The organism is Kosakonia cowanii JCM 10956 = DSM 18146 (assembly GCF_001975225.1).
GTDB lineage: Bacteria > Pseudomonadota > Gammaproteobacteria > Enterobacterales > Enterobacteriaceae > Kosakonia > Kosakonia cowanii.
Genome location: NZ_CP019445.1, coordinates 4,192,820 through 4,308,162, shown reverse-complemented (window position 1 = coordinate 4,308,162; position 115,343 = coordinate 4,192,820). Strand labels below are relative to the sequence as shown.

The 115,343-nt window shown below is 54.1% G+C and carries 100 protein-coding genes, 2 pseudogenes, 1 riboswitch and 1 other annotated feature (2 of these 104 running past the window's edge); of the genes and pseudogenes, 72 read left to right on the top strand and 30 right to left on the bottom strand.

Annotated features, from left to right (window positions below; all coding sequences use genetic code 11):
- The 3 genes in view from BWI95_RS20440 to BWI95_RS20430 are tightly spaced (at most 52 nt apart) and all read left to right on the top strand, a layout consistent with a single transcriptional unit that may run on beyond the window.
- Positions 1-81, top strand: partial view of a sensor histidine kinase gene (locus tag BWI95_RS20440; RefSeq protein ID WP_076770152.1) — the 3' portion only. Its footprint begins 1,608 nt before the window's first position; only the last 81 of its 1,689 coding nucleotides appear in the window; the start codon falls outside the window, past its left edge; the stop codon is at positions 79-81.
- Positions 75-794 carry a two-component system response regulator BtsR gene (btsR, locus tag BWI95_RS20435; RefSeq protein WP_023479755.1) on the top strand — a complete coding sequence of 240 codons (720 nt, stop codon included), beginning with the start codon at positions 75-77 and terminating at the stop codon, positions 792-794. The genes BWI95_RS20440 and btsR overlap by 7 nt, the downstream gene beginning before the upstream one ends.
- A 52-nt stretch (positions 795-846) precedes the next feature.
- Complete coding sequence (locus BWI95_RS20430) at positions 847-1,317, top strand: YehS family protein (protein ID WP_023479843.1); 471 nt, start codon at positions 847-849, stop codon at positions 1,315-1,317.
- A gap of 92 nt (positions 1,318-1,409) precedes the next feature.
- On the opposite strand, the gene BWI95_RS20425 is transcribed toward BWI95_RS20430, so the two are convergent.
- Together BWI95_RS20425 and metG are read right to left on the bottom strand one after the other, a co-directional pair.
- A complete protein-coding gene (locus BWI95_RS20425; protein WP_023479721.1) occupies positions 1,410-1,865 on the bottom strand; it encodes a YehR family lipoprotein in 456 nt (151 codons plus the stop codon).
- Between the two features lie 90 nt (positions 1,866-1,955).
- Complete coding sequence (gene metG / locus BWI95_RS20420) at positions 1,956-3,986, bottom strand: methionine--tRNA ligase (protein WP_076770344.1); 2,031 nt, start codon at positions 3,984-3,986, stop codon at positions 1,956-1,958.
- A gap of 165 nt (positions 3,987-4,151) precedes the next feature.
- Here metG and apbC point away from each other — a divergent pair, with 165 nt between their 5' ends.
- On the top strand, positions 4,152-5,261 hold the full coding sequence (gene apbC, locus BWI95_RS20415; RefSeq protein WP_054804167.1) for an iron-sulfur cluster carrier protein ApbC: 1,110 nt from the start codon (positions 4,152-4,154) through the stop codon (positions 5,259-5,261).
- Positions 5,262-5,855: 594 nt separating this feature from the next.
- Here apbC and BWI95_RS20410 read toward each other — a convergent pair.
- The 4 genes from BWI95_RS20410 to BWI95_RS20395 all read right to left on the bottom strand — a co-directional run bounded on the left by BWI95_RS20410 (position 5,856) and on the right by BWI95_RS20395 (position 9,101).
- On the bottom strand, positions 5,856-6,281 hold the full coding sequence (locus BWI95_RS20410) for a GNAT family N-acetyltransferase (protein WP_054804417.1): 426 nt from the start codon (positions 6,279-6,281) through the stop codon (positions 5,856-5,858).
- A 12-nt stretch (positions 6,282-6,293) separates the two neighbouring features.
- Positions 6,294-6,629 (bottom strand): RcnB family protein, encoded by a 336-nt coding sequence (locus tag BWI95_RS20405; protein ID WP_054804416.1) that lies wholly within the window; start codon positions 6,627-6,629, stop codon positions 6,294-6,296.
- 196 nt (positions 6,630-6,825) lie between these two features.
- On the bottom strand, positions 6,826-7,839 hold the full coding sequence (locus tag BWI95_RS20400) for a zinc-binding alcohol dehydrogenase family protein (RefSeq protein ID WP_076770151.1): 1,014 nt from the start codon (positions 7,837-7,839) through the stop codon (positions 6,826-6,828).
- 149 nt (positions 7,840-7,988) lie between these two features.
- Positions 7,989-9,101: an ABC transporter ATP-binding protein gene (locus tag BWI95_RS20395; RefSeq protein ID WP_034812046.1), complete on the bottom strand. Its 1,113-nt coding sequence runs from the start codon at positions 9,099-9,101 to the stop codon at positions 7,989-7,991.
- A gap of 342 nt (positions 9,102-9,443) precedes the next feature.
- Here BWI95_RS20395 and BWI95_RS20390 point away from each other — a divergent pair, with 342 nt between their 5' ends.
- From BWI95_RS20390 to BWI95_RS20365, 6 genes are all read left to right on the top strand, one after another.
- Entirely contained in the window at positions 9,444-10,679 is a 1,236-nt protein-coding gene (locus tag BWI95_RS20390; RefSeq protein WP_076770150.1) for an extracellular solute-binding protein, read from the top strand.
- A gap of 57 nt (positions 10,680-10,736) precedes the next feature.
- Positions 10,737-12,044, top strand: a complete 1,308-nt coding sequence (locus BWI95_RS20385) for a carbohydrate ABC transporter permease (RefSeq protein ID WP_076770149.1) — start codon at positions 10,737-10,739, stop codon at positions 12,042-12,044.
- A 9-nt stretch (positions 12,045-12,053) separates the two neighbouring features.
- Positions 12,054-12,905, top strand: a complete 852-nt coding sequence (locus BWI95_RS20380) for a sugar ABC transporter permease (protein ID WP_042716650.1) — start codon at positions 12,054-12,056, stop codon at positions 12,903-12,905.
- A 4-nt stretch (positions 12,906-12,909) separates the two neighbouring features.
- Positions 12,910-14,097: a glycoside hydrolase family 53 protein gene (locus BWI95_RS20375; RefSeq protein WP_023478558.1), complete on the top strand. Its 1,188-nt coding sequence runs from the start codon at positions 12,910-12,912 to the stop codon at positions 14,095-14,097.
- A gap of 30 nt (positions 14,098-14,127) precedes the next feature.
- Positions 14,128-16,185, top strand: a complete 2,058-nt coding sequence (locus tag BWI95_RS20370) for a beta-galactosidase (RefSeq protein ID WP_076770148.1) — start codon at positions 14,128-14,130, stop codon at positions 16,183-16,185.
- Between the two features lie 65 nt (positions 16,186-16,250).
- Complete coding sequence (locus BWI95_RS20365) at positions 16,251-16,562, top strand: glucose PTS transporter subunit EIIB (RefSeq protein WP_054804415.1); 312 nt, start codon at positions 16,251-16,253, stop codon at positions 16,560-16,562.
- A gap of 142 nt (positions 16,563-16,704) precedes the next feature.
- Here the strand turns inward: BWI95_RS20365 and BWI95_RS20360 are convergent, their stop codons facing one another.
- On the bottom strand, positions 16,705-17,970 hold the full coding sequence (locus tag BWI95_RS20360) for a maltoporin (protein ID WP_076770147.1): 1,266 nt from the start codon (positions 17,968-17,970) through the stop codon (positions 16,705-16,707).
- A 268-nt stretch (positions 17,971-18,238) separates the two neighbouring features.
- On the opposite strand from BWI95_RS20360, the gene BWI95_RS20355 reads away from it, so the two are divergent.
- The 8 genes and pseudogenes from BWI95_RS20355 (at position 18,239) to BWI95_RS23425 (ending at position 24,995) form a co-directional block, all read left to right on the top strand.
- A complete protein-coding gene (locus BWI95_RS20355; RefSeq protein ID WP_023478571.1) occupies positions 18,239-19,312 on the top strand; it encodes a LacI family DNA-binding transcriptional regulator in 1,074 nt (357 codons plus the stop codon).
- Positions 19,313-19,371: 59 nt separating this feature from the next.
- A pseudogene (locus BWI95_RS20350) lies at positions 19,372-19,596 on the top strand (ISNCY family transposase); the annotation flags it as partial.
- 212 nt (positions 19,597-19,808) lie between these two features.
- Entirely contained in the window at positions 19,809-20,177 is a 369-nt protein-coding gene (locus BWI95_RS23435; protein WP_156884936.1) for a hypothetical protein, read from the top strand.
- A 439-nt stretch (positions 20,178-20,616) separates the two neighbouring features.
- On the top strand, positions 20,617-21,129 hold the full coding sequence (locus BWI95_RS23150) for a tyrosine-type recombinase/integrase (protein ID WP_054804413.1): 513 nt from the start codon (positions 20,617-20,619) through the stop codon (positions 21,127-21,129).
- A 358-nt stretch (positions 21,130-21,487) separates the two neighbouring features.
- Positions 21,488-22,378 (top strand): hypothetical protein, encoded by an 891-nt coding sequence (locus tag BWI95_RS20340; RefSeq protein ID WP_076770146.1) that lies wholly within the window; start codon positions 21,488-21,490, stop codon positions 22,376-22,378.
- Between the two features lie 13 nt (positions 22,379-22,391).
- Entirely contained in the window at positions 22,392-22,919 is a 528-nt protein-coding gene (locus tag BWI95_RS20335) for a hypothetical protein (RefSeq protein WP_054804411.1), read from the top strand.
- A 260-nt stretch (positions 22,920-23,179) separates the two neighbouring features.
- A protein-coding gene (locus BWI95_RS20325) for an IS3 family transposase (protein ID WP_156884934.1) occupies positions 23,180-24,300 on the top strand; the annotation gives its coding sequence in 2 pieces (ribosomal slippage) (positions 23,180-23,438 and positions 23,438-24,300; 1,122 coding nt in all).
- Between the two features lie 326 nt (positions 24,301-24,626).
- Positions 24,627-24,995 (top strand): hypothetical protein, encoded by a 369-nt coding sequence (locus BWI95_RS23425; protein WP_156884933.1) that lies wholly within the window; start codon positions 24,627-24,629, stop codon positions 24,993-24,995.
- Positions 24,996-25,045: 50 nt separating this feature from the next.
- Here BWI95_RS23425 and BWI95_RS23420 read toward each other — a convergent pair whose 3' ends face one another.
- The gene (locus BWI95_RS23420) at positions 25,046-25,486 is read right to left on the bottom strand and encodes a hypothetical protein (protein WP_156884932.1); all 441 of its coding nucleotides are present in this window, start codon (positions 25,484-25,486) and stop codon (positions 25,046-25,048) included.
- A gap of 281 nt (positions 25,487-25,767) precedes the next feature.
- Positions 25,768-25,864: riboswitch (TPP riboswitch) on the top strand.
- Between the two features lie 35 nt (positions 25,865-25,899).
- On the opposite strand from BWI95_RS23420, the gene thiM reads away from it, so the two are divergent.
- The 9 genes from thiM (at position 25,900) to BWI95_RS20280 (ending at position 35,352) form a co-directional block, all read left to right on the top strand.
- A complete protein-coding gene (gene thiM / locus BWI95_RS20320) occupies positions 25,900-26,682 on the top strand; it encodes a hydroxyethylthiazole kinase (protein WP_076770145.1) in 783 nt (260 codons plus the stop codon).
- The gene (gene thiD, locus BWI95_RS20315) at positions 26,682-27,482 is read left to right on the top strand and encodes a bifunctional hydroxymethylpyrimidine kinase/phosphomethylpyrimidine kinase (protein ID WP_076770144.1); all 801 of its coding nucleotides are present in this window, start codon (positions 26,682-26,684) and stop codon (positions 27,480-27,482) included. The genes thiM and thiD overlap by 1 nt, the downstream gene beginning before the upstream one ends.
- A 153-nt stretch (positions 27,483-27,635) precedes the next feature.
- Positions 27,636-28,688 carry a class I fructose-bisphosphate aldolase gene (fbaB, locus tag BWI95_RS20310; RefSeq protein WP_076770143.1) on the top strand — a complete coding sequence of 351 codons (1,053 nt, stop codon included), beginning with the start codon at positions 27,636-27,638 and terminating at the stop codon, positions 28,686-28,688.
- Between the two features lie 228 nt (positions 28,689-28,916).
- On the top strand, positions 28,917-30,071 hold the full coding sequence (locus BWI95_RS20305; RefSeq protein WP_076770142.1) for a mandelate racemase family protein: 1,155 nt from the start codon (positions 28,917-28,919) through the stop codon (positions 30,069-30,071).
- Between the two features lie 97 nt (positions 30,072-30,168).
- A complete protein-coding gene (locus BWI95_RS20300; protein WP_076770141.1) occupies positions 30,169-31,797 on the top strand; it encodes an ABC transporter substrate-binding protein in 1,629 nt (542 codons plus the stop codon).
- A complete protein-coding gene (locus BWI95_RS20295; RefSeq protein WP_023478569.1) occupies positions 31,794-32,831 on the top strand; it encodes an ABC transporter permease in 1,038 nt (345 codons plus the stop codon). The genes BWI95_RS20300 and BWI95_RS20295 overlap by 4 nt, the downstream gene beginning before the upstream one ends.
- On the top strand, positions 32,828-33,733 hold the full coding sequence (locus BWI95_RS20290) for an ABC transporter permease (RefSeq protein ID WP_054804409.1): 906 nt from the start codon (positions 32,828-32,830) through the stop codon (positions 33,731-33,733). The genes BWI95_RS20295 and BWI95_RS20290 overlap by 4 nt, the downstream gene beginning before the upstream one ends.
- Positions 33,705-34,568, top strand: a complete 864-nt coding sequence (locus tag BWI95_RS20285) for an ABC transporter ATP-binding protein (protein ID WP_023478564.1) — start codon at positions 33,705-33,707, stop codon at positions 34,566-34,568. Before BWI95_RS20290 ends, BWI95_RS20285 begins: the two co-directional genes overlap by 29 nt.
- Positions 34,569-34,578: 10 nt before the next feature.
- Positions 34,579-35,352, top strand: a complete 774-nt coding sequence (locus tag BWI95_RS20280) for an ABC transporter ATP-binding protein (protein ID WP_054804408.1) — start codon at positions 34,579-34,581, stop codon at positions 35,350-35,352.
- A gap of 503 nt (positions 35,353-35,855) precedes the next feature.
- Here the strand turns inward: BWI95_RS20280 and yegS are convergent.
- The 10 genes from yegS to yegD form a co-directional block, all read right to left on the bottom strand.
- Entirely contained in the window at positions 35,856-36,758 is a 903-nt protein-coding gene (gene yegS / locus BWI95_RS20275; RefSeq protein WP_054804664.1) for a lipid kinase YegS, read from the bottom strand.
- A 251-nt stretch (positions 36,759-37,009) separates the two neighbouring features.
- The gene (gene trhP / locus BWI95_RS20270; protein WP_023479137.1) at positions 37,010-38,371 is read right to left on the bottom strand and encodes a prephenate-dependent tRNA uridine(34) hydroxylase TrhP; all 1,362 of its coding nucleotides are present in this window, start codon (positions 38,369-38,371) and stop codon (positions 37,010-37,012) included.
- A 117-nt stretch (positions 38,372-38,488) separates the two neighbouring features.
- Positions 38,489-39,220 carry a tetratricopeptide repeat protein gene (locus tag BWI95_RS20265; protein ID WP_156884931.1) on the bottom strand — a complete coding sequence of 244 codons (732 nt, stop codon included), beginning with the start codon at positions 39,218-39,220 and terminating at the stop codon, positions 38,489-38,491.
- Between the two features lie 18 nt (positions 39,221-39,238).
- Complete coding sequence (gene baeR / locus BWI95_RS20260; RefSeq protein ID WP_054804665.1) at positions 39,239-39,961, bottom strand: envelope stress response regulator BaeR; 723 nt, start codon at positions 39,959-39,961, stop codon at positions 39,239-39,241.
- The gene (baeS, locus tag BWI95_RS20255; RefSeq protein ID WP_076770140.1) at positions 39,958-41,430 is read right to left on the bottom strand and encodes an envelope stress sensor histidine kinase BaeS; all 1,473 of its coding nucleotides are present in this window, start codon (positions 41,428-41,430) and stop codon (positions 39,958-39,960) included. Before baeS ends, baeR begins: the two co-directional genes overlap by 4 nt.
- The gene (gene mdtD, locus BWI95_RS20250; RefSeq protein WP_076770139.1) at positions 41,427-42,842 is read right to left on the bottom strand and encodes an MFS transporter; all 1,416 of its coding nucleotides are present in this window, start codon (positions 42,840-42,842) and stop codon (positions 41,427-41,429) included. Before mdtD ends, baeS begins: the two co-directional genes overlap by 4 nt.
- Positions 42,839-45,916, bottom strand: coding sequence for a multidrug efflux RND transporter permease subunit MdtC (gene mdtC / locus BWI95_RS20245; RefSeq protein WP_076770138.1), 3,078 nt, complete (start codon positions 45,914-45,916; stop codon positions 42,839-42,841). Before mdtC ends, mdtD begins: the two co-directional genes overlap by 4 nt.
- The gene (locus BWI95_RS20240) at positions 45,917-49,039 is read right to left on the bottom strand and encodes an MdtB/MuxB family multidrug efflux RND transporter permease subunit (protein ID WP_076770137.1); all 3,123 of its coding nucleotides are present in this window, start codon (positions 49,037-49,039) and stop codon (positions 45,917-45,919) included.
- Positions 49,039-50,262 (bottom strand): MdtA/MuxA family multidrug efflux RND transporter periplasmic adaptor subunit, encoded by a 1,224-nt coding sequence (locus BWI95_RS20235; RefSeq protein WP_054803232.1) that lies wholly within the window; start codon positions 50,260-50,262, stop codon positions 49,039-49,041. The genes BWI95_RS20240 and BWI95_RS20235 overlap by 1 nt, the downstream gene beginning before the upstream one ends.
- A 175-nt stretch (positions 50,263-50,437) precedes the next feature.
- Positions 50,438-51,790: a molecular chaperone gene (yegD, locus tag BWI95_RS20230; RefSeq protein WP_054803231.1), complete on the bottom strand. Its 1,353-nt coding sequence runs from the start codon at positions 51,788-51,790 to the stop codon at positions 50,438-50,440.
- A 133-nt stretch (positions 51,791-51,923) separates the two neighbouring features.
- Here yegD and alkA point away from each other — a divergent pair, with 133 nt between their 5' ends.
- On the top strand, positions 51,924-52,769 hold the full coding sequence (gene alkA, locus BWI95_RS20220) for a DNA-3-methyladenine glycosylase 2 (RefSeq protein WP_076770135.1): 846 nt from the start codon (positions 51,924-51,926) through the stop codon (positions 52,767-52,769).
- Positions 52,770-52,973: 204 nt separating this feature from the next.
- Here the strand turns inward: alkA and BWI95_RS20215 are convergent, their stop codons facing one another.
- Positions 52,974-56,303 carry a diguanylate cyclase gene (locus tag BWI95_RS20215; RefSeq protein ID WP_054803230.1) on the bottom strand — a complete coding sequence of 1,110 codons (3,330 nt, stop codon included), beginning with the start codon at positions 56,301-56,303 and terminating at the stop codon, positions 52,974-52,976.
- Positions 56,304-56,656: 353 nt separating this feature from the next.
- On the opposite strand from BWI95_RS20215, the gene udk reads away from it, so the two are divergent.
- The 3 genes and pseudogenes from udk to asmA all read left to right on the top strand — a co-directional run bounded on the left by udk (position 56,657) and on the right by asmA (position 59,840).
- Positions 56,657-57,298 carry a uridine kinase gene (udk, locus tag BWI95_RS20210; RefSeq protein WP_023479149.1) on the top strand — a complete coding sequence of 214 codons (642 nt, stop codon included), beginning with the start codon at positions 56,657-56,659 and terminating at the stop codon, positions 57,296-57,298.
- Between the two features lie 85 nt (positions 57,299-57,383).
- Entirely contained in the window at positions 57,384-57,965 is a 582-nt protein-coding gene (gene dcd, locus BWI95_RS20205; RefSeq protein WP_023479188.1) for a dCTP deaminase, read from the top strand.
- Positions 57,966-57,990: 25 nt separating this feature from the next.
- A pseudogene (gene asmA / locus BWI95_RS20200) lies at positions 57,991-59,840 on the top strand (outer membrane assembly protein AsmA).
- 388 nt (positions 59,841-60,228) lie between these two features.
- Here the strand turns inward: asmA and BWI95_RS20195 are convergent.
- Both BWI95_RS20195 and BWI95_RS20190 read right to left on the bottom strand, forming a co-directional pair.
- Positions 60,229-60,813: an NUDIX domain-containing protein gene (locus BWI95_RS20195; protein WP_076770134.1), complete on the bottom strand. Its 585-nt coding sequence runs from the start codon at positions 60,811-60,813 to the stop codon at positions 60,229-60,231.
- 156 nt (positions 60,814-60,969) lie between these two features.
- Complete coding sequence (locus BWI95_RS20190) at positions 60,970-62,553, bottom strand: TerC family protein (protein ID WP_076770133.1); 1,584 nt, start codon at positions 62,551-62,553, stop codon at positions 60,970-60,972.
- Positions 62,554-63,239: 686 nt separating this feature from the next.
- On the opposite strand from BWI95_RS20190, the gene BWI95_RS20185 reads away from it, so the two are divergent.
- From BWI95_RS20185 to wzzB, 38 genes are all read left to right on the top strand, one after another.
- Positions 63,240-64,382 (top strand): polysaccharide export protein, encoded by a 1,143-nt coding sequence (locus tag BWI95_RS20185; protein ID WP_023479113.1) that lies wholly within the window; start codon positions 63,240-63,242, stop codon positions 64,380-64,382.
- 5 nt (positions 64,383-64,387) lie between these two features.
- Positions 64,388-64,831: a low molecular weight protein-tyrosine-phosphatase Wzb gene (gene wzb / locus BWI95_RS20180; RefSeq protein ID WP_023479231.1), complete on the top strand. Its 444-nt coding sequence runs from the start codon at positions 64,388-64,390 to the stop codon at positions 64,829-64,831.
- A gap of 2 nt (positions 64,832-64,833) precedes the next feature.
- The gene (gene wzc, locus BWI95_RS20175) at positions 64,834-67,002 is read left to right on the top strand and encodes a tyrosine-protein kinase Wzc (protein ID WP_076770132.1); all 2,169 of its coding nucleotides are present in this window, start codon (positions 64,834-64,836) and stop codon (positions 67,000-67,002) included.
- 106 nt (positions 67,003-67,108) lie between these two features.
- Positions 67,109-67,954 (top strand): colanic acid biosynthesis glycosyltransferase WcaA, encoded by an 846-nt coding sequence (gene wcaA, locus BWI95_RS20170; protein ID WP_054803228.1) that lies wholly within the window; start codon positions 67,109-67,111, stop codon positions 67,952-67,954.
- The gene (wcaB, locus tag BWI95_RS20165) at positions 67,954-68,445 is read left to right on the top strand and encodes a colanic acid biosynthesis acetyltransferase WcaB (RefSeq protein ID WP_023479173.1); all 492 of its coding nucleotides are present in this window, start codon (positions 67,954-67,956) and stop codon (positions 68,443-68,445) included. Before wcaA ends, wcaB begins: the two co-directional genes overlap by 1 nt.
- Complete coding sequence (gene wcaC / locus BWI95_RS20160) at positions 68,442-69,659, top strand: colanic acid biosynthesis glycosyltransferase WcaC (protein WP_054803227.1); 1,218 nt, start codon at positions 68,442-68,444, stop codon at positions 69,657-69,659. Before wcaB ends, wcaC begins: the two co-directional genes overlap by 4 nt.
- The gene (gene wcaD / locus BWI95_RS20155; protein ID WP_076770131.1) at positions 69,634-70,854 is read left to right on the top strand and encodes a colanic acid polymerase WcaD; all 1,221 of its coding nucleotides are present in this window, start codon (positions 69,634-69,636) and stop codon (positions 70,852-70,854) included. The genes wcaC and wcaD overlap by 26 nt, the downstream gene beginning before the upstream one ends.
- Positions 70,855-70,867: 13 nt before the next feature.
- Positions 70,868-71,614 carry a colanic acid biosynthesis glycosyltransferase WcaE gene (wcaE, locus tag BWI95_RS20150; RefSeq protein ID WP_054803226.1) on the top strand — a complete coding sequence of 249 codons (747 nt, stop codon included), beginning with the start codon at positions 70,868-70,870 and terminating at the stop codon, positions 71,612-71,614.
- Positions 71,615-71,636: 22 nt separating this feature from the next.
- Positions 71,637-72,191: a colanic acid biosynthesis acetyltransferase WcaF gene (gene wcaF / locus BWI95_RS20145; RefSeq protein ID WP_042712841.1), complete on the top strand. Its 555-nt coding sequence runs from the start codon at positions 71,637-71,639 to the stop codon at positions 72,189-72,191.
- A 25-nt stretch (positions 72,192-72,216) separates the two neighbouring features.
- Entirely contained in the window at positions 72,217-73,338 is a 1,122-nt protein-coding gene (gmd, locus tag BWI95_RS20140; protein WP_023479093.1) for a GDP-mannose 4,6-dehydratase, read from the top strand.
- Between the two features lie 2 nt (positions 73,339-73,340).
- The gene (fcl, locus tag BWI95_RS20135; RefSeq protein ID WP_023479152.1) at positions 73,341-74,306 is read left to right on the top strand and encodes a GDP-L-fucose synthase; all 966 of its coding nucleotides are present in this window, start codon (positions 73,341-73,343) and stop codon (positions 74,304-74,306) included.
- 2 nt (positions 74,307-74,308) lie between these two features.
- Positions 74,309-74,782, top strand: a complete 474-nt coding sequence (locus BWI95_RS20130) for a GDP-mannose mannosyl hydrolase (RefSeq protein WP_023479130.1) — start codon at positions 74,309-74,311, stop codon at positions 74,780-74,782.
- Positions 74,779-76,086, top strand: a complete 1,308-nt coding sequence (wcaI, locus tag BWI95_RS20125) for a colanic acid biosynthesis fucosyltransferase WcaI (RefSeq protein ID WP_023479230.1) — start codon at positions 74,779-74,781, stop codon at positions 76,084-76,086. Before BWI95_RS20130 ends, wcaI begins: the two co-directional genes overlap by 4 nt.
- On the top strand, positions 76,083-77,519 hold the full coding sequence (gene cpsB / locus BWI95_RS20120; RefSeq protein ID WP_054803225.1) for a mannose-1-phosphate guanyltransferase: 1,437 nt from the start codon (positions 76,083-76,085) through the stop codon (positions 77,517-77,519). Before wcaI ends, cpsB begins: the two co-directional genes overlap by 4 nt.
- 107 nt (positions 77,520-77,626) lie before the next feature.
- Positions 77,627-78,997: a colanic acid biosynthesis phosphomannomutase CpsG gene (gene cpsG, locus BWI95_RS20115; protein ID WP_076770342.1), complete on the top strand. Its 1,371-nt coding sequence runs from the start codon at positions 77,627-77,629 to the stop codon at positions 78,995-78,997.
- A gap of 55 nt (positions 78,998-79,052) precedes the next feature.
- On the top strand, positions 79,053-80,447 hold the full coding sequence (gene wcaJ, locus BWI95_RS20110) for an undecaprenyl-phosphate glucose phosphotransferase (protein ID WP_076770130.1): 1,395 nt from the start codon (positions 79,053-79,055) through the stop codon (positions 80,445-80,447).
- A 9-nt stretch (positions 80,448-80,456) separates the two neighbouring features.
- On the top strand, positions 80,457-81,935 hold the full coding sequence (gene wzxC / locus BWI95_RS20105; protein ID WP_076770129.1) for a colanic acid undecaprenyl disphosphate flippase WzxC: 1,479 nt from the start codon (positions 80,457-80,459) through the stop codon (positions 81,933-81,935).
- Between the two features lie 32 nt (positions 81,936-81,967).
- Positions 81,968-83,248: a colanic acid biosynthesis pyruvyl transferase WcaK gene (gene wcaK / locus BWI95_RS20100; protein WP_054803224.1), complete on the top strand. Its 1,281-nt coding sequence runs from the start codon at positions 81,968-81,970 to the stop codon at positions 83,246-83,248.
- Positions 83,245-84,465, top strand: a complete 1,221-nt coding sequence (gene wcaL, locus BWI95_RS20095) for a colanic acid biosynthesis glycosyltransferase WcaL (RefSeq protein ID WP_054803223.1) — start codon at positions 83,245-83,247, stop codon at positions 84,463-84,465. The genes wcaK and wcaL overlap by 4 nt, the downstream gene beginning before the upstream one ends.
- A gap of 11 nt (positions 84,466-84,476) precedes the next feature.
- On the top strand, positions 84,477-85,892 hold the full coding sequence (wcaM, locus tag BWI95_RS20090) for a colanic acid biosynthesis protein WcaM (RefSeq protein WP_076770128.1): 1,416 nt from the start codon (positions 84,477-84,479) through the stop codon (positions 85,890-85,892).
- A gap of 167 nt (positions 85,893-86,059) precedes the next feature.
- On the top strand, positions 86,060-87,055 hold the full coding sequence (locus tag BWI95_RS20085) for an NAD-dependent epimerase/dehydratase family protein (protein WP_076770127.1): 996 nt from the start codon (positions 86,060-86,062) through the stop codon (positions 87,053-87,055).
- Between the two features lie 199 nt (positions 87,056-87,254).
- Positions 87,255-88,148 carry a GalU regulator GalF gene (gene galF, locus BWI95_RS20080; protein ID WP_076770126.1) on the top strand — a complete coding sequence of 298 codons (894 nt, stop codon included), beginning with the start codon at positions 87,255-87,257 and terminating at the stop codon, positions 88,146-88,148.
- Positions 88,149-88,547: 399 nt separating this feature from the next.
- Positions 88,548-89,630, top strand: a complete 1,083-nt coding sequence (rfbB, locus tag BWI95_RS20075; protein WP_054803222.1) for a dTDP-glucose 4,6-dehydratase — start codon at positions 88,548-88,550, stop codon at positions 89,628-89,630.
- Positions 89,631-89,632: 2 nt separating this feature from the next.
- A complete protein-coding gene (rfbD, locus tag BWI95_RS20070; RefSeq protein ID WP_054803236.1) occupies positions 89,633-90,532 on the top strand; it encodes a dTDP-4-dehydrorhamnose reductase in 900 nt (299 codons plus the stop codon).
- Positions 90,533-90,579: 47 nt separating this feature from the next.
- On the top strand, positions 90,580-91,458 hold the full coding sequence (rfbA, locus tag BWI95_RS20065) for a glucose-1-phosphate thymidylyltransferase RfbA (RefSeq protein WP_054803221.1): 879 nt from the start codon (positions 90,580-90,582) through the stop codon (positions 91,456-91,458).
- A 2-nt stretch (positions 91,459-91,460) separates the two neighbouring features.
- Positions 91,461-92,015, top strand: a complete 555-nt coding sequence (gene rfbC / locus BWI95_RS20060) for a dTDP-4-dehydrorhamnose 3,5-epimerase (RefSeq protein WP_076770125.1) — start codon at positions 91,461-91,463, stop codon at positions 92,013-92,015.
- A complete protein-coding gene (locus tag BWI95_RS20055; protein ID WP_054803220.1) occupies positions 92,012-92,431 on the top strand; it encodes a sugar 3,4-ketoisomerase in 420 nt (139 codons plus the stop codon). Before rfbC ends, BWI95_RS20055 begins: the two co-directional genes overlap by 4 nt.
- Complete coding sequence (locus BWI95_RS20050) at positions 92,406-92,864, top strand: acyltransferase (RefSeq protein WP_054803219.1); 459 nt, start codon at positions 92,406-92,408, stop codon at positions 92,862-92,864. Before BWI95_RS20055 ends, BWI95_RS20050 begins: the two co-directional genes overlap by 26 nt.
- A gap of 1 nt (position 92,865) precedes the next feature.
- The gene (locus BWI95_RS20045) at positions 92,866-93,972 is read left to right on the top strand and encodes a DegT/DnrJ/EryC1/StrS family aminotransferase (RefSeq protein WP_076770124.1); all 1,107 of its coding nucleotides are present in this window, start codon (positions 92,866-92,868) and stop codon (positions 93,970-93,972) included.
- Positions 93,969-95,240, top strand: a complete 1,272-nt coding sequence (locus BWI95_RS20040; protein ID WP_076770123.1) for an O-antigen translocase — start codon at positions 93,969-93,971, stop codon at positions 95,238-95,240. Before BWI95_RS20045 ends, BWI95_RS20040 begins: the two co-directional genes overlap by 4 nt.
- Entirely contained in the window at positions 95,230-96,657 is a 1,428-nt protein-coding gene (locus BWI95_RS20035) for a hypothetical protein (protein ID WP_076770122.1), read from the top strand. Before BWI95_RS20040 ends, BWI95_RS20035 begins: the two co-directional genes overlap by 11 nt.
- A 3-nt stretch (positions 96,658-96,660) precedes the next feature.
- Entirely contained in the window at positions 96,661-97,977 is a 1,317-nt protein-coding gene (locus BWI95_RS20030; protein WP_076770121.1) for a hypothetical protein, read from the top strand.
- 7 nt (positions 97,978-97,984) lie between these two features.
- On the top strand, positions 97,985-99,034 hold the full coding sequence (locus BWI95_RS20025) for a glycosyltransferase (RefSeq protein ID WP_076770120.1): 1,050 nt from the start codon (positions 97,985-97,987) through the stop codon (positions 99,032-99,034).
- 2 nt (positions 99,035-99,036) lie between these two features.
- Positions 99,037-100,122, top strand: coding sequence for a glycosyltransferase (locus BWI95_RS20020; RefSeq protein WP_076770119.1), 1,086 nt, complete (start codon positions 99,037-99,039; stop codon positions 100,120-100,122).
- Position 100,123: 1 nt separating this feature from the next.
- A complete protein-coding gene (locus BWI95_RS20015) occupies positions 100,124-100,894 on the top strand; it encodes a glycosyltransferase family 2 protein (RefSeq protein WP_076770118.1) in 771 nt (256 codons plus the stop codon).
- Positions 100,895-101,013: 119 nt separating this feature from the next.
- Positions 101,014-102,420 (top strand): NADP-dependent phosphogluconate dehydrogenase, encoded by a 1,407-nt coding sequence (gene gndA / locus BWI95_RS20010; protein WP_076770117.1) that lies wholly within the window; start codon positions 101,014-101,016, stop codon positions 102,418-102,420.
- A 266-nt stretch (positions 102,421-102,686) separates the two neighbouring features.
- On the top strand, positions 102,687-103,853 hold the full coding sequence (ugd, locus tag BWI95_RS20005) for a UDP-glucose 6-dehydrogenase (protein WP_054803211.1): 1,167 nt from the start codon (positions 102,687-102,689) through the stop codon (positions 103,851-103,853).
- Between the two features lie 224 nt (positions 103,854-104,077).
- On the top strand, positions 104,078-105,061 hold the full coding sequence (gene wzzB / locus BWI95_RS20000) for an LPS O-antigen chain length determinant protein WzzB (protein ID WP_054803210.1): 984 nt from the start codon (positions 104,078-104,080) through the stop codon (positions 105,059-105,061).
- A gap of 43 nt (positions 105,062-105,104) precedes the next feature.
- On the opposite strand, the gene hisIE is transcribed toward wzzB, so the two are convergent.
- From hisIE to hisL, 9 genes are all read right to left on the bottom strand, one after another.
- Positions 105,105-105,716, bottom strand: a complete 612-nt coding sequence (hisIE, locus tag BWI95_RS19995; RefSeq protein ID WP_054803209.1) for a bifunctional phosphoribosyl-AMP cyclohydrolase/phosphoribosyl-ATP diphosphatase HisIE — start codon at positions 105,714-105,716, stop codon at positions 105,105-105,107.
- Positions 105,710-106,486: an imidazole glycerol phosphate synthase subunit HisF gene (gene hisF, locus BWI95_RS19990; protein WP_076770116.1), complete on the bottom strand. Its 777-nt coding sequence runs from the start codon at positions 106,484-106,486 to the stop codon at positions 105,710-105,712. Before hisF ends, hisIE begins: the two co-directional genes overlap by 7 nt.
- Positions 106,468-107,205 (bottom strand): 1-(5-phosphoribosyl)-5-[(5-phosphoribosylamino)methylideneamino]imidazole-4-carboxamide isomerase, encoded by a 738-nt coding sequence (gene hisA, locus BWI95_RS19985; protein WP_054803235.1) that lies wholly within the window; start codon positions 107,203-107,205, stop codon positions 106,468-106,470. The genes hisF and hisA overlap by 19 nt, the downstream gene beginning before the upstream one ends.
- Complete coding sequence (gene hisH, locus BWI95_RS19980) at positions 107,205-107,795, bottom strand: imidazole glycerol phosphate synthase subunit HisH (protein WP_023479202.1); 591 nt, start codon at positions 107,793-107,795, stop codon at positions 107,205-107,207. The genes hisA and hisH overlap by 1 nt, the downstream gene beginning before the upstream one ends.
- Positions 107,795-108,862 carry a bifunctional histidinol-phosphatase/imidazoleglycerol-phosphate dehydratase HisB gene (gene hisB / locus BWI95_RS19975; protein ID WP_023479121.1) on the bottom strand — a complete coding sequence of 356 codons (1,068 nt, stop codon included), beginning with the start codon at positions 108,860-108,862 and terminating at the stop codon, positions 107,795-107,797. Before hisB ends, hisH begins: the two co-directional genes overlap by 1 nt.
- Positions 108,859-109,920 carry a histidinol-phosphate transaminase gene (hisC, locus tag BWI95_RS19970; RefSeq protein ID WP_076770115.1) on the bottom strand — a complete coding sequence of 354 codons (1,062 nt, stop codon included), beginning with the start codon at positions 109,918-109,920 and terminating at the stop codon, positions 108,859-108,861. The genes hisB and hisC overlap by 4 nt, the downstream gene beginning before the upstream one ends.
- The gene (hisD, locus tag BWI95_RS19965; RefSeq protein WP_054803208.1) at positions 109,917-111,221 is read right to left on the bottom strand and encodes a histidinol dehydrogenase; all 1,305 of its coding nucleotides are present in this window, start codon (positions 111,219-111,221) and stop codon (positions 109,917-109,919) included. Before hisD ends, hisC begins: the two co-directional genes overlap by 4 nt.
- A gap of 51 nt (positions 111,222-111,272) precedes the next feature.
- Positions 111,273-112,172 carry an ATP phosphoribosyltransferase gene (gene hisG, locus BWI95_RS19960; protein ID WP_023479108.1) on the bottom strand — a complete coding sequence of 300 codons (900 nt, stop codon included), beginning with the start codon at positions 112,170-112,172 and terminating at the stop codon, positions 111,273-111,275.
- 35 nt (positions 112,173-112,207) lie between these two features.
- Positions 112,208-112,328, bottom strand: a sequence feature (His leader region).
- Complete coding sequence (hisL, locus tag BWI95_RS23415; protein WP_128484015.1) at positions 112,304-112,354, bottom strand: his operon leader peptide; 51 nt, start codon at positions 112,352-112,354, stop codon at positions 112,304-112,306. (Overlaps the previous feature by 25 nt.)
- A gap of 174 nt (positions 112,355-112,528) precedes the next feature.
- Here hisL and BWI95_RS19955 point away from each other — a divergent pair, with 174 nt between their 5' ends.
- The 3 genes from BWI95_RS19955 to tsuA all read left to right on the top strand — a co-directional run.
- A complete protein-coding gene (locus BWI95_RS19955) occupies positions 112,529-113,353 on the top strand; it encodes an SDR family oxidoreductase (protein ID WP_076770114.1) in 825 nt (274 codons plus the stop codon).
- A 339-nt stretch (positions 113,354-113,692) separates the two neighbouring features.
- On the top strand, positions 113,693-115,054 hold the full coding sequence (locus tag BWI95_RS19950; protein ID WP_023479165.1) for an APC family permease: 1,362 nt from the start codon (positions 113,693-113,695) through the stop codon (positions 115,052-115,054).
- 175 nt (positions 115,055-115,229) lie between these two features.
- On the top strand, positions 115,230-115,343 hold the 5' portion of the coding sequence (gene tsuA / locus BWI95_RS19945) for a thiosulfate utilization transporter TsuA/YeeE (RefSeq protein ID WP_054803206.1). The gene runs 942 nt beyond the window's last position; 114 of the gene's 1,056 nt are visible here — the first part of the coding sequence; it begins with the start codon at positions 115,230-115,232; its stop codon lies off the right edge, out of view.

The following is a 115,343-nucleotide window of genomic DNA, read 5'->3' as shown; positions in this document are numbered from 1 at the left end:
TGCGGTATCAGCATCGCCTGCGAGCCGGATCTTTTTACCCGCATTACCTTGCGACTCCCTCTGGAGGAAGAGGCATGTTAAGAGTGCTGATTGTTGATGATGAACCGCTGGCGCGGGAAATGTTACGCAGTCTGCTGCAGGAAGAGCGCGATATCGAGGTGGTGGGCGAGTGTGGTAACGCCATTGAAGGGATTAGCGCGGTGCATAAACTGCGCCCCGACGTGCTGTTTCTTGATATTCAGATGCCGCGCATCAGCGGGCTGGAGATGGTCGGCATGCTCGATCCCGGTAACCGGCCCTACGTCGTGTTTCTCACCGCTTTTGATGAGTACGCGGTGCAGGCCTTTGAAGAGCACGCTTTTGACTACCTGCTTAAGCCGATTGAAACGCAACGGCTGAGCAAAACGCTTAACCGCTTGCGTCAGGATCGCGGCGTGCAGGATGTATCGCTGCTGGCGGAAAATCAGCAGCCGCTGAAGTTTATCCCCTGCACTGGTCACAGCCGCATCTGGTTACTGCAGATGGAGGAGGTGGCGTTTGTCAGCAGCCGGATGAGCGGCGTCTATGTCACCAGCCACGAAGGCAAAGAGGGCTTTACCGAGCTGACGCTGCGCACGCTGGAGAGCCGCACGCCGCTGGTGCGCTGCCACCGGCAATATCTTGTCAATATGGCTTTTCTTAAGGAGATCCGCCTTGAGGATAATGGCCAGGCTGAGCTGCTGCTGCGCGACGGGCTGACGGTGCCGGTAAGTCGACGCTATCTGAAAAATTTAAAAGAGGCGTTGGGGTTGTAAATTCCTGCGCGATGCCTACACTGCGCGCTGGTTCATCATTTCGGAAAGAGACATGCTAAATAACGATATCCTGCGCAGCCTGCGTTACACCCTGCAGGTCGACAACACCGCGCTGGTGCGCATTCTGGCGCTGGCGGACACTGAAGTCACGGCTGAACAGCTGGTTCCGTGGCTGCGTAAAGAGGATGAGGAGGGGTATAAACCCTGCCCGGATATTGTGCTGTCGGCGTTTCTTAATGGGCTGATTTATGAGAAGCGCGGCAAAGATGAGAGCGCACCGCCGCTCGCCATGGAGCGCAAGCTCAACAACAATATCGTGCTGAAGAAGCTGCGCATCGCCTTCTCATTAAAGACCGACGATATTCTGGCGATCCTCACCGAGCAGCAGTTCCGCGTCTCAATGCCGGAAATTACCGCGATGATGCGCTCCCCGGAGCATAAGAATTTCCGCGAATGCGGCGATCAGTTTTTGCGCTACTTCCTGCGCGGGCTGGCGGCACGTGGGCAGAAGCCGAAGAGCTGACACGCTTTTTCGCCCATAAAAAAACCGCATACACGCGAGGTGATGCGGTTTAATTAGCCCGGCAGACACTGTGCTGCCGGGCAGTAAACGACTTATTTCACTTCTTTAAAGCCGCGCGCTTTCAGCAACTCTTCTGACTGCTTCATGCTGATTTTACCGTTAACCGTACCGGTAAACTCAGAACCCTGCAGGCTGTTCAGCTGAGCGAAGTCCACTTCGTTGTAATCGACTTCCAGCGTCTCCTGAGCATAGGTCTCTTCATACGCTACGCTCTCTTTCACGCCTTTCACGCTCTGGTATTTTTTGCTAATCGGATCCAGAACTTTCATCGCTTCTTCTTTGGTTTTCGCGCCAATAGAGGAGTATTCGATTTTGTTCTTCGCGGTCTGACGTTCTACTTCATCACCCTTGTAGTAGTAAGTCAGCGTCACTTCCGTACCGCCCGTCGCCCAGGTAAAGGTCTTGCTCTCTTCTTTATCACCACAGCCGGTCAGGCCAACAACTAAAGCGACAGAAAAGAGTGCTGCAATGATTTTGCTGAATTTCACGATAATCCCCTATTTTCCATGTGAGGTAATGTTTTGTAAGACTGCGTATAACAGTATAGAAAAAGGCGCTGAATTCAGCGCCTTATTTTTTTATTTAACTTGTTGGCCCGCTTTTGCACCGCTATCCGGGCTGAGCAGGAAGATATCGCTGCCGCCAGGACCCGCTGCCATCACCATCCCTTCGGAGATGCCAAAGCGCATTTTGCGCGGCGCGAGGTTAGCCACCATCACCGTCAGGCGGCCAATCAGCGCGCTCGGATCCGGGTAGGCGGAACGAATGCCGGAGAAGACATTGCGCTTCTCACCGTCGAGATCGAGCGTCAGGCGCAGCAGCTTATCTGAGCCTTCGACAAACTCGGCGTTCTCAATCAGCGCCACGCGCATATCAACTTTGGCGAAATCGTCAAAAGTGATGGTCTCCTGAATCGGGTTGTCAGCCAGCTCGCCCGTTACCGGCGCAGCAGCGGCTTTGACTTCCTCTTTCGACGCCTCAACCAGTGCTTCCACCTGTTTCATCTCGATGCGGTTATAGAGCGCTTTAAACGGATTCACTTTATGGCCGAGCAGCGGTTCGTTAATCGCATCCCACGTCAGCGTGGTGTTGAGGAACGCTTCGGTGCGCGCGGCCAGCGACGGCAGAACCGGTTTCAGCCATGTCATCAGCACGCGGAACAGGTTGATACCCATCGAGCAGATGGCCTGCAAATCGGCATCGCGGCCTTCCTGTTTCGCGACAACCCACGGCGCCTGCTCATCAACATAGCGGTTCGCTACGTCGGCCAGCGCCATGATTTCACGCACCGCTTTACCAAACTCGCGGCTCTCCCACGCGCTGCCAATTGCGGCGGCGGCGTCGGTAAAGGTTTTATACAGCGCCGGATCGGCCAGCTCTGATGCCAGCACGCCGTCGAAGCGTTTGGCGATAAAGCCCGCGTTACGCGAGGCCAGGTTCACCACTTTGTTAACAATATCGGCATTCACGCGCTGGACGAAATCTTCCAGGTTGAGGTCGATATCATCAATGCGCGACGAGAGCTTGGCGGTGTAGTAGTAGCGCAGGCTGTCGGCATCGAAATGGTTCAGCCAGGTGCTGGCTTTAATAAAGGTACCGCGCGATTTGGACATCTTCGCGCCGTTAACCGTTACATAGCCGTGCACGAACAGGTTGGTTGGCTTGCGGAAACCGCTGCCTTCCAGCATCGCCGGCCAGAAGAGGCTGTGGAAATAGACGATATCTTTACCGATAAAGTGATAGAGCTCGGCGTCGGAATCTTTTTTCCACCAGTCATCAAAGTTGAGATCGTCGCGCTTGTCGCAGAGGTTTTTGAACGAACCCATGTAGCCAATCGGCGCATCCAGCCAGACGTAGAAATATTTGCCCGGTGCGCCCGGAATTTCAAAGCCGAAGTAGGGCGCATCGCGGGAGATATCCCACTGTTGCAGACCGGATTCGAACCACTCCTGCATTTTGTTCGCCACCTGCTCCTGCAGCGCGCCGCTGCGGGTCCACGCCTGCAGCATCTCGCTAAACGACGGCAGATCGAAGAAGAAGTGCTCGGAATCACGCATCACCGGCGTCGCGCCGGAGACCACCGACTTCGGCTCAATCAGCTCGGTTGGGCTGTAGGTCGCGCCGCACACTTCGCAGTTATCGCCATACTGATCCGCCGCTTTACATTTCGGGCAGGTGCCTTTTACAAAGCGGTCCGGCAGGAACATGCCTTTTTCCGGATCGTAGAGCTGGGAGATAGTGCGGTTTTTGATAAACCCGTTCTCTTTCAGACGGGTGTAGATAAGCTCGGCCAACTCGCGGTTCTCATCGCTGTGCGTTGAGTGGTAGTTGTCGTAGCTGATGTCGAAGCCAGCAAAATCGGTCTGATGCTCCTGACTCATTTCGCCAATCATCTGCTCCGGGGTGATCCCCAGTTGCTGTGCTTTCAGCATAATCGGCGTGCCGTGGGCATCGTCCGCACAGATGAAGTTGACCTGGTGGCCGCGCATTCGCTGGTAACGGACCCAGACATCAGCCTGGATGTGCTCCAGCATATGGCCGAGGTGGATGGAGCCGTTGGCGTACGGCAGCGCGCACGTTACCAGAATTTTCTTCGCGACTTGAGTCATAGTTGGCATTACATCTTCTTGAGAAAAAGGGTTTTCGATATTACCAAAAGGGTAACAATCGCGCCAAGCGATAAGGGCATTAATCCATAAATGGATAATTATTCCCTTTGGGGTAAACTTGAGCGCTACAAATGTCGTTTTCAGAACAACTACAAAGGAGTCGGGATGAGTTCGCAATCCCAGGCCAAATCCCCGGAAGCCTTACGGGCAATTGTCACCGGGACGCTGGCCGATTTTCAGCACCCCACCCTCAAACATAACCTGACAGCGCTGAAAGCCGTCCACCATGTTGCGTGGCTGGATGAGACCCTGCATGTCGAATTGCTGATGCCGTTCGTCTGGACCAGCGCTTTCGAAGAGCTGAAAGCCCAGTGCAGCGCCGAACTACTGCGTCTGACCGGCGCGAGCGCTATCGACTGGAAGCTGTCGCACAATATCGCCACCCTGAAGCGGGTGAAAAACCAGCCGGGCGTTAACGGCGTGAAGAATATTATCGCCGTCAGCTCCGGCAAGGGCGGGGTAGGGAAATCCTCTACCGCCGTTAACCTTGCGCTGGCGCTGGCTGCGGAAGGGGCGAAAGTCGGTATTCTCGATGCCGATATTTATGGCCCGTCAATCCCGATGATGCTGGGCGCGGAAAATGAGCGTCCGACATCACCAGACGGCACGCATATGGCGCCGATCATCGCCCATGGCCTGGCGACCAACTCAATTGGTTACCTGGTGACGGACGATAATGCAATGGTGTGGCGCGGGCCGATGGCCAGCAAAGCGCTGCTGCAGATGTTGCAGGAGTCCATGTGGCCGGATCTCGACTACCTGGTGCTCGATATGCCGCCAGGCACCGGCGATATCCAGCTGACGCTGGCGCAAAACATTCCGGTGACCGGCGCGCTGGTCGTGACCACGCCGCAGGATATCGCGCTGATTGATGCTAAAAAAGGCATTGTCATGTTCGAGAAAGTGGAGGTGCCGGTGCTCGGCATCGTGGAGAACATGAGCATGCATGTGTGCAGCAACTGTGGTCACCATGAGCCGATTTTCGGCACCGGCGGCGCAGAGAAGCTGGCGGAGCAGTATCACACGCAATTGCTGGGCCAGATGCCGCTGCATATCTCGCTGCGTGAAGATCTCGACAAGGGTACGCCGACGGTCATCAGCCGCCCGGACAGCGAGTTCACCGCTATCTACCGCAACCTTGCCGGTCGCGTAGCCGCCCAGCTTTACTGGCAGGGCGAGATCATCCCCGGTGAGATCGCGTTCCGCGCAGTGTGATTGACGATGCCGGGTGGATGTGTGCCATCCGGCATTCTCACCGCGGCACAATTGCCGGATGGCGGCTCCGCCTTATCCGGCCTACGGTAACGAATCCGCTGGAACCGTGTAGGCCGGATAAGCGTTTTACGCGCCATCCGGCAATGGGGTTGGATTGGTGGAATGGTTCCGTTCACCATGCGTGCGGCGGGATTTGTTTATCACCGGTGCGGTGAACGGGACAAGGGGGGGACCGCTCCCCCCTTGTCAATCCCCGCGGCCCCGCGAGGAAATCGGTGCTGCGCACTGCGCTCACCTCCCGCGTGCCTGACTGCGGCCGGCTCGACTCGACCTGCTCGCCCGTTCCGGGACTCGCTCCCTGTCTCGGTTCGCCTCTGTCCGCCATCCATGGCGTCCAGACCTTGTCATTCCCGCTTCGGTTCGCCGATTTCAGCGGGGACACAACCCCTCGCTGTAAGATGGGCGTCAAATGAAAAAAAGTTGCTGCTGAAACCGCGTAGGCCGGATAAGCGTTTACGCGCCATTCGGCATTGTATCGCGGCACCGGTTGCCTGATGGCGGCTTCGCCTTATCAGGCCTACGAAATGACAAAACCTACCTCAACACATAGTGCATCAGCACATAATCCCCCTGCGGGGAGACGCCTTTGGCCTCAACGCGCCAGCCGTGGCGCTGATAAAAGTCGAGCGCAGTTTTATTGCGCAGCAAACACTTCAGCGCGCCGGTGCTGGTAAAGGTGCTCTGCACATGCTCAAGCAGCGCGCTGCCCACACCTTTTCCCTGAAACGCAGGGTCGATAAACAAGTTATGCAGGAAGTTATCGTTCTCCAGGACCGATGCGAACCCCATCCGGTGCCCGTCCTCTTCCGCCACCCAAATCACCTCGCCAAGCGTCGCAGAGTCAAAATCTTCCAGCGACCAGTCGCGGCTATCCAGCCAGGTCCAGGCTTCTTTACGGGCATGCAGATACAGGGTACGCAGAAACGGCCTGTCACTCTCCTCCCATCGGCGGATAATCACAGGCGCTCCCGGTTAACGATGATAGAAAATGTCGCCATTGTAGGCTTTGAGGATTTTGCCGTCGGCATCGGTGATCAACACGTAGTTGCCGCCCATGTAGGTCCAGTGGCTACCGGCATCCGGCGCGGGAAGGTTACGTAACTTCCACTGCTTAATGTTGTAATCGTCGCTGCGGTACATCTCCGGCACCGTGTCGCCAATGGTGAATTTGGTAAAGTCGGCAACAAACTCTTTCACTTCAAACGACTGTGTGCCGCCTGCAGGCGGTGTCGCGGGCGGTGTTTCAGCATAGGTTGCCGAAGCCGTCGCCAGCAGTGCACCCAGAAGCATCATTTTTGTTTTACGCATACTCTCTCCAGGTTGTTCTTATACATTTCACGTAGTTGCATAAATAGCACGACATCATTGCCGTTTACAGACAGCGGAGCAACCAGCAAAAAATAACGCTTTGGTAAAAAGTGTAAGCAAACCCAGGAAAAAGCAGTGCGGGCGGAGAACGAATTTCGCTCTCCGCCCGCTACGTTTGGGAGTAATCCTGGCAGGATCAGCCCGCAAACCCCTCCAGCACGATTTTGCCCACCGCGCGCTGGCTCTCAAGCAGCGCATGGGCTTTACGCAGGTTAGCCGCGGTGATCGCACCGCCATGCTCTCCCAGCGTGGTTTTCAGCACGCCGCTGTCGATCAACTCCGCGACCCGCGACAGCAACTGGTGCTGGGCAATCATATCGTCGGTGGTGAACATCGAGCGGGTAAACATAAACTCCCAGTGCAGCGAAAGGCTCTTCGCTTTCAGCGGCATCGCATCCAGGCTGTCGGGATCGTCAATCAACGCCAGCTTGCCCTGCGGTTTGAGGGCGTTAATCAGCTGCTGATAGTGATCCTGCGTGTTGGTCAGGCTGGCAACATGCGTCACCTCTTTGATGCCGATCCGCGCCAGCTCTTCGGTCAGCGGTTTGCTGTGGTCAATCACATGATGCGCGCCGCGCTCTTTCACCCACTGCTGGCTGGCAGGGCGCGACGCGGTGCCGATCACCGTCATACGGGTCAGCTGGCGCGCCAGCTGCGTCAGAATCGAACCGACACCGCCCGCAGCGCCGACAATCAGCAGCACATCGCCGTCGTTGCCATTTTCTTTTACGCCGAGGCGGTCAAACAGCAGCTCCCAGGCGGTAATGGCCGTCAGGGGCAGGGCGGCGGCAGAGGCGTTATCAAGGGAAGCGGGTTTACGCGCCACAATGCGCTCATCAACCAGCTGATATTCGCTGTTGCTCCCCGGACGGGTTAATGCCCCGGCGTACCACACTTCATCGCCTGGCTGAAACAGGGTGACCGACTCTCCGACCTCTTTCACCACGCCCACGGCGTCCCAGCCGAGCACGCGCGGCGTATCGGCATTAAAACCGGCACGCACTTTGGTATCTACAGGGTTAACGGAGACGGCTTTCACTTCCACCAGCAGATCGTGACCGCTGGCGTGCGGTTGCGGCAGGTCGATATCGGTGAGGGCATCAAGATTGCTGCCGCCAGCGGCGGCGCGGGTAATGGCGATGGCTTTCATAACAGGCTCCGTTTTGTTGGGTTTTCATCACTACCGCTAAGGGTAGACAACGCAGCTTTGATGAAAAACCAGCAAAATGGAGCAGCACTTATCGTTCTCGAGTGAAAATGCAGTGCCGGATGGCGGTTACGCCTTCTCCGGCCTGTAAGTTACAAATCGTGGTTGGGCACCGGGATATCGGCGCTGACGCGCTGATCCTGCTCGTCAAAGATCATGCAGTGGCGGCTGTCGAAGGCGAGGGCGATCTTCTGCCACGGGCGGAAATGCACATCGCCCGGCAGCAGGATTTTAATATTGTCGTGGCCGTAACATTGACCAAACAGATAGGTGTTGTTGCCCAGCCGCTCTACCACTTCGCACTGAAACTCAAGGGGCACGCCGCCCGTCATCTCTGTTGCGAGGTGCTCCGGGCGAATACCGAGCGTAATGGCCGCGCCCACCTCCAGCGGTGAAGTGGTGATGCCGAGCGTCAGCTGGTGGCCCTGAGCAAGGGTAATAGTGACTTCACCAGGCTGCCACTGGCTTACCGTGGCGGGGAGGAAGTTCATCTTTGGCGAGCCGATAAAGCCGGCGACAAACTTGTTTTTCGGGTTGTAGTAGAGCGACATCGGCGAGCCCATCTGCTCAACGTTGCCGTAATTCATCACTACGATCTTGTCCGCCAGCGTCATCGCTTCCACCTGGTCATGGGTGACATAGACCATGGTGGTTTTCAGCTCCTGGTGCAGGCGGGCGATATGCAGCCGCATCTCGACGCGCAGCTCGGCATCGAGGTTAGAGAGGGGTTCATCGAACATAAAGACACGCGGGTTACGCACAATCGCGCGGCCGATGGCGACGCGCTGGCGCTGGCCACCGGAGAGTTGCTTCGGTTTGCGATCCAGCAGGTGGCTTAATTGCAGGGTCTTCGCCACCATCTCCACCTGGCGGCGGATCTCCTCTTTCGGCACTTTGTTCACTTTCAGGCCGTAGCCCATGTTCTCCGCCACAGTCATATGGGGGTAGAGCGCATAGGACTGGAACACCATCGAGACACCGCGATGGGCGGGCGCAACATCGTTCATCACTTCATCGCCAATCAACACTTCGCCTTCGCTCACCTCTTCCAGCCCGGCAATCATGCGCAGCATGGTGGATTTCCCGCAGCCGGAGGGGCCGACAAACACCGCAAACTCGCCGTCATCAATCGACAGATTGACATTGTTCAGCGTCACCGTGTCGCCAAACCGTTTGGTGACATTTCTCAGTCGTATATTGGACATCAACGTTCCCCGAATGTAATAGCCGTTACTGGCCGTTTGTCAGCTGTTTTGTTTTACGTATAACAATCAGGAGACAGTGCTGCTCAACGGCGAAAAATCATGGCCTGACTATAACTTCCACGGATTTAGCGCCCTATACTCAATTTTCATTTCTGTAACATTGGTCACATAACGCAACGTTTATTCTCGTTTTATCAGCGCTTAAAGCGTAGCGTATAACAAATCCGATAAGGCGAGTGAATACGTCTTAAGCCCTGCAATATCAGGTAGTTTGCCAGAGCAGTGACCTGATGATGCGCCATAAAAACCATGAAATTGTTATACCTTGACATGAGGTTGATAATGAAAAAGAAGACCCTTACCGCACTGATTTTGACAACGCTTGCCGCCGGGCAGCTTGTCGGCTTGCAGGCGCATGCCGCCGCACAGCAACTCAATGTCTGGGAAGACATCAAAAAATCGGCGGGCATCCAGGATGCGGTGCGCGATTTTGAGCAGAAATATAACGTCAAAGTTAACGTGCAGGAGATGCCCTACGCCCAGCAACTGGAGAAACTCCGTCTCGATGGCCCGGCGGGCATTGGCCCGGATGTGCTGGTGATCCCCAATGATCAGTTGGGCGGCGCGGTTGTGCAAGGGCTGCTGACCCCCCTGAATCTGGACAAAGAAAAGGTTGACGCCTTTACGCCTGCCTCCATCAACGCCTTCCGCCTCGACAACACCCTGTATGGCGTGCCGAAAGCGGTAGAGACGCTGGTGCTGATCTACAACAAAGATCTTATCGACAAGCCGCTGCAAAGCCTGCCGGAGTGGCTCGACTACTCGAAAAAACAGCGCGCGCAGAACAAATATGGCCTGCTGGCGAAGTTCGATCAGATTTACTACAGCTGGGGCGCGATCGGCCCGATGGGCGGCTATCTGTTCGGTAAAAACGACAAAGGCGGCTATAACCCGCAGGATATCGGCCTGAATAAACCCGGCGCGGTGGAAGCCGTTACCTTCCTGAAAAACTTCTATGCCGAGGGGGTATTCCCGTCGGGGATCCTTGGCGATAACGGGCTTAACGCCATCGATTCGCTGTTTACCGAGAAAAAAGCGGCGGCGGTGATTAACGGCCCGTGGGCGTTCCAGCCCTATGAAGCTGCCGGTATCAACTACGGCGTTGCGCCGCTGCCGAACCTGCCGGATGGCAAACCGATGAGCTCTTTCCTCGGCGTAAAAGGCTATGTCGTCTCGACCTGGAGCAAAGACAAAGCGCTGGCGCAGCAATTTATCGAATTTATCAACCAGCCGCAGTACGTGAAGACGCGCTATATCGCCACGCGCGAAATTCCGGCGCAGAAAGCGATGATTGACGATCCGGTGATCAAAAATGACGAGAAGGCGAGCGCCGTCGCGGTGCAGGCCGCCCGCGCAACCGCGATGCCGGGCATTCCGGAGATGGGTGAAGTGTGGGGCCCGGCGAACGCCGCGCTGGAGCTGAGCCTGACCGGCAAACAGGCACCGCAGGCGGCGCTGGATGCCGCTGCTAAGCAGATCCAGATGCAGGTCGAAGCGATGCAGGCCAGTAACCAGTAACCGCGTGTTGGTACAGAAGCGGGAGGGCCACCTCCCGTTGTCGAAAAGGAGTCGTACGTGATTATCAGTCCCAGCGAACATTTTGCCAAAGCGCCCGGCGCAGGGCGTCACGCGTGGTGCGGGCTGCTGTTGGCCATCGTGCCGGGCTTTGGCCAGTTCTACCATCGCCAGTGGCTGAAAGGCCTTATCTTTCTTGTACTGCTGGCGAGTTTTGCCGGCATCTTCTCTGATTTTTTGCGCGAAGGGCTGTGGGGGTTATACACCCTTGGCGAAGAGGTGCCGCGCGACAACTCCATCTTCCTGCTGGCGGAAGGGATCATCAGCGTGCTGATTATCGCCTTTGGCCTGATGGTGTGGGGGCTCTCAATGCGCGATGCGTGGCTGAATGGCAAAAAACGCGATGCCGGTAAGCCGCTTAACAGCGTGCGCAAGCAGTACCAGATGCTGCTCAGCGACGGCTTTCCCTACCTGATGATTACGCCGGGCTTTATCCTGCTGGTGTTCGTGGTGATTTTCCCGATCCTCTTCGGCTTCGCCATCGCCTTTACCAACTACAACCTCTACCACACGCCGCCTGCCAAACTGGTCGACTGGGTTGGGTTAAAGAACTTCATCAATATTTTTACCCTGTCGATCTGGCGCTCAACCTTCTTTGACGTGCTGCAGTGGACGGTGGTGTGGACGCTGCTGGCGACCACCTTACAGTGCAGCGTCGGCGTGCTGCTGGCGATCCTCGTGAACCAGAAAGATCTGCGCTTTAAGCCGCTGGTACGCACCATTTTTATCCTGCCGTGGGCGGTGCCGGGCTTTGTCACTATTCTGGTCTTCGCCGGGATGTTTAACGACTCCTTTGGCGTCATCAACAACGCGATCCTCGCCTTCTTCGGCATCGACCCGAAACCGTGGCTGACGGATCCCTTCTGGACCAAAACCGCGCTGATCATGATGCAGACCTGGCTCGGTTTCCCGTTTGTCTTTGCCATGACCACCGGCGTATTGCAGGCGATTCCCGACGATTTGTATGAAGCGGCGAAGATGGATGGAGCGGGCACCTTTACCCGGCTGCGCACCATTACGCTGCCGCTGGTGCTCTACTCGATTGCGCCGATCATCATCACGCAATACACCTTCAACTTTAACAACTTCAACATCATCTACCTGTTTAACAACGGCGGACCGGCGGTGGCTGGCGCGAACGCGGGCGGTACCGACATTCTGGTGTCGTGGATCTACAAGCTGACGATGTCCTCATCGCAGTACGCCATCGCGGCCACCATTACCATCCTGCTGTCGATTTTTGTTGTCGGCCTGGCGTTGTGGCAGTTCCGCGCCACTAAATCGTTCAAAAACGACGACATGGCATAAGGGAAGAAAATGGCTCAATCACAAAGTATTCGCCGCGAGAAGGTTATTCGCCTGACGCTCTCCTGGCTGGTGATAGCAGCGGTGTCGCTGACGATTATCTACCCGCTGGTGTGGACGATTGGCGCGTCGCTGAATGCCGGCAACAGCCTGCTCAGCACCTCGATCATCCCGGAAAATCTCTCGTTCCAGCACTATGCCGATCTCTTTAACGGCCAGGTGAACTACCTCACCTGGTACTGGAACTCGATGAAGATCAGCCTGCTGACCATGATCCTGACTTTAATTAGCGTCAGTTTTACCGCCTATGCCTTTTCGCGCTTTCGCTTTAAAGGCCGCCAGAACGGGCTGATGCTCTTTCTGCTGTTGCAGATGATCCCGCAGTTCTCGGCGCTGATTGCGATTTTCGTTCTCTCGCAGTTGCTCGGGCTTATCAACAGCCATATGGCGCTGGTGCTGATCTACGTTGCCGGGATGATCCCGATGAACACCTATCTGATGAAGGGCTACCTGGATGCCATTCCGCGCGATCTTGATGAGTCCGCGCGCATGGATGGTGCCAGCAACTTCCGCATCTTTATTGAGATCATCCTGCCGCTGTCGAAACCGATTATCGCGGTGGTGGCGCTCTTCTCCTTCACCGGCCCGCTGGGGGATTTCATCCTCTCAAGCACCATTTTGCGCACGCCGGATAAATACACGCTGCCGATTGGGCTCTATAACCTGGTGGCGCAAAAAATGGGTGCCAGCTACACCACTTACGCCGCGGGTGCGGTGCTGATTGCGGTGCCGGTGGCGATCCTCTACCTGGCGTTACAAAAATACTTCGTCTCCGGCCTCACCTCCGGCAGTACAAAAGGATAAGCATATGAAAAGACTGACTCCCGCTCTGCTGGCGGTATGCCTCGCTGCCAGTTTTTCTGCCAGCGCGGTGACCACGCGCCCGTTTACCCAAATGCCCGCCGACTTTATTAAAGGGGCGGATATCTCCACGCTGCTCGATGCGGAAAAGCACGGGGCGAAATTCTATAACGACAAAAATCAGCCGCAGGATGCGCTGGCTATCCTGAAAGCCAACGGCGTCAACTATGTTCGCCTGCGGCTGTGGGTCGACCCGAAAGATGCGCAGGGCAATGCCTACGGCGGCGGCGATAACGATCTTGCCACCACCCTTGCGCTGGCAAAGCGGGCAAAAGCGCAGGGCATGAAGCTGCTGCTCGATCTGCACTACAGCGATTTCTGGACCGATCCGGGCAAGCAGTTCAAACCGAAAGCCTGGGAGAAGCTCGATTATCCGCAGCTAAAAAGCCGGGTGCATGACTACACCCGCGACACGATTGCGCAGTTTAAGCAGGCGGGCGTGTTGCCGGACATGGTGCAGATCGGTAATGAGATCAACGGCGGCATGCTCTGGCCGGAGGGCAAAAGCTGGGGGCAGGGCGGCGGCGAGTTTGATCGGTTAGCCGGGCTGCTCACGGCCGGAATCGATGGCGTCAAAGAGAACCTGAATAACGGCGAGCAGGTGAAGATCATGCTGCACCTCGCCGAAGGGACCAAAAACGACACCTTCCGCTGGTGGTTTGATGAGATAACCAAACGCAACGTGCCTTTCGATGTGATTGGCCTATCGATGTATACCTACTGGAACGGGCCAATCAGCGCCCTGCAGGCCAACATGGATGACATCAGCAAGCGCTACAACAAAGATGTCATCGTCGTCGAGGCGGCCTACGCCTATACGTTGGCGAATTGCGATAACGCCGAGAACAGCTTCCAGGCGAAAGAGGAGAAGGCGGGCGGCTACCCGGCGACTGTGCAGGGGCAATATGACTATGTGCACGATTTAATGCAGTCGGTCATCAATGTGCAGGGCCAGCGCGGCAAGGGCATTTTCTACTGGGAACCGACCTGGATTGCCGTGCCGGGCAATGGCTGGGCCACGCCCGCCGGCATGAAATATATCAATGACCACTGGAAAGAGGGCAATGCGCGTGAAAACCAGGCGCTGTTTGATTGCCAGGGAAAAGTGCTGCCGTCGGTGAAAGTCTTTAATTAATTATCGTGTTGTAAATTTCAGGAATGAATAATGAATAAATTTGCGCCTTTAAGCCCGAAGGTCGTCTCGCTATTGCATGGCGCGGACTATAACCCGGAGCAGTGGGAAAACTATCCCGGTATTATCGATAGCGATATTGCCATGATGCAGCAGGCAAAATGTAATGTGATGTCGGTCGGAATATTTAGCTGGTCGAAACTCGAGCCGCAGGAGGGAGTATTTAATTTCGCCTGGCTCGATGAGGTGATTGAGAAATTATATGCCGCCGGTATCCATATATTTCTCGCCACGCCGAGCGGTGCGCGTCCGGCGTGGATGTCGCAAAAATACCCGCAAGTGCTGCGTGTCGGGCGCGATCGCGTGCCCGCGCTGCATGGCGGTCGCCACAACCACTGCATGAGCTCGCCGGTCTACCGTGAAAAGACGCTGAAGATCAATACCCTGCTGGCGGAGCGTTACGGGCAGCATCCGGCGGTGCTCGGCTGGCACATCTCCAACGAGTATGGCGGCGAGTGCCACTGTGATTTATGCCAGCAGAAGTTCCGCGACTGGCTGAAGGCGCGCTACCAGACGCTGGAGGCGCTGAACCACGCCTGGTGGAGCGACTTCTGGAGCCACACCTACAGCGACTGGTCGCAAATTGAGTCCCCTGCGCCACAGGGCGAAGTCTCCATTCATGGCCTTAATCTCGACTGGCGACGCTTTAACACCGCCCAGGTAACCGATTTCTGCCGCCATGAAGTTGCCCCGCTGAAGGCCGCCAACGCGGCGCTGCCGGTGACCACCAACTTTATGGAGTACTTCTACGACTACGACTACTGGCAGCTTGCGGAGGCGATCGACTTTATCTCCTGGGACAGCTACCCGATGTGGCACCGCGATAAAGATGAAACCCAGCTCGCCTGCTACACCGCCATGTATCACGACATGATGCGCACGCTGAAAGGCGGCAAGCCCTTTGTGCTGATGGAGTCGACGCCAAGCGTCACCAACTGGCAGCCAACCAGCAAGCTGAAAAAGCCGGGCATGCATATCCTCTCCTCTTTGCAGGCGGTGGCGCACGGCGCCGATTCGGTGCAGTACTTCCAGTGGCGCAAAAGCCGTGGATCGGTGGAGAAGTTCCACGGTGCGGTGATTGATCATGTCGGCCATCTTGATACCCGCGTTGGCCGTGAAGTCTCCGCCCTCGGCGAGATGTTCAGCAAGCTGACGCCGGTCATGGGCTGTCGCACCGAGGCGCGGGTGGCGATTATCTTCGACCAGCAGAACCGCTGGGCGCTGGATGATGCGCAGGGGCCGCGCAACAAGGGCATGGAGTATGAGAAGACGGTTAACGAACACTACCGACCCTTCTGGGAGAAGGGCGTGGCGGTGGATGTGATTAATGCCGATGCCGATCTCAGCCGCTACCATTTAGTTATCGCCCCGATGCTCTATATGGTGCGCGACGGCTTCGCTGAACGCGCCGAGAGCTTTGTCGCCAGCGGCGGCCATCTGGTGACCTCTTACTGGAGCGGCGTGGTCAATGAGAGCGATCTGTGCCACCTGGGCGGTTTCCCCGGTCCGCTGCGCAACTTGCTCGGCATCTGGGCTGAGGAGATCGACTGTCTCGACGACCATGAACGAAACCTGGTGCAGGGGCTGGCGGGCAACGAGGCGGGCTTACAGGGGCCGTATCAGGTGCGCCATCTTTGCGAGCTGATTCAGCTTGAGGGCGCGCAGCCGCTGGCAACCTACCGGGATGATTTCTATGCCGGTCGCCCGGCGGTCACGGTCAACGCTTTCGGCAAGGGCAAAGCCTGGCATGTCGCCTCGCGTAACGATCTCGCCTTCCAGCGGGACTTCTTCGCCAACCTTATCGACACGCTATCACTGCCGCGTGCGCTTAACGTTGAGCTACCGCCGGGCGTGGTGGCGACCGCGCGGGAAGATGGTGAACAGGCGTTTGTCTTTATTCAAAACTTTACCGCGCAGCAGCAGAGCATCACACTGCCGCCGGGTTATCACGACTGCCTGAGCGACGCCGCCGTCAGCGGTGCGCTTGTGCTCAAACCCTGGGATTGCCGCGTCGTTCGCCGCGACGCGTAAGCCTACTCTGCGCGCCTGCCCATCCGGGCAGGCGTTTTTTTATCTGCTGATTACGGAGACCTGCAATGGTAAGCCTTAAATCCTTCCTGCATTACTTCTCTGAGGCCAAACCGGCCACCCCGCTCAGCGACGCTGAGGTGCTGAAAATTGAGCGACTGGCCGCGGCGTTTGGCGGTGAGGCAAATATTGAACAGGTTGATGCCTGTCTGACACGCCTGCGCGTCACGGTAAAAGAGTTACCCCGGGTCGATTCTCAGGCGCTACAGGATGAGGGGGCGCTGGGCGTCATTATTCTCGGCCAACAGGTGCATGCTATTTTTGGCAAGCAATCTGACGCACTGCGTAAATTACTCGATGAGCGTTTCTCTGCTCGTTAGCAATAAAAAAGGGATACCCGAAGGGGTATCCCAAATAAACAATAACGAACGCAGTGGCAATATAAACCTGCAAGGCTCAGAGATAAATAACGATTTTACTAACAGAGTGGGTTAATAAAGGCGAAAAAAATATCGCACTTATTTACCACCAGGCTTCCACCTGCACACCAAAGTTCCAGGTGTTATTTTTGGTGCCATCTTCAAATGCTTTGCCATCTTCAGAGTCATTTAAATAAGAGGCGAAGAGGCGCAGCTCCGGACGCGACATAAAATCGGCACCGTCAGCAAGACCCAGCGCGATAGTGTACTTCTCGCCGCTCTGCTTATAGTTGGTGCCGTTTTTGTAGTTATCCTTCTGGTAAAAGCCGCCCACTTCACCAATCAGACGTACATATTCGGTGAACTGATACTGCGCACGACCAACCAGCGACACCAGACGGGATTTGTCGGTAAACGCAGTGGTATCTTCGGCCGCGCCGTAGGTCAACACATGGTTAAAGGAGAAGCGGTCGGTGATCGGGATAAGCCCGGTGTTGATGACGCGATAGCCGGTAGCATCGTTGACATAGTTCCACATGTCATACCAGCCGCCGCCCTGCGACACCATATTCTGCGCCAGCCCTTTGTTGGCGTACTGCAACACCAGCTTGTTATAGCCGCCGAGCATATCCTGGCTGATTTCACCGGTCAGCATCACGCCATCATCCGCGTCGTACAGCCCGCCGTAAGCCTTCTGCTTTTTGGTTGGGTTCGGCATGGCGTAATCAATGCCAAACTCCGTCCACGCGCCCGCCCACGGTTTCCAGCCGGCATAGCGCAGGTCCAGATAGTTAATATTGACGTCATTGTCGTTATCAACGCGGTAATCCACGTCATTGGCATCGCCGCGGATCCACGCAAAAGAGACGGCGCCCGGCCCGAAGGTGTAGTTTTCGATCCCCGCGCCGGAGCCGGAGATATTCCAGTATTTGGTATCGATAATGTGCAGATCGTGGCGCTGATAGTAGCGTTTACCGCCCCAGATCACCGCGTTGGGATCGTTGGGGATCAGCCCTTTGATCTGCAGGTTCAGCTGGCGTAAGCCGAACTGCGCATCGTCGCCGATGGTGGTTTCGTTATCGTTGGAGCCATCGGACACCATGCTGACCATGCTGTCGAGGTAAAAGCTGACGTCATCTTTTTTGTAGACTTCCGAGCCCAGCTCAAGCTCGCCGTAGGTGTCAGATTCATTGCCCAGACGCCCGATCTTATTTTTCTGCCACTCCACCTGGCCGCCATCGCCCGACACGCCCACGCCGCCGCGCAGGTAGCCGTGAAAATCGATGGGTACCGAGGTGGCCGCCATCAGCGAGGTTGAGGTCAGCGCAGCGGCTAACGCAAGAGAGAGTGTGCGTAGTGGAGTCTTCATCGTGTTCCTCTTATTGTTTTGTATTACGTTCACATAATCGCAGTCATAAAATGCTTAATTGTAAAAACAGGCAAACTGAGGATCTAAAATGTGTGATTAACTGCAAATAAATCAGCGATTTTTGTTACAGGTGGAGAATTTGTTCACATTTATGCGTATTGTGAGCGTGATACTTATTGGCGGCGAAAGCGGCGAGGAAATGAGCGGTGAGCGTTTTTTTTGATCTGCCCTGTTACAATTGGCGCATAACAACATAAGGAACCGGACCATGAAGTCTAAAAGCGCGACGTTGGAAGACGTTGCCCGCCATGCGGGTGTCTCCTATCAGACCGTGTCCAGGGTACTCAATAAATCTGCCAATGTATCCGAAGCCACGCGTCTCAAGGTTGAGAAAGCGATAGAGTTGCTGCGTTATGTGCCGAACCGGCTGGCGCAACAGCTGGTCGGTAAGCAGAGTCAGACCCTTGGACTCGTCACCACCTCGCTGGCGCTGCATGCCCCTTCACAGGTGGCAGCGGCGGTAAAACGCTATGCCAATCTTGACGGCTACCAGGTGCTGATCTCAATGATTGATGAGAACGTCAATCATGATATCCAGTCGGCGATCAACGAACTTAAGTCGCAGCTGGTTGATAAGGTGATCATTAACGTGCCGCTGGAGACCGATGAAGCCCAGCGCATTGCGGCTGACAATGATGATATTGTTTGCCTGTTCCTCGACGTTGACCCTTACAGCTCGGTGTTTAACGTCTCATTTAATCCGGCGGACGGCACCCGTGCGAGCGTCAAACATCTCTACGATCTGGGGCATCGCGATATCGCGCTGTTGGCGGGGCCTGAAAGCTCCGTCTCGGCAAAGCTACGGCTGAAAAGCTGGGTGGATACGCTTGATAGCTACGGCCTGAAACCGGTGAAGGTATTCCACGGCAACTGGGATGCGCAGAGCGGTTATGCAGGCGCACTGCAGATGCTGCGCGAAACGCCCAACTTTACTGCCGTGCTGGTGGGGAATGACCAGATGGCGCTCGGCGTGCTGAGCGCGTTTCATCAACATCAGATCGCCATCCCCGGCGAGAAATCGGTGATCGGTTACGATGACACCTATGAAAGCTCCTTCTTCCACCCGTCGTTAACTACAGTCTCGCTGGATCTCGATTTACAGGGTAAAGAGGCGGTGCGTCGCCTGCTCGACAGCGGCCACGGCGACGCCGCCCGCAGTTCATCCGTGCTTCCTGCGCGGCTGATTGTGCGTCACTCTACCGGCGCATTGCAGGAGCAGAGCGCTAACCTGCAGGAGATCGCCCAACAATTGCAGGTTATTGCGCATAAGTTGATGAAATAACAATTTCATTCCTGGCATTTATTTGCCCGATGGCGCTGACGCTTATCGGGCCTACGCACCAGGCGCCACAGCATGAGGACCAATTGATGACAATCGCACAGCAGCTTGAACAAATAGGTATTGCAATAGGCCTTGAGATCGGCGAGCAGCGCGGTATCGAGAAGGGGCGCAAAGAAGAGGCGTTCCGCATCGCACGGACGATGCTGCAAAACGGCCTCGATCGCAGCACGGTGATGAGTATGACCGGCCTTACCGAAGCGGAGCTGGCGCAGATTCGCCACTGAGTGCACGGGCAAATGCGCATTTACACATGACGCTGTCGGCATTAAGCTACTGAACGGTTTCACCACAATTTATTGATGTTATGACTCGGGGTGCCCTTCTGCGTGAAGGCTGAGAAATACCCGTACCACCTGATCTGGATAATGCCATCGTAGATTCGTAATAAAATAAATAAAAACAAAGACTTACACCCTGCTGTGATAAAGGGTGTTAAATGTACTGTGATAAAAATGTAGCCTTAAACTCAAAGCGGAAATTAGCTTACACCTTCCTTAGAGCGGGAGTTTACTATCTTCAAGTGACTCTACGTGATGATAGTCTTTACCGTCGATCTCTTCTTACTGATAGCTTACGTGAGGCTAGTAATCTCATGACTAACATCACTCCTCATATCTATCAATACAAACGCAACCAAATCACGTTAGAAGCGTTTGATGCGTTTATTGATACTCTGCTTACTCCTTCAAAATCTGTAATCACCTCTCAGAATGTTAGCGTTGATGCTCTCCCTCTCGTTATACCTTCTGCTACAACACCATTAATTAAACCCAAAACACCTACGCTCACCCTTGCTCAAGCATAGAATGACTTTAAGCAATACAAAATCAAGAAGGGGGAGATCTGGAACGTTGGGCATGCTAAGAAGAATGAGCGCTCTTTTGAAAGTCTATTAGCCACGTTAGGGGATGATTTCAATGTTTACGAAATTACTCGTAAGACAATAGATCGTATTATGGAGTCTATTGAATCTCTTCCTGATGCACGTAAGCCACCGTACAACAAGATGAGCGTTAAAGAACGCTTAGAGCAAGATGATATTCCGAATAGGAGCTTCTTTCTATAACTCTCACATTAAAATCTTCAACCAATTCTTCAGCATTTACTTTGTTTAAGAGCTAAAGTTATTAGATCGCTCACCAATGGAAGGAGTGAAGCTTAAAAAAGAAAATTCACGTTAATGCGTATATAACAAAGCTGAGATTAAGCAATATATTAATTATGCATTGTAAACCAAAGATTCTATGAAATGGATCATGCTTTTGCTTATTTATACTGGTGCTCGCCGTGGTGAAATTGCTAAACTAAAAGCTTCTCAAATTAAGCTTGATGCTGATACTCAACGTCATTACTTATATATAGCGGAAGATGGTAACGGTAAAACAGAGAACGCTACACGAGAAGTAGCGCTACATAGTGATCTTATTGATTTTGGATTCCTTGATTTCGTTAAAGGGAAATCAGGTCATTTATTCCCTGATATAGCAAGTACTAGCCTTAATCAGCTTGCTCAGCAATTTATTGAAATTCGTGATGGGTTAGGTATCTCCGCTTTAGATAAAGATGGATCACGTAGAGCTATACATAGTTTGCGTCATACGATTATTACTTATGCTTCTGGCTGGATGAAAGATATTACTCATCTTCAAAGTGTAGTAGGCCATGTTAAATCTAATCTTGGAGTGACGAAACGTTATATTCACACTGTACCGCTTGCATCTTTACTTTACATCATTGATGGGCTTGAATGGAAATGAAGCAACAAAAACTAAAAGAGGGTTTAAATAATTTGTCATAGCCTGGATAGTACTTTCATGTAACATAGCAATGAAAGAATGCACAATAAATTATTAGCAAACTAATAATTTTGAAGTGATTCGTTAAAGATGGCTTTAGATAAGATGTGACAATGCAAAAGTTAGCCAGACTGAGATTTTAGATATGTTTTCTTGTTACTTTATTTTTTAATTACTTGATTTAAATGATTTTTTACAAGGGCTTATAGAGGTGTAGTAAACTATGTTGTCCATGATACATGGTAGCTTAAGGGTTCTAACCTTTAAGTTGTCGACCTATAATTTTCGCTTTATAATGAGGTAATTAGACCAATAAAACATGGATATGATTATGAATGTTTATTGCATTCCCGTTGAGATTGAATACACACATGGGCGGCTAGCATTTGGTAGTTTTTTAGCTGATTGTGTCAAAAATAATTCTACCGATATGGATTACTCTAATAGTGACATTAATGTTAAATTTAGATTTTTCGAAGATAATGATTGTTTCTCTATATTAGTGCTTAGCGAAAAAGTCGCTAGATCACATTTTTTATTAAATCACGCCAATAATAATTTTACGGTATCGGTGAATAGCAATGCTAACGCTGATTTTATTGGTGAAATAAACATGCTCATTATTAAGAAAAAGAATTTGAAAGGTGTCTATCTTCATAATGAAGGATCAATGACACTTAGCACTTTTGATGCGAAATTAAGGCAGGGATATTTCAACGCAATTAGAAAGTTGTATAGGACGAAAAAAAGAAACGAGAAAGTTAAGATTAATAGACTGGTCGATGATTCTTCGATAGTTGACAAATTAAAGAAATACAAATTTATCGATGAAATAAATGTAACATTCACAACTTTAACTGCACAACAAAGTTACATCAGTGGTGCATATAAGAATCATACCAAAAGCGTGCAAATTAAAATGAATACGAGTGGATTGGATATCGGTAAAGCCACTGATAGAGATGACTTGGTAAACTATATTAATGGGGTATTACAAGCTAGGGCTAAATCTGTTAGTGTTAAAGGACGTGATAACGTGGCATCAGCAGGAGAGGTTATTGGACTTGTAGATAAAGCCAATAACGTTGGGATATTCGACTATGATCAATTCTCCAATAATATTAACGGGATGACTGTTAGCTCTTTTCTTTCCAACACTGTATACTTAGATAGTAAAGACATTATAGTCAACCACAAGCTTTTAAAATAAGCAGGAGGCCAGAATGTTTACGAGAAATATTGCTATAGGCAGTATAATAGGCTTGGTAGCTTATGTTGCATTCGTATATGCTGGAGTTAAGATAAGTGGTTCTTTAGATCTCCTTATATCAAATTATAAGACCTTTATGCGAGGTTATGTGTTCTCTTCTTTTCTCGGGATATCGTCTTTCTTATTATCATTATTAACTTTTGTAGTTATCAATCTCAAAGAAAAGATGTTTGACTCAGAGGATTATATTGCTACCTTTAGGAAAGGAAAAAAATTAGATGATAGTGTAGATATAAAAAAATCTGATCTTTACCGACCACTGTTAAATATTACTTATTTACTTGTGCTTTCTATCGCGTTCTGTCTGTTGACATGTCTTTCTCAATTCTCCTTAGGGTTTTCTGATAGCAAAAAATGGCTAATAGTACCAACTGCGATTCCATTTTTAGCTTTGTCGTTTATGTCATTATCATTAACTGCGATGACTCAATTAGTTTGTCAGTGGTTAAAATCAGAAGAGTTTATAAACAAAAAGCCATAACAGCAATCAATATTGTATAGGGAAAAATTAGTACGAACTCGTTTCAATCTGTAATTTTTTCCTTAAAAGACCAACAAGCTTTTTTCTTCTAAGGCGCTTAAGCGTGTTCAAGACATTACTGGTATAAGTTCAGGTTATTCACCTGCTCCTTTTTTACTTCCCCCCACACGTCCCCTTTGTTCTCGCTTCTGACCTGCTCCCCGTTGATTAACACACCACGATGTTAGTAATGTCTTCATAAGCCACATAAGGACATCCCCATGAAGAAGCGTTTTTCCGACGAACAGATCATCAGTATCCTCCGCGAGGCTGAAGCCGGGGTTTCTGCCCGTGAGCTCTGCCGCAAGCACGCCATTTCCGACGCCACCTTTTACGCTTGGCGTAAGAAGTATGGCAGTATGGAGGTGCCCGAGGTTAAGCGCCTGAAGTCGCTTGAGGAAGAGAACGCCAGGCTCAGGAAGCTGCTTGCCGAAGCCATGCTGGATAAGGAGGCGCTTCAGGTGACTCTGGGGCGAAAGTACTGACGACAGACCAGAAGCGGGAAGCCATGGTGTTGATGTGTGATGCGACCGGTCTGTCGCAACGTCGTGCCTGCAGGCTTACAGGTTTGCCCCTGTCGACCTGCCGTTATGATGCTCAGCGTCCGGCTGCTGATGCACATTTATCAGGGCGTATTACTGAACTGGCGCTTGAACGCAGACGTTTTGGTTACCGGCGCATCTGGCAGTTGCTGCGCAGGGAGGGCCTTCACGTCAATCACAAGCGGGTATACCGTATTTACCACCTTAATGGACTGAGTGTAAAACGCAGACGACGCCGTAAAGGGCTGGCGACCGAACGGTTTCCGCTTCTGCGCCCGGATGCGCCGAACCTTACATGGTCGATGGATTTCGTTATGGACGCACTGACCAACGGTCGCAGGATCAAGTGCCTGACCTGTGTGGATGATGTCACGAAGGAGTGTCTGATGATCATCGCAGCTTTCGGTATTGCCGGCGTTCAGATCACGCGCATTCTGGACACCATCGCGCTATTTCGGGGCTATCCGACAACAATAAGAACCGATCAGGGCCTGGAATTTACCTGCCGCGCGCTCGATCAATGGGCCTTTGAGCATGGCGTGGAACTACGGCTTATCCAGCCGGGTAAGCCAACGCAGAACGGATTTATTGAAAGTTTTAACGGACGCTTTCGCGATGAGTGTCTGAATAAACACTGGTTCAGCGATATTCTTCATGCCCGGAAAACGATTAATGACTGGCGGCAGGATTATAACGAGTGCCGTCCCCATTCATCGCTGGATCACCAGACACCAGCTGAATTCGCAACGGACTGGCGAAACAGGAAATATGAAGAAAAACCAACCGACATTACTAACTGAAGGTTGTATCTAATCTTGGGGGGCAGGTCAGTAGACTCAAGATTACTCAAATCAATTCCTATCATGATGTAGTTATCGAGTTCTTAGATGACGGTAATAGTAAATCAGTCAGGTTTAATAATCTCATTAAGGGTAAAGTAAAAGATGGCGAGGTTTAAAAATTAGTAGGTTTTAAAGTTGGTGATATTTACGATAGTAAAAATTACGGGAAATATAAAATCATTGATGTTATCAATGCTCGTAATATAACTATTGAATTTTTAGCTACTGGATATGTCAAAAAAGTACAATCTAGCGTTATTAAAATTTGTGCTGTTAAAGATCCTATGAAGCCTACAGTTTATGGAGTAGGTATTAAAGGTGATAATTTATCTTCTCAAATAGATGGACAAATGGTTAGGGAGTATCGCACTTGGAAGGAAATGCTTAGAAGATGCTACGATGAAAAACATCTAGAACGCTTTCCCACTTATCGTGGCTGTACAGTCTGCGAAAGGTGGCATTCATACGAAAACTTTTATGCGGATATCAAGAAGCTAGAAGGTTATTCTGAATGGCTCACTAATTTTCGTTACCAAATTGATAAGGATATTATTAACCCTTCCAATAAGGTCTATTGTCCTAAATACTGTAATTTTGTTACAGACACTGAAAACTCTCTATATGCTAATCGCCGCCGTCATAATTGGATTTAAATTAAACCCCACTGAAAAAGTGGGACTTCATTCCTTCATTATCTCGTAAGTTATGAGGGGATTTTTCGACGGATAACATCCCTACCTGCAAAATGAATATTTATATAGATAGCTTTTGACTTCATCTTTTTGTAATTAATGTGGAAATAATTTTCATCAATGAAGGTTAGTGTATGAGTTGTAAAGGGCGGTAGTGTTGAATCTGGTGCATCAAATTCTCTTGTTTCAATAGGTTTTCTGTCTAACATACGGCAAAAACGAGAGGCATAATAAATCTCCCAATGAATTAACACTACTGGTCTTGGCGAGAGGTTACGTATTCGGATCTCGTGACCAACATTTGCACTTGTTGTAAAACTCCATCCTAGATCTATTCTTGTCCGATCACGCCACGTTTCCATTACTTTAATGACTGCTAGCCCTGTAGAAACTATGGCTCCCCACCATGAAACAACCATTGATACGGTTACATCTTTGAATAACTCTTGCATTCATCATTACCATTGCTTTGATTCTTTGGATGATGCTAACGCTCTCTTATTGAAAACGCCACATTACAAAACCTCTAATTTTCACCAATCGGCAGATAGGGGTTAAGCTGGCCTTACAGCGGGTAGATGATGCAAGTATTTATTACGTGATTAAGCTATTCGAGGTGTGATAACTGCTGTGATAAACATTGTGATAAATCGAAAATTCTTGCGCCTCATCCATACACCCGGCTACACTAAAAACTTACAACTTGTTTTTGTGCAAATGATTGTTTTGTAATTGATTTGACTCGGGGTGCCCTTCTGCGTGAAGGCTGAGAAATACCCGTACCACCTGATCTGGATAATGCCAGCGTAGGGAAGTCAGATGCCTGCCCGGCATCCCTTCTTCACGCCGGGCAGGAGCAAAATAGATGCAACCTGACCTGCTTGATCCTGTGCACTCTGCACACGCGTTACAGCAACTCCGTACACTCTCTCCCCTTGTTCACTGTATGACGAATGACGTCGTGCAAACCTTTACCGCCAACGTCCTGCTCTCGCTCGGCGCCTCACCGGCGATGGTAATCGATCGTGAAGAGGCGCAGCAGTTCAGCGCCATTGCTGATGCCTTACTTATTAATGTCGGCACGCTGACGCGCGAACGCGCTGAAGCAATGCACGCCGCAATTGAGAGCGCTAACCGCGCGCAAACCCCCTGGACGCTCGACCCGGTTGCCGTTGGCGCACTCGCCTTTCGCTCCGGTTTCTGCCAACAACTCCTCTCTCTTCGACCGGCCGCCATCCGCGGCAACGCTTCTGAAATCCTCGCCCTGGCCGGTATGCCAGGCGGCGGGCGCGGCGTCGACACCACCGATAGCGCGCTGGCGGCGCTGCCCGCGGCGCAGCAGCTGGCTCAACAGACCGGCGCGGTGGTCGCAGTCACTGGGGAGATTGATTACATCACCGATGGTGTACAAACCCTCAGCATCAGCGGCGGCGATCCGCTGATGACGCGAGTGGTCGGCACCGGCTGCGCGCTCTCGGCGGTGGTGGCTGCCTGTTGCGCCTTGCCCGGCGAGCGACGGCTCAATATTGCGTCAGCCTGCCGGATAATGAAGCAGGCGGGCAGCCGCGCGGTGAAACAGAGCGCTGGCCCTGGCAGTTTCGTCCCCGCTTTTCTTGATGCGCTGGCGGCAAACGGGAAGGGGGAGTAATGAAACGGATTAATGCCTTAACCATTGCCGGCACCGACCCGAGCGGTGGCGCGGGGATCCAGGCGGATTTGAAAACCTTTTCGGCGCTGGGGGCTTATGGCTGTTCGGTGATCACCGCGCTGGTGGCGCAAAACACCCGCGGCGTGCAGTCGGTATACCGAATCGAGCCTGATTTCGTTGCTGCCCAGATGGACTCGGTGCTGAGCGATGTGCGCATCGACACCACTAAAATCGGCATGCTGGCGGAAACCGACATTGTCGAAGCGGTGGCAGAGCGTCTGCGCCATTACCAGGTGCGCAATGTGGTGCTGGATACGGTAATGCTGGCGAAAAGCGGCGATCCACTGTTATCGCCTGCGGCGGTCGCCTCCCTGCGCCAGCATTTACTGCCGCAGGTTTCCCTTATCACGCCCAATCTGCCGGAAGCGGCGGCGCTGTTAGATGCGCCCCATGCGCGCAGCGAGCGCGAGATGCATGAGCAGGGCGAAGCTCTGTTAGCGCTCGGTTGTGAGGCGGTATTGATGAAGGGTGGTCATCTGGACGACGCCGAAAGCCCCGACTGGCTCTTTACTCGCGATGGCGCACAGCGCTTTACCACCGTGCGCATTGCAACAAAAAACACCCACGGTACAGGCTGCACGCTCTCGGCGGCGCTGGCGGCCCTGCGACCGCGCCACCCGGGCTGGGCTGAAACGGTTGCAGAGGCGAAAAAGTGGCTTACCGCTGCGCTGGCACAGGCCGATACGCTTGAAGTGGGAGAGGGTATCGGCCCGGTTCACCACTTCCATCAGTGGTGGTAAATCAGAAACCGAAACGTGCCAGCAGAATAAGCTGAAAAAATGCCCGGCGGTGGACATTCTGACGCCAGAGTACCAGGCTTAGTTTGCCCATCGCCAGGCAAGGTGGGTAAGGACAATCCAATTCGCGAAGCGCAAGCTTACGGGAGCATTGTAATGACTGATATTGTGCAGTTACTTGGCAAAGACGCCGACAGCCTTCTGCAACACCGTTGCATGACCATTCCTGCCGACCAACTCTATCTGCCCGGACACGACTACGTCGACCGCGTGATGATCGACAACAACCGCCCGCCTGCGGTGTTGCGAAACATGCAGACGCTCTACAACCACGGGCGGCTGGCAGGCACGGGGTATCTCTCTATTTTGCCGGTCGATCAGGGTATTGAGCACTCGGCAGGCGCATCGTTTGCCGCCAACCCGCTCTACTTTGACCCGAAAAATATCGTTGAGCTGGCGATTGAAGCGGGCTGTAACTGTGTGGCATCAACCTATGGCGTGCTGGCCTCGGTCTCCCGCCGTTATGCCCACCGCATTCCGTTCCTCGTGAAACTCAACCATAACGAAACCCTCAGCTACCCGACCACCTATGATCAGACCTACTACGCCAGCGTCGAGCAGGCATTCAATATGGGTGCGGTAGCGGTCGGCGCGACCATCTACTTCGGATCGCCGGAATCCCGTCGCCAGATTGAAGAGATCTCCACCGCCTTTGAGCGTGCTCATGAACTGGGCATGGTGACGGTGCTGTGGGCCTATCTGCGCAACTTCGCGTTTAAGAAAGATGGTGTCGATTACCATGTTTCAGCGGATCTCACCGGCCAGGCGAACCACATTGCCGCCACCATTGGCGCGGATATCGTGAAGCAGAAGATGGCGGAGAATAACGGCGGCTATAACGCGGTGAAATTCGGCTATACCGATGAGCGCGTCTACAGCAAGCTCACCAGCGACAACCCGATCGATCTGGTGCGCTACCAGTTAGCCAACTGCTATATGGGTCGTGCCGGGCTTATCAACTCCGGTGGTGCCTCCGGCGGCGAGGCGGATCTCACCGAGGCGGTACGCACGGCGGTGATCAACAAACGTGCCGGCGGCATGGGGCTGATCCTGGGACGTAAAGCGTTCAAGAAAACAATGGCCGACGGCGTGAAGCTGATTAATGCCGTACAGGATGTCTATCTCGACGAGAAGATCACCATCGCCTGATCTCCGTTGTTGCCCCTTTCCGCCAGGAAGGGGGTTTTCTCTCTCTGCCCCGCGTCTTCCCCCACGGACTCCGATCACATTTCCGTAACCTTTTGTGAAAAGTATCACGCATCCTTGTGCGCATGCCCAAAAAATGGTCGCCGCTTAGCGCTATTTGTCCGAGGATGTGACCAGGTTTTGTGCATATATTTTGTTCTGAAACAGCTTTTCAAAACTCAAGGATACGGAATGAAAATTGAATCTGTAAACGTCACCGTCTTTCAGCACCCCACGCGACGGGTCTTTGACAGCGCCGGGCACTCCCATCCGGGGCCGGAGACGCAGGCGAAGATGGCGATGTTAACCATCACCGCAGACGACGGCAGCACCGGTTACTCATTCGCGCCGCCAGAAGTGGTACGTCCATTCGTGCTCACCGCATTCTTCCGCAAAGTGATGGTCGGCCAGGATCCTTTTAACCGCGAGCGTATCTGGCAGGATCTGGTGCACTGGCAGCGCGGCAGCGCGCATCAACTGACCGAACGCGCGCTCTCGTTTGTTGAGCAGGCGCTATGGGATTTGATTGGCCGCAAGCTCAATATGCCGGTCTATAAACTGCTCGGCGGCTACCGCGATAAAGTCCCGGCGTACGGCAGCACCATGTGCGGCGACGATCTCGAGGGCGGTCTCTCCACGCCGGAAGAGTACGCCGCCTTTGCCGAAACGCTGGTGGCGCGCGGTTATAAGGCTATCAAGCTGCACACCTGGATGCCGCCGGTGAAGTTCGCGCCGAACCCGAAAATGGATATCAAAGCCTGCGCTGCGGTGCGTGAAGCGGTCGGGCCGGATATCGATCTGATGATTGATGGCTACCACTGGTACAGCCGCACCGAAGCGCTGTGGATTGGCAAAGAGCTGGAGAAGCTCAACTTTGCCTGGTTTGAAGAGCCGATGGAGGAGGAGAGCATGTCCTCTTACGCCTGGCTGGCGGAGAACTTATCGATTCCGATTATCGGCCCGGAGAGCCTGGGCGGAAAACACCACAGCCGCGCTGACTGGGTAAAAGCAGGTGCCTGCGACATCCTGCGCGCTGGCGCTAACGGTGTGGGCGGCATTTCGCCGACCCTAAAAGTGGCGAACCTCGCCGAATCCTTCGGCATGGATTGCGAAGTGCACGGCAACGGCGCGGCAAGCCTTGCGGTCATTGGTGCGATCCGCAACTGCCGCTGGTATGAGCGCGGCCTGCTGCACCCGTTCCTCGACTACGACCAGCCCGCCGCTTATCTCAATAGCATCGTCGACCCGATGGATGACGAGGGCTTTGTGCATCTGCCGCAGCGTCCGGGACTCGGGGAAGATATCAATTTTGCCTTTATCGAAGCCAACACCGTCAGCCACGACTGAACAATAAAAATACCCGGGAGCACTGACTTTCGGGACGCGTGGGCCGGTTTGTGTGCTCGTCACCACCGGCAAAACGTACCCTACAGGCGACAGATAGATGAAAAAAAACTCCCTCGCGGGCGCGTGCGTACTCGCGCTCTCGTTGATGGTGGGCAGCGGCGCGGCAGAGGCAAAAACGCCGCCCGATCAGCTCATCATCGGCATGAACATGAACAACCTGCTGACCCTCGATCCGGCGGCAATGACCGGCAATGAAGTGGTTGGCATCGTCGTCAATCTCTATGACTCGCTGGTGGAGCTGGATCCTAACGAGCTGACCAACGTGAAACCGGCGCTGGCGAAAAGCTGGACTATCGACCCGGACGGCAAAAGCCTGACCTTTCATCTGCGCGACGACGTGAAATTTCACTCCGGCAACCCCTTAACCGCAGAGGATGTGGTCTGGTCGATGCGCAGGCTTTTGCACCTTAACCTTGCGCAGGCCTCGGTGTGGAAATCCTACGGTTTCAGTAAAAAGAATATCGACCAGCAGATCAGCGCCCCGGATGCCTACACGGTAAAAATCACCCTGCCAAAAGCCAATGATCCGCAACTGGTGCTCTACTCGCTTGGCGCGCTGGGCAACCTCGGCGTGCTCGACAGCAAAACCGTGCAGAAGCATGCGGTAAATAACGACTGGGGTAACCGCTGGCTGACTACCAATGAAGCTGGCTCCGGGCCGTTTATGCTGGAGACCTGGCAGGCGAAAGATGTGCTGCGCATGAAGCGTAACCCGCACTACTGGCGCGAAGAGCCGAAGCTGAGCCGCGTGGTGCTGCGCCATTTTCAGGAGTCGCAAACCCTGCGCCTGATGCTGGCAAAAGGGGATCTCGATATTGCCAACAACATGGCGGTATCGGATATCAATGCGCTGCGAAAAGACCCGAATGTTACCGTCGAGGCGGTGCAGAAGGGCACGGTCTACTACGTGGCGATGAGCATGAAAGAGCCGCACTTCGCCAATGCAAAAGTGCGCGAAGCGGTGCGCTACCTGATTGATTACCAGGGCATCAACAATGCGCTAATGCCGGGTTACGGTGTGCTGCACCAGCGGCCGATTAAAGCGGGAATGCCGTCGACGCTGCCGGACCCCGGCTACCGGCTCGATATTCCGCGCGCCAAAAAGCTGCTGGCGGAAGCGGGCTACCCGCAAGGCTTTGACACCACGCTGCGCGTGCTGGCCGATCAGCCGTTTCTCAATATCGCCATTGCCGTGCAGTCGACGCTGATGCAGGCAGGCATCAACGCCAAAATTATCACCGGCACTGGCAACCAGATCTACGGCGCGATGCGCGAGCGCAAGTTCGACATGCTGGTCGGGCGCGGCGGCAGCGGCGTCGAGCCGCACCCGCACTCCAGCCTGCGCGCGCTGGTCTATAACCCCGATAACAGCGACGAAGCCCGGCTGACCAACTTCCAGGGCTGGCGCACCAGTTTCTATGACAAACCGCTTAACGAGATGATCGACCAGGCCCTGCTGGAGCGCGATCCAAACAAACAGAAGGCGGATTACCAGCAAATTCAGGTGCGTTATGACCAGCTGATCCCGGCGCTGATCCCGCTGTCGCAAATGGTCGATTCGGTAGTGGTGCGCAATGAGGTGAAAAACTTCCAGTCGCATCCGTCGGCAACCACCTTTCTGCGTGAAGTCTACAAACGCGACGGCGCTGAAGGAGAGAAACCATGAGTATGCTACTGCTTGCCCCCGGCTCGCGGGCCAGGCGGGTCTCAACGCGACTGACCCAGGTGGCGATCACCCTGTTCGGATTGCTGCTGCTGACTTTCTTTATTGGCCGCGTGATGCCTGTCGATCCGGTGCTGGCGATTGTTGGCCCCGATGCCGATCACAGCACTTATCAGCAGGTTTACCACCAGCTCGGCTTCGATCAGTCCCTGATGACGCAGTTTGGCATCTACCTTAACAACCTGCTGCACGGCAATCTGGGCAATGCGCTACTGACCGGCAAACCGGTGCTGGACGATATTCTGCGCGTCTTCCCGGCAACGCTGGAGCTGGCGACGTTCGCCATTATCGTCGGTGCTGGCCTGGGCATTCCTCTTGGCGTGCTGGCGGCGGCACGGCGCAACAGCGTGGCCGATTACGTGGTGCGTATCATCAGCCTTGCCGGTTACTCAACGCCGATTTTCTGGGTCGGCATGATGGGGCTGCTGCTGTTTTACGCCTGGCTCGGCTGGGTTGGCGGCGCCGGGCGGCTCGATCTCGGGCTTGATGGCCTGGTGCCGCGTCGCACTGGCTTGATTACCGTTGATGCGCTGCTGGCGGGCAACGGCCAGGTGTTCTGGAATGCGCTCAATCACCTGGTGCTGCCCGCTTCGCTGCTCGGCTTTCACTCGCTGGCTTACATCAGCCGTATGACGCGCAGCTTTATGCTGGCGCAGCTCTCGCAGGAGTTCATCATCACCGCGCGGGTGAAAGGGCTGACCGAGCGGCAGGTGATCTGGAATCACGCCTTCCGCAATATTCTTGTTCAGCTGTTAACCGTGGTGGCGCTGGCCTACGGCTCACTGCTGGAAGGGGCGGTGTTGATCGAAACGGTCTTCTCCTGGCCCGGTTTTGGCTCCTATCTCACCGGCAGCCTGCTGCTCGGCGATATGAATGCGGTGATGGGCTGTGTGCTGCTGGTAGGGGTGATCTTCGTGCTGCTGAACCTGCTCTCCGACATGCTCTATCAACTCTTTGATCCGAGGACGAAATCATGACGGTCTCATTTGATTCGCCTGTTTCAGCCGCCCGCCGCGAACGCAGCCAGCGCATCAAGCGTGGCTTTGGCCGCACGGCGGGGTTTATTGGCAAAATGGCGCGCAACCCCCTCACCGCTATTGGCGGCAGCATTATCCTGCTGCTGCTGATTGTGGCGATCTTCGCGCCGCTGATTGCCCCTTACCACCCGCTGGTGATGGATCTCAACAATGCCCTGAGCGCGCCGAGTGCCGCCCACTGGTTCGGCACCGATGAGTTCGGGCGCGATATCTTCAGCCGGCTGGTCTATGGCTCGCGCATTACGCTCTATATCGTGCTGCTGGTCTCCGTCACCGTCGGGCCGCTCGGCCTGCTGCTCGGTGTTACCGCCGGTTACTTTGGCGGCAAAGTCGATATGGTGCTGATGCGCGTCACCGATATCTTTATCTCCTTTCCGAGCCTGGTGCTGGCGCTGGCGTTTGTCGCCGCCCTCGGTCCTGGCCTTGAGCATGTGGTCATTGCCATTACGCTCACCGCCTGGCCGCCAATTGCGCGGTTGGCGCGGGCGGAAACCCTGTCACTGCGCCAGGCCGATTTTATCTCGGCGGTGCGTTTGCAGGGCGCGTCGCCGGTGCGGGTGCTGTGCCGGCACATTGTGCCGCTCTGCCTGCCGTCGGTGATTATCCGTATCACCATGAACATGGCGGGCATCATTCTGACCGCCGCCGGGCTGGGTTTTCTCGGCCTCGGCGCGCAGCCGCCCGATCCGGAGTGGGGCGCGATGATCTCCAGCGGGCGCACCTACATGATGGAGTGCTGGTGGGTAGTGACCATTCCGGGGCTGGCGATTTTGATCAATAGCCTGGCGTTCAACTTCTTAGGAGACGGCTTACGTGACATCCTCGATCCCCGCAGCGAATAACTCGCCGCTTCTCGATGTGCGCAACCTGCATGTCGATTTCGTCAACGCAGGCGCGATCACCCACGCGGTGCGCGGCGTCTCTTTTACGCTCGGTCAGGAGAAGCTGGCGATTGTCGGCGAGTCCGGCTCCGGTAAATCCACCGTCGGACGCGCGCTGCTGCGCCTGCATCCGGCGAAAGCGCGGATCACTGCCGAGCGTATGCAGTTTGGCGATATCGATCTGCAACAGGTCACCGAGGCGCAGATGCGCCAGGTGCGCGGTAAACGTATCTCGATGATTATGCAGGACCCGAAGTACTCCCTGAACCCGGTGGTGTGCGTTGGCGACCAGATTGCCGAAGCCTGGCTGACTCACCATCCGGGGCAGAAAAAGGCGGCGAAAGCCAAAGTGCTGGAGATGCTTGATGTGGTACGTATTCGCCAGCCGGAGCGGGTCTATCACCTCTATCCTCACGAGATTTCCGGTGGGCAGGGGCAGCGCATCATGATCGCCATGATGCTGATCACCGACCCGGAACTGGTGATTGCCGATGAACCGACCTCTGCACTGGATGTTTCGGTGCGTTTGCAGGTGCTGGGGCTGCTGGACGATCTGGTTAAATCGCGCGGGCTGGGGCTGATTTTTATCAGCCACGATATCAATCTGGTGCGTAGCTTCTGCGATCGCGTGCTGGTGATGTACGCCGGACGCGTGGTGGAGTCGATTGCCGCCAAAGATCTCGATAACGCGCAGCACCCCTATACGCAGGGGTTAATCCACGCCCTGCCAGAGATTCACAACCGTCGACCGGTGCTGCCGGTGTTGCAGCGTCAGGCCAGCTGGCTGGGCGAGTGAGGAGAGCCATATGATTACTGTGAACCACCTGAACCTGGCGTTTGGCGACGGGGAGAAGCGCAACCAGGTGCTGAGTGATGTGACCTTTGCCGTGCAGCCGGGAGAGATTTATGGCCTGGTGGGCGAGTCGGGTTCGGGCAAAACCACGGTGCTGAAGTGCCTGGCGGGGCTGTTTACCCACTGGCAGGGCGAGCTGGCGATTAACGATCAGCGGCTGGAGAAGCGCCTCAGTCGGCCGCGCTGCCGACTGGTGCAGATGGTGTTTCAGGATCCCTACGGTTCGCTGCATCCTCGCCATACCATCGGCGATATTCTCGAAGAGCCGCTGCAAATCCACGGCATTAACGATCGCGATCGGCGCATCAACACGCTGCTGGATAAAGTCGGCTTAAGCCGCGCCTTTCGCGAGCGCTATCCGCATCAGCTCTCCGGTGGACAGCGTCAGCGCGTGGCGATTGCCCGGGCGCTGATTCTCGAACCGCGTGTGCTGCTACTTGATGAGCCGACCTCGGCGCTGGATGTCTCGGTACAGGCGGAGATCCTCAACCTGCTGGCGGCACTGCATCAGGAGTCGCAGTTAACCTATTTGATGGTGACGCACGATTTGGGGGTGATTGCCCATCTCTGCCAGAAGGTGGCGGTGATGCAGCATGGAAAAATCCTTGAAACCTTAACGGTGGATGCGCTGGTTAGCGGCGCGGCGCAAACGGATTATACGCGGATGCTGGTGAATGCCAGCCAGCAATACAGCCGCGAGATGGCACGCGAGGTAGCGGCGTATTGATCACCGGTATATAGCCGCTGAAACCGCGTAGGCCGGATAAGCGGTACGCGCCATCCGGCATTATCGCCGCGGCACAATTGCCGGATGGCGGCTTCGCCTTATCCGGCCTACAAAAACGTGCATTCAGCGACACCGAAAGTGCTTTTACTTCAGGTCTCACAGCGATGGGGTTGTGTCCCCGCTGAAATCGGCGAACCGAAGCGGGAATGACAAGGTCTGGACGCCATGGATGGCGGACAGAGGCGAACCGAGACAGGATGTCGAGTCGAGCCGACCGCAGTCAGGCACGCGGGAGGTGAGCGCAGTGCGCAGCACCGATTTCCTCGCGGGGCCGCGGGGATTGACAAGGGGAGCGCGGCCGCTTCCCTTGTCCCGTTCACCGCATAAGAGATGAATGAAACTCCCGAACGCATGGTGAACGGAACCATTCCACCAATCCAGCCCCATTGCCGGATGGCGCGTAACCGCTTATCCGGCCTACGGTTTAGGTTCACCGATAAAACTTATTTTAATAACGGGCAATCTGGTGGCAGGCGGCACTGCAATGCGTTAGGCAGCACTTCCATACGGAAATGCTCGCCGCGCAGCGGTTCGCCGTCGAGGTTAAAGGTCATTTCATGGGGCGCGCTGATCTCAAACCACGCCGAGTGACCGTCGATAATATGCGGATTATCCTCCTCCTGCTGCGTCAGCGTGGTGAAGAGGGCGGGGATAATCTCTTCGCCGGTAAAAATCCGCAGCTGCAACTGACCATCATTAATCAGCGCTTCCGGGCAGAGCTGCTGACCGCCGCCGGCCTGGCGACCATTGCCAATACCGATCACCAGCGCGTCACCCTCCCAGTGGAAATCCTCGCCGCGAATCACGCAATGGTCAGATTTCAGCATATCCATGCGCATCAGGCCGTGAATCAGATAGGAGACGCCGCCGAGCGCGGCTTTCAGTTTTTCCGGCGTTTCACTGGTGATGCGCGTACCGAAACCGCCCGTCGCCATATTGATAAAGCAGGTCTCGTTGTTCACTTTCGCAATATCAATCGGTACCGCTTTACCGACAATCGCCAGTTGCAAGGCTTTATCCAGCGCTTCCGGGATGGCGGTACTGGTGGCGAAATCATTGGCGGTGCCAAGGGGCAGAATACCCAGCACCGGTTTATGCTCTCCCGGACAATTCACCAGCGCGGTAGCCACTTCATTGATGGTGCCATCACCGCCGCCGGCAATCACCGTCGCGACGCCAAGCTGCTGCGCTTCTGCAACATAGCGTGCGGCATCGCCTTTTTCCCAGGTGACGCGCACCTGAATATCCATACCTTCATCGCGCAGCAAATTTATCGCTTCGCGCAGCGGCTCGTCACCGGCGCTTTTGCCGTTAAGGATCAATAAGCTTGTGGGAAATGTACTCATTCTCTTCGTCCTGACAAAAAATCCATGACGAAAGTGTATCTCAGGAAAAGCGAAGGCGTGGAAAAAGCAGATAAAGGGAGAAAAAATAAGCCTGCGTAAGGGAGATTACGCAGGCTAAGGAGGTGGTTCCTGGTACAGCCAGCATTTATGGGTTATGTTTTTTTCAGCGGAGTGCATAATAACCGCATTAAACGTGGCGGTGTGTGATCCGATTCTAAGAATCTTCGCACCGTAAGAATAACCCTACTAAATTACTTTCCGTGCGGGTTTCTGGTTGTCTGACCAGTGAAATTACGCATCAAAAGCGCGTACTCCAGAGGCATATCCTGGGGAACCGGCAGCCATACGGTATAACCATCTCCTGGTGCCACAGACATCGCTTCGCCTTTGCCGCTCTCCATCTGCTCCAGCGTAAAGTTGACGTTGCCCTGCGGCGTCATCAATTCGAGGCTGTCGCCAACGGAGAACTTATTTTTCACCCGCACCGCCGCGAGATCGCCTTTGCGCTCGCCGGTAAACTCGCCGACAAACTGCTGGCGCTCAGAGAGCGAGTAGCCGTAGTCGTAATTCTGGTAATCATCATGAGTATGACGACGCAGGAAGCCTTCGGTATAGCCGCGGTGCGCCAGCCCTTCCAGCGTCTCCAGCAGTGAGGTGTCGAACGGTTTACCCGCTGCGGCATCGTCAATCGCTTTGCGGTAGACCTGCGCGGTGCGCGCGCAGTAGTAGAAGGATTTGGTGCGGCCTTCGATTTTCAGCGAGTGCACGCCCATCTGCGTCAGACGTTCAACGTGGGCAATCGCGCGCAGATCTTTGGAGTTCATGATGTAGGTGCCGTGCTCATCTTCAAAGGCGGTCATGTACTCACCTGGACGCTGCGCCTCCTCAATCATAAACACCTTATCGGTCGGCGCGCCAACGCCGAGGGTCGGCTCAACATTCTGTACCGGGATTGGCTCGTGAACGTGCACGATATTGCCGACCGCGTCCTCTTTCCCTTCCTGGACGTTATACTCCCAGCGGCAGGCGTTGGTGCAGGTGCCCTGGTTCGGATCGCGTTTATTGATATAGCCCGACAGCAGGCAGCGGCCTGAGTAGGCCATGCACAGCGCGCCGTGGACGAAGATCTCCAGCTCCATCTCCGGCACCTGGGCGCGGATTTCGGCAATCTCTTCCAGCGACAGCTCGCGGGAGAGGATCACGCGCGTCAGCCCCATCTGTTGCCAGAACTTCACCGTCGCCCAGTTGACGGCATTCGCCTGCACCGAGAGGTGGATCGGCATCTGCGGGAAGTGTTCACGGACCATCATGATAAGCCCCGGATCGGACATAATCAGCGCATCCGGCCCCATCTCTACCACCGGTTGCAGATCGCGGATAAAGGTTTTCAGCTTGGCGTTATGCGGCGCGATATTCACCACCACGTAGAACTGCTTACCCAGCGCGTGGGCTTCGTTAATGCCGATCTGCAGATTTTCGTGATTGAATTCATTATTACGCACGCGCAGCGAGTAGCGCGGCTGGCCTGCGTAAACGGCGTCCGCGCCGTAAGCGAAAGCGTAACGCATATTTTTCAGCGTTCCCGCCGGGGAGAGAAGTTCCGGTTTAAACATGATGATCTCATTCTGATGACAGGTCAGATCGCCCCATTCTCATGGGGCGGCAGGGGAGTTCCCCTGAATTTAGGGCGGGAATTGTAGCGCTGCGCGCCGGGGGAGTAAACCGGCGTCTCAGTTGACGCGCAGATAGGTGCCGTCGGCGCTAACGTTATGACCAAAAGCGCAGTTGTCGATGTTGTCGGTTTTCATGGCGAGACTTTTACCATCCGGCGAAAGCGCCAGCGAAATCTTACAGGTGGTGCTTAAATCCGAAATGACGATATCGCCTTTACCCTCTTTCAGCGTCACTTTTTCACTGAACTCGCCGATATTCGGCCCGGAGTAGAGCCCCATCAGACCGAAGTAGGCACCTTCCCAGTCAGCTTTATAGGTGTCGTTGCCCTGCGATGTCAGTTTGAGGGTCTGGAAACCGCTGCGTCCGGAGTATTGCCAGTATTCACCGGCAGGGGAGGTCGGCTTGGGCAGCGCGTCCAGCTTGTCCTGAATGCGCGACAGGTTATATTTCGACTTCTCGTCATCTGGCATGATGGTCAGCCACGCCTGCGCTTTGCGATACTCGCCCTGGCGGATCCAGGTCAGCGCGACGTTATTGTAGGCGGTGGCGATCAGCACATCATTGGGATCATTCTTGCCAAACTCGCATTGCTCAAGCCACGCTGCCTGCTGCTCAAAGGCTTCACGCGCTTTCGGGTAGTTTTTCGCGCTGTAGAAGGTCTCGCCCTGTTTTGCGTAGCTGCTGATTTTGGCGCAGTCAGCCTTAATTTGCGCTTCGGTAATCTCTGCCTGGCAACCGAAGGCCGCGAACATCAGCGCCAGCGCGCCGTAGGTATATTTCCTCACCATCCCATCCTTATAAAAAAGTTACGCCAGTTTGCAGGCGTCCGCCTCCCAGCGATAGCCCACGCCGTAGACCGCGCGAATAAAGGATTGCTCCTCGTCCAGCGCTTCCAGTTTGCGACGCAGGTTTTTGATATGACTATCGATAGTGCGGTCGGTCACCACGCGGTAGTCATCATACAGATGATTGAGTAATTGTTCGCGCGAGAAAACTTTACCCGGTTCGCTGGAGAGGGTTTTCAGCAGGCGGAACTCGGCAGGCGTTAAATCGAGCAGCTTGCTGTGCCAGCTTGCCTGGAAGCGGCCTTCATCGACAATCAACGGGCTTTCGGCGTCAAGCTGCTGCAATTCGCGCTGCGGTTTGCAGCGGCGCAAAATGGTCTTCACCCGCGCCACCACTTCACGCGGGCTGTAGGGTTTGCAGATATAATCGTCGGCACCGATCTCCAGCCCCAGCAGGCGATCGATCTCTTCGATCTTGGCGGTCACCATTACAATCGGCACATTGGAGAAACGGCGAATTTCGCGACAGAGCGTCAAGCCATCGACGCCAGGCAGCATCAAGTCGAGCAGGATCAGATCCGGCGGCGTCTGGCGCACGTAACTGAGCACCTGATCGCCATGGCTAATCAGCGAAGGCGCATAACTTGCCGCGCGCAGATAGTCGATCAGCAGTTGTCCGAGCTTCGGTTCATCTTCAACGATCAGGATGCGCGGCGTGTTTTCATCAATAGGTAACTCGGTCATACATCTCTCGATTTTTCGCGTTCAAGCGGAAGTTCAACTGTAATGCTAACCCCGCCAAATGGCGAGTGCGCCGCATGGATAGCGCCACCGTGCGCCTCCACAATATTCAGACAGATTGCCAGCCCCAGCCCGGAGCCACCGCTGGCGCGGTTGCGCGAGCCTTCCGTGCGGTAGAAGCGCTCAAACAGGCGCTGCAACTGCTCGTCGCTCACCCCAGGGCCGCTGTCGGCAAAGCGCAGCAGCAGGGTGTTATCGCGCGGAATAAGCTGGATAATCGTTCGCCCGCCGCTGTCGGTGTAGCGCAGGCTGTTCTCCAGCAGATTATTAAACAGTTGCATTAAGCGATGCGGATCGCCAAACACCGTCGCGCTCTCCGGCAACTCCAGCGACAGCGTCAGATTGCGGCTGACGAAGCGTTCACGAAACGCGCCAGCGGCTATCTCCACCAGTGAGACGGCATCCACCGATTTTTTCTGATAGGCCAGCGCGCCCTCATCGGACATAGAGAGCTGATGCAGATCGTCCACCAGCTTGGTCAGCGTGGCGACCTCGGCCTGCAACGACGTGACAGACTCGGGGGTGAACTGGCGCACGCCATCCTGAATCGCCTCCAGTTCGCCGCGCAGCACCGCCAGCGGCGTGCGCAGCTCATGGGAGATATCGGCCATAAAGTCGCGGCGCATCTGCTGGTTCTTCTCAAGGGTGCTGGCGAGCTGGTTAAAGTCCTGCGCCAGCCTACCAATCTCATCCTGGCTGCCCGGTTTCACGCGAGTAGAAAAGTCGCCCGAGGCGAGTTTATGCGTGCCGTCCACCAGCCGTTTAACCGGGGCCAGCAGCCCGCGCGCCAGCGGGAAGGTGGCAATAGCGGCCAGCAGCGTGGCGAGACCGACGATCACCCAACTGGTGCGCCGCTGCTGGCGGTCAAAGTTGATATCGGTGTTGCGCGTCAGCTTTTTCACCGGCGAGGCGATCACCCAGCCGACGGTGGCGTTATTCACTTTGATTTCGCGTTGCGTGCCATCCACCGGCACCGGCGAGTGCGGGCCAACCAGCACCCGTTTTTGCTGATCCAGCACCCAGAAGCGGGTGCGCCAGCCGTGGGGCGGCATATCCGGGCGATCCGGCGGGCCTGCGTCCTCTTGCGGACCAGGGCCGCGCTCACGATCGGGGCCGCCGGGGCCGGGGCGCCCGTCATCATGCTCATTCTCCCGGTCAAAGGAGCGCAGGATCTGGAAAATCATCCGGTCGTTGTGGCGCAGAAATTGCCAGTCGCCGTGCTGGGTGTACTGCTCCGCGAGGGTATCCGTCAGCATCTGCAAGCGCAGGTCGTTGCCGCGCTTGATGTAGTTCATAAAGTCATGCTCAAAGCTGATGCGCACCGCCCAGTGGGTAGCGAACAGCAGCAGAATGCAGGTGGTGAGAATGGCGAGAAAGAGTTTGGCCGTGATCCCCGGCCGCCAGAACCTCATGATGTTCTCCTGTTGCGACGGGCAATCACCGCATTTTGGCTGGCGTCATCGGGCACGCGGGCAAAAAGGGCCGCCGGCAGTGCAATAATCACCGCCATCGTCAGATAGGTATAAAGAAAGACCTCGTGCGCCACGCCGCTGTCCGCCGAGAGATGCTGCTGACCGAAGAGGCCGAGCAGCAGACCGGCGACGCTGACGCCAATACTCATCGAGAGCTGCATAATCATCGACAGCATACTGTTGCCGCCGCTTGCCAGTTCATCGGGCAGATCCTTCAGCGTCAGGGTGTTCATCGACGAGAAGCGCATCGAGTTAATCATCCCCTGGCAGAAGAGCACCACCGGCAGCAGGTAATACCAGCCAAGCAGCGCCGTCGCCATAAACAGCAGGCTCACCAGCGCGAGGCCAATGGTTGAGGCGACCAGCACGCGGCGATAGCCAAAGCGGTTAACCACCTGCACAACGATCCGCTTCATCCCCATGCTGCCGAGCACCATCGGGATCATCATCAGCCCGGCGTGAAACGGTGAAAAGCCGAGGCCAATCTGCAAAAAGACCGGGGTCATAAAGGGCAGCATGCCGCTGCCGATCCGCCCGGCGAAACTCCCCGCCAGCCCCAATGAAAAGCTGCGGGTGCGGAACAGGCGCAAATTAAACAGCGCCCGGTCATTGCCTCTCGCGTGCAGCAGGTAAAAGAGGATCGCCGCCGCACCTACTGCCACCAGACCGCCCAGTTGCCAGAGCGTCAGGCCAAGGCCGCGGCTGCCGTCGAGTGCCAGCGTCAGTGTCGCCATGCCGCCCGCCAGCAGCACGAAACCGGAGAAATCGAAGCGGCGGGTTTGCAGGGTGTAGTTCGGCATCAGGCTCAGGGTGGCAATTGCGCCAATAATGCCAACCGGCAGGTTAATCAGGAAGATCCAGTGCCAGGAGGCGTACTCCACCAGAATGCCGCCGAGCGCCGGGCCAAGCAGCGGGCCGACCTGGCCTGGCAGCGTCACAAAGGTCATCGCCGCCATATAGTGGGTGCGCGGCACGATCTTCATCACCGTTAAGCGCCCGACCGGCACCATCATCGCGCCGCCAAAGCCTTGCAGCACGCGCGCCAGGATCAGTTGATCGAGCGTGGCGGCCAGCGCGCAGAACAGCGACCCGACGGTAAAGAGCACAATCGCCACGCAGAAGATATTGCGCACGCCAACCCGGTCAGCCAGCCAGCCGCTGGCGGGCAGCATCACGGCAACGGTCAGCACATAGGAGACCACCACCATATGCATATGCAGCGGGCTTTCGCCGAGGCTTGCCGCCATCGAGGGGAGGGCGGTGTTAACAATGGTGGTATCCAGCGACTGCATAAAGAAGCCAAAGGCGACTATCCATAACTGCCAGCGGATCTGTTTCGGTAACTCATTCATTCACTTACGGGCTCTCTCACTTTGCGACTAAACCGCGCGCGCAGACGATCAAAGAAGAGGTAGACCACCGGCGTGGTATAGAGCGTCAGCAGCTGGCTCATCACCAGCCCGCCAACGATGGTAATACCGAGCGGCTGGCGCAACTCTGAGCCATCACCACTGGAGATCACCAGCGGCAGGGCACCAAACAGCGCCGCCAGGGTGGTCATCATAATCGGGCGAAAACGCAGCAGGCAGGCCTGGAAAATCGCCTCTTCGGCGCTCAGTTGCCCCTTGCGCTGCGCCTCAAGGGCGAAGTCGACCATCATAATGGCGTTTTTCTTCACAATCCCGATAAGCAGCATAATACCAATCAGCGCAATCAGGCTAAACGGCGCGCCAAACAGCTCCAGCGCCAGCAGTGCACCAACGCCCGCCGACGGCAGGGTCGACAGAATGGTCAGCGGGTGAACATAGCTCTCATAGAGAATGCCAAGCACGATATAGACCGTGGCGATGGCGGCAAGGATCAGGATCACCTGTGAGTTCATCGTCTCCTGGAACACCTGCGCGGTACCGGCAAAACTGCCGCGCACGCTGTTCGGCACGCCAAGCTGCGTCATGGTGCGGTCAATCGCCTCGCTGGCCTGCGAAAGTGAAACGCCTGCCGGCAGGTTAAAGGCAATGGTTGAGGCCGCCGACAACCCCTGGTGGTTGACCGACAGCGGCGCATTCGCCGGTTGCCAGTGGGCAAAGTAGGAGAGGGGAATCGACGCGCCCGCATCGTTGATGATGTACATCTTATCCAGCGCGCTGACATCCTGGGTGTAGCGCGGGTCGACCTCCATCACCACTTTGTACTGGTTAAGCGGCTGGTAGATGGTGGAGATCTGCCGCTGGCCAAAAGCGTTATTCAGCAGGCTGTTCGCCGCCTGCACGCTGATGCCAAGGCGGGTCATGGTTTCACGGTCGTAGACCAGGTTCATCTCCGCGCCGTTATCCTGCTGATCCGAGTTGACATCCGCCAGCTCCGGCAGCGCCGCAAACGCTTTACGGATTTTTGGTTCCCACTCGCGCAGGTCGCTTAAGGAATCCGACAGCAGTGCAAACTGATAGCTGGCATTGGCCTGGCGGCCGCCAACGCGGATATCCTGCACCGCCATCAAAAAGAGGCTCGCGCCCGGCTCTTTTGCCAGCTTACTGCGCAGGCGGTCAATCACCTCCTGCGCGGTGGCGTGGCGCTGGTCGCGCGATTTGAGGGTAATAAACATCATCCCGCTGTTAACCCGTGAGCCGCCGGTAAAGCCGGTAACATTATCTACTGCCGGATCCTCGCGGATGATCTGCATAAAGTCCTGCAACTTGCCGCGCATCGCCTGGAAGGAGATGCTCTGATCCGCCTGAATACCGCCCATCAGCACGCCGGTATCCTGCTCCGGGAAGAAGGTTTTCGGAATCGAGATATAGAGCCAGATATTGAGCGCGATGGTGCCAAGCAGCACCACGCCAACCAGCCGGGCGTGGTTAAGCACCCATTTCAGCGAGCGGGCATACTGCTGCTGGATGCGGGTCAGCAGGCGGCCAACGCCTCTCTCCCGCGTACGGCTATGCGGCTTATGGGCTTTGAGCAACCAGCCGCACATCATTGGCGTCAAAGTGAGTGAGATCAGCAGCGAAATGCCAATCGCCACTGAGAGCGTGACGGCAAATTCGCGTAGCAACCGCCCCGGCAGCCCGGCCATCAGCAGCAGCGGCAGGAACACCGCCACCAGCGACAGGCTCATCGACAGCACCGTAAAGCCCACTTCCCGTGTCCCTTGCAGCGCCGCCTGCAACGGCTTCATCCCCGCTTCGAGATGGCGGGAGATATTCTCCAGCACCACAATCGCATCATCGACCACAAAGCCAGTGGCGATGGTCAGCGCCATCAGCGACAGGTTGTTAAGGCTAAAACCGCACAGATACATAGCGGCAAAGGTGCCAACCAGCGACACCGGCACGGCCACCGCCGGGATAAAGGTCGCCCGACCTGAACGCAGGAAGAGGAACACCACCAGGATCACCAGCGCGACGGAGATCACCAGCGTCTGCTCCACCTCCTCCAGCGAGGCGCGGATGGTTGGTGAGCGATCCTGAGCGATTTGCAAATCAATGGCGGCGGGAATGGTCTTTTGCAGCTCCGGCAGGCGGGCACGAATGCTGTCCACCGTCTGGATTATATTGGCTTCCGGCAGCTTACGGACCATCAGCAAAATCGCCGGTTTGGCGTTGGTCATTCCGGCGTTGCGCACATCCTGCACCGAGTCGGTGACCGTGGCGACATCGCTTAAGCGTACCGCAGCACCATTTTTATGGTGAATAATCAGCGGCTGATACTCCGCCGCGGTTTTTAACTCATCATTGGTCTGCACCTGCCAGCGGTGCGTGCCATCCTCCAGCGCGCCCTGCGGTTTGCGCACGTTGGCATTGCTGATGGCCGTACGCACCGCATCAAGAGAGACGCCCTGGTTAAACAGCGCCTGCGGATTGAGATCGACCCGCACGGCGGGCAGCGAGCTGCCGCCGACATCGACATCGCCGACACCGTCGATTTGCGACAGGGTTTGTGCCAGTTGCGTTGAGGCAAAGTCATACAGCTCACCCTGAGAGTAGGTATCTGAGGTGAGGGTCAGGATCATGATCGGCGCAGCGGAGGGGTTCGCTTTGCGATAGGTCGGCCGGCTCGGCATGCCGCTCGGCAGCAGGCTCTGCGCGGCGTTGATTGCCGCCTGCACATCGCGCGCCGCGCCGTTGATATCGCGGTCGAAATTGAACTCAAGAATAATGCGCGTACTGCCAAGCGAGCTGGAGGAGGTCATCTCGCTCACTCCGGCAATGCGCCCCAGCGAGCGCTCAAGCGGCGTAGCGACCGACGAGGCCATGGTCTCCGGCGAAGCGCCGGGCAGCGAAGCGCTGACCATGATCACCGGAAAATCAACCTGCGGTAGCGGGGCGACCGGCAGCAGCCGGAAGCCGAGAATGCCGCACAGGGTGATGGCGAGCGAAATCAGGATCGTCGCCACCGGGCGGTAAATGAAGAGGGCGAAGAACTTCACTTACGCCTCCTCTTCACGCTGCGGAAAACGTTTTTTCGCCGCCAGCGCCAGACGGTCGAAGAGCAGATAGATCACCGGCGTGGTAAACAGCGTCAGCACCTGGCTCACCAGCAGGCCGCCGACCATGCCGATCCCCAGCGGGCGACGCAGCTCTGCGCCAACGCCGGTGCTGAGCATCAGCGGCAGCGCGCCGAGCAGCGCCGCCAGCGTGGTCATCAGGATCGGGCGAAAACGCAGCAGGCAGGCCTGGAAGATGGCATCGCGCGGCGACATGCCCGCTTCGCGCTCGGCGGCGAGGGCGAAGTCAATCATCATGATGGCGTTCTTCTTCACAATGCCGATCAGCAGGATGATGCCGATAATGGCGATCACATCCAGCTCGCTGCCGGAGATCATCAGCGCCAGCAGCGCGCCGACGCCCGCCGTTGGCAGCGTCGAGAGGATGGTTATCGGGTGGATAAAGCTCTCATACAGCACACCGAGCACGATATACATCGCCGCTATCGCCGCAACAATCAGCCAGATGGTGCTGCCGAGCGCCGCCTGGAACGCCAGCGTGCTGCCCTGGAATTCGGTGCGGATATCGGTCGGGAAGTGGAGGGTTTTCTCGCTCTCCTGCACCGCGTCAACCGCATCGCCCAGCGAGTAACCGTCGGCAACGTTAAAGGAGATGGTGGTCGACGGGAACTGATCGAGATGGTTGATGCTTAACGGTGCATAGCGCTGCTCGATTTTGGCAATCGACGACAGCGGCACCACACCGCCTTCGCTGCTAGTCAGGCGAATATTATCCAGCCCCGCGAGGCCCGGCGTCTGCGCGGTGTCATGCTCCAGCACCACCCGGTACTGGTTCGCCTGAGTGTAGATGGTGGAGATCAGGCGCTGACCAAAGGCGTTGTAGAGGGCGTTATCGACATCCGCCATGCTGATACCGAGGCGGCTGGCGCTGTCGCGATCCACATTGACATACGCCACCAGCCCTTTGTCCTGCCAGTCGCTGCTGACATCCGCCAGCTGCGGCATCGCCTGCAATTTACTCACTAGCTGCGGTACCCAGGTGCTGAGCGCCTCAAGGGAGTTTGCCTGCAGGGTGAACTGGTACTGGGTGCGGCTGACAGTCGTATCAATAGTCAGATCCTGCGTCGGTTGCAGGTAGAGCGACATACCCGGCACATTGCCCGCCGCCTGCTGCAACCGCTCGATCACCGGCTGGACGCGATCATCGCGCTCATCAAGTGGTTTGAGGTTGATCTGCAACCGCGCGCTGTTCAGGGACGGGTTAGTACCGTCGACGCCGACGAAAGCGGTGAGGCTCTCAACGGCCGGATCGCGCAGGATAATATCCGCTACCTGGCGCTGGCGCTCCGCCATGCTGGCAAAGGAGGCGGATTGCGGCGCCTGCAGCGTGCCCTGAATAATGCCGTTGTCCTGGATCGGGAAGAAGCCTTTCGGAATAAAGATCCACAGCATTACCGACAGCAGCAGCGTGCCGAGGGCGACGCCAAGGGTCAGCCACGGGTGATTAAGCACCCGGCTCAGCAGACGACCGTAACCGGCAATCACCCGCTCAAAAAAGCGCTCCGAGGCGCGGGAGAAGCGGTTCTGCTTGCGCAGGGATTCCGCGCTCAGCATGCGGGCGCACATCATCGGCGTTAAGGTCAGCGACACTACGGCGGAGATAAGAATGGCAATTGCCAGCGTGACGGCAAACTCGCGGAACAGCCGCCCGACGATATCGCCCATAAACAGCAGCGGGATCAGCACCGCAATCAGCGAGAAGGTGAGCGAGATGATGGTAAAGCCGATCTCGCCTGCGCCTTTCAGCGCCGCATTCAGCGGTTTTTCACCCTTCTCGATATAGCGCGAGATGTTTTCGATCACCACAATCGCGTCATCGACGACAAAGCCGGTGGCGATGGTCAGCGCCATTAGCGTCAGGTTATTGATGGAGAAATCGAGAAACACCATCGCCGCAAAGGTGCCAATCAGCGACAGCGGCACCGCAACGGCGGGGATAATCGTCGCCGGAATATTGCGCAGGAAGAGGTAGATAATCATCACCACCAGCGCAATCGCCAGCATCAGCTCAAACTGCGTGTCGCTTACCGAGGCGCGGATATTGTTGGTGCGATCCGAGAGCACTTTTACGGTGACGGATTTCGGCAGGCTCTCGGTAAGCTGCGGCAGCAGGGCATGGATGTTATCGGCGGTATCGATAATGTTTGCGCCCGGCTGGCGCTGCACGTTCATCACAATCGCCTGCTGTTTGTTCGCCCACGCGCCGAGCCAGCTGTTCTCAGCACCCTGTTCAACGGTGGCGATGTCGCCGAGGCGGATCGGCGCGCCGTTCTGGTAAGCGATAATCAGCTTGCGGTACTCCTCGGCGGACTGCATCTGGTCATTGGCCGAGAGGGTGACGGCGCGGGTCGGGCCATCAAGGCTACCCTTCGCCGAGTTGACGTTAGCGTTACTGATGGCGGTACGCACGGTTTCACTGGTTAACCCCAGCCCGGCAATCGCCTGCGCGTTGAGTTTGACGCGCACCGCCGGACGCTGGCCGCCGGAGAGCGTCACCAGCCCGACGCCGGAGACCTGGGAGATCTTCTGCGCCACGCGCGTTTCCACCATATCCTCCACCCGCGTCATCGGCATGGCGGAGGAGGTGACCGCCAGTGTCATAATTGGCGGGTCGGCGGGGTTCACTTTGTTGTAGACCGGCGGGTTCGGTAAGTCCGAAGGCAGCAGGCTGTTGGCGGCGTTCATTGCCGCCTGCACTTCTTGTTCGGCGACATCCAGCGGCAGGCTTAGCTGGAACTGCAGCGTGACGACCGACGCGCCGCCGGAACTCTGCGAGGACATCTGCTTTAAGCCCGACATCTGGCCGAACTGGCGCTCAAGCGGCGCGGTAATCGCCGAGGTCACCACATCCGGGCTGGCGCCAGGGTAGAGCGTCACCACCTGAATGGTTGGATAATCCACTTCCGGCAGCGCCGAAACGGGCAGAAAGCGGTAGCCGATGATCCCGGCCAGCAGGATCGCCACCATCATCAGCGTGGTGGCGACCGGACGCAGAATAAAGAGACGCGAAGGGCCACCCGTCCGGCCCGGCGGTAACAGCTGCATCAGCCTTGTGCTCCTTTCGCCGGACGTTCACGCTTCGCGGGCAGGGTTTCTGCGTTGCTGGCGTCAACCACTTCCACCTGCGCGCCCTCTGTCAGGCGGTCAATACCGTCGGTGACGACGCGATCGCCTGCCGATAACCCGGCGCTAATCACCACTTTCTGGCTGTCCTGAATGCCTGGCGTTACCGTGTGTTTGCTGACCTTGTTCTTATCGTTCAGCACCCAGACGAAGTTGCCTTCATTACCCATTTGCAGCGCCGCAGCGGGGATCACCACCGCATCCTGCTGGGTGGCGACCAGCATCCGGGCGTTAACAAATTGATTCGGGAAGAGGGCGTCGTCCTGGTTGTCGAAACGCGCTTTCAGCTTGATGGTGCCGGTGGTGGCGTCGATCTGGTTATCCAGGCTCAACAACGTACCGCTGCTGAGCTTCTGCTTATTGGTGCGATCCCAGGCTTCCACCACCAGTTTCTGCGCACTTTTCTGCGCCTGCACAACGGTCGCGATGTCGCTCTCTGGCAGGGTAAAGATGAGATCGATAGGGTGGGTCTGCGTCAGCACCACAATACCGGTGGTGTCGCTGCTGCTAATCTGGTTGCCGACATCGACCTGCTTCAGGCCGACGCGTCCGCTAACCGGCGCGGTGATGCGGCTCCACTCCAGCTGCAACTGGGCGCTGGCGACGGAGGCTTCATCCGCTTTCACCGTGCCTTCGGATTCGCTGACCAGCGCCTGCTGGGCATCGAGATCCTGGCGAGAGACGAGGCTGGTTTTCGCCAGCTGCTGGTAGCGGGCAAGATCGCGGCGGGCGTTGGCAAGGGTGGCTTTATCTTTCGCCAGCTGGCCCTGCGCCTGCGCCAGCGCGACGTTGAATTCGCTGGGGTCAATCTCCGCCAGCAGATCGCCAGCGTTAACCTGTTGCCCCTCCTGGAAATGGATCGCCTTAAGCTGACCCGAGACGCGGCTGCGCACGGTAACGGTATTCGCCGCGGTAACTGTGCCGAGGCCGGAGAGATAGCGCGGAACGGATTCGCTGGTGGCGGTGGCCGCCTGCACCGGCGGCAGCGCGCCGCGCATGCCGTGACGTCCGCCGCCTGAAGGCGCTTGTTGTCCGCTTGCCGTGGTGGTTGAGGCGCTGTGCGCAAAATAGTACCAGGCCGCACCAGCCAGTGCGATGACCAGTGCCGCGACAACGGTGCGGCGAAAAGTGACTCGTCCTTTCATCGTTATAGGTATCTCTTTAAATCGAATGGCGAAGTAATAGTAGTGTAGTCACCCTGAAGCGCAGAAAAATGGAGGAAAAATGAAACACTGTCTGGAAACGTAGTCACGACAGATAATTTGCGTTAGGGAGATTTTGTAGCAGAAAGCATGCCGGGTGAAGCCACCCGGCAGATAATTAACGGAAGACGACCTGCGCCCAGCGGGCCAGCCCGGCAGTCACCGAGCCGAAGTCATCACCGCCAGCAATGGTGATGCCGGGCAGCGTTTCCGCCAGCGCTTTTTTGATAATCGGTGAACGAGCGCTGCCGCCGGTTAAGTAGATCACGTCCGGCGTCTCATTACTGGTTGCCAGCGCCAGCTGCACCTGCTCAATAATGCGCTGTAACGGCTGGTTAAGGGCGTTTTCCAGCCCCTGCTGATCGATGGCAGTGGCGAGGCTGTCGCTGATAAACGGCAGTGAAGCGGTCACCTGCTGCGTGTCGGAGAGGGCGATTTTGCTCTCTTCCGCGCTGCGCACCAGCCGGTAGCCGAGGCGCTGCTTCCACACTTTCACCAGCAGAGCGACCTTTTCTGCGTCGCGCGCATCGCGCAACAGGTCGTTTAACAGACGACCGTTTGCCGTGCTGTAGAACTCCGTCTGTGCCGGAACATCGTTGATCGCCACCGCGTTCCACCACGGCAGGATCGGCAGCGCAATGCCTTTTTCCGTCTGTCCGCCCATGCCGAGCAGCGGCATCAGGTTTTTGAACGCCAGCGCGATGTCGAGATCGTTCCCGCCAACGCGGCAGCCGCTGTGGCCGAGCAGGCTGGCGCTGCGATCCGCTTTCTCGCGCCACTGCGGACCCATCAGGATCAGCGAGCAGTCGGTGGTCCCGCCGCCGATGTCGACCACCAGTACGCGCTTCTCTTCATCTAATGTCGCTTCAAAATCGAGGCCAGCGGCAACCGGTTCGAACTGGAACACCACCTCTTCGAAGCCTGCGCGCGTTGCGGCGCGCTCAAGGATGCCCTGTGCCTGGGCGTTAGCCTCATCGCCGCCGAGCCCCTGGAAGTTGATCGGCCGGCCAATCACCGCCTGGCGAATCGCCTCCGGCAGCTGGCTCTCTGCCTGCTTGCGGATATGCAGCATCATGGCGCAGACCAGATCCTCAAACAGCGCGATCTGCTGCGGTTTCAGGCCGCTGGCACCAAGAAACGACTTCGGGGATTTAACGAAGTAGACCTCTTCCGGATCGCTCACATACTGGCGCAGTGAAGCGAGACCGAACTGGACGCTGGCGGCGTTGACCTCAATGTCCTCTTCGCGGTTGAAGCTCACCGCCCGGCGCAGCAGCGCCTGGGTTTCACTCCCCGTTGCCGGAACCTGATGGTGGCGATAGAGCCACTCGCTCACCGCTTCGCGCGTCGGCGCGCAGAGCATCGACGGCAGCAAGGTGCTGTTATTTTCCATGGTCAGCAGCTGTGGCGCGTTATCGCGCATCACCGCTACCGAGCAGTTTGCCGTACCGTAGTCAAAACCAATAAACACCGTGCAATCCCCATGCCTGTGAAGAAGGGGGGCGACTTTAGCGGAATGCGTGCAGGGCGACAACCGGAATATGAAAGCAAGGCGAAAATTCCCTGAGTTGTTATGCTTTTAGCATTATCAGCGGGGAGATGGTATGTACACACTGCACTGGCAGCCGCCCTATGACTGGGCGTGGATGTTGAGTTTCTTAGGCGCGCGCGCCGTCGCGGGCGTGGAAGTGGTGAGCGAGTCGCGCTATGTGCGCTCCTGTGCCTTTGGCGGCCATCGCGGGATTATTACCGCCGAGCCGGATGAGACAAGCGCGACGCTGAAGGTCACCTTAAGTGAGGGGCTTGAACCGGTTGCTGAACACTGTTTGCAGCGGCTGGAGAGGTTATTTGATCTCTCCTGCGAGCCGGAGCGTATCAATACGCGGCTTGGCGATCTCGCCGCCGCGCGCCCTGGCCTGCGGCTGCCCGGCTCGATCGATCCCTTCGAGCAGGCGGTGCGCGCTGTGCTCGGGCAACTGGTGAGCGTGGCGATGGCGGCAAAGCTGACGGCGAAAGTCGCGCATCGTTATGGCGAAGTGATGGATGAAGCGCCGGGCTTTATCACCTTTCCCACCGCACAGCAGATTGCCGCCGCCGATGCACAGGTGCTGAAAAGTCTCGGGATGCCGCTAAAGCGCGCCCAGGCACTGATTACCCTTGCCGAGGCTGCCTGCGACGGCACCTTTCCACTCCAGAGGCCAGATGATGTGGAGCAGGGGGTGAAAGCGCTAATGAACTATCCGGGAATTGGGCGCTGGACGGCGAACTACTTTGCGCTGCGCGGCTGGCAGGCGAAAGATATCTTCTTAGCGGATGATTATGCGATTAAGCAGCGTTTCGCCGGGATGACGCCCGCGCAGACGCGCCGTTATGCCGAGCGCTGGCAGCCGTTTCGCTCTTACGCGCTGTTGCATATCTGGTTTACGCAGGCGTGGTCGCCCGAGCCATAACGCAATGCCCGATGGCGCTGGGCTTATCGGGCATACGGAAGCATGGTTGCGGTGCTGGTGCCTGATGGCGCTGCGCTTATCAGGCCTGCGGAAAGTCCGGCGCTAATGCCCGATGGCGCTTCGCTTATCGGGCCTACGGGAAGTGTGCATACGGTTGCGGGGCGGGTTTTGTAGGCCGGATAAGGCGTAGCCGCCATCCGGCAGTTAGTTGATGGCGAAATAACTGGTATTGAGCATCAAATCGAGCGGGTGCGCCTGGGAGATGGTATCGCCATAAATCAGGTCAATGCCAATCCCGGAGAGCGTATCCATTATCATTGGCTGATGCGTCGGCCCGGCAATGCTCTTCAGCCCAAGGCGCTGCGCATGCCCCTGAATAATGGTCACCATCATCTCATCCATCAAATTGCCGTGCACGTTAGAGACCAGCTCCGGCTCCAGCAGCAGATAATCAGCCATATGCGGTGTGATGTGCTCGAAAACATCGAGATCGTGCCCGACACGGCTGAGGATAATGCGACACCCCGCATGACGCAGACGTCTGAGGTTTTCAATCCGGGCATGGCCTTCGCGCACCAGCGCATCTGCCGGGATCACCAGATGCAGCAGACGCCCCGGCATCGGGCCGCTCTCAAGCAGAGATAACAGTTCATCCACCAGGCTACTGCTTGCCAGACCGTGCACGGAGAGGGGCAGGGCGACGCCCAACCCTTTGGCGGTGATGGCGGCCGCATGCTTACTGAAAAACTCATGGAAGACGCGTTGGTCGAGGGCGCGAATCAGCTCCGGCTCATGGAGCCCGGCGCGAAACGCGTGCTCCTCCATCACTTCCCCTTCGCTGGTCCACAAGCGCAGGGAGAGCAGCCAGAAGTTGCACGCTTCCGGCACCCGCGGTGAGGCGACGCCGCGCGCAATCATTAACAGATGGTTCTCTTTGATGATGCGCCACTGCTCCTCCAGCGACATCATCGAGCGCTCATGCTGCATCAGCCCCTGTTTCGGTTCATAGACCGTCACCCGACCACGACCGCTGTGCTTCGAGGCATAACAGGCGATATCGGCCTGCGACATCACCTCGGAAGCCTGATGGTTATACTCATCGATAATCGTTATCCCGGCGCTGGCACCGATGCGGTGCTCGCGGCCCTCCCAGCTAAAGCGATAATCATTGATCGCTTCAATCATACGACCGGCGATATAACGCGCGCTTTCGACATTACACTCCGGCAGCAGCAGGCCAAACTCATCGCCGCCCAGGCGGGCAAGAATATCCGTTGAGCGCAGCAGGCTGAGCATCAGCGTTGAGATCTCGCGCAGCAGCGTATCGCCAGCGGCATGCCCGGCGCTATCGTTAACCGCTTTAAAGCGGTCAAGATCGATAAACACCAGCGCATGGCGTTGATGGTACTCCTGTACCGTCGACAGCAGGCGTTTAAGGTTCGCCTCGAAACTGACGCGGTTTGCCAGATGGGTAAGGGCATCGTGCGAGGCGCTGTAGCTCAGCTGGCGCAGCATTTTGCGCGATTCGGTCACATCCTGGATAACCAGCACCGAGCCGATATTCTGCCCGTCGAGGGTGCTGAGCGGGGTAATGGTGTAGTGAATGTCGAAGCTACCGCCCGCGCGGCAGTGCAGCACCACGTCCTGTTCAATATCCGTGCGTGACATATCCCCACTGTGAATATTTTCCAGTACCGGGCCGCTATCGCCAAAAGTGATGTGCAGCACCTTCAGCAGAGGCTGACCCATGGCGCTCTCTTGCGACCAGCCGCTCATCTTCTCGGCGACCGGGTTCATAAAGGTGACTTTCATTTCGACATCGGTACAGAGCACCGCTTCTCCGATGGAGTCGAGAGTGATATGCAGCCGCTCCTTCTCCTGGTAAAGCGCTTCGTTAAGCTGTTTTACCTCCGTCATATCCATACTGACGCCGAGCAGCCGTTCGACCTCGCCCTGTTTATTAAGGACGCGGTTGGCCAGCGAGCGAATATGGCGGATACCGTCTGTCACGGCAATGCGGAACTCAAGCTTGAACGCGATGCGCGACGCCAGCGCGTCACGGATCACCCGCTCGGTTTCCGGGCGGTCTTCCGGCACAATCCTTTCGTACCAGAGCTGCCAGGTCGGTTTGAGATGCGCAGGCACTTCATACATCTCGAACATCCGTTTATCCCAACTGATGATGTCCGGCTCCAGCTCCCACTCCCAGATGCCGATGCCGCCCGCTTCGTTAGCGAGGGTAATGCGCTCCATCAGCCGTTTGTTGACCCATTCGGTCTGCTTGAGATCGTTAATATCTTCAACCTGGGCAATAAAGTAGAGCGGAGTGCCGTTGGCGTGACGCACCACCGAGACCGCCAGCAGGCCCCAGACCAGATCGCCGTTGCGCGTGTAGTAGCGTTTTTCCATCGAATAGCTGGCAATTTCGCCGCGCGTCAGCTGCTGCAACTGCGCCATATCCCGCGCCAGATCTTCCGGCCAGGTGAGCTGCTGGAAGGTCATCAGACGCAGCTCCTCCTGGCTGTAGCCGAGAAACTGGCACAGGGCTTTGTTAGCCTGTAACCACTGGCCGTCGGTACCGACTAGCGCCATGCCAATCGCTGAATACTCCATGGCGTTACGAAAACGCGCTTCGCTCTCGATGATGTGCTTGCGCTCGGTGCGAAAGGCGTACATCACCATGGTCATGACATGCACCGGCAAAAGAATCATCAAAAAGGGCAGCCACGGCGCATTCATCATCACGCCGCTCTTCGGCATACTCACGACATTAGGATCGATAGCCAGCACCAGCGAGGCCACCATCACCGTCGCGAGATAAATTAAGAAGGCTTCCATGCGCGGCAGGCGTACCGCGCTCCACATCAGCAGCACAATCACGGCGGTAAAGGGCCACGGCAGATAGTGCAGCGCCAGCCAGCTCAACAGCAGCGTCAGGATCAGGGTAACCAGGCTTTCCAGCAGGAGTTTGGGGTTACGATGGCGTAGCAGATAGTGGGGTTTGAAGAGCAGACCGAGCGGCACCAGCGCCAGCGCACCGATCGCTTCCGACAACACCCAGATAATAAAGGTGCGCAGCAGGTTATCCGTCGGCACCAGCAAGCAAATCAGCACGCCGCCAATCAGCGGCGGTATCAGCACGCTGCCAATGGCAAGGCGTATCCAGTCGGTAAGATTTTTAAGCGGATTATAGGAAGGCAGCAGTTTGCGCAGCAGGATCGCGCCTGCAACGGCTTCAACAATATTGACCAGCGTATAACGCAAATCGAGAAACGACGGCGAAAAGAGCGCAATGGTGGCAGCGACATTACCCAGCGCGCAGGCGAGGGCGATGCCCGGCCACATCTTGCCGGCATGGCGGTAAAACGCAACGGTCATGATGGCGGTGGGGAACCAGAGCGGCGCAATAATGGTGCCAAATCGAATCAGCTCAAGAGAGAAGAGCGTGAAGAAAAAAGAGAGCAGTCCAAGACTTATTAGCCGCAGCACGGGATGTGGTGTGGTAACCAAAACGTGTTGGTATTGTTTTTTCATTACCGCTTTATCCGCAACCCTGTGCCGTCCGACACGGCGGCCGACGAATGAAATGAGAATTTCGGATTATGCTAGTACAAACAATTTACAATTCCTATGGCGTGCGCTCATAAATTGACATCATAGGGTTATTAATTACTTAGTGAATGCATAAAACGCGCCCGGTGCGTCATTTTTACCCACCTTGCTGAGAAAAAAAGCGCGCAGATTGGCGAAAAATGCCGCCATTTTTGCTTATCGCCCGGAGCCGCGCTTTCGACTGGTATCGCGGCGGTGAAATCCCTATAATTGCCGCGTTTGACGCCAAGGCGTCTTCCTTCCTTTACATCCAGGTTAATCAGGTCCCTAAATTTATGACTGATCAGTCACATCAGTGCGTCATCATCGGCATCGCCGGCGCATCTGCTTCAGGTAAAAGTCTTATTGCCAGTACGCTTTACCGCGAGTTACGCGAGCAGGTGGGTGATGAACACATTGGCGTTATTCCCGAAGACAGCTACTACAAAGATCAAAGCCATCTGTCGATGGAAGAGCGTGTTAAAACCAACTATGACCATCCAAGCGCGATGGATCACAGTCTGTTATTCCAGCATCTTCAGTCGCTTAAACGCGGCGAATCCATTGAATTACCGGTCTACAGCTATGTTGAGCATACCCGCACCGCCGAGACCATTCGTATCGAAGCCAAAAAAGTCATCATTCTGGAAGGGATCCTGCTGCTGACCGACTCTCGCCTGCGCGATGAGATGAACTTCTCTATTTTTGTCGATACGCCGCTGGATATCTGCCTGATGCGCCGCATCAAGCGTGACGTGAATGAGCGCGGGCGTTCGATGGATTCGGTGATGGCGCAGTACCAGAAAACTGTGCGTCCGATGTTCCTGCAATTTATCGAACCCTCCAAGCAGTATGCCGACATCATCGTGCCGCGCGGCGGCAAGAACCGTATCGCCATCGACATTCTGAAAGCCAAAATCAGCCAATTTTTTGAATAATACATGTTAGGCTGTCAAACTCAGTGTTAACTACTCGTCCCCTGAGGCTTTTTCAGGGGCGTGTCGCACCAAAGGAGAATGTGCCATGCGTCTTTGTGACCGCGATATCGAAGCCTGGATGAATGAGGGCCGACTCGCAATTAACCCGCGTCCGCCGGTAGAACGAATTAATGGCGCGACGGTGGATGTCCGTCTGGGCAACAAATTCCGCACATTCAGTGGTCATACCGCAGCATTTATCGATCTGAGCGGGCCGAAACAGGAAGTGACCGCCGCCCTCGATCGCGTGATGAGCGATGAGATTGTCCTCGCCGATGGCGAAGCCTTTTTCCTCCATCCGGGCGAGCTGGCGCTGGCAGTGACCTATGAGTCCGTTACCCTGCCTGCGGATCTGGTTGGCTGGCTCGATGGCCGCTCGTCGCTGGCGCGATTAGGGCTGATGGTGCACGTCACCGCACACCGTATCGATCCCGGCTGGTCTGGCTGCATCGTGCTGGAGTTCTATAATTCAGGAAAACTGCCGCTGGCGCTGCGCCCCGGCATGCTGATCGGCGCGCTGAGCTTCGAGCCGCTCTCCGGCCCGGCCGAGCGCCCTTACAACCGCCGCGAAGATGCGAAGTATCGCGATCAGCAGGGCGCGGTTGCCAGCCGTATCGATAAAGACTGAGCAAGTTATCTCTGCAGAGGACGCCATGAGAAGAGTGTTAACCACGCTGATGATCCTGTTGGTCGTGCTGATTGCCGGCCTGTCAGCGTTGGTGTTGCTGGTCAACCCCAACGATTTCCGTACTTATATGGTGCGTCAGGTTGAAGCGCGCAGCGGCTATCACTTACAGCTTGATGGCCCCTTGCGCTGGCACGTCTGGCCGCAGCTCAGCATTCTCTCAGGGCGCATGACGTTAACCGCGCCGGGCGCGCAGACGCCGGTGGTTAAAGCAGACAATATGCGTCTCGACGTCAATCTCATACCTCTGCTCTCCCACCAGTTGCATGTTAAGCAGGTGATGTTAAAAGGCGCGGTGATCCAACTGACGCCTGAAACCCAGGCCAGGGTGGATAAAGACGCACCTGTCGCACCGCGTGAAAACACGCTGCCGCAGGCGGAAGAGGATCGCGGCTGGTCCTGGGATATCGGCAGTCTGCAGGTAGCGGACAGCGTGCTGGTTTTACAGCATGAGAACGATGAGCAGATGACGGTGCGCGATATCCGGCTGCAGATGGAGCAGGACGAACAGCATCAGGCGGCGCTGGAGTTTTCCGGGCGCATCAACCGTAATCAACGTGATTTAACCCTGGCGCTGCGCGCGAATCTCGACGCGCGCGACTATCCACATAACCTCTCTGCGGTGGTGGATAGCGTCAAGTGGCAGCTGCGCGGCGGCGATGTGCCATCACAAGGTATCGAAGGTGAAGGCGAGTTGCAGGCGCAGTGGCAGGGCGACCAGCAACGCCTGGCGCTAAGCGCGCTGAAACTGCGCGCCAATGATAGCGTCCTGACCGGACACGGCAGCGTGACTTTTGGCACCCTGCCGGTATGGGCACTGGATTTGCAGTTCGATAATCTCAATCTCGATAATCTGCTGCCGCCGCAAAATAGCGCAGCGGATAGCAGCGCACCGGATCAACAGGGCCAGGCGCAAAGCCGTCCGCCGCGTCCGGTAATTGCTAACAGCGCCGATGTGCCGCATTTTAATGGCCTGCGTGATTTCACCGCCCAGGTGGGGATAACCGCAAAAGCCGTGCGCTGGCGCGGGATGCAGTTTGCCGATGTCAGCGGCCAGTTCAACAATGACGCTGGCCTGCTCTCCATTCCGACCCTGCAGGGCAAAATGGGTGCCGGGCAGATCTCTCTTCCGGGCAGTTGGATGTGCGCCGCGATGCATCGCGGGCGGTGTTCCAGCCGCGCCTCGACAATGTTGAGATTGGCGACATTCTGAAAGCCTTTAATTATCCCATCGCGCTTACCGGTAGCCTGTCGATGGCGGGTGATTTCTCCGGCCCAAATATTGATGCAGAAGAGTTTCGCCGTCTGTGGCAGGGCGAGGCGCACGTTGAGCTGAAAAATAGCCGCATGGAAGGGCTCAACTTCCAGCAGCTGGTGCAGCAGGCGGTGGCGCGCAGCACCGATGTGCAGACGCAGGAAAAATATGACACGGCGACGCGGCTCGACAGCTTCAGCAGCGATCTGGCGCTGAAAGCGGGGCAGATGACGCTGAGTAATATGCAGGGCAGCTCGCCGCTTATTTCCCTCACCGGTGAAGGCAAAATGGATCTGGTGAAAGAGCAGGCGGATACCCGCTTTAATATTCAGGTGCTGGGCGGCTGGCAAGGGGAGAGCGAGCTTATCGACTTCCTGAAAACGACGCCGATTCCGCTGCGTGTTTATGGGCCGTGGCAGGCGCTCAACTACACCCTGCAGGTAGATCAGCTGCTGCGTAAGCATCTGCAGGATGAGGCGAAACGCCGCCTGAGCGACTGGGCCGATCGCAACAAGGATAAGCAGAGCAGCAAAGATGTGAAGAAGCTGCTCGATAAGATGTAAGTTTTGCGCCATCGGGTGAGATGCCTGATGGCGGCTGCGCCTTATCAGGCCTACGGCGATGGTGCAGGGCGACATGCCTGATGGCGGCTGCGCCTTATCAGGCCTACGGCGATGGTGCAGGGTAAAATGCCTGATGGCGGCTGCGCCTTATCAGGCCTACGGCGATAGTGCAGGGCGACATGCCTGATGGCGGCTGCGCCTTATCAGGCCTATGGCGATGATGCAGGGTGAAATGCCTGATGGCGGCTGCGCCTTATCAGGCCTATGGCGATGATGCAGGGTGAAATGCCTGATGGCGGCTGCGCCTTATCAGGCCTACGGTGATGGTGCAGGGTGAAATGCCTGATGGCGGCTGCGCCTTATCAGGCCTACGGGCGTTATGAGGGTATTAAAGAACGCCTTCTAAGGCCAGGTGCTGGAGCAGCATAATCGTTTTGCCATCGGCAATCTCTCCGCTGCGGATAGCGGCCAGCGCATCGGTAAAGGTCATCTCCACTACTTCAATATCTTCTCCTTCCTCGATCAGACCGCCGCCGTTGCCGGTACGGCGGCTCTCGTCATACTCGGCGATAAAAAAGTGCAGCTTCTCACTGACCGAGCCGGGGCTCATCCAGGCTTCGAATACCTTTTCGACCCGCTCAAGACGGTATCCGGTCTCCTCTTCAGCTTCCTGCTTTATGCGCGTCTCCGCATCCAGCTCATCCAGCAGCCCGGCGGCGGCCTCCAGTAAAAAACCGGCATGATCGTTCACGAACAGCGGTAAGCGAAACTGCCGGGTAAGGATCACGCTGCGTTTACTGCGGTTGTATAACAGGATTGTTGCGCCATTGCCGCGGTCGTATACCTCCCGGCTTTGACGCTGCCACTCCCCGTCGCGGCGGCGAAAATCGAAGGTGTATTTCGTCAGCTTTCCCCAATCCTGCGACAGCGGGATTGCCGTGATAATGCGTGCTTGTGCCTGTTCTGTTTGCATAGATGCTCCTTTGTGCGTTTTCAGGCATCATATCGCGTGTATTCGTGCGTAAACAAGAAATTTCGTGCATTAAATCGCCAGTGAAGGCCTGGGCGATCCATGTTAAAGCGAGGGAGAAAAGAGGGGAGGAGTGAGCCGGGGCGAACCCCGGCTGGTTTACACTTCGTAGTCGGAAGGAACGTCGCTTGCTATGGGGATAAGCTGCACTTTCTGCACCCGGTGGCTCTCAACCTCCAGGGTTTTCAGGCGGAAATCGCCAATCGTCACCTCTTCGCCAGGAGCGGGAATACGCTGCAGATGCTCCATCAACAGCCCGGCGATGGTGTGGTAATCGCGTTTATCATCCAGCGGCAACGGCACATACTGCACCAGATCTTCCAGTGGCATATGGCCGTTGGCGGTCCAGCTGCCATCGCTGTTTTTCTGGATATCATGGCGGGCGTCAATCTCCTCCACCTCGTTGGGCAGGTTACCGGCGATGGTCTCCATCACATCACTTAATGTCACCACCCCTTCGACCGAGCCGAACTCATCGACCACGAAAGCGAAGTGGGTACGGGCATTACGGAACTGTTCCAGCGCCTGCAACAGCGGTAACCCCTCAGGGAAGACCAGCGGCTGGCGCACCAGTACGCGCAGATCCAGCGGTTCGCCATGCAGGGACTGCTGCAACAGATCGAGAATATGCACCACGCCGAGCAGCGACTCCTCCTGCTCACCGCCGGTCACCACAATGCGGGTGTGCTGGTTTTTATCCAGCAGGGCACGCACCTCCGCTTCCGGCGCGTTGAGATCGACATGTTCGATATCGTGACGCGAGGTCATGATGCTGCTCACCGTGCGCTGATTGAGGTTCAGCACGCGCTCAATCATCCGCCGCTCCTGCGGATTGAAAATCTGCGCATCGTCGCTGTCGCGCAGCATCGAGGCGGTTTGCGCATCCAGCTCCGCATCCTCTTTACGCCCGCTGAGCAGGCGCATCACCGCTTCGGTGGTGCGCTGGCGCAGCGTATGGTTGGCAAACAGGAAACGGCGGCGGTTAAAGATGGCCAGCTGATTGAGGGACTCAATCATTACCGAGAAGCCAATCGCTGCATAGAGATAGCCTTTAGGGATATGGAAGCCAAAGCCTTCCGCCACCAGGCTAAAGCCGATCATCAGCAGGAAGCTGAGGCAGAGGATCACAATCGTCGGGTGATTATTGACGAAGCGGGTGAGGGCTTTGCTCGCCAGCAGCATCAGCGAGATGGCGATAACGACCGCGGCCATCATCACCGCCAGATGATCGACCATGCCGACGGCGGTGATCACCGAGTCGAGAGAGAAGACCGCGTCGAGCACTACGATTTGCGCGACCACCGCCCAGAATTTTGCCCCGCGCCGCTGGCTGGGGTTGTCACTGTCTTTCCCTTCAAGCCGCTCGTTCAGCTCTACCGTGGCTTTAAACAGCAGGAACAGGCCGCCGAACAGCATGATGAGATCGCGGGCGCTAAAGCTTAAACCGCGCACGGTGAACAGCGGTTGCGTGAGTGTCACCAGCCACGAAATGGAGGCCAGCAGCACCAGGCGCATCAGCATAGCAAGGATTAAACCCGTCACGCGGGCGCGGTCGCGCTCTGCAGGGGGGAGTTTTTCCGCCAGGATGGCGATAAAGACCAGGTTATCGATACCGAGCACTAACTCAATGACCACCAGTGTGATCAGCCCGGCCCAGATTGATGGATCAGCAATCCACTCCATTGTTAGCGTAAAACCTTATATAAGTTGAGCATTGTGATGAGGAGATCATGGGTAACTTTCAGTACGAATGCAATGCCGCCTGCGATTAATCTTATTTAATAAGATATTTAAGAGTTATTTAATTACATTCCCGCATGGTGATTATGTTTATTTGTTGCTGTTTAAGGTGCGAATTTAGGAACTATCGTATGGGGCGGGCTGCATCCCTAAGTTGTCAATATAAGTTAATTCCTAAAAACCTGAAAACCCGACGTTAATATTATTCTTAAAAAAGCTCCTGCCAGGAGATGCCGCCTTGCCTGCCTTAGGCTTAGCTGCAACAATTCCATCGGCATCTTTCAAATATACCTGCGATGTTAATTTCCGCGTTGTTATTCGATGCGGAAAAGGATACCCGCCGTATTTAGTGCGCGCCGCAGCTGGCGCCCTGACGAGGATGTAAAGGATGACTATCAACGACATATCGATGATCAGTGCATTGGTAACTGGAAGCCAGGGGCGGTAGCATGCCTGTAGGCATGACTGCAGCCGGATTATTCTGTAATGTCATGGGGTTGGATAAATGCTTTTTAGGACTGATGCTAGTTATATTCCTGGTGAATTAACTGCATTCTGATTCTGTGTACTGCTTGAGCGCTTATTTAAATCGCACAGGATAATTACTCTGCCATAGTGATAATTAATCAATGATGAAATCTAAAATGAAATTGATGCCATTATTGGTGTCCATAAGCTTAATGAGTGGCTGCACCGTATTCCCGGGTAGCAATATGTCGACATCGGGAAAGGACGTGATTAAACAGCAGGATGCTGACTTTGATTTAGACAGTATGGTGAACGTTTATCCATTGACCCCGCGTCTGATTGAGCAGTTGCGCCCACGCGTAAACGTTGCTCAACCTAACATGTCGCTGGATCAAGAGATCTCTTCTTATGAATACCGCGTTGGTCCAGGCGACGTCCTGAGCGTCACTGTGTGGGATCACCCGGAATTAACCACCCCTGCCGGTCAGTATCGCAGCTCCAGCGATACCGGCAACTGGGTGCAGCCGGATGGCACCATGTTCTACCCCTATATCGGCAAAGTCCGCGTGGTGGGTAAAACCCTGGCCGAAATACGTAGTGATATTACCAGCCGCTTAGCGACCTATATTGCCGACCCGCAGGTGGACGTTAATATCGCCGCGTTCCGCTCGCAAAAAGCCTATGTCTCTGGCCAGGTTAATAAATCAGGCCAGCAGGCGATCACCAACGTGCCGCTGACCGTGCTTGACGCGATCAACGCCGCGGGCGGTCTGACCGATCTTGCCGACTGGCGCAATGTCGTGCTGACCCACAAAGGCAAAGAGGAGCGCATCTCTCTGCAGGCGCTGATGCAAAACGGCGACCTCAGCCAGAACCGTCTGCTCTATCCGGGCGACATTCTGTTTGTTCCGCGCAATGACGATCTGAAAGTGTTCGTGATGGGCGAAGTGAAAAAACAGAGCACCCTCAAAATGGACTTCAGCGGCATGACGCTGACCGAAGCGCTTGGCCAGGCAGAAGGTCTCGACCTGACCTCCTCCAACGCCAGCGGTATCTTCGTCATCCGTCCGATCAAGAACGGCGAGGGTGGTCGCGGCAACAAGATTGCCAACATCTACCAGCTTGATATGTCGGATGCCACGTCGCTGGTGATGGCCACCAACTTCCGCCTCCAGCCTTATGACGTTGTTTATGTCACCACCGCACCGGTATCGCGTTGGAACCGTCTTATCAACCAGTTGCTGCCAACCATCAGTGGCGTTCGCTACATGACGGATACGGCCAAAGATATTCATACGTGGTAACAGGCATGTTCAACAAAATTCTGGTGGTTTGTGTGGGGAACATTTGTCGTTCCCCGACAGCGGAACGGCTACTGAAAAAATACCACCCCGGGCTCACGGTTGAGTCCGCGGGGTTGGGCGCACTGGTCGGGCATAGCGCAGATGCCAACGCCACGGCCGTGGCGGCAGATAACCAACTCTCGCTGGATGGGCATGTCGCACGCCAGATCTCCGGGAAATTGTGTCGTGAATTCGATCTGATTCTGGTCATGGAGAAGCGACACATCTCCCGCTTGTGCGAACTTACCCCCGAGATGCGTGGAAAGGTCATGTTGTTTGGCCACTGGGATAACGAACGGGAGATCCCCGATCCGTATCGCAAAAGTCGCGAAGCTTTTGAAGCCGTTTACACCTTACTTGACCAGTCTGCCCGCCTTTGGGCGCAGGCATTGCAAGCTCAGCAGGGATAATAATGACAGAGAAAACACACCATTCGCATTCTGCTACGTCGGCAGTGGGCAATGACGAAATCGATATTGGCCGTCTACTCGGCACAATCATTGAGGCTCGCTGGTGGGTGCTGGGCATTACCGCGCTATTTGCCCTCGCCGCGCTCGTTTACTGCATGTTCGCCACGCCCATTTACAGCGCCGATGCGCTGGTGCAGATCGAGCAGAATACCGGCAGTTCGCTGGTGCAGGATATTAACAGCGCGTTGAGTAACAAACCGCCGGCGTCGGAAGCGGAAATCCAGCTGATCCAGTCCCGCCTGGTGCTGGGCAAAACCGTTGACGATCTCGACCTCGACATCTCGGTGGTGAAAAACACCTTCCCACTGTTCGGCGCCGGTTGGGATCGCCTGATGGGGCGGCAGAATGAGACTGTTAAGGTCACCTCATTCGAACTGCCGAAAGGGTGGGCGGATCAGACCTTCACCCTTAAAGTGCTGAGCCCGAAAACTTATCTGCTGAGCAGCGACGGCGGGTTTGAAGCGCGCGGTGAAGTGGGCAAACCGTTGAGCAAAGAGGGCGTCACCATGATGGTGAGCGCGATTCAGGCCTCTGACGACAGCGAGTTTACCGTCACCAAGTTCTCGACCCTTGGCATGATCAACAATCTGCAAAACAACCTGACGGTTGTGGAGAACGGTAAAGACACCGGCGTGCTGAGCCTCAGCTACACCGGCGAAGATCGCGATCAGATCCGTGCCATTCTCAACAGCATCACCCGCAACTACCTTGAGCAGAATATTGAGCGCAAATCGGAAGAAGCGGCAAAAAGCCTGATCTTCCTCGATAAGCAGCTGCCGGAAGTGCGTCATAACCTCGACGTCGCGGAAGATAAGCTCAACGCCTATCGCCAGACGAAAGACTCCGTCGACCTGCCGCTCGAAGCCAAATCGGTGCTCGACTCGGTGGTCAACATTGATGCGCAGTTGAACGAACTGACCTTCAAAGAAGCGGAGATCTCCAAGCTCTACACCAAAGCGCACCCGGCGTACCGCACGCTGCTGGAGAAACGCCAGGCGCTGGAAGATGAGAAGGCCAAGCTCAATAAACGCATTACGGCCATGCCGCAGACGCAGCAGGAAATCGTGCGCCTGACCCGCGACGTTGAATCTGGTCAGCAGGTCTATATGCAGCTGCTGAATAAACAGCAGGAGCTGCGTATCACTCAGGCGAGCACCGTGGGCGATGTGCGCATCGTTGACCCGGCAATCACCCAGCCTGGCGTGCTGAAGCCGAAAAAAGCGCTGATTATTCTCGGCAGCATTATTTTCGGTCTGATTATCTCCGTCGTTGGCGTGTTGCTGCGTTCCCTCTTCAACCGCGGTATCGAAAGCCCGCAGGTGCTGGAAGAGCACGGTATCAGCGTCTATGCCAGCATCCCGCTCTCCGAGTGGCAGAAGGAGCGTGATAACGCGCAAGTCGCCAAAGGGGCACGCCGCTTCAAGCAGAGCCAGTTGCTGGCGGTGGGTAACCCGACCGACCTGGCGATTGAAGCGGTTCGCAGCCTGCGCACCAGTCTCCACTTCGCCATGATGCAGGCCAACAACAATGTGTTGATGATGACCGGGGTCAGCCCCTCCATCGGTAAAACCTTTGTCTGTGCCAACCTTGCGGCGGTTATCAGCCAGACCAACAAGCGCGTGCTGCTGATCGACTGTGATATGCGTAAAGGCTACACCCACGAACTGCTGGGTACCGACAATATCAACGGCCTGTCAGATGTGCTGGCAGGGAAGGGCACCATCGAGAGCTGCGCGAAGCCGACCTCTATCAGCAACTTCGACCTGGTTCCGCGCGGTCAGGTGCCGCCTAACCCATCTGAGCTGCTGATGAGCGAACGCTTTACCCAGCTGATTGAGTGGGCGAGCAAAAACTACGATCTGGTGCTGATCGATACCCCGCCAATCCTCGCGGTGACCGATGCGGCTGTAGTAGGTCGCCATGCGGGCACCACGCTGATGGTGGCGCGTTACGCGGTCAACACCCTGAAAGAGATCCAGACCAGCCTGAGCCGCTTCGAGCAGAACGGCATCCAGGTGAAAGGCGTCATCCTGAACTCCATCTTCCGCCGCGCAACCGGCTATCAGGATTACGGCTACTACGAGTACGAATACAAGTCCGACTCGAAATAACAAGACTTATACCTCTACCCTCAGCGTGCTTCGCCCTTCCCCTTAACGGGGGGAGGGCGTAAGCGAGGGCGAAAAGCGGCATGTTGAACGCATTAGGGATCGCATCATGAGCACAACAGCAAACCCATTAATTTCAATTTATATGCCTACCTGGAACCGTCAGCAGCTGGCCATCCGCGCCATTAAATCGGTGCTGCGCCAGGATTACCCGCACTGGGAAATGATCATCGTTGATGACTGCTCCGCGTCGTTCGATCAGCTGCAGCAGTTTGTTGACGAACTGGGCGACCCGCGCGTCAGCTATACGCGCAACGACTTCAACTCCGGTGCCTGCGCCGTGCGCAACCAGGCCATTCTGCAGGCGCGTGGTCAATACATTACCGGTATCGATGATGATGATGAGTGGACGCCAAACCGCTTATCGGTCTTCCTCGCCCATAAACATCTGCTTAATACCCGCGCGTTTCTCTACGCCAATGATTATGTGTGTCAGGGCGAAGTCTACGCGCAACCGGCGAGCCTACCGCTCTACCCGAAATCGCCGTTCTCCCGCAAACTCTTCTACAAACGCAATATCGTCGGCAACCAGGTTTTCACCTGGGCGTGGCGGTTTAAAGAGTCGCTGTTTGATACCCAACTGAAAGCCGCCCAGGATTACGACATCTTCCTGCGCATGGTGACCGAGTATGGCGAGCCGTTCAAAATTGAAGAGGCGACGCAGATCCTGCATATCAACCACGGTGAAATGCAGATCACCTCTTCACCGAAGAAGTTCTCCGGCTACTTCCACTTCTATCGCAAGCACAAAGATAAGTTCGACCGTGCCAGCAAGAAGTACCAACTCTTCACCCTCTACCAGATCCGCAATAAGCGGATGAACTGGCGCACGCTGCTGACGCTCTTTTCCGTGCGCAACGGCAAACGTCTGGCTGATGGGCTGCGGGGTAAATAATGCGACTGGAAGATTTTCGCGCAAACCACTGGAACTTGCGCCCGTGTTGCATGGTTGCAGCCTACCGTATCGCACACTTCTGCTCGGTGTGGCGCAAAAAGCATGTGATTAACAATATCTGGGCCGCGCCGGTCATTCTGCTCTACCGCTTTATCACCGAATGCCTGTTTGGCTATGAGATCCAGGCGGCAGCAACTATCGGTCGGCGTTTCACCATTCACCACGGTTATGCGGTGGTGATTAATAAAAATGTCGTAGCGGGTGATGATTTTACCATTCGCCATGGTGTGACCATCGGCAACCGCGGCGCCGACAGCCTGGCCTGCCCGGTGATTGGCAACGGCGTTGAGCTGGGCGCGAATGTGGTGATGATTGGCGATATTACCATTGGCAACAATGTCACCATTGGCGCAGGCAGCGTGGTGCTCGACAGTGTGCCGGACAACGCGCTGGTGGTGGGTGAAAAAGCGCGCGTGAAGGTGATTAAATGAATATTTTGCAGTTTAACGTACGCCTCGCAGAGGGCGGTGCTGCGGGTGTTGCGCTGGATCTTCACCAGCGGGCACTGCAGCAGGGTTATCAGTCGCGCTTTATTTATGGCTACGGTAAAGGCGGCAAAAAGAGTGTCAGCCATGACAACTATCAGAACGTCTATAAACAGACGCCGCGTCTGACCTCGATTGCCAACCTGGCGCTGTTCCGCCTCTTTAACCGCGATGTTTTCGGCAACCTCAATAATCTTTATCGCAACGTGACCCGCAGCGAAGGGCCGCTGGTGCTCCATTTCCATGTGATGCACAGCTACTGGCTCAACCTTGAGGATCTGGTAGCGTTTTGCCAGCGCGTAAAAGCGCACAAGCCGGACGTCACCTTCGTCTGGACGCTGCACGACCACTGGAGCGTTACTGGCCGTTGCGCCTTTACCGACGGCTGCGAAGGGTGGAAGAGCAACTGCCAGAAGTGCCCGACGCTGAGTAACTATCCGCCGGTCAAAATCGATCGCGCGCATCAGTTAGTGGGCCGCAAGCGCCAGCTGTTTAACACCATGCTGTCACTGGGTTGCCAGTTTATCTCCCCAAGCCAGCATGTGGCTGACGCCTTTAATAGTCTGTATGGCGCTGGCCGTTGTCAGATTATCAACAACGGTATTGATGTCGCGACAGAAGAGATCCTCGCCCAGCTCGCGCCGGTAAAAGTGACGCAGGGAAAACCGAAGATCGCTATCGTCGCCCACGATTTACGCTACGACGGGAAAACCAACCAAAAGCTGGTGCGCGACATTATGGCCCTTGAAGATCGCGTCGAGTTACACACCTTCGGCAAATTTTCCCCGTTTGAGGGGCCGCAGGTGGTTAACCACGGTTTTCTTACTGATAAGCGTAAATTGATGAGCGAGCTCAATGAGATGGATGCGCTGGTCTTTAGTTCGCGCGTCGATAACTACCCGCTGATCCTCTGCGAAGCCCTCTCCATCGGCGTGCCGGTGATCGCCACCCACAGCGATGCGGCGCGCGAAGTGCTGCAAAAGTCGGGCGGGAAAACCTTCAGTGAAGAGGAGGTGCTGCCGCTGGTGCAGTGCCATAAAGCAGAAATTGCCCAGGCGGTGTTTGGCGAGAGCCTCGACGCGTTTCGCGCGCGCAGCCGCCAGGCCTATAGCGGTCATCAGATGCTGGAGGAGTATGTCTCGTTCTATCAGAGTCTGTAGCTATCTGCTGCTGCCGTTGATCTACCTGCTGGTCAACGTGAAATTATTCCAGCTCGGTGAGAGCTTCCCGATCACGATTGTGACGTTTTTACCGGTGATGCTGCTGCTCTACGTTGAGCGCATCAACCTGAAAAAATTGATGTTAGCGCTGATGCTCGGTGCAGGATTAACGCTCTTCAACTTTATTTTCGGTAAGTCACTGGATGCCAGTAAATATGTCACGTCGACAATGCTGTTTGTTTACATCGTGATCATTATTGGCATGGTGTGGAGTATTCGCTTCAAAACGATCTCGCCGCATAACTACCGAAAGATTTTGAGATTTTTCTATATGGTGGTGGCGTTAATTGTCACGCTGGCCGCAATGGAGATGGCTCAGATCATTCTTACCGGCGGCAGTAGTTTGATGGAAATAATTTCGAAATATCTTATTTACAGCAACAGTTACGTGCTGAATTTTATCAAGTTCGGCGGTAAGCGAACCACGGCGCTCTATTTCGAACCGGCATTCTTCGCTCTGGCGTTAATCTCAATTTGGCTCAGCATCAAACAGTTTGGTATCAAAACGCCGAAGACCGATGCTATGATTCTGGCAGGGATAGTTCTCTCAGGATCGTTCTCCGGGGTAATGACATTTATCATGTTTTACCTGCTGGAATGGGCGTTCCAGTATCTTAATAAAGAGGCGATTCAGAAGAAATTACCGCTGGCAATTATTTCACTTGCGGTGTTTGTCGTGGGCCTCGTATTTGCTTTTCCTTATATTGCAACGCGTATTGGCGATTTGGGAACGGAAGGCTCCTCCTCTTATTACCGAATTATCGGTCCGCTTGTGATGGTTGGATATTCGCTGACCAATATTGATGGCGTAGTAAGATTCGGCTCACTTTATGAATATGTCGCATCATTCGGAATCTTTAACGGTGCAGACGTCGGGAAAACAATAGACAATGGGTTGTATCTGCTGATCATTTATTTTTCATGGTTAGCGGTAATACTGACCGGATGGTACATGTTTAAAGTCGCTAAAATGACGATGAATGCTTTTGGCAACAATCAGAATTTTCGCGTTCAACTTTTCTTGTTTACCCCGATCTCGTTGTTTTTTACGGGGTCAATTTTTAGTCCGGAATATGCATTTTTAATTGTTTGTCCATTTATTCTTCGTAAGGCATTGAATATTGTCAGTTCATGAGAAGGTGGGTCACATGCTGCTAAGTGTTATTACTGTCGCGTTTCGCAATTATGAAGGTGTGATGAAGACCTGGCAGTCGCTGGCTCACCTGGCGAAAGCGCAAGATATCGAGTTCGAGTGGATCGTGGTTGACGGCGGTTCACAGGACGGCACTGAGGATTTTCTGAAAAGCCTCAATGGACAATATAATTTACGTTTCATAAGCGAGCGCGATAAAGGTATTTACGATGCCATGAATAAAGGCATCGATATGGCCTCAGGACGTTTTGCGATATTTCTTAATTCTGGCGATATTTTCCATGAAGAGATCGTCGATGTTGTTCGCCAGTTAAGCGAAGCGAAAGAGACCGCGATGTATATCGGCGATGCGCTGCTTGATTTCGGCGACGGCAGCAAGCTGCGTCGCAATGCGAAAAGCGGCTGGTATATTTATCACAGCCTGCCGGCCAGCCACCAGGCCATCTTTTTCCCGGTGCACGGGTTAAAAACGTACCCCTACGATCTGCAATTTAAAGTCTCATCCGATTACGCGTTAGCGGCCAGAATGTTTAAAGCGGGCTTTCCGTTTAAGCGTCTGAAAGGGCTGGTATCTGAATTTTCGATGGGCGGTGTATCCACTTCTAATAATCTCGAATTATGTCAAGACGCCCGTAAAGTTCAGCGCACGATATTACACGTCCCGGGCTTCTGGGCAGAATTATCCTATATGTTGCGTTTACGGACGACGGGTAAAGCAAAGGCTTTATATAACAAAGCGTAACGCCCGGACATAAGGAAAGAATATGCAAGATTTAAACGGATTCTCCGTGCCGAAAGGCTTTCGGGGCGGGAACGCTATTAAGGTTCAACTGTGGTGGGCGGTGCAGGCGACATTATTTGCCTGGTCTCCGCAGGTGCTTTATCGCTGGCGCGCCTTCTTATTACGCCTGTTCGGCGCAAAGGTAGGTAAAGGCGTGGTGATTCGACCTTCGGTCAAAATTACCTACCCATGGAAATTAACCCTGGGTGATTACAGCTGGGTGGGGGATGACGCGGTGTTATATACGCTCGGCGACATCACCATCGGCGCAAATTCTGTGGTGTCACAGAAGTGTTATTTGTGCACCGGCAGTCACGACTATATGAGCGCGCATTTCGATATTAACGCGACGCCTATCGTGATTGGCGAGAAGTGCTGGCTGGCGACGGATGTGTTTGTTGCTCCCGGCGTTTCTATCGGCGACGGCACGGTCGTCGGTGCGCGCAGCAGTGTTTTTAAATCGCTACCGGCAAATGCGATTTGTCGGGGCAATCCCGCAGTGGTAACGCGCGAACGCGTTGAAAAGGTAACTCCCTAACAGGGAACATTGAGGAAAATAAATTATGTCTAAAGTCGCTCTCATCACCGGCGTTACCGGGCAAGATGGCTCTTATCTGGCAGAACTGCTTCTGGAAAAGGGTTACGAAGTTCACGGCATCAAACGCCGCGCTTCCTCTTTCAATACTGAGCGTGTTGATCACATTTATCAGGATCCGCACACAAGCAACCCGAAATTCCACCTGCACTACGGCGATCTGACCGATACGTCCAACCTGACCCGTATCCTGCAGGAAGTGCAGCCGGATGAAGTGTACAACCTGGGCGCGATGAGCCACGTTGCGGTCTCCTTCGAATCCCCGGAATACACCGCTGATGTCGACGCTATGGGTACGCTGCGTCTGCTGGAAGCGATCCGCTTCCTGGGTCTGGAGAAGAAAACCCGTTTCTATCAGGCATCCACCTCTGAGCTGTATGGCCTGGTGCAGGAAACCCCGCAGAAAGAGACCACGCCGTTCTACCCGCGCTCTCCGTATGCCGTTGCCAAACTGTACGCTTACTGGATCACCGTGAACTACCGTGAATCCTACGGCATGTACGCCTGTAACGGCATCCTGTTCAACCACGAATCCCCGCGTCGCGGCGAAACCTTCGTGACCCGTAAAATCACCCGCGCGATCGCCAACATCGCTCAGGGCCTGGAATCCTGCCTCTATCTCGGCAACATGGACTCCCTGCGTGACTGGGGCCATGCCAAAGACTACGTGAAAATGCAGTGGATGATGCTGCAGCAGGAACAGCCGGAAGACTTCGTTATCGCCACCGGCGTGCAGTACTCCGTACGTCAGTTCGTTGAAATGGCTGCCGCTCAGCTCGGTATCAAACTGCGCTTCGAAGGCACTGGCGTAGAAGAGAAGGGTATCGTTGTTTCCGTAACTGGCCACGATGCGCCGGGCGTGAAACCGGGTGATGTGATTGTTGCCGTTGACCCGCGTTACTTCCGTCCTGCTGAAGTGGAAACCCTGCTGGGCGACCCGACCAAAGCGCACGAAAAACTGGGCTGGAAACCGGAAACTACCCTGCAGGAGATGGTCTCCGAAATGGTGGCAAAAGATCTGGAAGCAGCGAAAAAACACTCACTGCTTAAGGCCCACGGTTACGAGGTTGCCATCGCGCTGGAGTCCTGAGCATGACCAAACAACGTGTTTTTGTGGCTGGCCATCGCGGGATGGTGGGGTCAGCCATCGTACGGCAGCTCGAACAGCGTGCGGATATCGAACTGGTGCTGCGCTCCCGCGAAGAGCTGAACCTGTTGGATGCCGCGGCGGTAGACGCGTTTTTCGCCAGCGAACGTATTGACCAGGTCTACCTGGCGGCAGCGAAAGTGGGCGGTATTGTGGCGAACAATACCTACCCGGCGGACTTCATCTACGAAAATATGATGATTGAGAGCAACATCATTCACTCGGCGCACAAGCACGACGTGAACAAGCTGTTGTTCCTCGGTTCGTCCTGCATCTACCCGAAACTGGCGAAGCAGCCGATTGCTGAAAGCGAGCTGCTGCAAGGGACGCTGGAGCCGACGAACGAGCCGTACGCGATTGCCAAAATCGCCGGGATCAAACTGTGCGAATCGTACAACCGCCAGTATGACCGCGATTACCGCTCGGTGATGCCGACCAACCTGTATGGTCCGCACGACAACTTCCACCCGAGCAACTCGCACGTTATTCCTGCGCTGCTGCGTCGTTTCCACGAAGCGACCCAGGAGAATGCGGCAGACGTGGTGGTGTGGGGCAGCGGTACGCCGATGCGTGAATTCCTCCATGTGGATGATATGGCAGCAGCCAGCATTCATGTGCAGGAACTGGCGCGCGAAGTGTGGCAGGAGAATACCGAACCGATGCTGTCGCACATCAACGTCGGTACCGGCGTTGACTGCACCATTCGCGAACTGGCGCAGACGGTTGCAAGCGTTGTGGGCTACAAAGGCCGCGTGGTGTTTGACGCCACCAAGCCTGACGGCACGCCGCGTAAGCTGCTGGACGTGACCCGTTTGCATCAACTGGGCTGGTATCACGAGATCTCACTGGAAGCGGGGCTGGCTAGCACCTACCAGTGGTTCCTTGAAAACCAGCACCGGTTCCGGGGGTAAGCATGTTTTTAAGTCATGAAGATTTTGCCACGGTGGTGCGTTCCACCCCGCTGATCTCTATCGATCTGATCGTGGAGAACTCACGCGGCGAGTTTTTACTCGGCAAACGCACTAACCGTCCGGCCCAGGGATACTGGTTCGTGCCGGGCGGACGCGTGCAAAAGGACGAGCCGCTGGCAGCCGCTTTCGAGCGGCTGACTCAGGCGGAACTGGGACTGCGCCTGCCGATGTCGGCAGGTGAGTTTTACGGCGTCTGGCAGCACTTCTATGACGATAACTTCTCCGGCCCCGATTTTACGACCCACTACATCGTGCTCGGCTTCCGTCTGCGCGTGGACGAGGAGACCCTCGCCCTGCCAACGGAGCAGCACGATGACTATCGCTGGGTTTCGCCGGAGGCGTTGATTGCCGACCCGCTGGTGCATGACAACAGCCGCGCCTATTTCCTCGACGCGCAGGGAGTGCCGGGCTTATGAAAATCCTGGTTTATGGCATCAACTATTCGCCGGAACTGACCGGGATCGGTAAGTACACCGGCGAAATGGTGGAGTGGATGGCCCGTCAGGGCCATGACGTTCGCGTCATCACTGCGCCGCCGTACTACCCGGAGTGGAAAGTCGGGCACCCTTACAGTGCCTGGCGCTGGCGTAAAGAGCAGGGCGCCGCCACGGTGTGGCGCTGCCCGCTCTACGTGCCGAAGCAGCCGTCGACCATCAAGCGTCTGCTGCACTTAGGCAGCTTTGCCGTCAGCAGCTTTTTCCCGCTGATGGCCCAGCGCAGCTGGAAGCCGGATCGCATCATCGGTGTGGTGCCGACGCTGTTTTGCACGCCGGGCATGCGCCTGCTGGCAAAACTGAGCGGCGCGCGCACGCTGCTGCACATTCAGGATTATGAAGTGGACGCCATGCTCGGGTTAGGCATGGCGGGCAAAGGTAAAGGCGGCCTGGTGGCAAAACTGGCGGCCGCGTTTGAACGCAGCAATCTGCATAACGTTGACAACGTCTCCACCATCTCCCGCTCGATGATGAACAAAGCGCGTGAGAAGGGCGTGTCAGCTGACAAGATTATCTTCTTCCCGAACTGGTCCGAAGTGGCGCGTTTTCGTGATGTCGACGCGGCAAGCGTTGCGCAGTTACGCCGCGACCTCGGTCTGCCGGATGACAAAAAAATCATTCTTTACTCCGGCAATATCGGTGAGAAGCAGGGATTAGAAAATGTGATTGAAGCCGCTGCGCGACTGAAGGGCCATCCGTGGCTGTTCGCCATCGTCGGGCAGGGCGGGGGCAAAGCGCGGCTGGAGAAAATGGTCAGCGAGCGCGGCCTCGACAATGTGAAATTCTTCCCGTTGCAGCCTTATGAAGCGCTGCCGGCGCTGCTCACGCTTGGCGATTGCCACCTGGTTATCCAGAAGCGCGGCGCGGCGGATGCGGTATTGCCCTCCAAGCTGACCAACATTCTGGCGGTGGGCGGCAATGCGGTGATCACCGCCGAAGAGAGTACCGAACTTGGCCAGCTCTGCCTGAATGAGCCTGGCATTGCGGTCTGCGTCGAACCGGAATCGGTCGATGCGCTGACCTCGGGCATTGAACGCGCGTTAGCGCTGCCCACAAACAACACGGTGGCACGTGAATATGCCGAACGCACGCTCGAAAAAGAGAACGTGTTAAGCCAGTTTATTGCAGATATCAGCCCGGAGAAATCCGCGACGCCCGCAGCCGCCCACGATGGCGCGGCGCATGAGGCGCGCCTCAATTTCGACGGCAATGGGGATAAATCATGAGTCAAACGCAACTCTATCCGGTCGTAATGGCCGGTGGCTCCGGCAGCCGTCTGTGGCCGCTTTCCCGCGTGCTTTACCCTAAACAGTTTCTCTGCCTGAAGGGCGATCTCACCATGTTGCAGACCACCGTCTGCCGCCTGAACGGCGTTGAGTGCGAAAGCCCGGTGGTGATTTGTAACGAGCAGCACCGTTTTATCGTCGCAGAACAGCTGCGCCAGCTTAACAAGCTGACGGAGAACATCATTCTTGAACCGGCAGGCCGCAACACCGCACCGGCGATTGCGCTGGCAGCGCTGGCGGTCAAACGCCACAACCCGGATAGCGATCCGCTGATGCTGGTGCTGGCAGCGGACCACGTTATTCAGGATGAAGAGGCGTTCCGTACATCAGTACGTAATGCCATGCCGTATGCCGAGGCGGGCAAACTGGTCACCTTCGGCATCGTGCCGGATATGCCCGAAACCGGTTACGGCTACATCCGCCGCGGCGAAGTCAGCCCAGGACAGGTTGATACTGTGGCGTTTGAAGTGGCGCAGTTTGTTGAAAAACCGAACCTGGAAACCGCGCAGGGGTATGTCGCCAGCGGCGAATACTACTGGAACAGCGGCATGTTCCTGTTCAGCGCCGGTCGCTACCTGGAAGAGCTGCAAAAATATCGTCCGGACATTCTCGAAGCCTGTGAAAAGGCGATGGATGCCACCGACCCCGATATGGACTTTATCCGCGTCGATGAAGAGGCGTTCCTCGCCTGCCCGGAAGAGTCTATCGACTACGCGGTGATGGAACGCACTGCCGATGCAGTGGTGGTGCCGATGGACGCAGGCTGGAGCGATGTTGGCTCCTGGTCTTCGCTGTGGGAGATCAGCCAGCAGACGCCGGAAGGCAACGTGCACCACGGCGATGTGATCAGCCACAAAACCGAAAACAGCTACGTCTATGCCGAATCCGGTCTCGTGACCACCGTTGGCGTAAAAGATTTAGTGGTGGTGCAGACCAAAGACGCGGTGCTGATCGCCGACCGTAATGCGGTGCAGGACGTGAAAAAGGTGGTCGAGAAGATCAAAGCCGAAGGGCGTCACGAGCACCATATTCACCGCGAAGTCTACCGCCCGTGGGGTAAATATGACTCCATCGACGCAGGCGATCGCTATCAGGTGAAACGTATTACCGTGAAACCGGGCGAGGGGCTGTCGGTACAGATGCACCACCACCGCGCCGAGCACTGGGTGGTGGTTGCCGGTACGGCAAAAGTCACCATCGATGATGAAGTCAAACTGCTGGGCGAAAACGAATCTATCTACATTCCGCTCGGCGCGCGCCACTGCCTGGAAAACCCGGGCAAGATCCCTCTCGACCTGATTGAGGTACGCTCCGGTTCGTACCTGGAAGAGGATGATATTGTGCGCTTCGCCGATCGTTACGGGCGGATTTAACGCCCATAGCCGGCCCGCCGCGCGCGGGTTCGGCCAGAACAACTATTGATAACATTTATGTGGCCAGTTGCGGTCAAGGCTGACTGTTGCCTGAAGAAGAGGTAATGATGGAAAAATTAACCTGTTTTAAAGCTTACGATATTCGCGGAAAGCTGGGCGAAGAACTCAATGAAGATATAGCCTGGCGTATTGGCCGCGCCTACGGGGAGTACCTGAAGCCGCAGACCATTGTGCTCGGCGGTGATGTGCGTCAGACCAGCGAAGCGCTGAAGCTGGCGTTAGCCAAAGGCTTGCAGGACGCGGGTGTTGATGTGCTGGATATCGGTCTGTCAGGTACCGAAGAGATCTATTTCGCCACCTTCCATCTCGGCGTTGACGGCGGTATCGAAGTGACCGCCAGCCACAACCCGATGGACTACAACGGCATGAAACTGGTGCGCAAAGGCGCGCGCCCCATCAGCGGCGACACCGGCCTGCGCGACGTACAGCGCCTGGCGGAAGCCAACGACTTCCCGCCGGTTAACCCGGAAAAACGCGGCAGCTACAAGCAAATCTCCCTGCGCGATGACTATATCGACCATCTGCTCGGCTACATCAATACCGCTAACCTCAAACCGCTGAAACTGGTGATCAACTCCGGTAACGGCGCCGCAGGCCCGGTGATCGAGGCCATTGAAGCGCGCTTCAAGGCGCTGAATGTGCCGGTGAGCTTTATCAAAGTGCACAACGAGCCGGATGGCACCTTCCCGCACGGTATTCCTAACCCGCTGCTGCCGGAGTGCCGCGACGATACCCGCAACGCGGTGATTGAGCATCAGGCGGATATGGGCATCGCCTTTGACGGTGACTTCGACCGCTGCTTCCTGTTCGACGACAAGGGCCAGTTTATTGAGGGCTACTACATCGTTGGCCTGCTGGCAGAAGCGTTCCTCGAAAAACACCCCGGCGCGAAAATCATTCACGATCCGCGTCTCTCCTGGAACACCGTTGATGTGGTAGGTCGCGCAGGCGGTACGCCGGTGATGTCGAAAACCGGCCACGCTTTCATCAAAGAGCGCATGCGCGAAGAGGACGCCATTTACGGCGGCGAGATGAGCGCACACCACTACTTCCGCGATTTCGCCTACTGCGACAGCGGCATGATCCCGTGGCTGCTGGTTACTGAGCTGCTGTGCCTGAAAGGCAAAACCCTGGCCGAACTGGTGGGCGATCGCATGGTGGCCTTCCCGGCGAGCGGCGAGATCAACAGCAAGCTGGCCGATCCGGTTAGCGCCATCAAACGCGTTGAAGATCGCTACGCGCCGGACGCGCTGGAGGTGGATTACACCGACGGCATCAGCATCGCCTTTGCCGACTGGCGCTTTAACCTGCGCTCCTCCAACACCGAGCCGGTAGTGCGTCTGAATGTCGAATCCCGACACGACGTAGCGTTGATGGAGGCGCGAACGCAGGAAATTCTGGCGCTGTTGAATCAGTAACTCTTAGTCGTTCTCCTCCCCATGAAGGGAGGAGGGCAAACAGGCAGGTACAACGATGACAAATCTAAAAAAGCGCGACCGGGCCAAAACGAATGCATCGTTAATCTCTATCGTGCAGCGATTCTCAGACATCACCATTATGTTCGCTGGGTTGTGGCTGGTGTGCAAAGTCAATGCGTTGCCATTTTTCTACATGCATCTTCTGATGGCGTTGACCACGCTGGTTGTATTCCAGATGATCGGCGGCATGACCGATTTTTACCGCTCCTGGCGCGGCGTCAGAATGATGACCGAACTGACGCTGCTGTTGCAGAACTGGACGCTAAGTATCATCTTCAGCGCCGGTTTGATGTCGTTCAACTCGGACTTTGATGTCACCTTCTCGCTTTATCTTACCTGGTATCTGTTAACCAGCCTCGGCCTGATGTTTAGCCGGGCCGTGATCCGCTTCGGTGCTGGCTGGATGCGTAATCTTGGGTATAACACCCGTCGCGTTGCCGTGGCGGGTGATATGCCGATGGGGCAGGCGCTGCTCGACGGTTTTCGCAACGAGCCGTGGCTGGGCTTCGATGTGGTCGGGGTCTATTACGATCCAAAACTGGGTGGCATTGATACCGGCTGGGCGGGCAACCTCGAACAACTGGTTGAAGATGCCCGCAGCGGCAAGATCCATAACGTCTACATTGCAATGTCGATGAACGACGCCGTCTGCATCAAAAAACTGGTGCGCGATCTCGCGGATACCACCTGTTCGGTGATCCTGATCCCGGATGTCTTCACCTTCAACATCCTGCATTCACGCATTGAAGAGGTGAATGGCGTGCCGATTGTGCCGCTGTATGACACGCCGCTCTCCGGGGTCAACCGCATCCTGAAACGCCTGGAAGACATTGTGCTCTCGTCGCTGATTCTGCTGCTGATTTCGCCGGTGCTGCTGGCTATCTCCGTGGCGGTGAAGATGAGTTCGCCAGGGCCGATCATTTTCCGCCAGACGCGCTACGGCATGGATGGTAAGCCGATCAAAGTGTGGAAGTTCCGCTCAATGAAGGTGATGGAGAATGACAAAGTAGTGACTCAGGCGACGCAGAACGATCCGCGCGTCACCAAAGTGGGCAGCTTCCTGCGCCGCACCTCCCTTGATGAGCTGCCGCAGTTTATCAATGTGCTCACCGGCGGGATGTCGATTGTTGGCCCGCGTCCTCACGCTGTGGCGCATAACGAGCAGTATCGTGCGCTGATTGAGGGCTACATGCTGCGTCATAAAGTGAAACCGGGCATTACCGGCTGGGCGCAGATTAACGGCTGGCGCGGCGAGACCGACACGCTGGAAAAAATGGAAAAACGCATTGAGTTCGATCTGGAGTACATCCGCGAATGGAGCCTGTGGTTCGATATCAAGATCGTTTTTCTGACCATCTTTAAAGGCTTTGTGAACAAAGCGGCGTATTAAGGAAAGGTCATGAGCCTGAGAGAAAAAACCATCAGCGGAGCAAAGTGGTCAGCCATGGCCACTCTGACCATTATCGGTCTGGGGCTGGTGCAGATGACGGTGCTGGCGCGCATTATCGATAATCACCAGTTCGGTCTGCTGACCGTCTCGCTGGTGATTATCGCGCTGGCGGATACGTTGTCGGATTTTGGTATTGCTAACTCGATTATTCAGCGCAAAGAGATCAGTCACCTCGAGCTGACCACGCTTTACTGGCTCAACGTCGGGCTGGGGATTGTGGTCTGCATCGCGGTCTTCTCGTTAAGCAACATGATTGCTGACGTGCTGAACAACCCGGATCTGGCACCGCTGATCAAAACGTTGTCGGTGGCGTTTGTGGTGATCCCGCACGGGCAGCAGTTCCGCGCGCTGATGCAAAAAGAGCTGGAGTTCAACAAGATTGGCGCGATTGAAACCCTGTCGGTGATGGCGGGCTTCAGCTTTACGGTGATCAGCGCCTTCTTCTGGCCGCTGGCGATGACCGCGATCCTCGGTTATCTGGTCAACAGCGCCGTGCGTACGCTGCTGTTCGGCTACTTTGGCCGCAAGATCTACCGCCCCGGTCTGCACTTCTCCCTTGCTTCCGTCAACTCAAACCTGCGTTTTGGCGCGTGGCTGACCGCAGACAGCATCATCAACTACGTGAACACTAACCTCTCCACGCTGGTGTTGGCGCGTATCCTCGGTGCGAGCGTCGCCGGGGGTTACAACCTCGCCTACAACGTGGCGGTAGTGCCGCCGATGAAGCTCAACCCGATCATTACCCGCGTGCTCTTCCCGGCGTTCGCCAAGATCCAGGATGACACCGAGAAGCTGCGCCTGAACTTCTACAAGCTGCTGTCGGTGGTAGGGATTATCAATTTCCCGATCCTGCTCGGGCTGATGGTGGTGTCGAATAACTTTGTGCCGCTGGTGTTTGGCGAGAAGTGGAACAGCATCATTCCGATCCTGCAACTGCTGTGCATCGTTGGTCTGCTGCGCGCGGTCGGTAACCCGATCGGTTCGCTGCTGATGGCGAAAGCACGAGTCGATATCAGCTTTAAATTCAACGTCTTTAAAACGTTTCTCTTTATTCCGGCGATCATTATTGGCGGCCATATGGCCGGTGCGCTGGGCGTTACGCTTGGCTTCCTGCTGGTGCAGATTATCAACACCATTCTGAGCTACTTCGTGATGATTAAACCGGTGCTCGGTTCGAGCTACCGCCAGTACATCCTCAGCCTGTGGCTGCCGTTCTACCTGTCGCTGCCGACGCTGGTGGTCAGTTATGGCCTCGGCCTGGCGCTGAACGGCCATCTGCCGCTTGCCGCCATGCTGGCGATTCAGGTTGCTGCGGGTGCCATCGCCTTCGCCATTATGCTGATTTTGTCGCGTAACGCGCTGGTGGTGGAGATGAAGCGTCAGTTTTGCCGCAACGAGAAATTGAAAACACTGCTTCGCGCAGGATAAGAAACCTTATTGAACCCCTTTATGAGGTCGTTATGAAATTATTGATCCTTGGCAATCACACATGCGGCAACCGTGGTGACAGCGCAATTTTACGTGGATTGTTGGACGCTATTGCCCGCCTGAATCCTGAGGCGGAAGTGGATGTGATGAGCCGCTATCCGGTCAGCTCCTCCTGGTTACTCAATCGCCCGGTAATGGGCGACCCGCTCTACAGCCAGATGAAAGCGCACAACAACGCCGCTGGCCTGATGGGGCGCGTGAAGAAAGTGCTGCGCCGTCGCTACCAGCACCAGGTGCTGCTCTCCCGCGTGACCGATACCGGCAAACTGCGCAATATCGCCATCGCTCAGGGGTTTACCGATTTTGTGCGCCGCCTGGCGGATTACGATGCGATTATTCAGGTCGGCGGCTCCTTCTTTGTCGATCTCTACGGTGTGCCGCAGTTTGAGCATGCGCTCTGCACCTTTATGGCGAAAAAGCCGCTGTTTATGATTGGTCACAGTGTCGGGCCGTTCCAGAACGAGGACTTTAACAAGCTGGCGAACTACGTCTTTGGCCATTGCGATGCGCTGATCCTGCGCGAGCATGTCAGCCTCAATCTGATGAAGCAGAGCGGCATCACCACCGATAAAGTGGAGCAGGGCGTCGATACCGCCTGGCTGGTGGATCACCATCAGGAGGATTTCACCGCCAGCTATGCCGTGCAGCACTGGCTGGACCTGGCGGCAAAAGAGAAGACCGTTGCCATTACCCTGCGTGAACTGGCGCCGTTTGATAAACGCCTTGGCACCACCCAGCAGGCGTATGAAAAGGCCTTTGCGGATGTCGTCAACCGCGTGATTGACGCGGGGTATCAGGTGATCGCGCTCTCTACCTGCACCGGCATCGACAGCTATAACAAAGATGACCGCATGGTGGCGCTCAACCTGCGCCAGCATATCCAGGATCCTTCCCGCTACCACGTGGTGATGGATGAGCTGAACGATCTGGAGATGGGGAAAATTCTTGCGGGATGCGATTTAACCATCGGCACGCGCCTGCACTCAGCGATCATCTCCATGAACTTCGGCACGCCGGCGATTGCCATTAACTACGAACACAAGTCAGCGGGGATCATGCAGCAGCTCGGCATGCCGGAGATGGCGGTGGATATTCGCCATCTGCTTGATGGCTCGCTGGCGTCAATGGCGGCAGATACGCTCGGCCAGCTGCCGGCGATCAACGCACGGCTGGCAACGGCAGTCGCGGCCGAGCGCGAGCAGGGCATCAAAATGGTGCAATCGGTGCTCGAGCGCGTGCAGGGGGTGAAATGAAAGTCGGCTTCTTTTTGCTGAAATTTCCTCTCTCGTCCGAAACGTTTGTCCTCAACCAGATAGTTGCCTTTATCAATATGGGATTTGAGGTTGAGATCGTCGCCCTGCACAAGGGCGATATGAACAATACTCACGCCGCGTACAGTGAATATAAGCTGGCGGAGAAGACGCACTGGCTGCTGGCGGAGCCGGAAGGGAAACTGGCGAAGCTGGGCTATCGCGGGCAGGCCATCGCCCGCGGCATGTTCAAGTCGTCGACCTGGAAAGCACTCAACCTCTCCCGTTACGGTGATGAAGCGCGCAACCTGATCCTGCCAGCGATTTGTGGTCTGGCGCCGCAAACTTTTACCGCCGATGTTTTTATCGCCCACTTTGGCCCGGCGGGCGTCACCGCGGCGAAACTGCGCGAACTTGGCGTGTTGAAAGGCAAGATCGCCACCGTCTTTCACGGGATCGATATCTCGCACCGCGATGTGCTTACGCACTACACCCCGGAGTATCAGCAGCTTTTTAAGCGCGGCGATTTGATGCTGCCGATAAGCGATCTGTGGGCCGGGCGGCTGCTCACCATGGGCTGTCCGCAGAATAAGATTGCCGTCTCGCGTATGGGCGTCGATATGACGCGCTTTAGCCTGCGTGAAGTGAAATCGCCTGGCCGTCCGCTGCAAATTATCTCTGTTGCGCGTTTAACGGAGAAGAAGGGGCTGCACGTTGCCATCGAAGCCTGCCGCTTGTTGAAAGCGCGCGGTGTGGCGTTCAAATACCGCATTCTGGGCATCGGCCCCTGGGAGCGCCGTTTGCGCACCCTGATTGAGCAGTTCCAGCTTGAGGATGTGATTGAGATGCCCGGCTTTAAGCCAAGCCATGAAGTAAAAGCACTGCTTGATGAGGCAGATGTCTTTCTACTCCCCTCTATTACCGGCACCGATGGCGATATGGAAGGTATCCCGGTCGCGCTGATGGAGGCGATGGCCGTTGGGATCCCCGTGGTCTCGACCGTTCACAGCGGTATTCCGGAACTGATCGACGCCGGACGATCCGGCTGGCTGGTGCCGGAAAACGACGCTGAAGCGCTGGCTGAACGTCTGGCCTCCTTTGGTCAGATGGCGAGTGAGGAGCTTACGCCGGTGGTGACCCGCGCCCGGGAGAAAGTTGAAACGGACTTTAATCAAACGATTATCAACCAGCAACTGGCCAGTCTGCTGCAAACGCTTTGATGAGAGGCTTTATGACTGCGAAACGACGCTCAACCGCGCTGACGCGCCGCTCCTTCCTGACCGCCGGCTCAGCGCTGGCGGCGCTTCCCTTGCTGCATATGCCTGCCGCGCGCGCCCTTGGGCGCAGTGACACGGTAAAGTTAAGCGATTACAACCACAATGACTGGCCGGCTGCGCTCAATAAGGCCTTTGCCGACGCGCAGACGGTGGAGGTTCCTGCCGGGCTGGTGTGCGAAAACATCAATACCGGCATTTTCATTCCCGCCGGGAAAACGCTGCTGGTGCGCGGGGCATTAAAAGGCAGCGGACGCGGGCGTCTTGTCCTGCAGGACGGCAGCCGTGTAATCGGCGAGCAGGGCGGCAGCCTCTATAACGTTATGCTTGATGTGCGCGGCTCAGACTGCACCATTAAAGGTGTCAGCATGAGCGGTTATGGCCCGGTAATGCAGATCTATATTGGCGGTAAAGAGAAGCGCGTAATGCGCAATCTGGTGATTGATAACATCACCATCAGCAAAGCCAACTACGGCATTTTACGCCAGGGCTTCCATAACCAACTGGATGGCGCGCGCATTACCCATAGCCGCTTTAGCGATCTGCAGGGCGATGCCATCGAGTGGAACGTGGCAATCAATGACCGCAATATCCTTATCTCCGATCATGTGATCGACAATATCAACTGCACCAACGGCAAAATTAACTGGGGGATTGGCATCGGGTTAGCGGGCAGCACCTATGACAATAACTACCCGGAAGATCAGTCAGTGAAAAACTTTGTCGTGGCAAATATTACCGGCAGTAATTGCCGCCAGCTGGTGCATGTGGAAAACGGTAAACATTTTGTTATTCGCAATATCAAAGCGAAAAACATTACGCCGGACTTCAGTAAAAAAGCGGGGATTGATAACGCCACGGTGGCTATTTATGGCTGTGATAATTTCGTTATCGATAATGTCACGATGGAAAATAGTGCCGGCATGCTGATTGGTTACGGCGTGATCAAAGGCGATTATTTATCCATTCCGCAAAATTTCAAACTTAACGATATTCAGCAGGATAACAGCAGCAGTAAATATAAGCTGCGCGGTATCCAGGTCTCCTCCGGTAACGCGACCTCGTTTGTCGCCATCACCAACATCAAGATGCAGCAGGCTACCCTTGAGCTACACAATAAGCCGCAGCACCTCTTCCTGCGCAATATCCACATTACGCAGGATGCGTCGGTTGGCCCGGCGCTGAAGCTCAACTTCGACCTGCGCAAAGATGTGCGCGGCCGTTTTATGGCGAAAAATGAGACCCTGCTGTCGATGGCGAATATTCACGCAGTAAATGAGAAGGGACAAAGCTCCGTTGATATCGATCGCGTCGATCAGCATGTGGTGAACGCTGAGAACCTGAATTTCAAACTGATGCGGGTCAATCAATAAGGTGTGTTATTCAGCGGATGAAAGATAACTACTATGTTCTTGGTGGATATCGGAAATCAAAAGACTATAATCTTCGATTCTGACAGCAAGTTGGGGCTGGGTGTGCATCGCGGCAACTCAGATTACGTTTTACGTAAGCTTTCGCTGAATAACCTTGATAAGTGATTATGAATAATAAAGTTGTGTTAGTAGGTGCGTCCGGGTTTGTAGGAACGAGACTGATTGAAACTGCAGTAGGTGACTTTGACCTGACAAACCTTGATAAGCAGCAAAGTCATTTTTATCCGGAAATCACGAAACTGGGTGATGTTCGCGACCAGTCCTTCCTTGATGAATCTTTAGCGGGTTTCAACACCGTTGTGCTGCTGGCGGCTGAACATCGTGATGATGTAAGCCCAACATCGCTTTACTATGATGTCAATGTGCAGGGGACGCGTAACGTCCTGGACGCCATGAAGAAAAATGGTGTTAACAACATTATTTTTACCAGTTCAGTTGCCATATATGGTTTAAATAAAAGCAATCCAGACGAAAAGCACCCTCACGACCCCTTCAACCACTACGGCAAAAGTAAATGGCAGGCGGAAGAGGTTCTGCGTGAGTGGTATAACGAAGCGCCAGAAGAGCGCGCTTTAACCATCATCCGTCCAACCGTTATCTTTGGCGAACGCAATCGGGGCAATGTTTATAACTTGCTCAAACAGATCGCCAGCGGCAAGTTTGCTATGGTTGGCGCCGGGAAGAATTATAAATCAATGGCTTATGTTGGAAATATCGTTGAGTTTATTAAATTCAGACTCAGCAATGTGCAACCCGGCTATGATGTCTATAACTATGTCGACAAACCGGATCTCAATATGAACCAGTTGGTGACAGAAGTTGAAAAGAGCTTGAACAAGAAAATCCCCTCAGTCCATCTCCCTTACCCTGTCGGTATGCTGGGCGGCTATTGCTTTGATCTTCTTAGTAAACTCAGCGGGAAAAAATACCCAATTAGTGCAGTCCGCGTGAAAAAGTTTTGCGCTACAACGCAATTTGATGCGACCAAAGTACATAATTCAGGATTTATTGCCCCCTATACCCTGTCGGAAGGGCTGGATCGCACATTGCAGTATGAATTTGTTCATGACAACAAAGACGATATTACTTTTGTTACCGAATAGTTTTTTACGTTGATGGAAGAAAGCAACTCTGTGAGCGCAGGTTTCCGATTCCTCTGACACCAAATGCGCTGACAAGGTAGTTAAATGTCTTCTTTCGTGCTTGCTAAGATACGCAAGCACCTTGTTGATAAGAATATGAGTCCTGGCGATCAACTGATGTAGGCCTATACTTCATCAATCATTACAGGTGGAAGAAATAATGGTTAATTTGAAAGCAGTTATTCCGGTAGCCGGTCTTGGGATGCATATGCTTCCCGCGACTAAAGCTATTCCAAAAGAGATGCTACCGATCGTCGACAAGCCGATGATTCAGTACATCGTCGACGAGATTGTCGCTGCAGGGATCAAAGAAATCGTTCTGGTGACCCACTCGTCAAAAAACGCAGTGGAAAACCACTTCGACACCTCCTACGAGCTCGAGGCGCTGCTTGAACAGCGCGTTAAGCGCCAGTTGCTGGCGGAAGTGCAGTCCATCTGCCCGCCGGGCGTTACCATCATGAACGTACGTCAGGCGCAACCGCTGGGCCTGGGACACTCCATCCTCTGCGCGCGCCCGATTGTGGGTGACAATCCGTTTATCGTTGTCCTGCCAGATATCGTGCTGGACACGGCAACCGCCGATCCGCTGCGTTATAACCTTGCCGCAATGGTGGCGCGCTTTGGCGAAACCGGCCGCAGCCAGGTGCTGGCAAAACGTATGAAGGGCGATCTCTCTGAGTACTCGGTTATCCAGACCAAAGAGCCGCTGGACAGCGAAGGTAAAGTAAGCCGCATCGTGCAGTTTATTGAGAAACCGGATCAGCCGCAGACGCTGGATTCCGATCTGATGGCAGTAGGGCGCTATGTACTCTCTGCGGATATCTGGGCAGAGCTGGAAAACACCGAGCCGGGTGCCTGGGGACGTATTCAGCTGACTGATGCTATCGCGCGTCTGGCGGAGAAACAGTCCGTTGATGCCATGCTGATGACCGGCGACAGCTACGACTGCGGTAAGAAAATGGGTTACATGCAGGCGTTTGTGAACTATGGCCTGCGTAACCTGAAAGAAGGTCAGAAATTCCGTGACAGCATTCAGAAGTTGCTGGCGGAGTAAGACGACGAACATACAAGGTATTTGATACCTGTTGAAAGGGCAGTTAAGTGTGACCTGGAGCGTTTACGCTCTCAGGTTATTCTTACTGCCCTTTGTCTTTTGAATAAGAAAATTGATAATAAAAAAAAGTAGTTATGATGATTTTTTGAGCTTTGGGTCGTAGGATTTTCCCTTGTCTCCGGGGCTGTTTCAGCGGAGAATAGCGCTTAGCATTTTATGCCCCTGGCAGGCTGAGCATCGACTATAGCCGGGCGCTAACTACATATCTGTCAAATGTCTCACACAGCGCGCGGGTAGCTGAAAGCCTGGGGCGGTAGCGTGCCTATTGCACGAATCATCATTTTCTCTCTACACGCTCATCGCGTTCTAAACATTGCAAAGTAAGTACGGATAATTCACGTGAAAATACTGGTCACCGGTGGTGCAGGCTTTATTGGCTCTGCAGTTGTACGTCATATCATTAATAACACCCAGGATTCTGTGGTTAACGTTGATAAATTAACCTATGCAGGAAATCTTGAGTCTCTTAGCGATGTCAGCGAAAGCCAACGTTATTTTTTCGAACAGGCTGATATCTGTGACGCTGCTGCGATGGCGCGTATTTTCGCCGAGCATAAACCGGACGCAGTAATGCACCTGGCAGCTGAAAGCCACGTTGACCGTTCAATCACCGGGCCAGCTGCATTTATTGAAACCAATATCGTCGGTACTTATGTGTTACTTGAAGCGGCGCGCGCTTATTGGTCCGCGCTTGATCAACCTGCCAAACAGGCGTTTCGCTTCCACCATATCTCAACGGATGAAGTCTATGGCGATCTGCCGCATCCGGATGAAGCGCAACCCGGTGAGCCGCTTCCACTCTTCACCGAAAACACCGCTTATGCCCCTAGCAGCCCTTATTCAGCGTCAAAAGCGTCGAGCGATCATCTGGTTCGCGCCTGGCTGCGCACCTACGGCATGCCGACTCTTGTGACCAATTGCTCCAACAATTACGGCCCTTATCATTTCCCGGAAAAATTGATTCCGCTGGTAATCCTCAATGCGCTTGAAGGTAAACCGCTGCCTATTTATGGCAAAGGCGATCAAATCCGTGACTGGCTCTATGTTGAAGATCACGCTCGCGCGCTTTACACCGTTGTGACGCAAGGCGTGGCTGGTGAAACCTATAACATTGGTGGCCATAACGAGAAACAAAACCTCGATGTTGTGCACACCATTTGCGATCTGCTTGATGAAATCGTGCCGAAAACGGGCTCCTACCGCGATCAAATCACCTACGTGACTGACCGCCCAGGCCACGATCGCCGCTATGCCATTGATGCTGATAAAATTAGCCGCGAGCTGGGCTGGAAACCGCAAGAGACGTTCGAGTCCGGCATTCGTAAAACCGTGCAGTGGTATCTGGATAATCAGCGCTGGGTTGAGAACGTTAAGAGCGGTGCTTACAAGACCTGGATCGAGCAAAATTACGAGAAGCGTTAATGATGAATATTCTGTTGTTCGGTAAAACCGGGCAGGTAGGCTGGGAACTGCAGCGTGCACTGGCACCGTTAGGAGATGTGGTCGCTGTCGATGTCCACTCGACGGATTACTGTGGCGATTTCAGCAATCCCGAGGGCGTGGCAGAAACGGTGCGTCGCGTACGTCCCGACGTTATCGTCAATGCCGCTGCGCACACGGCGGTTGATAAAGCAGAGACGGAACGTGACTTTGCACAGTTGCTCAATGCGACCAGCGTTGAAGCCATTGCGCGCGAAGCGGCAGCGATAGATGCCTGGCTGGTGCACTACTCAACAGATTATGTTTTCCCGGGCAGCGGTGAAACGCCGTGGCGCGAAACCGACGAGCCTTCGCCGCTCAACGTCTATGGTGAAACCAAATTGGCGGGTGAAAAGGCTATTCAGCAACATTGCCCGAAGCATCTGATTTTCCGCACCAGTTGGGTCTTTGCTGCGAAGGGAAATAACTTCGCTAAAACGATGCTCAAACTGGCGAAAGAGCGCGAAACGCTCTCTGTTATCGGCGACCAGTTTGGTGCGCCGACAGGGGCAGAGCTGCTGTCCGACTGTACGGCGCATGCTATTTGTACGGCTCTGCGCAAACCGGACGTCGCCGGGCTTTATCATCTCGTCGCTTCCGGCACCACCAACTGGCATGCTTTTGCCGAATTGGTGTTTGCCGAGGCGCGCGCTGCCGGCATTACGCTGGCAGTACAAAATGTGAATGCCATCGCGACAGAAGCTTATCCGACGCCAGCAAAACGCCCGCATAATTCACGACTCAATACAGAAAAATTTTCCCGTGAATTTAACCTCATACTTCCACATTGGGAGAGTGGGGTGAAACGTATGCTGGCAGAGTTATTTGCGATAGGCCCGCTTTAACTAATTTGAAATGCCTCTGGGAGGCGTTTTTAGCGTGAGAGAACGAAATGAAAACACGTAAAGGGATTATTCTTGCTGGTGGCTCTGGTACGCGTCTCTATCCGGTGACGATGGCCGTCAGTAAACAGCTACTGCCTATTTTCGACAAGCCGATGATCTACTATCCGTTATCTACGCTAATGCTGGCGGGTATTCGCGATATTTTGATCATCAGTACGCCGCAGGATACTCCGCGTTTTGAGCAACTGCTTGGCGATGGCAGTCAGTGGGGGCTTAACCTGCACTATAAAGTGCAGCCAAGTCCGGATGGACTGGCACAGGCGTTTATTATTGGTGAAGAGTTCATTGGTAGTGACGATTGTGCGCTGGTTCTCGGCGATAACATTTTCTACGGCCATGATTTGCCGAAATTGCTTGATGACGCGGTCAATCAACAGGGCGGTGCAACGGTATTTGCTTATCATGTTAACGATCCTGAGCGTTATGGCGTCGTTGAGTTTGATAAGCAGGGCACGGCTATTAGCCTTGAAGAAAAACCGCTTGAGCCAAAAAGTAATTATGCTGTAACTGGCCTCTACTTCTATGACAACCGTGTGGTTGAGATGGCGAAAAGCCTGGAACCTTCTTCCCGTGGTGAACTGGAAATTACGGATATTAACCGTTTATATCTTGAGCAAAGTAATCTTTCTGTTGCGATAATGGGGCGTGGTTATGCCTGGCTGGACACGGGAACACATCAGAGCCTGATTGAGGCAAGTAACTTTATTGCCACCATTGAAGAGCGTCAGGGTTTAAAAGTATCGTGCCCGGAAGAGATCGCTTTTCGCAAAGGGTTTATTGACGTTGAGCAGGTGAAAAAACTGGCAGAGCCATTGAAAAAAAATGCCTATGGCCAATACCTGCTTAAAATGGTTAAAGGTTATTAAGCATGAATGTTATTAAGACCGATATTCCTGGCGTTCTCATCTTCGAGCCTAAGGTTTTTGGAGATGAGCGAGGATTTTTCTTCGAAAGCTTTAGTCAACAAACTTTTGAAAGAGCTGTGGGAAGAAAGGTTGAATTTCTACAGGACAATCATTCCAGGTCGGCAAAAGGCGTGCTGCGTGGTTTGCATTATCAGCTTAATCCTTTTGCACAGGGTAAACTTGTACGCTGCGTAGCGGGTGAAATCTTCGATGTTGCGGTTGATATCCGCAGAGATTCTCCTACTTTTGGCAAGTGGTTTGGGATCATCTTAAGCGGCGAAAATAAAAAACAGATCTGGATCCCTGAGGGATTCGCTCACGGTTTTATTGCACTGCAGGATGGAACTGAGATTTTATATAAAACCAACAACTACTATGCAAAGGATTACGAGCAGTCGATTCGTTGGGATGATGAAACTATCGCAATAGATTGGCCGATGCCACCTGTGATGGTATCTGAAAAAGATAAGATGGCACCGTATTTCCACGATGCAAAAATTTTCGAGATGAAACCATGAATATTAAAATAATACCTTTGCAGGCACATGGCGATGATCGAGGTTCGTTAATTTCACTGGAAGAAGAAAACAATATTCCATTCGAAATTAAACGGGTTTATTACATGTTTAATACGAAGAATGACGTCAGACGCGGATTACATGCCCATCGTAGATTAAAACAGGTTGCGATTGCGGTGCGCGGTTCATGCAGATTTGTATTAGATGATGGTCGTGAACGTATTGAAGTGGTACTGGATAACCCAGCTCAAGGCTTGCTTATTGATTCATGCTTATGGCGTGAGATGTATGACTTTTCGGAAGATTGCGTTTTAATGGTTCTCGCTGATAGTCATTATGATGAGAACGATTATATCCGTGACTATGGCAAATTCCTGGAAACGATCGAAAATGACGCAAATCCATCCATTAAGTGATGTTAAAACGGATAACATCGGAAATAACACCCGGATATGGCAATTTTCAGTTATATTACCAGGCGCAATAATCGGTAGTGACTGCAATATATGTGCGCATACCTTAATCGAAGGTAAGGTTAAGATTGGTGATCGCGTCACTATAAAATCTGGCGTCTATATTTGGGATAACACGATTATAGAAGATGATGTTTTTGTTGGCCCGTGCGTGACATTTACCAATGATAAATATCCTCGCTCTAGAGTGCATGACAAAGAGTTTGAAAGCATCCTTGTCAAAAAGGGGGCGTCAATTGGTGCCAACGCTACGATATTACCTGGCGTCACCATTGGAGAGAAAAGTATGGTTGGCGCTGGCTCTGTTGTCACCAAAGATGTACCGGATAATGCCATTGTGTATGGAAATCCAGCAAAAATAATGGGTGCAAATTAATATGAATATCGATTTCCTTAGCCTTAAAGATGTAAATGCGCGTTTTAATAATGAATTAAAAGATGCATGCTCACGGGTCATTGACTCAGGCTGGTACATCGCAGGCAGTGAACTGGATAATTTTGAAAAAGAATTCGCAGAATACTGCGGTGTGCCACATATTATTGGTGTGGCAAATGGTCTCGATGCCCTCATTCTTACTATTCGTGCCTGGAAAATCCTTGGCAAATTGAAGGATAGGGAGGAAGTTATTGTCCCGGCAAATACCTACATTGCTTCAGTACTGGCTATTACAGAAAATAATTTAGTGCCCATTTTTGTCGAGCCGAATAATAAAAGTTTCAATCTGGATGCTGCCTCTGTCAAAAAGGCCATTACGCCTCAAACAAAATTAATTCTGCCGGTACATCTCTATGGGCAAATATGTCCCATGGATGAAATCATGGCCATCGCTCGTGAACATAATTTGTTGGTGCTTGAAGATGCCGCCCAATCGCATGGTGCAGAGCTTAACGGGGTGAAAGCAGGTGCATGGGGTGATGCAGCTGGCTTTAGCTTTTATCCAGGCAAGAATCTTGGAGCTATTGGTGATGCAGGTGCAATCGCAACAAAAGATCCTGAATTAGCGAAAACGTTACACGCTCTACGCAACTATGGATCTAATGAAAAATACAAAAATATCTATACTGGTGTGAATAGTCGCCTTGATGAAATTCAGGCAGCGATGCTGCGTGTTAAACTAAAATATTTGCAGGCAGACACGCAAACAAGAAGAAAGATTGCGGCGAAATATTTGGCAGAAATCAAAAACGACAAAATTCAATTACCGCAAGTAGATAATGATGATGCGCATGTTTGGCACTTATTTGTGATTCAAACCGATTACCGGGAATCATTGCGCGAATATCTCAGCGCAAATGGTATTCAGACTTTGATTCATTACCCGATTCCTCCGCATAAGCAAGAAGCTTATCCTGAGTACAATCATATTTCTCTTCCTGTGACAGAAGAAATCCATAAAAAAGTGTTGTCTATTCCTATGGGACCAACATTGACAGATGATGAGGTCAGTTATGTGATCTCAACGTTGAATGGATTTACTGTATGAAACGTCTCTTATCAGTAACCTTCTTTTCGGGGTTACTGACATTATTACGTATGGGATCGGGTTTTGTAGTTGCTAAAGTCATCGCTGTCTATGCTGGCCCATCAGGGCTCGCTATGTTAGGGCAGTTGCAAAGTATCGCTTCTTCCCTTGCGGGTATAGTCAATGCGCCAGTAAGCAGTGGTATTGTTCGATATACTGCAGAGTATAATGAACAGGATAGAAATGAGTGTGCAAATTGGTGGCGTGCAGGTTTACGTTGGGTTGTAATAATAACGGCTTTCCTCATCCCTTTGATTTGCATGCTCTCGTTATCTATTTCAAACTTTATATTCAATAATGACCAATATTATTTTTATTTAATCATTATGGCACTTCTTTTGCCATTTACAGCCACTGGGACTTTATTAAATTCCATTGTAAATGGCCAAAAAAGATTTAAAAAATATATCGGTATCGGTATGTTTTCGGTTGTCATAACGACAGCATTGATGCTTACTTGCATATTAATGGGACATTTGCATGGTGCATTGTTCGCGGTTTCTATTCAGAATGGTCTGATCGGTTTAATTATTGTTTTCTGCTGTTTTAGAGAAAGATGGTTCGCAAAGGAAAACTTCCTGGGAACCATAGATCGAAAGCATATGAAGGGCATTTTCAATTATATGTTAATGGCCATCACAACAGCGATAACGTTGCCTGTTGCGTTAATACTCGTCAGAAACATATTGATAAAATATGTGGGTTGGGATGCTGCAGGGCAGTGGCAAGCTGTCTGGAAAATATCCGAAACTTATCTCGCCGTAATCACTATAGCTCTCGGAACATATTATCTTCCTAAATTATCTGCTATTAAAGATACACTAGCTTTAAAGAGAGAAGTATTAACAACTTTAAAAATAATACTTCCATTATGTGTCTTTCTTGCTGTGCTGGTATTCTTGCTCCGAGACTTCATTATCCATGTTCTGTTTACAATACAGTTTTATCAAGCAAGAGACCTTTTTCTCGTTCAATTATGCGGAGATGTCATTAAGATTGCAAGCTGGCTAATTTCCTATCCTATGTTGGCCCGTGGAGATATTAAATGGTACATTTCCTCAGAAATTCTTTTTTGCTTGTTCTTTGTTGTAAGTTCGCTTTTATTTATTCCTTCTTTTGGCGTTAATGGCGCCAATTATGCATATCTTGCTTCATATGTTTTTTACCTGATTTTTATGTGCTTTTATTTACGTGCTATATCTAATGAGAAAATAAAAAATGAGTCTTGATACTGATTTAAAAGACTTGCTCGGTAAAATGTTGCACGATGATTTGTCTGAAACGATTAAAAGCGCAGAATATTTGGGGCGACTGCTCTGGCACAATCATATGGGCATTTACTCGTTGGTGGAGTTTGAAAAAGATCTCATCGAGGCATTTGCCGATAGCATGCAGAGTGGGGAAATAAGTCAACCTGCGGCTAAGACAGAATCGACCCTTTTTGTAGTGTCTGAACCATTTATGACGGGGGGGCACACAAGATTAATGGAGCGTCTGGCTGAAGGGCTACTGGATAAACCCAATCTGTTAGTTACACGATCAGCTCGCCCGGATATATTGCAAAGGTTAGGAAACTATTTTAACGCTATTGTTATTATAAATGCTGATGAAGCTATAAAAAGAAAGGTTGTAGCGATTGCGCAGCAAATTGTAGCTTACCAACAGGTGGTTTTAAACATTCATCCTGATGATATTGTTACCGTTATCGCTTGCGGTCTGGCAAAAAAATATTCACAAGACACCAAATTCTTTTTTGTTAACCATGCCGACCATGTGTTTAATTATGGTGCGTCCATTGCAGACTACTGGTTTCAGATCAGTGCCTATGGTGCCAAAATTGATAGACTGCGGGGTTTGAAGGGCCAGGTCACTTTTTTAGGCATACCGGTCGGTAAATCACAAGATTTACATCCCCAGGGTGATAAAAGTGTAGTGAGCAAATCTGTATATATGACAGCAGGTTCTGCTGAGAAATACAAACCTGTTAATGGTTATTCTATTTTTCCACTGCTGAATATGCTGCTGAAAAAAGAGCGTAGCGCTACTCTTTATGCTATCGGACCGAACATCAAAAAAGATTATTGGTGGTGGCCTTTATTACTACGTTTTCCTGGCCGGGTTAAAGTATTGAAACGTATTCCTTACGAAAAATACATGGCCTTAGCAATAAAAACTAATATCTGTATCGATAGCCATCCTATACCCGGCGGCACTGCATTTGTTGAACAATATATTCGCGGTAAAAGGTGTATTGGCTTAACTAGCCCTTTTCAGGGTTATACACCCGTTGAGCTATTAAAAAAGAAAGATATTCACCAGGTTACCGCATGTGAAAATCAGGAAGCTGAGTCCGGCCTTATCGGGATGTTAGTTGATGTTCATAGTACCGAAGCGGTAAGTGCAAGGTTCCGCAATGCACTTTATGGTGAAGAGATTGCTGAAAACTTGTGCGAAAAACATATCCCCTGGACGGGTAATATAAGGTACGATGTTATTTCATCGTTCAATACGATTCCTCGAGATTTCCCGTTAAGCAATATCGTCACAAAATTTGCAATGCATCATGCTTCAGCATCAGTCAATCTGGTCTTTGTTGTTAAAAAAACTATTGCGTGGTTATTAAAGAATACTAGAGTACAGAGGTAAATCTTGGAATTAATCATTGCATTGTGTATATCGTTTATATTTTTCCTTGTTCTGGCAGCGTCATACAAGAAAATTGGTATTAATCTGTCAGGTGAAAAAACGCACCCGTTTGCGCTTTCAGTAATCATTCAGTTTTGTATTTTTTCATTGCCGGGTGTTATTATCATATCTTTTCTAGGATATAGCTCAGCGCGATACTATGGTATTTCTGATGCAAATAGACTGACTGTTGGTCTGTGGTATGTCTATTCTTTGGTAATGTATTTTTTGACATTTTTTATTCTTGCAGGATGTTTTAAGTTTAAACACTATAGTAAATATGCCGGAGAGCCTCTTCGGTATAGCAATAATATTATTCATATCAAGGTTGCGCTATTTCTCTCAATACTGCTTTTAGCTATTAAATTGTTTTTTTCTAAAAAGGCTCCAATTTTCTTTTTACTTGAAGGCGATTTTTCAGGTGCTTATGCTGCCCGTGTTGACATACAGACCAATCCGCAACTTTATTATATACCGTATTTCAGTAATCTTATCTCTTTACTTTTAATTTTTCAGTTTTATTTTGTTTTTTATTTTTATATCTTTGCTGATAGAAAAAACTGGAAAATGATTTTGTTTGTTATGCTTTCATTTTGCATAGCAGCTACTGAATGTCTCTATGAAACACAAAAAGCCCCAATAATATTTCTGATGTTCGGTGCGTTATTTATTGTTTACTTACGAAAAAATGCGATCATGAAGATAGCTATACCTGTTGCTGGTGTAGCTTTTGTTGTGATTTTATTGCAGGCGATAGTGAGTGGATCGGGATTAGAAGAGGGTTTTAATAGCGCTGCAGATAGATTTCTACTAGGACAAAATCAAGGTTTTTATCATATTATCAATAGCATTATTCCTGATTCGAAATACTGGTTTACGAATTTTTATTTTGTTGAACGCCTTGGTATTCAACCAGCACGGGCTGACGTAGACGTTATTCCCTATTTGAACTATGTAGCGGGCCTGGATATTGTCAATGTCAACAGTTACTATCTCGGTGAAGCATGGTCAATGCTTGGCTATGGTGGACTACTCATTTCTCCTTTTATAGTCGCTGCTGCGATGTTTACTTTTGTTAAATGTCTGGATTTATTAATAGGCTTTAGTCCATTATTCTTCATTCCATACTCTATATATCTTATCCCAGAGTTACGTATTAATCAGTCGTTTACTTACTTTCTGTATGGCAAAGATTTTGTTTTTAGAACATTAATGATGTTCGTTTTGTTTGCTTTGATTACCGGAATAAGTTCCTTGTTTATAAAACGCAAAGGTATTTAATTTTAATATGAGCACCCATACTCACGACATTCGTACATTGATAGTGCTTTTGAACTGGAACGGCAGTGGTTTGACATTAGAGTGCTGTGAGAGCCTGGCGAAGATTGAGAGTACTTCATTTGATGTGCTTGTCATCGACAATTGCTCTGAGCAGAGTGATTTCGCTATGCTTGAAGAGGGCTTGCTAAGCCGCTATCAGACTCAATCTCACTACTGCAGTAAGTCAAAAGTGACAGATCTCTTGAACGAATATGCCGTGTCATCTCTGGTGTCTTATCCTCTCACTGAGAATTCGCAGCTTATTCTTGCTCGGTCGTGCATCAACCATGGATTTGCTCGTGGTTGTAATTTTGGTGCATTATTCGCTGAGAATTCAGAATACTCGCATATTTTATTCCTTAATAATGACACTGTTGTTGAAAAGGACTTCTTAAAGGCATTATTTAACGCTGAATCTTCTTTTGATCTTGTTATTCCGCAAATTCGTTACTATGACAAAAATGACGTGATATGGAATTGCGGCGGCTCGATAAGTCAATACGGTAAACGCACTTACTACTTCGCCAATAAAAAAGTTGCAGATATAAATTTACCCACACATCCGTTTCCTGTCTCCTTTGCAACCGGCTGCTGCATGTTGATGAAAACGAAGTTCTACATCAATAGCGGAATGTTTACCGAAAAGTTTTTTTTCGGGGAAGAAGATATCGATTATGCTCTGCGACTAAAGAAACAACAGGCGAAGGTAGCATGTGTTCCGTGCTCAATTATTTATCATAAAGTAGGTTCGAGCCTGGCAGGTGATATGAATAAGCTGACCCGTAAAGCATTCATCCACTATGTTAACCGGTTTATAAATATGAAGAGCCATTTAGGTTTTATCTGGTATTTATGGTTGATACCGGCAGTTGCTAAAATGGTCTTAAATTTGCACAAAATATACAAGCTTTCTCCAATACAAAACCTTTCTTTCACCCTTAAGACGATCAAAGCTGCTTTTACTAAAAGTGGTGTTGAGAAAGTTTATTTTGAAAATATTATGCGTTCAGGGTATTAAGCATGAAAATTGCGATAATTATCCCAACGTTAACTATTGGCGGAGCAGAGAAGGTCGCACTTAATACTGCAATTACTTTGGCTAATTTAGGGAATGAAATTCATTTCATTGTCATGACCCGCCGTATTGATCTTGAAATTCCTGATAATATAAAAATTCATCAGGGGCTGGGCAGTATCAAGGATGTATGCAAGGGAATTAAAGAGATCGCTCCAGAACGCTGTATTAGCTACATGGAGCGCGCTAATTTAACTGCCGCTATTGCCTGTCGGATTGCGAAAGTTAAGCACTATGCAACTGTCCACACTGCGCCAGCGGTTGGTTTCAAGATGCGTAGCCTAAAAAATCGTATAGCTATTGCGTTTACGTATCACTTGCTTCGAATGTTAGACACGAACGTTATCTGCGTTTGTAAAGGCGTGGCGTCCGATCTAAATAAATTGTACGGAATCAAAAACCTTCATGTGTTGCCTAATTTTGTTGACGTAACAGAAATTACAGCCTTAGCGCATCAAGAACAACAGTCCAGATATTATGACTTCACCTTTGTTGGACGACTTTCAAAGGTAAAAGGATGTCACATCTTTATTAAGTCCCTTGGTCTCATCAAACAGCAGTTAGAAACATATAATGTCAAAGTGGCTATCGTTGGTGATGGCCCAGAACGAACGCTTATCGAAGAACTTATCAATGAATTGCAACTCTCCGATATAGTCACTATGCTGGGTGCCAGGAAAAATCCATACCCCCTTATCAATAATTCAAAATGTATAGTTGTTCCTTCATACGCTGAAGGCTTTGGGATGGTAGTGCTTGAAAGCCTGGCATTAGGGAAAAAGGTTATTTATTCACGTTGCGATTTTGGGCCGCGTGAAATCATCAATGACAATTTCTGCGATCTTCAACATCTCGGCTTCGCCGATCCCTCTATTAATGAGGATACATCTATTCAGCAATTGCGTACTGTCATTGAAAAAGAGATAGTTTCTGAAACCATATATAACCAGCATGTTTTGATAGAACAAGTCGCTTCGAAATACAATAAAGATATAATTTGCAAGCGTCTTTTAGAAATATTGGATAAATAAAATGACTAATAATAACTTCTCTGCCAATGATCTTGTTTCTGTGATCATGCCCAGCTTTAATTCGTCGGCGACCATTGAGGAGAGTATTAACTCTGTGCAACGGCAGACGTACAAAAACTGGGAACTGTTGATTACAGATGATTGCTCAACCGATGAAACAATCGATATTATAAAGAGAAAAGCGAGTGAAGATCCGAGGATAGTTCTGTTTATCAACGATCACAATTCTGGTGCCGGCGTTTCCCGCAACAATTCTATCGCTAAAAGTAAAGGCCGATATATAGCCTTTCTTGATAGTGATGATTTATGGGATGAAAAGAAACTGGCTGAACAGGTCAATTTCATGAAAGAAAAAAATGTTGCTCTCTCCTATACTGCTTATCAAAAAATAGACACCCAGGGCGAGGCTGGGAAGATAATTACACCTCCTGAGAAAGTTAATTATCATGAACTGCTGAAATCCAATGTTATCGGTTGCCTGACAGCAATGTACGACCGCTCTGTATTAGGAACGGTTTACATGCCAACGATAAGAAAACGTCAGGATATGGCAACATGGTTAAACATCCTCAAAAATATTGATTATGCCTGGTGCTTAAATAGCGTCCTCGCCTATTATCGGGAAGGGCACGCAAGCTTATCTTCAAACAAGGTTAAAATATTACGCTCACAGTGGTCTTTTTATCGTGAGTATCTTGAGTTTAATCTTTTTAAAAGCAGTTATTACTTTGTTTTTTATATAGGACGTGCGTTGCTGAAACATAAAGCATGAATCTACAACGCACGATGGCTCAAAATGCTATCCTTCTAAATAACTCATGAGTTAACATCTCTGACACATTTCAAGCCGCGCATACGTGGCGCGGTGACCACACCTGACAGGAGTATGTAATGTCCAAGCAACAAATCGGCGTTGTTGGTATGGCCGTGATGGGGCGCAACCTGGCGCTGAACATCGAAAGCCGTGGCTATACCGTATCTATCTTCAACCGCTCGCGCGAAAAAACCGAAGAAGTTGTTGCCGAGAACCCAGGCAAAAAGCTGGTTCCTTACTACACCGTACAAGAATTTGTCGAATCTCTGGAAACTCCCCGCCGCATTCTGCTGATGGTGAAAGCCGGCGCGGGTACCGATGCCGCGATTGACTCCCTGAAACCTTACCTGGATAAAGGCGACATCATCATTGATGGCGGTAACACCTTCTTCCACGACACCATCCGCCGTAACCGTGAACTCTCTGCGGAAGGCTTTAACTTTATCGGCACCGGCGTATCCGGTGGTGAAGAGGGCGCGCTGAAAGGGCCTTCTATCATGCCTGGCGGCCAGAAAGAAGCTTACGAGCTGGTTGCGCCGATTCTGACCAAGATTGCTGCGGTAGCTGAAGATGGCGAACCGTGCGTCACCTATATCGGTCCTGACGGTGCCGGTCACTATGTCAAAATGGTGCACAACGGTATCGAATATGGCGATATGCAGCTTATCGCAGAAGCCTACGCTCTGCTGAAAGGCGGCCTGAACCTCTCTAACGACGAGCTGGCGAAAACCTTTAGCGAGTGGAATGCGGGCGAGCTGAGCAGCTATCTGATCGACATCACCAAAGATATCTTCACTAAGAAAGATGAAGAGGGCACTTACCTGGTTGACGTGATCCTTGATGAAGCGGCTAACAAAGGTACCGGTAAATGGACCAGCCAGAGCTCGCTGGATCTCGGCGAACCGCTGTCGCTGATCACCGAATCAGTATTCGCTCGTTACATCTCCTCGTTGAAAGAGCAGCGCGTTGCGGCTTCCAAAGTGCTTTCTGGCCCGCAGTCTAAACCGGCTGGCGATAAAGCGGAGTTCATTGAGAAAGTGCGTCGCGCCCTCTATCTGGGCAAAATCGTCTCCTACGCACAGGGCTTCTCTCAGCTGCGTGCCGCCTCTGACGAGCACAATTGGGATCTTAACTACGGCGAAATCGCGAAGATCTTCCGCGCGGGCTGCATCATTCGCGCGCAGTTCCTGCAGAAAATCACCGATGCCTATGCAGAAAACCCGGCTATCGCTAACCTGCTGCTGGCCCCTTACTTCAAGCAGATCGCTGATGATTACCAGCAGGCGCTGCGTGATGTTGTCGCCTATGCGGTTCAGAACGGCATTCCGGTACCGACTTTCTCCGCTGCCGTCGCTTACTATGACAGCTACCGCTCTGCGGTGCTGCCGGCGAACCTGATTCAGGCGCAGCGTGACTACTTTGGCGCACATACCTACAAGCGCACTGATAAAGACGGCGTATTCCATACGGAATGGCTGGATTAATCTGATAATCATTCGTCCGTTTTATACAAGCCCGGTTGTTGCAACCGGGCTTTTTTTCATCGAAACCGCGATAATTACGGGGAACGGGCATTTATTTTTAGGAATAAAGCCAGGTAAAGTCAGGCAGGGCGCGCTTCGCAGTCGCTGTTTGTCTTATTGACACCCTCTCAACGGAAGAGGTAAAAACCCCAACAGTTATTGATATAAAGCGGTGGCGATGGGATCGCCACCTCCGGTTTCATACACTGACAAAAGTTGCTTATCGAATGAAAATAACAATCTCCGGAACAGGTTACGTTGGGTTATCAAACGGGATCCTTATCGCGCAGAACCATGAAGTCGTCGCGCTCGATATTGTGCAGTCCAAAGTGGATATGCTTAATGAGAAAATTTCTCCGATCGTGGATAAAGAGATTGAGGAGTATTTACAGACTAAGCCACTCAATTTCCGCGCAACCACGGATAAGCATGACGCCTACCGCAACGCGGATTACGTGATTATCGCCACGCCGACCGATTATGATCCTAAATCCAACTACTTCAATACCAGCAGCGTAGAGTCGGTGATCCGCGATGTTCACGCCATCAATCCCCAGGCAGTGATGATTATCAAATCGACCATCCCGGTGGGCTTCACCCAGTCGATTAAAGAGAAGCTGGGCATTGATAATGTCATTTTCTCGCCAGAATTCCTGCGCGAAGGCAGAGCGCTGTACGACAACCTGCACCCGTCACGTATCGTGATTGGCGAGCGCTCAGAACGCGCCGAACGCTTTGCGGCACTGCTGCAGGAAGGCGCTATCAAACAAGATATTCCGGTGCTGTTTACGGACTCTACCGAAGCAGAAGCGATCAAGCTGTTCGCCAACACTTATCTGGCAATGCGCGTTGCCTACTTTAACGAGCTGGACAGCTATGCCGAGAGCCTTGGCCTGAACACGCGTCAAATTATTGAGGGCGTCTGCCTCGATCCGCGCATCGGAAACCACTATAACAACCCCTCATTTGGTTACGGCGGCTACTGCCTGCCGAAAGATACCAAGCAGCTGCTGGCGAACTATCAGTCAGTGCCGAACAACATTATTTCGGCGATTGTTGATGCTAACCGCACGCGCAAAGACTTTATTGCTGACTCCATCCTGGCGCGCAAACCGAAAGTTGTCGGTATTTATCGCCTGGTGATGAAGAGCGGTTCGGACAACTTCCGCGCGTCGTCGATTCAGGGCATCATGAAGCGCATTAAAGCGAAGGGCGTGCAGGTAATCGTCTATGAGCCAGTGATGCAGGAAGATGAGTTCTTCCACTCGCGAGTGGTGCGCGATCTTGAAGCGTTTAAACAAGAGTCGGATGTGATTGTCTCTAACCGCATGGCTAGTGAGCTGCAAGACGTTGCAGATAAGGTCTATACCAGAGACTTATTCAACTACGATTAAGCGCGAGCCTAAACAAACCAAACGGCCCAAATGGGCCGTTTGTTGTTATTCTGGTTTACATTCGTATTGTGCAATTACCAGGAGTTTGAGTGCTAAATCTGCGGATGTGCCTAAATAGTGTTCGCTAACATTTATTTACACGTAATCCTATAGCAAAAAAAGAGCGAACCGCTAAACTCGCGCTTTATCACTCTATTTTTTAGCGCTTCTAATTTAGGGTAGCTATGACAGACGAAAAGAATAATCACTCCTCAATAGAGAGTGGTGAGGCTGGACAGATTGATTTGATTGATGTGCTGATGCAGATCTGGCGTGGGAAATGGGTTGTTGTTGCCACTATAGTACTCAGCTTAATTATTGCAGCTGCTTACCTGAACTTCGCAAAAGAGAAATGGACCTCTGTTGCGGTTATCAGTTCACCAGATGCCGGTCAGATTGTTGATTACACCAGCGCCATGAGTATCCTAACCAATGACGATCATTTCGATATCAGTGGCATACAGCAACGCGTAATTGGTCGATTTAACTCAGCGTTTGCCGCTCTTTCTGAAACCCTGGATAATCAAGATATCCCTGAAAAATTATCTATAAGTACCGCGGTGCAGGGGCAACCGCTGCCGCTTAAAGTGACTTATCAGGGTTCTAGTGCGAGAGAATCCCAGCAAAAACTGGCTGAATATATCCAGCAGGTTGATGAGCTTATCGCGAAAGAGCTGGTTGATGATCTTGAGATCAACATTAAGTCACGCACCGACGATCTCGTTGAATCCTTGACTACTCAGGAAAAAGTGGCGCAGGAGCAAAAAGATCTGCGTATCAAACAGATTATGCAGGCGCTCTCTGTAGCTAAAGAGGCGGAAGTTCGCTCGCCGCTGGTGCAGCAAACGGAAAATGTGTCGCAGGATACGATGTTTCTGCTCGGTAGCGCCGCGCTGGAGTCGATGATTAAAAATGAGTCTTCACGTCCGCTAGTGTTCTCTGACGACTACTATAAAACCCGGCAAAACCTGCTTGATCTGAAGACAATCGAGATCAAACCGGGCACGATTCATAGCTATCGCTATGTGATGAAACCCACTTTGCCGATTCATCGTGACAGCCCGCGGCGCTCGCTGACAATGATTCTGGCTGTGCTTCTCGGCGGTATCATTGGCTCAGCATTCGTTCTGATTAGAAACGCGGTGCGAAGCTACCAACCGAAAGCGTAAAAAAGAAAAACCGGGCACAGCCCGGTTTTTTTATGCCCGCCGTTTACTGATGCCGCGCGCGCAGGTTCTCAATCACAGTGGTTAAATCGAGATTTTGATCCTGTAGCAGCACCAGCAGGTGATACATCAGATCCGATGCTTCATTGGTCAACTCTTCGCGGTCGTTCACCGTTGCCGCCAGCGCCGTCTCTACGCCTTCTTCACCAACCTTCTGCGCAATACGCTTCGTACCGCTGGCATAAAGTTTGGCGGTGTAGGAGCTGGCCGGATCGGCGCTCTTACGCTCAGCTAGCAGCGTTTCCAGCTGATAGAGAAACAGCCACTGGTGGTTGGTGTCGCCAAAACAACTGGAGGTGCCTTTATGGCAGGTGGGGCCAATCGGATTAACCAGCACCAGCAGCGTATCGTTGTCGCAATCAGCGGTAATCTTCACCACATTGAGGTAGTGCCCGGAGGTTTCGCCTTTGGTCCACAGGCGGCCTTTGGTGCGCGAGAAGAAGGTCACTTTGCCGCTTTCCAGCGTTTTTGCCAGCGCCTCTTTGTTCATATAGCCCAGCATCAGCACTTCGCCGGAGACCGCGTGTTGCACCACGGCGGGCAGCAGTCCGTCGGTTTTTTCCCAGTCCAGTTGGGAGAGTTGTTGCTCTGTTAACATACCCTGATCTCCACGCCCTGGCCTGCCAGGTACGCTTTTAATTCACCAATATTGATAATCTGTTTGTGGAACACCGAGGCCGCCAGCGCGCCATCGACATCCGCATCGCGGAAGGCTTCAAGGAAGTGTTCCATCGTGCCGGCCCCGCCGGAGGCGATCAGCGGCACGTTGCATACCTCGCGCACTTTTTTCAGTTGTTCCAGGTCGTAACCATTACGCACGCCATCCTGGTTCATCATATTCAGCACAATTTCACCGGCGCCGCGCTTCTGCACCTCTTGCACCCAATCGAGGGTTTCCCACTGCGTCACACGCGTGCGGCTCTCATCGCCGGTATATTGATTCACGTGATACTTGCCGGTTGCGGCATCGAACCAGGTATCAATCCCGACCACAATGCACTGCACGCCAAAGCGGTCCGCCAGCCGGGTAATCAGCTCAGGATCTGCCAATGCCGGTGAGTTAATTGAGATCTTGTCCGCGCCAAAGGAGAGGATCTGCGCCGCATCCTCAATCGATTTGATGCCGCCCGCCACGCAGAAGGGGATATCAATCACCTCCGCCACGCGCGTCACCCAGCTTTTATCCACCACGCGGCCATCGCTGGAAGCGGTGATATCGTAAAACACTAGCTCATCTGCGCCTTCCTCGGCGTAGCGTTTTGCCAGCGGCACAATGTCGCCGATGATCTCATGGTTGCGAAACTGCACGCCTTTCACCACCTGGCCATCACGCACATCGAGACAAGGGATTATCCGTTTTGCCAGCATTGAATGGCCTCCTTCACCGTAAATTTACCTTCCAGCAGCGCGCGGCCAACAATCACGCCGCCCACGCCTGTGCCGCGCAGCGCGGCGATATCATTAATGTCGCCAATGCCGCCGGAGGATTGAAACGCCACCTGCGGCCAGCGGGCGCAGATCTCTTCATACAGCGACACATTCGAGCCTGCCAGCGTACCGTCGCGGGAGATATCCGTACACAACACGTGGCGCAGGCCAACGGCGAGATAGGTCTCTACCAGCGCTTCCAGCGTCACGCCGGAGTTCTCCTGCCAGCCGCTGATCGCCACCTGTTTTGTGCCTTGCTCATCAATGCGCACATCCAGCGCCAGCACCAGCTTGTCGGCGCCGAAACGGGTGAACCAGCCTTTGACCATCTCGGGGGATTTCACCGCCGTCGAGCCAATCACCACTCGCGCCACACCCGCGTCGAGCAGGGCGGCAACATCCTCTTCGCTGCGCACGCCACCGCCAACCTGCACCGGCACAGTGACGCCCGCCACCAGCGTTTTCAGCAAGGGGATCTGGCGACGCGCCGGATCTTTCGCACCGGTTAAATCGACGAGGTGTAACAGCTGCGCGCCCTGAGCGGCATACTCCTGCAAGCGCGGCAGCGGATCGCTGCCATAGTCGCGCTGCTGGGCGTAATCGCCCTGATGCAGACGCACCACGCTGCCATCAATCAAATCTAAAGCGGGAATGATCATCACATCTCCAGGAAGTTTTTCAGCAGCTGCGCGCCCGCGCGCCCGGAGCGCTCCGGGTGAAACTGCACGCCGTAGAAGTTGTCGCTCTGTACGGCGGCGGTAAACGGCTCGCCATAATCACAGCGGGCGATGGTGCTGGCATTCACCGGCATTGCATAGCTGTGAACAAAGTAGAAGTAGGCGCCATCCTCAATGCCCTGGAACAGGCGATGGCCCGCTTTCGGGTAGACCTGGTTCCAGCCCATATGCGGCAGCGGCAGCCCGACATCGTTCATTTTCGGTACCGCTTCATCAATAATGCCCAGCAGGTCGACGCCGCCATTCTCTTCGCTGAAACGCCCGAGCAGCTGCATACCGAGGCAGATGCCCAGCACCGGCTGGGTGCAGGCTTTGACCAGCTCAATCAGCTCGCGCTCGCGCAGCTGATCCATCGCCGCCTGCGCGGTGCCGACGCCCGGCAGAAACAGCTTGTCGGCACGCAGCACCACGTCGGGATCGCGGCTGACCAGCGGCTCATAGCCGTGGCGCATAATGGCAGACTGCACCGAGTGAAGGTTGGCGCAGCCGGTATCGAGGATCACCACATTCATCACAGCACTCCTTTTGAAGAGGGAAGGGTATCACCCTCAACGCGGATCGCCTGACGCAGCGTACGGCCAAAGGCTTTAAACAGGCTCTCGACGCGGTGGTGATCGTTTTTGCCCTTGGTCTTCAGGTGCAGGGTCAGCGCCATGGTGTAGGAGAGCGAGCGGAAGAAGTGCTCCACCATTTCGGTGCTCAGATCGCCGACGCGCTGATAGGTGAACTCCGCTTTATATTCCAGATGCGGGCGGCCGGAGATATCCATCGCGCAGCGGGCCAGGCACTCATCCATCGGCAGCACAAAGCCGAAACGGTTAATGCCGCGTTTGTCGCCAAGCGCCAGCTTCAGCGCTTCGCCCAGCGCCAGGCCGGTATCTTCTACGGTGTGGTGATCGTCGATATAGAGATCGCCTTTCACCGCAATCTCCATGCGAAAACCGCCGTGGGTGGCGATCTGATCGAGCATATGGTCGAAGAAGCCGACGCCGGTGTTGATCTTGCTGCCGCCTTCGCGGTCGAGCCACACCTTGACCTCGATCTGCGTCTCTTTGGTGTTACGCACAACGTGAGCGTAGCGGTCGCGGCGGGTCAGCTGCTCGCCAATCATCGCCCAGTTCAGGGTTTCACGGTTGTAGCGCAGGCCGCCAATCGCCATGTTGTCCGCCAGCTCGATGTCGGTGGCGCGATCGCCAATCACGTAGCTGTTGGCGCGATCCAGCGCGCCTTCTTCCAGCCAGCGCTCGACCAGTTTCACTTTCGGTTTGCGGCAGTCGCAGTTATCGGCGGGCAGATGCGGGCAGATCAACACCTCTTCGAACTCCACGCCCTGGGACTGGAAAATCTGCATCATCAGGTTGTGCGGGCCGTCAAAATCCGCCTGCGGCAAGCTGCTGGTGCCCAGACCATCCTGATTGGTGATCATCACCAGTTTATAGCCCGCCGCCTGCAGCTTGAGCAGCACCGGGATCGCCTGCGGCTCAAAGGCCAGCTTGTCAAATCGGTCCACCTGAAAATCGGTGGGCGGCTCGGAAATCAGTGTTCCGTCACGATCAATAAACAGGTACTTCTGGCTCATACTTGCTCCGCACGTAAAGCGTCAATGACGCGCTGGCTCTCTTCACGGGTACCAATAGTGATACGCAGACAGCCGCTTAAAGAGGGTTGCTTGTTCTGGTCTCTCAGGATAATGCCCTGATCCCACAGCGATTTAAACACCGCGCTCGAGGCGGTCATGCGCACAAGAATATAGTTGGTTTCGGAGTCGAACACCTGCTCAACGCAGGGAATACCGCGCAACGCATTCACTAAGTAGGCCCGCTCGGCGACGATCTGCGCCACGCGCTCACGCATCGCCGCCACACCCTGCGGGGTGAGCGCCTGCGCGGCGATATCGGCCACCGGCGTGGAGAGCGGGTAGGGGGCAATCACTTTCATCAGCAGGGCGATCACCTCTTCATTGGCGAGGGTAAAGCCGCAGCGCAGCCCCGCCAGCGCAAAGGCTTTGGATAAGGTGCGCAAAATAACCAGGTGCGGATACTCGTTCAGCCAGCCGGCGAGCGTCGCCTGCGGGCAGAACTCAATATAGGCTTCATCGGCGATAACCAGCGCTTTACCGCGGGTCATCTCCAGCAGGCTGCGCAGATCCTGCGGGTTGATAATCTGCCCGGTCGGGTTGTTGGGGCTGCACACGTAGACCAGCTTCACGCCGTCCAGTTTATCGGCGATGCCCTGTAAATCCAGCTGCCAGTTTTCACGGGCCAGCACCGTGCGGTACTCGACGCCGAAGGTTTCCGCGCTGACGCTGTACATGCCATAGGTCGGCGGGCAGAAGAGCACCGCATCCTGGCCCGGCTCGCAGAAGGCGCGGATCAGCAACTCAATCCCTTCATCAGCCCCGCGGCTTACCAGCACCTGCTCCGGTTTCACGCCCGCGTACTGGGCGTAGTTATCGATCACCGCTTTCGGCTGGCACTCCGGATAGCGGTTGAGCGCGTTTTGCGACAAATCGAACGGCACTGCGGTCGGGAACTCGTTGGCGTTCAGCCAGACATCACCTTTGCCGCCAAGGCGGCGCGCCGACTGGTAAGGGGTCAGTTCGCGGACATTTTTACGCGCCAACTCTTCAATGCTCATGCTTGCTCCTTCAGCGCCTTGACGCGCAGGGTAACGGCGTTTTTGTGCGCGGTCAGGCGTTCAGCCGCCGCCAGCGTTTCGATGGTGCTGGCAAGCTGCGCAAACCCTTCGCGCGAAAGCTCCTGCACCGTCATGCGTTTCTGGAAATCTGCCAGCCCGAGGCTGGAGCAGGTCGCGGTGTAGCCATAGGTCGGCAGCACGTGGTTAGTGCCGGAGGCGTAATCACCCGCTGACTCCGGCGACCAGTCACCGAGGAACACCGAACCGGCGCTGGTAATGCTCTCCACCAGCGACCGCGCGTCGCGGGTCTGAATAATCAGGTGCTCCGGGCCGTACTGGTTTGAAATAGCCACGCACTGCGCCAGATCGCGCGCCACAATCAGCCGGCTGGCGGCAAGCGCCTGGCGTGCCGTCTCCGCACGCGGCAGGTCGGCGAGCTGGCGCTCAACGGCCTGCGCCACGCGTGATGCCATTTCGCTATCGGGGGTCAGCAGGATCACCTGCGAATCAGGGCCGTGCTCCGCCTGCGACAGCAGATCCGAGGCGACAAAATCGGGTGTTGCACCGCTGTCAGCAATCACCAGCACTTCGGAGGGACCGGCCGGCATATCGATTGCCGCGCCATCGAGGCGCTGGCTCACCTGGCGTTTAGCTTCGGTGACGAAGGCGTTGCCTGGGCCAAAAATTTTATCCACTTTCGGCACTGATTCGGTGCCGAGGGCGAGGGCGGCAATCGCCTGCGCGCCGCCGACCTGATAGACCGCCTGCACGCCACACAGCTGCGCGGCGTAGAGAATTTCATCAGCGATAGGCGGCGGTGAGCAGAGCACCACTTTGCGGCAGCCTGCGATGCGCGCCGGGGTCGCCAGCATTAACACCGTCGAGAAGAGCGGCGCGGAGCCGCCGGGAATATAGAGCCCCACCGAGTCAATCGGACGGGTTACCTGCTGGCAGCGCACGCCAGGCAGGGTTTCCACATCCACGGTTGGCAGAATTTGCGCGGTGTGGAAGGTGTCGATGTTCTTCACCGCCACTGCCATTGCCTGTTTGATCTCGTCACCCAGGCGCGCGCTGGCGTCTTCAATCTGTTGCGCGGTCACTTTCAGCGCGTCGACCTGGGTTTTGTCGAACTTGGCGCTAAAGGCGCGCAGGGCGTCATCGCCGCGCGCGCGGACTTCTTCAATAATTTCTGCGACCGTACGGGTAATGCTTTCGGAGGCGGAGATCGCCGGGCGCAGCAAGAGGGCGCGCTGCTCCTCTTCACTACAGCTGTTCCAGTCGATGATGGTGTTAAAGCTCATACTCTTTTCCTTATTTAGCGAACGGGACCGCAGGCCGCACACAGCGAGGCCTTACTCCATCATCTTCTCAATCGGCAGCACCAGAATGGAGCTGGCGCCCAGCGCTTTCAGCTTCTCCATGGTCTCCCAGAAGAGCGTTTCGCTGCTGACCATGTGCATCGCCACGCGCTGCTGATCGCCTGCCAGCGGCAGAATGGTCGGGCGCTCAGCGCCCGGCAGCAGGGCGATCACCTCGTCCAGGCGCTCGCTCGGCGCGTGCATCATGATGTATTTCGACTCGCGCGCCTGAATCACGCCCTGAATACGGGTCAGCAGTTTGTCGATCAACTGCTGTTTGGCCTCTGGCATCTCGCCGTCGCGCTGGATCAGGCAGGCTTTCGAGCGGTAAATCACTTCGACTTCGCGCAGGCCGTTCGCTTCCAGCGTTGCGCCGGTGGAGACGAGATCGCAAATCGCATCCGCCAGACCGGCACGCGGGGCGACTTCAACCGAGCCATTCAGCAGACAGGATTTAAACGACACGCCTTTCTGATCGAGGTAGCGTTTCAGCAGGTGAGGGTAGGAGGTAGCGATGCGTTTGCCATTGAGCGACAGCGGACCGTCCCAGGCTTCATCCACCGCCGTTGCCAGCGACAGTCGACAGCCGCCGAAATCGAGGCGGCGCAAAGTGAAGTAGCGCGGATCTTCACCCTGTGCGCGGCGGGTCAGCAGCTCTTCTTCTAAAACGTTCTCGCCAATAATGCCGAGGTCGACCACGCCATCCATTACCAGGCCTGGAATATCGTCATCGCGTACACGCAGAATATCGATCGGCATATTTTCCGCGAGGGCGATTAAGCGCTGGGTGTGCAGGTTGATCTTGATCCCGCAGCGGGCCAGCAATTCGCGTGAATCGTCACTAAGACGGCCGGATTTCTGAATAGCTATGCGTAAACGCGAGTTATCTAACATTCTGTTGTCCTCTGTAATCCTGCTAAAAATTGTCCAAAAAAAGCCCCGGAAGGCGATCTTCCGGGGGCTCTCTTTGCGTTCATGCACCACTGGAAGATCTGACTCTCTTCCAGCACACATCGCCTGAAAGACTAGTCAGGGTGATGGTGATGATGGTGGTGTTTAAATGGAACGCGGTTCATAAAATTCTCGATGAATGCTTATTCATATGTTGGCATTTACCGTAAACCAGGTTGGTCGTTGAAGGCAAGGGCTTTTTTTATGATTAAATCATTTCATATACGTTCTGTGAATTGTCACTGACAGAGCGCTGGCGTAGCCTAATAGTATTCGCAGGTTGTAAGCAGGGGAGATGCATGAAAAAAGTCGCAATTGTCGGATTAGGCTGGTTGGGGATGCCGCTGGCGCTCTCATTAACTGCGCGGGGCTGGCACGTGACCGGCAGTAAGACCACGGAAGATGGCGTCGAGGCGGCGCGCATGTGCGGTATCGAAAGCTATCTGCTTAAGCTCGAACCTGAACTGGTGTGTGACCCGGACGATCTTGATGCACTAATGAATGTTGACGCGCTGGTGATCACGCTACCCGCCCGGCGCAGCGGCCCCGGCGAGGAGTTCTATCTGCAGGCGATGCAGGAGATTGTCGACAGCGCGCTGGCGCACCGCATTCCACGCATCCTCTTTACCAGCTCAACCTCGGTCTACGGCGATGCGCCAGGCACCGTTAAAGAGACCACGCCGCGCCAGCCGGTGACGGCCAGCGGGCGGGTGCTGAAGGAGCTTGAGGACTGGCTGCACAATTTACCGGGCACTCAGGTCGACATTCTGCGTCTGGCAGGATTAGTCGGACCATCCCGCCATCCGGGGCGCTTCTTCGCCGGTAAAACCGCGCCGGACGGTCAGCTTGGCGTTAACCTCGTGCATCTCGAAGATGTGGTTGCCGCTATTACGCTGCTGCTGCAGTCGCCGAAAGGGGGGCACATTTATAATATCTGCGCCCCTGCGCATCCGACGCGCGAAACCTTCTATCCGGCAATGGCGCGTAAGCTGGGTCTGCCAGCGCCAACCTTTACCGATTCGCCCGCGGAAAAGCGCGGCAAAGTGGTAGATGGCAGCCGCATCTGTTCTGAGCTAGGCTTTGAATATCTCTACCCTGATCCGATGCAGATGCCTCTGGAGTAGGGTTTTTTAGCAAAAAATGCGATTAGAAGGATTAATGATCGAGCTGGCGTTTAAAAATCAAACGGTTAGACATCATTAATTTCTATAGCGGCCTGCATTGTATTGTCATTGTGCTTCAACCTGGTGCAGAATATGCCGCTGCAAAAAATAGAGAAGATTAACCGACGTTCAACGCGTCGGTTATTTTTTTGCAAGCAAAACGTCATTCAATAAAAGAGGCCGGGCTTCGTACCGGATAGATACACATTTAAAAACCGACAGTCGTTGTCGCTGAGGAAAGAACACAAATGGGGCAATATTTTGCATTTGCGACGGCCGCCGCCGTTCTGGGGGAAAGCCATGTCGCATAACGTTACTCCAAAAACCTCTCGCGTGGAATTGCGTAAGACCCTTACGCTGATTCCGGTTGTAATGATGGGCCTTGCCTATATGCAGCCGATGACGCTGTTCGATACGTTCGGTATCGTTTCCGGCCTGACCGATGGTCATGTGGCAACCGCCTACGCGTTTGCCCTGGTCGCTATTCTCTTTACTGCCCTGAGCTACGGTAAACTGGTTCGCCGTTTCCCGTCGGCAGGCTCCGCCTATACCTATGCGCAGAAATCCATCTCCCCGGCCGTGGGCTTTATGGTGGGCTGGTCATCGCTGCTGGACTACCTGTTCATGCCGATGATCAACATTCTGCTGGCGAAAATTTACTTTGAAGCGCTGGTGCCTTCTATTCCGTCGTGGCTGTTCGTGGTGGCGCTGGTGGCCTTTATGACCATCTCCAACCTGCGCAGCATTAAGACCGTGGCGAACTTCAACACCCTGATCGTGATCCTGCAGATGGGCATCGTTGCCGTCATTGTCGGGCTTATTATCTACGGTGTGTCGCACGGCGAAGGCGCAGGCACGCTGACCAGCACCCGTCCGTTCTGGTCTGAGGGCGCGCATGTGGTGCCGATGATCACCGGTGCGACGATCCTCTGCTTCTCGTTCCTCGGCTTCGACGGCATCTCCTCGCTTTCTGAAGAGACCAAAGACGCTGAGCGCGTAATTCCGCGCGCGATCTTCCTCACCGCACTGCTGGGCGGCGTGGTCTTTATCGTGGCCTCTTACTTCCTGCAGCTCTACTTCCCGGATATCTCGCGCTTTAAAGATCCGGATGCGTCGCAGCCGGAAATCATGCTCTACGTTGCGGGTAAAACCTTCCAGTGGGGCGTGCTGATTTTCTCAAGCGTTACCGTACTGGCATCCGGTATGGCGGCACATGCGGGCGTTTCCCGTCTGATGTACGTGATGGGCCGCGACGGCGTCTTCCCGACCCGTTTCTTCGGCTACGTACACCCGAAATGGCGTACTCCGGCATGGAACGTGCTGCTGGTTGGCGCGATTGCGCTGCTGGCGATTAACTTCGATCTGGTCACCGCTACGGCGCTGATCAACTTCGGTGCGCTGGTGGCCTTCACCTTCGTTAACCTGTCGGTGATCTCCCAGTTCTGGATCCGCGAGAAGCGCAACAAAACGCTGAAAGACCACTTCAACTACCTGGTGCTGCCGGTCTGCGGCGCGCTGACGGTCGGTGCGCTGTGGGTTAACCTCGAAGAGAGCTCGATGGTACTGGGCCTTATCTGGGGCGCAATTGGTCTGGTTTACCTGGCCTGCGTGACCCGCAGCTTCCGTAACCCGGTGCCGCAGTACGAAGATATCACTCAGTAAGATCTGCTCAGACAGATAACAGAACCGGAGGCCACGCCTCCGGTTTTTTTTCGCCTTCGCTCTTCCTCGCGCCGCTAATAACAAAACACCCTATGCTAGACCATTTTGTTATTGGTTCCCGCCCGGCTGCTTGTGAATAATTTGCGATCTTGTTTTTCCGGACTCTATTACCGTTATGTTCTCAATGATTGTAAGTGGATTGATCTGCGGCGCGCTGCTCGGCTTTGTGATGCAGCGGGGCCGTTTCTGCCTCACCGGCGGCTTTCGCGACATGTATATCGCGAAAAAT

Excerpts from the sequence above, each read along its gene's own strand:
- btsR (WP_023479755.1), top strand. The coding sequence starts at position 75 with ATGTTAAGAGTGCTGATTGTTGATGATGAACCGCTGGCGCGGGAAATG.
- BWI95_RS20430 (WP_023479843.1), top strand. The coding sequence starts at position 847 with ATGCTAAATAACGATATCCTGCGCAGCCTGCGTTACACCCTGCAGGTC.
- metG (WP_076770344.1), bottom strand. The coding sequence starts at position 3,986 with ATGACTCAAGTCGCGAAGAAAATTCTGGTAACGTGCGCGCTGCCGTAC.
- apbC (WP_054804167.1), top strand. The coding sequence starts at position 4,152 with ATGAGTTCGCAATCCCAGGCCAAATCCCCGGAAGCCTTACGGGCAATT.
- BWI95_RS20405 (WP_054804416.1), bottom strand. The coding sequence starts at position 6,629 with ATGCGTAAAACAAAAATGATGCTTCTGGGTGCACTGCTGGCGACGGCT.
- BWI95_RS20400 (WP_076770151.1), bottom strand. The coding sequence starts at position 7,839 with ATGAAAGCCATCGCCATTACCCGCGCCGCCGCTGGCGGCAGCAATCTT.
- BWI95_RS20395 (WP_034812046.1), bottom strand. The coding sequence starts at position 9,101 with ATGTCCAATATACGACTGAGAAATGTCACCAAACGGTTTGGCGACACG.
- BWI95_RS20390 (WP_076770150.1), top strand. The coding sequence starts at position 9,444 with ATGAAAAAGAAGACCCTTACCGCACTGATTTTGACAACGCTTGCCGCC.
- BWI95_RS20380 (WP_042716650.1), top strand. The coding sequence starts at position 12,054 with ATGGCTCAATCACAAAGTATTCGCCGCGAGAAGGTTATTCGCCTGACG.
- BWI95_RS20375 (WP_023478558.1), top strand. The coding sequence starts at position 12,910 with ATGAAAAGACTGACTCCCGCTCTGCTGGCGGTATGCCTCGCTGCCAGT.
- BWI95_RS20370 (WP_076770148.1), top strand. The coding sequence starts at position 14,128 with ATGAATAAATTTGCGCCTTTAAGCCCGAAGGTCGTCTCGCTATTGCAT.
- BWI95_RS20365 (WP_054804415.1), top strand. The coding sequence starts at position 16,251 with ATGGTAAGCCTTAAATCCTTCCTGCATTACTTCTCTGAGGCCAAACCG.
- BWI95_RS20360 (WP_076770147.1), bottom strand. The coding sequence starts at position 17,970 with ATGAAGACTCCACTACGCACACTCTCTCTTGCGTTAGCCGCTGCGCTG.
- BWI95_RS20355 (WP_023478571.1), top strand. The coding sequence starts at position 18,239 with ATGAAGTCTAAAAGCGCGACGTTGGAAGACGTTGCCCGCCATGCGGGT.
- BWI95_RS23435 (WP_156884936.1), top strand. The coding sequence starts at position 19,809 with ATGTACTGTGATAAAAATGTAGCCTTAAACTCAAAGCGGAAATTAGCT.
- BWI95_RS23150 (WP_054804413.1), top strand. The coding sequence starts at position 20,617 with ATGAAATGGATCATGCTTTTGCTTATTTATACTGGTGCTCGCCGTGGT.
- BWI95_RS20340 (WP_076770146.1), top strand. The coding sequence starts at position 21,488 with ATGGATATGATTATGAATGTTTATTGCATTCCCGTTGAGATTGAATAC.
- BWI95_RS20335 (WP_054804411.1), top strand. The coding sequence starts at position 22,392 with ATGTTTACGAGAAATATTGCTATAGGCAGTATAATAGGCTTGGTAGCT.
- BWI95_RS23425 (WP_156884933.1), top strand. The coding sequence starts at position 24,627 with ATGAAGCCTACAGTTTATGGAGTAGGTATTAAAGGTGATAATTTATCT.
- BWI95_RS23420 (WP_156884932.1), bottom strand. The coding sequence starts at position 25,486 with ATGCAAGAGTTATTCAAAGATGTAACCGTATCAATGGTTGTTTCATGG.
- thiM (WP_076770145.1), top strand. The coding sequence starts at position 25,900 with ATGCAACCTGACCTGCTTGATCCTGTGCACTCTGCACACGCGTTACAG.
- thiD (WP_076770144.1), top strand. The coding sequence starts at position 26,682 with ATGAAACGGATTAATGCCTTAACCATTGCCGGCACCGACCCGAGCGGT.
- fbaB (WP_076770143.1), top strand. The coding sequence starts at position 27,636 with ATGACTGATATTGTGCAGTTACTTGGCAAAGACGCCGACAGCCTTCTG.
- BWI95_RS20305 (WP_076770142.1), top strand. The coding sequence starts at position 28,917 with ATGAAAATTGAATCTGTAAACGTCACCGTCTTTCAGCACCCCACGCGA.
- BWI95_RS20300 (WP_076770141.1), top strand. The coding sequence starts at position 30,169 with ATGAAAAAAAACTCCCTCGCGGGCGCGTGCGTACTCGCGCTCTCGTTG.
- BWI95_RS20295 (WP_023478569.1), top strand. The coding sequence starts at position 31,794 with ATGAGTATGCTACTGCTTGCCCCCGGCTCGCGGGCCAGGCGGGTCTCA.
- BWI95_RS20290 (WP_054804409.1), top strand. The coding sequence starts at position 32,828 with ATGACGGTCTCATTTGATTCGCCTGTTTCAGCCGCCCGCCGCGAACGC.
- BWI95_RS20280 (WP_054804408.1), top strand. The coding sequence starts at position 34,579 with ATGATTACTGTGAACCACCTGAACCTGGCGTTTGGCGACGGGGAGAAG.
- yegS (WP_054804664.1), bottom strand. The coding sequence starts at position 36,758 with ATGAGTACATTTCCCACAAGCTTATTGATCCTTAACGGCAAAAGCGCC.
- trhP (WP_023479137.1), bottom strand. The coding sequence starts at position 38,371 with ATGTTTAAACCGGAACTTCTCTCCCCGGCGGGAACGCTGAAAAATATG.
- BWI95_RS20265 (WP_156884931.1), bottom strand. The coding sequence starts at position 39,220 with ATGGTGAGGAAATATACCTACGGCGCGCTGGCGCTGATGTTCGCGGCC.
- baeR (WP_054804665.1), bottom strand. The coding sequence starts at position 39,961 with ATGACCGAGTTACCTATTGATGAAAACACGCCGCGCATCCTGATCGTT.
- baeS (WP_076770140.1), bottom strand. The coding sequence starts at position 41,430 with ATGAGGTTCTGGCGGCCGGGGATCACGGCCAAACTCTTTCTCGCCATT.
- mdtD (WP_076770139.1), bottom strand. The coding sequence starts at position 42,842 with ATGAATGAGTTACCGAAACAGATCCGCTGGCAGTTATGGATAGTCGCC.
- BWI95_RS20240 (WP_076770137.1), bottom strand. The coding sequence starts at position 49,039 with ATGCAGCTGTTACCGCCGGGCCGGACGGGTGGCCCTTCGCGTCTCTTT.
- BWI95_RS20235 (WP_054803232.1), bottom strand. The coding sequence starts at position 50,262 with ATGAAAGGACGAGTCACTTTTCGCCGCACCGTTGTCGCGGCACTGGTC.
- alkA (WP_076770135.1), top strand. The coding sequence starts at position 51,924 with ATGTACACACTGCACTGGCAGCCGCCCTATGACTGGGCGTGGATGTTG.
- BWI95_RS20215 (WP_054803230.1), bottom strand. The coding sequence starts at position 56,303 with ATGAAAAAACAATACCAACACGTTTTGGTTACCACACCACATCCCGTG.
- udk (WP_023479149.1), top strand. The coding sequence starts at position 56,657 with ATGACTGATCAGTCACATCAGTGCGTCATCATCGGCATCGCCGGCGCA.
- dcd (WP_023479188.1), top strand. The coding sequence starts at position 57,384 with ATGCGTCTTTGTGACCGCGATATCGAAGCCTGGATGAATGAGGGCCGA.
- BWI95_RS20195 (WP_076770134.1), bottom strand. The coding sequence starts at position 60,813 with ATGCAAACAGAACAGGCACAAGCACGCATTATCACGGCAATCCCGCTG.
- BWI95_RS20190 (WP_076770133.1), bottom strand. The coding sequence starts at position 62,553 with ATGGAGTGGATTGCTGATCCATCAATCTGGGCCGGGCTGATCACACTG.
- BWI95_RS20185 (WP_023479113.1), top strand. The coding sequence starts at position 63,240 with ATGATGAAATCTAAAATGAAATTGATGCCATTATTGGTGTCCATAAGC.
- wzb (WP_023479231.1), top strand. The coding sequence starts at position 64,388 with ATGTTCAACAAAATTCTGGTGGTTTGTGTGGGGAACATTTGTCGTTCC.
- wzc (WP_076770132.1), top strand. The coding sequence starts at position 64,834 with ATGACAGAGAAAACACACCATTCGCATTCTGCTACGTCGGCAGTGGGC.
- wcaA (WP_054803228.1), top strand. The coding sequence starts at position 67,109 with ATGAGCACAACAGCAAACCCATTAATTTCAATTTATATGCCTACCTGG.
- wcaB (WP_023479173.1), top strand. The coding sequence starts at position 67,954 with ATGCGACTGGAAGATTTTCGCGCAAACCACTGGAACTTGCGCCCGTGT.
- wcaC (WP_054803227.1), top strand. The coding sequence starts at position 68,442 with ATGAATATTTTGCAGTTTAACGTACGCCTCGCAGAGGGCGGTGCTGCG.
- wcaD (WP_076770131.1), top strand. The coding sequence starts at position 69,634 with ATGTCTCGTTCTATCAGAGTCTGTAGCTATCTGCTGCTGCCGTTGATC.
- wcaE (WP_054803226.1), top strand. The coding sequence starts at position 70,868 with ATGCTGCTAAGTGTTATTACTGTCGCGTTTCGCAATTATGAAGGTGTG.
- wcaF (WP_042712841.1), top strand. The coding sequence starts at position 71,637 with ATGCAAGATTTAAACGGATTCTCCGTGCCGAAAGGCTTTCGGGGCGGG.
- gmd (WP_023479093.1), top strand. The coding sequence starts at position 72,217 with ATGTCTAAAGTCGCTCTCATCACCGGCGTTACCGGGCAAGATGGCTCT.
- fcl (WP_023479152.1), top strand. The coding sequence starts at position 73,341 with ATGACCAAACAACGTGTTTTTGTGGCTGGCCATCGCGGGATGGTGGGG.
- BWI95_RS20130 (WP_023479130.1), top strand. The coding sequence starts at position 74,309 with ATGTTTTTAAGTCATGAAGATTTTGCCACGGTGGTGCGTTCCACCCCG.
- wcaI (WP_023479230.1), top strand. The coding sequence starts at position 74,779 with ATGAAAATCCTGGTTTATGGCATCAACTATTCGCCGGAACTGACCGGG.
- cpsB (WP_054803225.1), top strand. The coding sequence starts at position 76,083 with ATGAGTCAAACGCAACTCTATCCGGTCGTAATGGCCGGTGGCTCCGGC.
- cpsG (WP_076770342.1), top strand. The coding sequence starts at position 77,627 with ATGGAAAAATTAACCTGTTTTAAAGCTTACGATATTCGCGGAAAGCTG.
- wcaJ (WP_076770130.1), top strand. The coding sequence starts at position 79,053 with ATGACAAATCTAAAAAAGCGCGACCGGGCCAAAACGAATGCATCGTTA.
- wzxC (WP_076770129.1), top strand. The coding sequence starts at position 80,457 with ATGAGCCTGAGAGAAAAAACCATCAGCGGAGCAAAGTGGTCAGCCATG.
- wcaK (WP_054803224.1), top strand. The coding sequence starts at position 81,968 with ATGAAATTATTGATCCTTGGCAATCACACATGCGGCAACCGTGGTGAC.
- wcaL (WP_054803223.1), top strand. The coding sequence starts at position 83,245 with ATGAAAGTCGGCTTCTTTTTGCTGAAATTTCCTCTCTCGTCCGAAACG.
- wcaM (WP_076770128.1), top strand. The coding sequence starts at position 84,477 with ATGACTGCGAAACGACGCTCAACCGCGCTGACGCGCCGCTCCTTCCTG.
- BWI95_RS20085 (WP_076770127.1), top strand. The coding sequence starts at position 86,060 with ATGAATAATAAAGTTGTGTTAGTAGGTGCGTCCGGGTTTGTAGGAACG.
- galF (WP_076770126.1), top strand. The coding sequence starts at position 87,255 with ATGGTTAATTTGAAAGCAGTTATTCCGGTAGCCGGTCTTGGGATGCAT.
- rfbD (WP_054803236.1), top strand. The coding sequence starts at position 89,633 with ATGAATATTCTGTTGTTCGGTAAAACCGGGCAGGTAGGCTGGGAACTG.
- rfbA (WP_054803221.1), top strand. The coding sequence starts at position 90,580 with ATGAAAACACGTAAAGGGATTATTCTTGCTGGTGGCTCTGGTACGCGT.
- rfbC (WP_076770125.1), top strand. The coding sequence starts at position 91,461 with ATGAATGTTATTAAGACCGATATTCCTGGCGTTCTCATCTTCGAGCCT.
- BWI95_RS20055 (WP_054803220.1), top strand. The coding sequence starts at position 92,012 with ATGAATATTAAAATAATACCTTTGCAGGCACATGGCGATGATCGAGGT.
- BWI95_RS20050 (WP_054803219.1), top strand. The coding sequence starts at position 92,406 with ATGACGCAAATCCATCCATTAAGTGATGTTAAAACGGATAACATCGGA.
- BWI95_RS20045 (WP_076770124.1), top strand. The coding sequence starts at position 92,866 with ATGAATATCGATTTCCTTAGCCTTAAAGATGTAAATGCGCGTTTTAAT.
- BWI95_RS20040 (WP_076770123.1), top strand. The coding sequence starts at position 93,969 with ATGAAACGTCTCTTATCAGTAACCTTCTTTTCGGGGTTACTGACATTA.
- BWI95_RS20035 (WP_076770122.1), top strand. The coding sequence starts at position 95,230 with ATGAGTCTTGATACTGATTTAAAAGACTTGCTCGGTAAAATGTTGCAC.
- BWI95_RS20025 (WP_076770120.1), top strand. The coding sequence starts at position 97,985 with ATGAGCACCCATACTCACGACATTCGTACATTGATAGTGCTTTTGAAC.
- BWI95_RS20020 (WP_076770119.1), top strand. The coding sequence starts at position 99,037 with ATGAAAATTGCGATAATTATCCCAACGTTAACTATTGGCGGAGCAGAG.
- BWI95_RS20015 (WP_076770118.1), top strand. The coding sequence starts at position 100,124 with ATGACTAATAATAACTTCTCTGCCAATGATCTTGTTTCTGTGATCATG.
- gndA (WP_076770117.1), top strand. The coding sequence starts at position 101,014 with ATGTCCAAGCAACAAATCGGCGTTGTTGGTATGGCCGTGATGGGGCGC.
- ugd (WP_054803211.1), top strand. The coding sequence starts at position 102,687 with ATGAAAATAACAATCTCCGGAACAGGTTACGTTGGGTTATCAAACGGG.
- wzzB (WP_054803210.1), top strand. The coding sequence starts at position 104,078 with ATGACAGACGAAAAGAATAATCACTCCTCAATAGAGAGTGGTGAGGCT.
- hisIE (WP_054803209.1), bottom strand. The coding sequence starts at position 105,716 with ATGTTAACAGAGCAACAACTCTCCCAACTGGACTGGGAAAAAACCGAC.
- hisF (WP_076770116.1), bottom strand. The coding sequence starts at position 106,486 with ATGCTGGCAAAACGGATAATCCCTTGTCTCGATGTGCGTGATGGCCAG.
- hisA (WP_054803235.1), bottom strand. The coding sequence starts at position 107,205 with ATGATCATTCCCGCTTTAGATTTGATTGATGGCAGCGTGGTGCGTCTG.
- hisH (WP_023479202.1), bottom strand. The coding sequence starts at position 107,795 with ATGAATGTGGTGATCCTCGATACCGGCTGCGCCAACCTTCACTCGGTG.
- hisB (WP_023479121.1), bottom strand. The coding sequence starts at position 108,862 with ATGAGCCAGAAGTACCTGTTTATTGATCGTGACGGAACACTGATTTCC.
- hisC (WP_076770115.1), bottom strand. The coding sequence starts at position 109,920 with ATGAGCATTGAAGAGTTGGCGCGTAAAAATGTCCGCGAACTGACCCCT.
- hisD (WP_054803208.1), bottom strand. The coding sequence starts at position 111,221 with ATGAGCTTTAACACCATCATCGACTGGAACAGCTGTAGTGAAGAGGAG.
- hisG (WP_023479108.1), bottom strand. The coding sequence starts at position 112,172 with ATGTTAGATAACTCGCGTTTACGCATAGCTATTCAGAAATCCGGCCGT.
- BWI95_RS19955 (WP_076770114.1), top strand. The coding sequence starts at position 112,529 with ATGAAAAAAGTCGCAATTGTCGGATTAGGCTGGTTGGGGATGCCGCTG.
- BWI95_RS19950 (WP_023479165.1), top strand. The coding sequence starts at position 113,693 with ATGTCGCATAACGTTACTCCAAAAACCTCTCGCGTGGAATTGCGTAAG.